Below are 115343 nucleotides of genomic sequence, written 5' to 3' on the forward strand. Positions count from 1 at the left end.
CCCCAAGCTGTGGCGTCTACATAAGCTCCGCCAGCACGCCATTGTATTTCATAGTCTCCTGCGCGCATTCCGTTTGAAAAGCTATCCGTGCTATACCAAGTAAATGGTTCACCAGCACCTACATACTTGGTAAGTAAATAATCCCCACTATTGACATGCCTTAAGGTAAAAGTAAGCGTCGCCTTGGTGTTGTTTTTTACACGCAGCTTAACATGACCATATCCAGGAGATATGGAGAACTCTGTTAATGGCGACTTGCCGTCAAGGACCACATTAAAAAGGTCTTTTGTTTTAAAAAGACCCACATCATGATTACCAGGTGTTTTCACTTCATCATGGTTCCCGTAAGTCGATGTATTTGCGGAAGTACTTACAGCATCGGAATCCGCAAAAATTGCATTGGGTACGGCAACAGCCCCGCCAATAATACCTAAAGCTAAGGCTGATGCAATTAAATGTTTCTTCTTCAAAGCTTATTCCTCCTATATTTGTATATTAAACTACCTCCTCATACTACTAAAAGATTCCATGTTTTTAATTTTTCTTACAATAAAATCATATTATTGTTTAATAAATCCATATTTATGAATCAGATAGCAAGATTATTATGTGCTTTTACAACTCATCCTTTTGAAGCTTAATATCCAATTCAATCAGACGATCCAAGTCCTGAACCGTCTGCATTTTTATATTTCCAGCCTGCAGGTCTTTAACCCACTGAGCAATGCCAGCCTTAACAATCTTTCGGTACTGCGCCTTGGATTCGAGGATTCCCTCGACGATCTCTATCTCACGTTGTAGTAATGCATCTTGTTGTTCGTTGTCTGTTCCCATTGTCGTATCCCTCGGATTTCCTATATACTGGAATGCGAGACAGCGGATGTTCGCAAAATGCCACGCGTGGCGGGCCGCTGTCTCAGCCGGGGGATACCCTGGGTGAATGGGAGGACGTTAGCGCGTCCTCCTTTTTCCTATTCTACGGGTTCAGCCCGATGCAACAGGACTGGCTCAATACCAGTACTCTCTAGGAAACGTTTCTTAATTACATCGCAGAAAATCGGGTCCAATTCCAAGTCCGGCATGTCCGATCCATCTGCTCACAGGTCATAAGTGTGGAGCCACTACCGCCGAAGAAATCGACAACCTCGTCACCACGCTGGCTGCTGTTTCTGATTGGGATGGCCAACAGATCAAGAGGCTTTTGGGTGGGATGAACGTACTTGTTCACATCGCCCCTTGAAACCTCCCATACTGTCTCAGGCAGCGGGTCCTCAACAGGTAAACCAGCCTTCCAGACAGTTGTCTGTGTCCGATCACCGTACCAGGCAGGAGCTTTGCCCTTCAGGTGGGCATAAAAGACCGGCTCATGTTTATAGCGGTACTGTGCCCAGCCGAATGTGGCCGCATTCTTAACCCAGACGCATTGTGTCCGGACGACGATGCTAGCTGCGTTCATCGCATCCTCGAACTCCCGATGATAGGATGAAGGATGGAATACATATATAGCTGCAGTCGGCTGCATTACCACTGCATAGTTGGAAAAAACGGCATACAAAAAGCCCGCGAAGTCCTCAGCGGGCATGTTGTCGTTCATTATGCTGCTACGGCCATCAGCGGCCAGACGCTCTGAAACACTCTCAACGGCCACATTATAAGGTGGATCAGTGACCACTAGCGCCGCGTTGGCTCCGTCCATCAAAAGTGTCACATCATCAGGATTGGTTGCATCTCCACACACTAATCGATGCCGACCAAGCTGCCATACATCCCCGTGCCTGGTCTCCGGCTCCTTGATTTCATCTAAAGCACGCTGGACGTCAAAGTCATCATCGGTAACCGGAAGGTCCAAGGCTTCATCCTGTGGCACGGTAAACTCTGCCGCCAGATCCTCGAACTCTTCCAAATCGAAACCGGACAGGACCAGATCCGCTCCACTCATCTGCAAATCATCAAGCAATCGATAAAGGGCTTGATCATCCCATAGGCCGGAAACTTTGTTAAGCGCCAGATTGAGAAGCTTTTCCTGCTGATCGTCCAGGTCAACAACACTTACAGTCAGCTCCGTATGACCCAGCTCGTTGACCATGATCTTATAGCGTTGATGGCCTCCAACCATGTTCCCGGTACGTTCGTTCCAGACAATGGGCTCCACATAACCAAAGGATTCAATGCTGGCTTTCAGCTTTTCATACTCTGGATCACCACGCTGAAGGTCAGCCCGCGGGTTATATGCTGCTGCGTTGATTTGTTCGATTGGTAGGACTCTGAATTCCACGATTTGAATCTCCTTTCATTTATCTCCACCTTTCTGTTAGTTCATCACGACCACTATAGTGAGAACAAGAGAAGGGAGAAAGCTACATGCTTACCACACTGAGTTTAACAATTCCATTCATCTGCTTGACGTTGGTTGTTTACTTCATCTATAAAATCATTGCTGTAGTCATCAAAAACTCAAGGTAAAACAAAGAGGGCAGACCATGACGGTTTGCCCTGTATTTGTGTTGAGTTGGTTTCCGTTATTCGGGTGAGTAGCTAATAGGCTGTCAGAGCGTGTGTATGCCCTCTATCTGCTCTCTTCTGCACTCATTCCGGCATTCGTCCGTGTAGAAGAAAGAACTCTCAAAACGGCTCATATTTGGTCGTATGATGGCAAAAGAAAAAGACCACGATGGGTGCTTAGTATTATTTCATACTATTCACTAACTTTATTGCTTTTGCTTGTAATTCCTCAATGGATTCACTGTACTCCGCGTAGTCTCGATAAACTCCTGAGCCTAGTCTTCTTCCATAACCCAAATACTCAACCCAAGCTTCAAGCAATGCTTGGTATGTTCCGTTTAAATGATTTAATTGACTCTTCTCACCAACATAACCATTCCCAGCATTAAATGTTTCATACCTTACAGCATATTTGCTGCCATCATTAGTGAATGGTATGAGTTTTGGGGTACCGTCAAAATCAATAATCAAAGAATTATGTCTATCATCATTTCCTTTTTGCAATACGTCTGCAACTTCTTCTTTTGTAAAATATGGCTTAATCATTATATCTCTCCTTTCGTCTTACACACTTCGACATTAGGAAAGTTTTTCCTCTTTAACACATGGTCTCAAACAAAACTGTTTAACACCATCCCATCTCCCCCAAACACAACCTTTGCATTTTTTCGGCTGTTTTGGTGGGCCTTTCATGTATAGCAAAATTCCTTTCTTCTGCTTCTTCTTCAAACCTTTCAAACCTTTCAAGGCATTGAAAAAAGCCACCCAAATGAGTGACTTGTATCTGCCTATGTATTTAGAGCACCAAATGAACAAAGGCGCTTATTTAAAACCCGAAAAAAGAAACAGCGATAGGTTCTATTCCCGCAAGCGGGATGCAAAACGCTACGCTGTTGCATAAAAGCATTTGTACTTAGTTACTAGAGAGGAAGAACAAGACCATTTTACAAATTGCTAAAAATGGCCGTCAAAGAACAAAAACCGGGCAATACCGGAAAATGGGCAATTAAACCATTATAAGCTGGCTTTTGCTCACTTTCTCGATATTACTCGTCCTAAACGATTCTCTCACCCAGTTTATCCTCATCACCGGAAGCCATTACATCCCAACTTGAATCACAAAAGAATGCGCCCATTGTTGTATGTTCGGGCTCGGGTTGGTCGACCTCTTCAATGCATACTTTATGATAAGATTATTGCAATTCTCCTTTAGCATTGGCTATGCGAACTGAAAGGCCGCCCTTCATAACACCGCCGGGTGAAGTAAGGTTTACATAGAAACTACCAACAGGCCAAGTACTTTCGTTGATTTCATCAAATACTTTACCTGGCTTTATTTTTCCTTTCATCTTAACTGGGCCACTAGCTGACCCCTGGGTTACTGTTATATTAAACGGGGCATCCCCATCATTGTATACATACACTCTAGCATATCCGTATCCCGGATCAATGTAGAAACGCTCTGACATGTCAGTATTCCCAAGAGACTTGTTAAGTACCTTATTCGTGTCTTTAGGAGCAATAACATGATCCCCCGGTTTTGGTGTATTCACCTCAGTAGATTCATTTGCAGCTTGAACTACTGGCGCTGAGTCTATAGTAGCTGAACTTATACTACTGATAACTGAAGAAGTACAACCAGTTAACGATAATACAGCAGCTAAAGGCAAGACAGCAAAGAAAGGAGTCATTCTACTTTTTTCCATATTATAAACCTACTTTTTTCAATTTCAAAGAAAATTTCATATAATAATATTATAAGGTTTATTTTGTAATTTTCCAAGAAGGATTTGTCAATCCCCTTAACTTAGATCCTCTTTTAGATGCCGTGCCCTCTCACCGGAATCATGTCCTCCTAATATGGTTTTATAGAGAAATCAAAAAGGCCGGCACATTGGCCGACCTGATCACCGAGGCTTGAAAGCTGCGGTTCGTTCCTTATTTGATTTTCCATGATATAACTTTACCATATCCAAAGTCCAGTGGCGGGCCATAAACAGGACATTTTCCGGTCAAATAACGGTCATAGTTTTCTTTTTTTTCCTCAGTTAAGCTCCCCTGTTTAAATATTCATCGACAATTAAATTAGCAGTATCGTTCATATTATTTTCTTGTTTGGATCTATTTCTCAAGTAAAACCAATCCCATATTAGCAATGCACTGCTTCTGTGTTTATAGATTTCATCTTGCAGTTTTCGAGACTGAATTTGTAAGTCATTCTGTTCGACACTCCCACTCAGTACATCCTCCCAAAGCCGGTCCGCTTTATCAGTTAATTTATCTAGACGAACTATTGTTTCTTTATTTTCTGAATATCGTTTAAAGATATAAAAAGTGATTGGAAATAGCGGAGCAATTATGGAGATTAGTGTTTCAGCAAATGTTTTGTTTAGTAGCATTGAGATAGCAATTATCAGAAATATACATACAAAAAGCAATTTTATTAGGAAACTCTGAAATGATGCTCTAATTTCGCCATCCCAAGAAGCATTTACTTTTTGACACATCACCCTACCAGCAGATATATCTACTGTAGAATACTCTTTTGGGTACCAATTCTTCAAATTGCTCAGTGATACATGTTTCTTCTTATATTTTTGTGCCGTATTGCTTAAATCTTTTGTAGCAAATTCTTTAGAACCGCTCAATCTGTTGTTCCAACTAAGTTTGAATACATTAGTATCAAATAATTCCTGAAATTTTGCAGCCTTTTCTTTTTTATTTTTAATGATTTTTTCGAAAAAATACTGATTTACAACAATAATTACTAATGGCAGAAGAGTTATAAAACCTAAGTATATCATGTTTGATAGAGCAACTGCTTTTAAGAAAGGAACTAGTATAGGTACAACTACGCAAATGGCAAACTGATAATTTGATGCACGTTTTGCTTCAGAGTACATCTGACGTTGTGCAGCGAGAAGGTCAATATTCCCATCCTCATTTTGTCTAAGAAAAATATCATTCGATTTGTTTTCCATTTATTACTGTGTGTATTCGGGAAAAGCACTTCCGAATATTCCTCTCCATTTAATTATCGCTGATTTATGGTCCCCATCCCCTTCAAATTGACTCGCTTCCAAGGCATTACGATGGTCAAAATGAGCCTTAGCAGAAATTTTTTGTTTTTCATCAAAAGAAAGATTATTCAGATTTCCTTGAATATTCTTAGGGTCATAAACATTGTTATAAATTGCAGAAGATATATGCGCAAATATGTTACGAGCTTCAATATCAACAAAATCACTCACCGTATCTTTATTATCGTAGTAAGATAGGAGCATGCATTCAAGAAGATATGAACCCATTGAAGGCATAGTTGGCCTGTTATTCCAATACTTTATTAGCCGAATAACATTCAATATCTTACCGTTATGTTTTTGATTTATCCTTGAGATGTTGCTTCGGTCAAGTCTTGGATCTGTTTTTTTCCAATGACCTTTACCATCAGGGATAATATAATATGTTCTTCCATCAGATTCTGGAACCGTGATGAAACTTGGTACTATATCAAAGTTCCATGGATGTGTAGTAAGCTCTAATGTGGCAGCCTCAAGATTTCTTTTTATTTCTGCTTTCTTGTATTGGGGTATTGTACTAAGTTCACTTATGAATTTATTAATAACTTTCCTAGAGTTAAGTTTGTTTGTGTAATCATGACAAAGTTTCATAAGATCCGTAGCTGTGTCTGGAACAGTCATTTCAATCCTGCCCCAGCTATCTTGTAAGTATGTACTCCCCTGGGACCTCAATCCTATTATTAAATCAATGTCATTAAGTTCACGAATTTTGGTCTTTCTTGCAAAAGAACCAAAATGAATATCAATATCATTATATAAAGTTGGAAAGCCTATTTTTGAGTCAAACTTATCTATTTGTCCAATTAACCAATCCCTACTCCTCCGCGCAGTTTTTGTTACTTCTGAATCCAAATTAACTGTGTCTCTCATAAATTCACTAAATGCTGTGTTAACGGTAGTTGCCATTTTACCCTCCTTATTTTTTATTTCTTTATAATTCAACTTAATTATACAAAATTTTCAATCCATATGGTACTAAAGATATCCTGAAAAAGTCCTATTTACCTGCTGATGTACATTTAGACAATAACATTATCCTATCTTTGTGAAGGTATAAGCTAAAAGAAGGTAGCAGCTTTAACTTATCTTCTATCATTGACTTCCTTCATTTAAATAGACAAATCAAATCCAAGAGAATATAGATAAAAAGAGCCGGCATTTTAACCGGCTGCAATATCAGTATCTTCCTCTGTCCCATTTATGAATTTAGTCAGGTTTAAAGCAGTAGCAAGTATAAATACCGCATCAGTTTTAATTCTGCGAAATGTCCGGTCACTCATAGGAGGATTCATTTCGTGACAAATGATTGCATCGTATATCCCATCATCATCCAGATAGCTCCGCTGAATAACCTCACGCTGCACACTACCCAATCTACTCATTGCTAGCTCCAGCAACTTATCCTTAGTAGCCAGCTCTGCCTCCTTGTCCACGTTGTAAACGGCAATATTCTCCGTCTGCTTGCTAATCGCATTGGTGGACTGATGCTCTCTATAGGTATACGCCTGCGTAATCGCCGCTTCGCGCCGGACAAAACCAATCTGCCGATACTGCCGAACTGTCTCCAAATATTCTTCCACCGCAAGGCGGGTGGCTTTTTCATCGACAGGCAGAATATTGAACGTTAATTGTAAGTTGTTTTTTCTTCTTTTCCCCAATGTAATTCCCTCACCCGTGGTATAATTTGATGAGGTTTAAGAGTGATGACCCCCGCGAGCCCGGCCAAGGAATGCGGGGTTGTTTGTATTCTTGTGGAAGAAGAACAGCATTACATCTCTTCCTTTGCAATTTTCATCGTTTCTTGCACCAATTGCTTTGCGTAGTCCCCATTTGGTCTCGGAGCATCCAACACATCGTATATATCCTGTAAATGAAGCAACACACGCTCGTTCGTCCCTGCCTGCTGACGGTCCGATGCTTCCGGGTCAAAACCGAGCAATCGTATCGTATCATCCAGTTCCAAACGCATATCCAGTAGCTGCTCTATCGCAGCATTAACATTTACCAAAGTTCACACCTCCAAAGGGGGAAAGCCCCTATAATCTGACTCATACAAGCTCACCTTGGTCTCAACTCCAAAAACTGCAAGTTAGACAGTTCTCCAATTCGATATTCAGCTTGTACCAATTCTAATAAGCCGAGTATTTGGAAGCTATGAGCTATCTTTTTTATCGCTTCCCTTCTGCGTTCAGCAAACGTACTCCCACTAATTGGATACATGTCGTTCCGGTAACCTTTCCCCATATATGACTGCGCTACAAGGTACCTCGCACCTTTGATATACAAAAGTTCCAAAATAGTTCGCTCGTACGGATTAACTAAGTTGTTAATGGAACTCTGTATAATTTGGGTGAGCGTTTTAAACAGGAAGTAGAGTTCCGGACGTTTATATTTGAGGATCACAGCCTTTGTTTGCCTAACATGACCTTTCGATCCCTCGTAACTTTTCAGAGAAATGCTGGACTTTACAGCAAACTCATAGTCTCTGACTATTCTTACTATTTGAGGATTTATTGAAAGCAGGTATTCTGTCTTTTTAAATTCTTCAGGTGACACATCAGCTCGCTTACCTGCTACGTCCTTGAGGGCTCTATCTAATTCTGCAATTCTTATTTGAGCCAAGATCAACCTCCCCCCTTTCTCAGTGTGCAATGTGTTTGTACCGAACGCGTAGCCCTTCAAGCGGTATGCTACGGTCATCGACTAAGTAGTAATCATGTCCGTTGTGTTCGATACGCGAGAGCTCCCAGCAAACACCGTCGTCATTTTGGTCCAGATACTCAAGTGTTTGTCCAGAAGTGAACTCCCGCCCATGCAAAGCATACCTACCGCCCATATTTTTTGTTAGGATGCCCTCGTCTACAACCTCAGCAAAGGCCTGGTCAAGCAATCGTTTAGCATCATCCAAGAGGTCTCCCACCCGGCAAAACATCCCACGGAGGTACTGATCCTCCGGGTTTTCCCTGTTGTAATGTGCTGGCCAATTTCCCTCAACAGTGACAATCATCTGACTAACGCGCTGCATTCGTGGAAGCAACGCCTCCAGTTCTACGGTAATCTTGTTTTTCATAGATTCATTCATAGATATCATCCTTTCAGGATAAAATAAGATCATACGTTCTGTTTTATAGATACAGGTGGCCGCCGTAGCCCGTGAGGGTAGGGGCCACGCTGCAAAGGATTTATATTAAACAGCAGTTGATTGAGTCATTTGCTCTTTAACGCGACCTTTGTACTTGGTCAGTTGAGTGTTGAGCTGACCTGTTGTCATGCCAACACCCACTGCAATGTCGCGCCAGGTAACTCCTTCTTTGCGCTTCTGTTCATATAGAGCAGGGAAATCAAGGGTCAGATCTTCGAACACTGGGCGTTTCTCCAAAATGTAATTCTCCAAAGTATCCTTATCGATCTCTATGGTTTCGGGAGCTTCATGCTCTTGATCAGATCCTTCAGCAGCTCCGCTGGACTCATCTTCACCAAAGTTCATTTCACGAGGGGCAGAATCATCGCCTCGCTGCCCATTTTCCTCACCAGTTTCACCCTCTTGATCATCTCCAACTTCGCGCATCCATTCCGGAATATCGTCGAAAGCTCCCTCGCCTTCCTGATCACCGGGCTGCTCGTCCTGACCAGCTTGGTCGGTTTGTTCCTGCTCTCCTTGCTCGGCTTGATCGTCGCCTGCAGGTGTATCGTCCTCTGCTTGCTCTGGGCCAAACATTTCCGCTTGGTTTTCATCGTGTTCTGGTTCCGGCTTTTGGGCAGAAATAACAACTCCAGATGCGTCCGCAGTTACACGGCGGCCTGTCCATTTACGGTACATATCATCGCCTTGGTCCTCAAAATCGAAACTGGCCTGCGGATCGCCCAGAAGCACCTGAATTTCTTTGTTTAAGCTGCTGGTCAGAAACTCAAGATTTTGCTGAGCAACCTTGTGTGGAATTGCCAGCTTGAGCTCCACGTCTTTGTCACCAAATACAATTTTATTAGCTGTTGTAGCCATGAATTTTGCGTAATCTTTCCCCATGTTAAATCACTTTCCCCTCTTGTTTTTTTTAGTAGCTGGTTTCTTAGCTGGTGGATACAAAAGATTGTGAATTACTTCCTGCTGCGGTTTAATCAACTGAACCGGCTCATGTATGGCCCGGACGATTTGAGCCAATACGAATGCGTCACGGACGTTATCACTGGGGTCTTCAAATCCCCATCGCTTGTAGATTGGAAGAATCAAATCTTCTTTGCCGCCCCTTCCTACTCCAGTTGCAAACTTTTTAAGCGAATTAGGCGCTACCTCAATATAGGACTGCTTGCGTACGTAAAGGCCGATTCGGATCGCCCAACCTATTGCATATTGCTGACCTACATAGGCCCCAGTCGAACCGTGGGAAAAATTCTCGATAGCTACACAGTCCGTTCGTTCTATCAGTCGGAGGGTCCGAACAACAACATCGTTAATGCGTCCAGGATCTTCCCCTACCCCTTCGATCTCGATTTTCTTAAGCACATTCCCTTGTGCGTCCAATATCACGGATGCCGGTCTTTGTGGAAGGGTCAACGCCTACATAACGGCTAATCATTTCAGCACCTTCCTAAGCTCAGAAGCTGCATATTGCAAAGCCTCAGCCGCCCCGGATTCGGACGTTTCCGCTTTTGTCTCCAAATCGTCAATGACGCGGTAAATCTCATCAGTGCAAACTGTTTTCATTCGATGTTTCCTTCCCCTCTTCTTGTGCTTGCGTGACATCTTTACTGGCAACATGGTCGAGTCAAGCACAAACACCTCGCCCAGCACTCTACCATCTCGATCTCGGACAGTCTGCTTTATCCGAGTTTGATAGAGTGGGTCCTTTATCTGACCTCGCATGGCTTATCACTTCCCGCGATGGGCCAGTCACCAAGAATCAAACGAAACTCAGCCATCCCCTCGATCAACTCGCTCTTATCAATGTCCGGCAGCTCCTCGAGTAATTCCCTCTCGTCAGGAACTTCTCCAGTGCAGACGAAACGGTGCTTCATGTATTCATAGACGCTCCACCGCGTCCAGCATGTTGGCTGCATCAGGCTCGTACCTTGTAAGGCTGCAATGCTCCATAGTGTTTATTTAGCAGCCACCGCTTTCCTGAGAATTTGTTTAGCAGCACGACCCCATCTGCTGTTTCCCGTTCTGAGACCCAGTTGTCCAGTGTCACTCCTGGTCTGGCCTTTAGCAATCCAATCTTTTGCTTCTTGGTGAGTCGTTTCCCCTGTTTCATGTCCGTTCCTCCCCTAAGCGATTTGTTGTGTGTCTTTCTCAAATTTGAGCTTCACCACTCCAGTAGGACCATTACGTTGTTTTGCGAGGTTGATTTCCAAGATACCCAGGTCCGGTGTATCAGGATTGTAATATTCGTCCCTGTACAGCAAGAGGATATCGTCAGCAACCGCGCTGATTGCGGCGCTGCCTGATAAGTCTGAAACGAATGGTCTTTTATTCTGCCGACTCTCCACATCCTGCTTGACCTGAGATAAGCCGATCAGTGCGCAGTCACAGTCTTTTGCCGCCTTCCGTAGCTTCTGACAAACCCTATGCAAACCAGAACCGCTGTTGTCGTTTCGTTCAGCAGGCTCAACCACTTCCCGCAGGTAGTCCACAATGACCAAATCAAGCCCTTCTTGTCGCTTCAATCGGCGCATTTCGGAACAAATGTATTCCGCAGTCACGCCCCGGCTGTCGTCGATATGAATTTTTCGCAAAAACTCCATCTGCATAGAAATTCGTTCGATCTGTTCCGGTTTCAGATGCCCTGAGCGTATGGCTTGCAGGGGAATACTGCACAGATTAGCGATCATCCGGTTATAAATCTGCGCCTTGGACATTTCCAAGCTAAAGTCCGCAACCTTATGTCCTCGCTGGGTGGCCCGCATCTTAATTTCATTGGCGACGGCTGACTTACCCATGCTAGTTCGGGCTCCGATGACGACCAGATTAGTACGCTGGAACCCTAGCGTCAGTCGGTCCAATGCTGACCAGCCTGTCATAATGCCAAGCGCTCGGGAAGGATCTTGCGTTTTAAGTACCAAGTCCTCATACCACTGGATAATGTCGTCAACCGCCGTATCCTTCTGCAATGCTTTAGGCCGAATATCCAGTGAGCGCTGTTCAAATTCATCCAGTAATTCCTCAAAACCGCTTGAAGACAAATCCAAAAATTTATCGCGGTATTCACCAACCAAATCCAGCGCTTTACGACGCGCATCGGTTTCGATGAGCTGCCTGATATTCTGCTCCAGCATTGAAACTGCGATGGCAGAGCTGGCCAATTTAGACAGGTAGGAAATTCCCCCCACCTTTTCAAGATGCTTTTCGAATACCGTCACCAACATAGTCATGGATAGTTCCTGTTCAGTCCGATGTAGTTCTAGTATCATTTTCAGCAAATTGCGATGCCAAGGTTGTGTAAATAAGCTTGGTTCTAGTGTTACGGCGACTTCCCCAACAAGGGAGGGGTCTCGAAAAAAGGAACCTAATATTTCAGCCTCAAGTAACTCCGTATTCAGCAAGTCGCTGCTCATCTGCCTTTCTCATCAAGATCGTAATGGGGTCGTCTTCTTGAATTTCTGCTTCCGCTGGTGAAGCCCGATCCATTCGGCGTTCCGTTTCCGGTCCACCACGTTTACGGTATCCTTCCAGCGTCCCCCGAACGTAAGCCAAGCTCTTTTTCTTCTGTCGAACGGCTTCCCTCATGGCTTTCAGAAGCCATTCTCCACCGTAATCGTCGAAAAGGACTCCCAAGTCTTCGGTTTCAAACGGGGTCACTTTCCCGTTATCTGCAAAATTGTTTTCGTAAGCGCGGTAGATATAGCCAAAGGAATGATCCGAAGAAAGTCCTCCTCCTCCACCCCTTTGCTCTGTATCTAATTCCTGTACAGTATCTAAAGATGTAGTAGTGTTTTTTTTAATAATTGCTTTAAAGATTGTTTTAGAGAGCCGAAATCCCTTGGTATGACAAGAAAAATCACGCTTCACAGTTACCTTTTTAGTAACTGACGAGTTACCTTTTTGGTAACTGAACAGTTGCCTTTTGTGTAACTGAATTACCTTTTTAGTAACTCGAATCGGTTGCTTTTTTGGTAACTCAGTTACTTTTTTAGTAACTGGTTTGCCGAGATTTGGGGTATGAGATTCAATGTTAATTTTGATTAAATCGTTCATCATTTTGGGGTCATATCGCTCCACCACATCGACAGTCCACATGTCATAGTGCTTATTGATCTGGAACACATTCATGTGCTCGTCCCAAAACAGCACATGATTTTCAACCAGCTTTTTTAGTTCCTTTTTGATATGTTCCTTACGAACGCCACATAGCTCAAAATGTTTAAGCATAGGAATTTTGGCCGATGGCTTCCCGCATCCCCAGCTCAGCGTGAGGACAAAATCAATAATATCCCGCTGCCGCTGAGTAAACTTCCGCCGGATCAGCTCTCGATGTATTTCATGTGATATGCGTATATGTGCGTCCGTAGGCTGAGGATTTACATTGGAGTCCACCGGCTTCACCACCTAATCTCTTGCGATTTTTATATAAATACCGTTCGCTTCTTCACACTGCCCAGAATCATTTACACACTCTGCCCCCTGTCATCACGTAAGAATATATAGGGATACTTCGCACGAACCACTGTCCAGTTTGGATAGCCCCGCGCGAAGTATTCTCGCACCTCGCGCTTAAAGGCAACAGGATCGGACTCTTTAATCCGCCAAATGTGTTCACCGATCATGCTGCGTAACAGCGGCTTGCCAGTAATCTCATCGATAGAACTCATTCAAATTCCAGTTCGTCCTGACCCGATCCATCAGCAGGCTGCTGCGGATCAGTGTTATTCGGCTGAGTTGCATCCTTTGTCTGAGGTGTTTCACCATCTTTAGGTTCAGTTGGCATATCAAAGACAAAAGGTTCATCGTTTGGAGTGATATCCTTACGTACCGTCTCATCCTGAGTAACCGCAGAAGCAATCTCCACACTGATGGGTAGCCACTTCCACCCGGAACGTACAACTGTCTTCTTGCACATTTCGGTATAGTCAGTCACCCAAGGCCCTTTGCTGGATGCCTTGGAACGCTTCTTATGTTCCTCAATCTCGCTGATCGGCATGTAATGGATAAAATGACCGCCGTCATTAAACTTGGCAACCATATAAGCCCCAATGATCTTCCCTGACTCGGCAGGTTGAGCGTCCTTACGCAAAAACCAAGGAACGTGCTGCAATTTTTCCTCCAGCCCATATGTCAGCTCAATGAAATCATTTTCATAGACTTCGTGGGCGGCAATAGACTTGATGTTTCCAGACCGTCGTGCTAGATCAATCATTCCCTTGTAGCCGATGATGAATGTGGCTTCTGTACCGTATGGGATGATGTAGCAATGACCGATCAGGCCTGGTTCCAGACCAAGTTGTGCCGCTTGCATAACCGCCCCCATGAGAGACGGCATAGAGCATTCCAGTAGCTTCGGATTCGTGCGGATCGTCGTCAGGGCAATACGGCTGAGCCGATCAATGCTCATATGCTTTGGCATAGCCTCCGCAATCTGATACTTCATTTTGTCCATATAAGCGGCAATGGTCTGAGAAGGTGTAGGCGCATCGTTTTTTGCCCCAGCCGCCTTATTTTGAAGCTTTTTTTCAAGTATTGCTCCGTTACTGCGTTGTCCTGCCATAATAGCCTCCTTACTTCACCAAGAACCGTCGAGAAGACGTGGTGTTTGCGTATTTTTCAAAGATGTGTGGCTGTTCTTGCTTTAAGCGCTTAGTGTCTAGGCGCGTTGTTTGACTGGACTTCCAAGTCACCAAAGGTTCTCCGTTATACGTAGCAACCTCATTTTCACCGATAGTTGCCTTCAGCTCATTTTCCAATCGCTTAACCTGTTCTTCAGCCACTTTCGCGTCTTCTTTGGCAGCAATAAGCTTGTCCACCAGCAAAGCCTGATCTTTCTCCAGCGTAATTTCTGTCGCTGGCCGAGAAGCAGGATACAAGCGATTCAGTAGCTCTGTCGAAGCAGCGCTACCGTCTACCATTGGTGGAACCCGCGGAATTACATGCTTGTTCCAAAACTCGTCTTCGATTTGAATAAGGGACTCAATGATACCTTCGTTTCGTTCGACCAGCTTGTATTGGAATTTCTGACCACCAATTAAAACAGCGAAGTAACCATAATCCACACCAAGCACAGCCATGTAGTGTTGGAGTTGAATGGCGTATTCGTCAGGAACCTGATCGTCGGCCCATTCGCTCAGCTTATAGGCGCTGGCCGTTTTACATTCCAGGATGCCAAGTCCTCGACCGCCCTTGTCTAAAATCAGGCGGTCAACGTTACCCAACATAAATTTATGTGTAGGATGTTGATACATCTTATTGCTGCGTTGCACACGTAATCCGGTTTGGTTCATAAACTCACGAGCGACTAAATTCTCTAGCTGGTTGCCCCAATAAGCTGCTTCGCCTGGTTCGTCTGGTACGATCTGATCCGTTTTCTCAAGAAACACACCAACAGGTGATTTATACCGATTCAACCCGGCCACCGCGGACGCATCCGAACCACCGATACCACGCTTACGCAGTTTTAACCATTCGTCACGTTCGATGCCTTTGGTAACGGCTGCTACATTCATAGCCATCCAAATCGCTCCTTCTTGTTTTATAAGCCCCTATCTGCTACGATAGGGGCAAGCAAATTTTAAGTTTTCAAAGAACCGAGATAGCCCGTTCCAGCGGGCTATTTGCGTATAATCAGAACTTGAATATTTCGCAGAGCTGAGAGATTATTGCCAATTTCAAGCCCATGATGAAGAGTCTTTTCAGCCTTTGAAATAACCTTCCTTTGCGACCACTTTTCAAATTTCAAAGAAGTATATAATCCTAAATTCAACGAACAAGCCTCCACAAATTTGTCCATATCCACGGACTCATCCACCGTCATTTCCGTGAAGAAATCCAATACCTTTTTTTGTGTTGGATTCATACCTATTCCCCTTCCACAGTTTCAACTTCATCGTGCTCTGCAATTTGTCGGTACTCCACAATGACAGGTGCATTTTCAATGCTGGCGATAAGGTCGCCATTTTCGTCATGAATCGTAAATTCGGAATGAATGCTGTTTTCAAATTCTGTACCAACTGGCCTAATCTCGATTACTTCACGATCATCCAGCTCCGTACCCACTTCAAATACTCGTGTTGGATTGCTGACCACCGTCAATTTATGAATGATTTGCATATCTCTCCTCCTTCCCTATGTACTTACAAAACAGACTGGATTCGAACCAGCAGTCAGGCGCGCTCCGTCGTTTTTCGCCTAATATTCTCATCATCGCGTGTACACGTACCATCGTGTCGCTGCTTTGAGATGCGTCAGCCGCATCTTCAACCCACGGTGGAAAAATCAATTTCCCGTCCGGTGGTCGAAGACAAGGCCGACAGGCCTGTCCATACAAACCGTGGATTACATATCTTGCAGTTGTTCCATTTCATATATTGCGAGTGCAGCATTTCCTTCAGGCATTCCCCGCAAACACACTGCGGCGTTATACCATTGGTCATACAGCTCATCGCGTTCTTGCCATAGCCGCTGGAGAGCTTCATCCTGAACTGAACGCTCCGCTAACATTGCTGTAAACATAGCTGTATTAGCTCGTAGAGCCTTGGTCGTAGAGACATATTTTTGAATAATGGCAAGCACGGTTTGTTGTGTCATCCCTATTTCACCCCTTGCGTTCAGGAAAAAAAGAGGATAAAATTATTATCACAAGAGACTTTAACCAGGCTCTTACACGAAGCGTCCGGCCTACCCGCCGGGCGTTTTGCTTTTTCTCTAACTTTGAAATTTCTCCACTTAGCCAGTCCAATGCAGCAGGTCGTACATCAGCATCCACACGATCAGGATTGGTTGTAATCCAATTGCAAAAATGATTCAATTCATAGATTCGTGTTTGAATCGTACTCATATCGTTCGTGTTCCTCCAATCATGGTTACAATGTTTTGTATCATCCGTAGGCCATCCATTCCGTAAAGAAAAGCCACAAGTACTTCTCTTGTTCCGGTCACTTCCACCCAGCGTAATAGTGTAGTCATGTCGGGTATTTTATGGTCATTTTCAATTTTGCTGATACAGCTCTGTGTTCGGTTTAGGAGCTCAGCCATCTCTTCCTGACTGAGCCCTGCCCGCACACGACATGCTTGCATAATGGCGCCAAATTTCATATTGGGATTCATCCCCTTCCCTAATCCGTAAATTATTCCAGATTGGAATAGGCAGGCCTGGTATCTCAGAGTAATATGTAATCAGAGCTTCACTCCCCCCTGTTGAATTCTTCAATCCGCCATACTGGTACCATATTGCGGATGCTTCATCCCTTTGAAGCACAGTTAAAGTTGACCAAGATGTAAGCATAATTCAGACAAAATAATGGCTTTATTAATGGCCTTTCAGCCATTCGTAAAAATCCGATTTAAGAACAGTAACAGCTTCACCTTTTCGTCTTCCACGATTCAGATGTGGAAACGTCGGGTGATTAGTTAACTCCGCTACTTTTGCTTTGCTGTAACCCATGAGTTTCATAATGTGAGCTGGGCGTAATACTTCCGGATATTCTTGGTTCAATCGTAATTCTGTAAGTTGCCGCTCCAACTCCTCATTTTTCTCTGCTAGATCAGCCGCCAAGCGGAGTGCTTCTGCTAATGTAGTTGGAGTCATCAAAGCTTTTGCCATACCGAGGAACCTCCTTAAATAATTAGTTGATTGCATAATTCCTTCTTTAGGAAGCTCAAAATGGACTATTATCCTGTTAAGAATCACCCCACCTCCTTAGTAATTTTATTGAGCAACATTTCGTTGCTTTTATCTGCAAAAAAAAGAGTCCATTCAAATTCCAAAAAAGAAGCAATTTTTTTCGCAAGATCAACACTTGGATTTCTAATTCCCGACTCAATCATTCCATAGTATTGACGACTAATTTTAACCTTTGTTGCAACTTCATCATGAGTCTTATTAGCATCATTCCGAAGTTTGACCAGCCATTCTCTCGTCATATTCACCACCCCTATGCAACATTTCGTTTCCTTACACTATTTATTATAAGCAACATTTTGTTTCTGTCAACAGGAAAAAGCAACTTTTTGTTTCCTTGGGTACTACGCAACAAAAAGTTGCTTTATACTCCTGTTATAGAGGTGATTGAATGCTCAGCTTGGATCGGTTAAAAAAAGAGCGAATTTTGAAAAAACTTACACATGAAGATATGGCCACAAAGCTTGGTATTACTCGTCAAGCTTATGGTAATTATGAATCAGGAAAAAGAGATGTTGATTCACAGACATTATCAAAACTGGCTGATATACTAGAGGTTTCTGGGGACTACCTTTTGGGGCGTTCGATATCTAAAGGTCCTTCAGAAGGCCATGCTTACATGAATGGCGGTAAAGATTGGACTGAGGAAGAAAAAGAAGTTGCTGATGCGGCAATCCAAGCTTGGCGGGAAATGAAACGTAAACAACGTGAAAAAGAACAAAAAGAATAATCGGTGCCACTCCCTGGTCATTATAAAACCGAATGATACGGAGGAATTTTTTATGAGTAAACAGATCCTAAATCAAATTCTTGATAAATTACAAATCATGGATGATCGTATTGGTACTTTAGAAAACGTTCAAAAGAGTCATGGTGAACATCTTCAGCAACTCATTCAAATTGTAGGGACAACTAACTCCAAAATAGAAGAATTAACTGAGGATGTATCTATCCTCAAAGGCAACCAACAAACCATGCTTCAAATTCAGCAAGAACAACAGAAAATACTTGAACGCCTATCTGTTCGATCTATTTCCCAGGAAGCAGATATTGCTGAACTAAGAAGAATAAAATAACTTTTAACTAAAGCCTGTAAAGGCTTTTCTTTTAAAATAAAAATCGAACATACATTCTCAATTTTATAGGTGATGATAAATGATTCCATATTACAGACCTACGGAAACTGAACTATGATATGTGATTTATACCAAACACTGGATATCAACTATCCACATGAATTAGATATTGATCAGATTGCAGCTTTGTGGGGAGCAGACATTGTGTATTACGAAGGTAAGCCTCATGCTTTCTGGAACGAAGAAGATAGCGTTATTTTCTTAAATAATAGTGACTCTATTCCAAAACAACGATCTGACTTTTTTCACGAACTCTCACATATCGTGCGGCACGAAGGAGATCAGGAAAATCTCCCTGGTCTTTTTGTGGACTTGCAAGAGACACAGGCTTGGCATTTCAGCCTAATTGCTTCCATGCCCCACTATCTCCTGCCTGTGCCCTTAGAAATGACCAAAGACGAATATGTAAGGCTTTTGGCAGATGAATTTCATGTATCGCGAGAGCTCGCTGTAGATCGAGTTGAGCAAATCGTTTCTCGGCTTCATGATGATTACTACTACCAACAAGAGAATGTAGAACTTCTGAAATCCAAAATTCAAATTGCTGTTGCATTTCAAAGACTCAACTCAAAACGAAAGGTAATCCCAATAAATAAATTTAAAGCGTAACTAAATTAAACATAATTCGGAGGTCACACAATGAAAGGGCATGTTTATCAAAGGGGAAAGACGTGGACTTATATAATTGATCTTCCATCTGATCCACTCACAGGAGGGCGACGACAGAAAACAAAAGGTGGATTTAAAAGCGAAAAAGAAGCTTGGAAAGCTTGTCACTTGAAAATAGCTGAGATTGAAAAAGGTACTTATACTGATGATTCAAAAATAACTATCACTGAATTTCTACTAGAATATCTTGAGACACATGCTAAGCCCAATTTTAAACCAACGTCTTTCGATACAGAAAAAACAATAATAGAAGCTAGAATTATACCAGTCTTGGGGAAAATCAGGTTGCAAAGCTTGACTCCTAGAATAATAAAAACATTCTACGCTGATCTACGTAAAAGTTACTCCAAAGAGTACGTTAAGAATATTCATGGTGTGCTAAAAAGGGCCTTGCGACTTGCATATACAGAGTCTGGATTGCTTTCCGAAGACATAATGAGCAAAGTATCAATGCGTAATAAAGTTAATGCAAACGAACAGAAGGAAATGCAGTTTTGGACTATTGAAGAATTCACACAATTTCTCGACTCCTCTCGTGATCATGTTCACTTTATTGTATTTTCTCTTGCAGTTTATACGGGAATGCGACGTGGAGAAATTTTAGGATTGCGATGGAGCGATATTGACTTTGAACAAAAGGAACTGCGGGTCATTCAAACCGCCAATTGGACACGTAATGGATTGGTTATACAGCGCCCCAAGACAAATGATTCCATTCGCCGCGTGAAATTGTTCCAATTGATTATTGATGATCTTAGACTTAGACAAGAGCAAATAAAAGAACACAAAAAACAATATGGAGAAACTTATGAGGATAACGACCTTGTTTGCTGCTATCCATGGGGAGGATATATAAAGCCGAAGCGTATCACCGAGGGTATGGACGTGTTGGTTCGCAAGGCTGGAGTCAAGAAAATTCGCTTTCATGACCTGCGACACACACACGCTTCCTTTCTTTTACGTATAGGCATAAACCCTAAAGTAGCAGCTGAAAGACTAGGGATGACTCCTGCCATGTTCAATGAGCGATACTCTCACCTACTTCCTACAATGCAAGATGAAGCTGTAGATCGCATTTAAGCCGAATTAAATCATTACGTGGAAAAAAACTCGAACTAAAATCTTAGATTAAAGCTCTCGTTACAAAAAAAATGTCGAATATCGTCATATTCCAAGGAATTAATATGATATTGTAGAATTAAAAAGAGAACAATATCTAATTAATAAATGGGGATCAGAAATGAGATACTTTTTTGTTTTTCAGAATAAAACTTATCGTGAAGAGCATGATGGCGGCTTTTTATGGGCACCAAAGAAAAATAAGGACGGTAAAACCTTTCATCACTGGACTTCGATGACTTCAGTTAAAAAAGGAGACATCATATTCAGTAGTTATAAGGGACGCATGCACTCAGTCATCATTGCGAAAAAAAATTATCGAGAATCTAAGAAACCGGACTCTTTGGTATCTGTTGATAATTGGGAACAGGATGGTTGGATTGTTGATGCCGAGTATAGAGATATTTCGACACCAATTAAATATAAGAATTATATGAATGATATCCTTACTTTACAAGGTAAAAAGTATGCCCCATATAATTTAACCGGGAGAGGTAACACTGGCTATTTATTTCAGATAACTGAGGAACTTGCTAATTTTCTTTTCACAAAAGTTGGGATTACAGTTGCCGATTTAGAATTAGTCGCTAAAAGTGAAGATGAAATTATCGGTGATGTAGAAAATGATGTTTCTCAAATACCTGAAGAAACAATCAGGGAACAATTAGTACAAACTCGTGTTGGACAAGACAAGTTTAAACAGGAACTAATCAAACTGGATAAGAAATGCAAACTATGTGGACTCGATAACATTAATTTTCTAAGAGCGAGTCATAGTAAACCATGGCGCGACTCTAACAATAAGGAGAGGCTCGACAAGTATAATGGTTTCCTCTTTTGTCCAGCTCATGATACTTTATACGACAGAGGCTATATCAGCTTTGATAATGATGGTTCACTACTTATTTCTCCTTATCTCGACGATCTAAGTAAGTTATTAATGAATGTGGAAGCTCAAATGAAAATCACTTTACTGGAAGGCCATAAGCATTATGTAAAATACCACCGTGAACATATCTTTAAAATTTGATAAAAAGTTTTGTATTATTATGTAGAGGTGTCGGCGATGAAATTAGTTACGGCGGCCATTATTCACAATGATGGCGAATTTTTAATCACCAGACGGGGCCCCGACAACAAACATGCTGGTAAGTGGGAGTTTCCTGGTGGAAAGCTTGAAATCGATGAAACACTTGAAGAATGTGTTAAACGCGAGATCAAAGAAGAACTTGGAATTGATATTGAGGTTGGTCAACAGTTTGGAGAGTCTGTTTATTCATATGGTCATGGTTCAATAAAATTAATTGTATTTTGGGCAACGTGGGTATCTGGTGAAATTCAATTAATAGATCATGATCAATTACGTTGGGTCAACAAAGAAACAATACTCCAATATGATTTTTTACCTGCAGATTTACCATTTGTGACGCAGCTTAGTAAGGACGATAAACCTCGAAAATAAATTCACGTTAGCAAATACGTTAGCAAATTTTAATCGCTCCCTTTTAAATGCTACTTCCCTCCATTTTCTCACCCTCTATAAACAACAAAAAAACCCTTGCGTAGCAAGGGTTTTTGAGGAAATGGGCCCTGAGGGACTCGAACCCCCGACCAATCGGTTATGAGCCGACCGCTCTAACCAACTGAGCTAAGGGCCCTCAAAAAAACATGTATATTCACGTTACATATTCGTAACAGCAACGTTAATTAATATACAACATTTTCTTGTGTTTCGTCAATAGTTTTTAGAAATTTTCTTTTTGAAAATTATTTTTGTAAACCTATGGAATAAATCGGACACCATAACGACCTTTGCGCGAGCGGTACACCTCCACTGCGCGGGGATCATTGTAGCCGTACATCCATCCGTCATGCTCCAGCCTTTTTGCCAAACATCCTGCCTGAAATTTAGTCGTGTACAGTCTGCCGTAGTAAACCCAATACATCCGAACTCCCTCTTTTCCCATGATAGTAGGAGTTAGTGTAACCGGATCGAATTCGATTTACACAGCTTGATTTCTAACAGTCTGGACTGGATCGCAATGAGTCTGTGACGCACTACTTATTAGCTCCATTATCTCTAATACTCAGCCTTATTTGCCGAAGGAAGCCGGGTCCTGACGCCAGGAACGTAGCAGTTCCATCTCTTCCTCCTGGATGGTTCCTTCACGCAAGGCAACCTCCATCAAGGCAGTGTAATTGGACAAGGTCTGCAGCTTCACTCCTGCTTCTTCAAAAGCTTGAGTGGCTTTGTCCAGCTGATAGCTGAAAATAGCCAGTACAGCTAACGGCTGAGCGCCTGCTTGCTCTACTGCCTGTGCTGCTTTAATGGAGCTTCCCCCGGTAGAGATGAGGTCTTCGATAACCATAACCTTTTGTCCAGCGCTGATGCGGCCTTCGATTTGATTCTCTTTCCCGTGTCCTTTGGCTTTATCTCTGACATAAGCCATCGGCAGATTTAGCTTTTGCGCCACCCAGGCGGCATGAGGAATCCCTGCTGTGGCTGTGCCGGCAATAACCTCGGTTTCAGGGTATTGTTCGCGGATGATAGCCGCAAAAGAGTCTGCGATTAGTTCACGCACCTCCGGGTAGGACATGGTCAAGCGATTGTCACAGTAGATAGGGGATTTAATGCCTGATGTCCATGTAAAAGGCTGCTGTGGACGCAGTGCTACTGCCTGAATGCGTAACAGATGGGATGCAATTTGCTCTGGTATATTGTGTAGTGTAGTCATACTTGTATCATCTCCTCAATAATATGTTTCGCTGCGGCGCGTGGGTCTGATGCTGCCGTGATCGGCCGTCCAACGACAATGTAGCTGCTGCCCTGGGCAATGGCTTGTTCAGGTGTTAGCACACGCGACTGATCACCTGTAGCGCTGCCAGCCGGGCGTATGCCAGGGGTTATGGTTTTAAAGTCAGATCCGCATACCGCACGAATCGCAGGCACTTCTAATGGAGATGCGACCACACCGTCCAATCCAGCCTCACGCGTCAATTGTGCATAACGAACAACAGCATCCTGTACTGTGCCAGGAATGCCTAACTCCGTATTCATGGTCGTCTGATCCGTGCTGGTCAGCTGTGTGACTGCAATAATTAGCGGCATGGTAAGTGAGCTGTCTGCGGAAATCGCTGCTTCGGCCCCGGCTCTGGCTGCCGACATCATACTGCGGCCTCCAGCAGCGTGTACGTTAAACATATCCACCCCTAGACGGGTAATGCTCTCTGCCCCTCCCCGTACCGTGTTAGGGATATCATGCATTTTCAAATCCAGAAATACGGAGTATCCTCTTGATTTTAATTGTTTTACAAAAGCTGGCCCTGCGCTATAAAACAGCTGCATACCCACTTTTATATAACAAGGAATTCCCTCCAGCTGCCGAATTAACTGCTCTGCCTGTTGTGCATCCGGGTAATCTAGCGCAACCATCAGCCGTCCTGCCATCTGCTGAAATGCTTCGTTCACCGTTCTACCGCCCCTTCTCACATCAATTCGGGTATATTTGCCCGTGATAAAGGACATCCGTCAGCAAAAGCTGATGAATGTCCTTCCCATTACCACTTATTTTTCTCATCTATTCATAACTTGTTAGTTGCTCAGAACTGGCATCGATTCGGATGTGAAGTTAATCGTCTCTAGCATTTTTAACAGAGCGCGCACTGTATCCAGCGAGGTCATGCAGACAATACCGTTCTCAACTGCTTCACGGCGGATGCGGAATCCGTCACGCTCTGGTGTTTTGCCTTTGGTCAGCGTGTTGAAGACGAAGTTGGCTTCACCTGTGCGGATCATATCCAAAATATTCGGATTGCCCTCACTTAGCTTGTTAACAGTGTTCACTGGAATGTTGGCCTGTTCCAAGGCTGCTGCCGTTCCACCTGTAGCAATAATTTTGTAGCCTAATCTGTAAAAGCCCTGCATCAGCTCGACAGCTTCTTCTTTATCCTTATCCGCCACTGTGATGATGATCGCCCCAGTAGATGGAATTTTCATACCTGCACCTACGAGTCCTTTGTATAATGCTTTGGCGTACTGGATATCGCGTCCCATAACTTCACCTGTAGATTTCATTTCAGGCCCCAGTGTCGGCTCTACACGACGCAGCTTGGCAAAGGAGAATACAGGAACCTTAACCGAGACATAATTACTTTCAGGCCATAGTCCATCTGTATAGCCTGCATCTTTGAGCTTACCGCCCAAAATGGCCTGTGTCGCCAGGTTCGCCATCGGAATATTCGTTACTTTACTCAAGAAAGGAACTGTCCGTGAGGAACGAGGGTTAACCTCGATGACATAGACTTCATCTTGATGAATGACGAACTGAATGTTTACCAGACCAATCGTTTTCAATTCCTTGGCGATGCTGATCGTAATGTCCACGACTTTTTTCTTCAGCTCGTCAGACAAGTGTTGTGGCGGATATACTGCGATCGAGTCACCTGAGTGAACCCCTGCCCGTTCCACATGTTCCATAATCCCTGGTACCAGGACCGTTTCACCGTCACAGATGGCGTCAACCTCAACTTCTTTGCCCAACATATAACGGTCGATGAGCACAGGATGTTCCGGATTGATTTTAACCGCTTCTTCCATGTACCGCAGCAATTCCGTATCTGAGTACACAATTTCCATAGCACGCCCGCCCAGGACGTAGGATGGACGTACCAGAACCGGATACCCCAATGCTTGGGCAGTTCCTACCGCTTCATCTACCGACGTGACCGTGTTGCCTTTAGGCTGGGCGATAGCAAGGCGAGACAGCAGCTGTTCGAACTTTTTCCGGTCTTCTGCTTCATCGATACTTTCCAGACTCGTACCCAGAATATTCACGCCTGCCGCGCTAAGTGGAGCTGCAAGGTTAATCGCCGTTTGACCGCCGAACTGGACGATAACACCAATCGGTTTTTCCTGCTCAATGACATTCATTACATCTTCGAAGAAAAGTGGCTCAAAGTAGAGACGGTCCGACGTGTTGAAGTCTGTAGAGACGGTCTCCGGATTGTTATTGATAATTACCGCTTCGTAACCTGCTTTTTGGATAGCCCATACCGCGTGCACGGTGGAGTAGTCAAATTCAATCCCTTGACCGATCCGAATAGGTCCTGAGCCGAGTACGATAACTTTCTCTTTGTTAGATGGAATGACTTCGTTTTCCACCTCATAAGAGGAGTAGTAGTACGGAGTTGTGGCTTCAAACTCGGCTGCGCACGTATCTACCATTTTGTAGACAGGACGCAGGTTTTGATTTAGACGGAATTCACGAACCTCAAGCTCGGTTGTCATACTCTTCTGTTGACCCATACTGCGAATCTCGGCAATGGAACGGTCGGTAAAACCTTTTCGTTTGGCCTGATAAAGTGTTTCCGAGGACAGCTCAGGCTCTCCAGCGATAATGGATTCGAACTTAACAATTCCCTCTACCTTATCAAGGAACCACCAATCAATTTTGGTTACATCCTGAATGTCCTGTTGTTTCCAGCCACGACGGAATGCCTCGGCTACTAGGAACAAGCGCTCATCATCTGCTTTAGCCAGACGCTCTTTGAGTACCTCATCAGATAGTTGATCGGCGCCCTTTAGATGCAGGCGATGTACACCAATTTCCAGAGAACGAACCGCTTTATGGATAGATTCTTCAAATGTACGTCCGATGGCCATGACTTCACCGGTTGCTTTCATTTGTGTGCCAAGCTTGCGGTTGGCAGAAATGAACTTGTCAAATGGCCAGCGTGGTATTTTACTCACGATGTAATCCAATGTCGGCTCAAAGCAAGCATACGTTTGTCCCGTTACTGGATTCACAATTTCATCCAGTGTGTAGCCTAGTGCAATTTTGGCCGCCATTTTGGCAATCGGATATCCTGTCGCCTTGGAAGCCAGTGCTGAGGAACGACTCACCCGTGGGTTGACCTCAATCACGTAGTATTGATAGCTGTGCGGATCCAGCGCAAACTGTACATTACAGCCGCCTTCGATATTGAGGGCGCGAATAATTTTCAGAGAAGCCGAGCGCAACATTTGGTACTCACGATCTGACAGTGTCTGGCTCGGTGCTACGACGATACTGTCGCCAGTGTGCACGCCGACCGGATCGAAGTTCTCCATATTACAGACAACGATGCAGTTGTCATTGCCGTCACGCATAACTTCATACTCGACTTCCTTCATACCTGCGATACTTTTTTCCACTAAGCATTGCCCGATTGGACTGTAGCGCAAGCCAGAGCTGACTGTTTCACGTAATTCTTCTTCTGTGGCGCAAATCCCACCGCCTGTACCTCCCAGCGTATAAGCCGGACGAACGATAATGGGGTAACCGATTTCGTTAGCAAATTCCAATGACTCTTCCAGTGTTGTTACAATTACGCTCTCCGGTACTGGCTGTTCCAACTCACGCATCAGGTCGCGGAACAAGTCCCGATCTTCGGCTTTTTCAATTGAATTCAGTTGAGTTCCCAGCAGCTTAACATTTTCGCGTTCCAACACCCCAGCGCGAGCCAGTTCCACTGCCATATTCAGACCTGTCTGTCCTCCCAGTGTAGGAAGCAGACCATCTGGACGTTCCTGGCGGATAATCTGTGTTACAAAATCAAGTGTAATCGGCTCGATGTATACTTTATCTGCCATATTGGTGTCTGTCATGATGGTTGCCGGGTTACTGTTGATCAGTACTACCTCGACGCCTTCTTCTTTGAGCGCTTGACAAGCTTGTGTACCAGCGTAATCGAATTCTGCTGCCTGACCAATGACGATAGGACCGGAACCGATCACGAGTATTTTTTTAAGTTCTGTATTTTTCGGCATATTAGCGCTCTCCTCTCACTGCGGCGGCGATAGCAGCCTGACGCGGTTGCTTTGGTTGATTTCTTTTGTGTTCACGGATCATTTCCAGGAAGCGGTCAAACAGGTAGCCATTATCGTAAGGACCAGGCGCCGCCTCTGGATGGTATTGCACCGAAAACGCGGGATACTTAGTATGTTTAAGACCCTCAATCGTTTTATCGTTGTTGTTAATATGCGTCACTTCAAGTTCTGTTCCTTGGATGGATTCCTCATTCACTGTGTAGCCATGATTTTGTGATGTGATGAAGCAGCGTCCGCTCTCCAGTTCTTTCACCGGATGGTTACCACCGCGATGTCCGAATTTCAGCTTTTCCGTATCTGCTCCCGAAGCCAAGGCGAACAACTGGTGTCCCAAGCAAATTCCGAAAATCGGGTATTCCCCTAGCAATTCAGCCACCGTACGTACAGCATGCGGTACGTCTTTTGGATCTCCAGGACCGTTGGACAGCTGAATACCGTCCGGATCCAAGCGGCGAATTTCCTCGGCCGTCGTATCATGTGGAACGACAACCACATCACAGTCTCGTTTATTCAGTTCGCGCAGGATGCCGCTTTTAGCACCATAGTCAATCAATACAATCCGTTCTCCGTTGCCAGGGCTGCTGTACGGATGAGGAGTAGAAGTCAAAGGAACCTGATTACGCAGTTCTTCTATGGTCATGTCGGACATCATTTCTTTTAGTTCTTCCAACGGCTGGGAACCAGTCGTCAAAATGCCCTTCATTGTGCCATGATGGCGAATAATCCGGGTGAGCATGCGGGTGTCGATGTCGCTAATACCAATGATGCCATATTCCTTCAGCAAATCGCCCACGCTGTATTGAGCACGCCAGTTACTTGGCGCCGGCTCGTAATGTCGAACAGCAAAGCCGTGTACATAAGGCCGTACTGATTCAAAATCATCACGAGTAATTCCGTAATTTCCAATTAGCGGGTAAGTCATGGTTACGATTTGTCCGCAATAAGAGGGATCCGTCAGCACCTCTTGATAGCCTGTAATCCCTGTGTTGAAAACGACTTCGCCTGTTTTTTCACCTTCCGCACCAAATGATGTGCCTGTAAACAGCGTGCCGTCCTGAAGTAACAATCTTGCCTGCATCCCGTCTCACTCCTCTATTTTGTTTCCTGCTATAAGGTTCTATTTTTTTAATTAGTTGTGTATTATTTTGCTTCGTCAGCAGACCATACCAGTTTGCCGTCTACCCAAGTTTTCACCGGCCAGCCTTTGAGCTTCCAGCCTGTAAAAGGAGTGTTGCGTCCTTTGCTGGCAAACGTTTGTGGATCAACTGCCTGCTCCTGCTCCAGATCAATCATGGTCAGGTCAGCGGGTGCTCCCTCTTCCATACGTCCCGTATCAAGGCGGAAGACACGCGCTGGGTCAGCCGTCATACGGCGCACCAGAAAGTCCAGCGTCCATTGCCCGGTAGCTACGAATTTGGTGTACAGCAGCGGAAAGGCTGTTTCAAATCCGACGATTCCAAATGGCGCCAGCTCCATCCCTTTTGCCTTCTCTTCCTCGCTGTGTGCTGCATGGTCCGTTACGATGATATCAATTGTGCCGTCCTGCAACCCTTCGATGCATGCCTGCACATCACGCGGGGAGCGAAGCGGTGGATTCATTTTCCAGTTGGCATCCAGTCCAGGAATATCTTCATCGGAAAGTACCAAGTGATGCGGGCATACCTCAGCAGTGACCTTGATGCCAAAGGATTTGGCATGGCGGATCAAGCGCACCGATTGCTCTGTGCTGACATGGCATACATGATAATGTGCCCCGGTTGCCTCGGATAGCAGGATGTCACGTCCAACATGGATAGCCTCAGATTCGTTGGGTATGCCTTTGAGCCCGTGACGCTTGGCAAATTCACCGTCTGTCACTGCTGCTCCTACAACCAGCGTGTTATCTTCACAGTGTGCAATGACCGGCATATCCAGCGCTTTGGCTCGTGACATGGCATCCTTCATCATTTGTGCACTTTGCACTCCGACTCCGTCATCAGTAAAGCCGATGGCACCTGCTTCTTTGAGCGCTTCAAAATCTGTCAGCTCACGTCCCAGTTCGTTTTTCGTGATGGCTGCGTAAGGAAGTACTTTGGCGAGCCCAGCTTCCTGCCCCTTTTTCAGTACCAACTGAACCGTGTCTACATTGTCTGTCACCGGACGTGTGTTTGGCATGCAGGCAATCGTCGTAAATCCACCTTTCACCGCAGCGCGGCTGCCTGTTTCAATTGTTTCTTTATATTCAAAGCCAGGTTCTCTCAGATGCACATGCATGTCGATTAGACCGGGGATGACCAGCTTTCCCTGGGCGTCGATTTTTTCGACTTCGAGCTCTTGTCCAGATGCCCCTTCTTCCATAATGAGGCTAACTCCGGCTTCCGCATTTGCGATAGCCAAAATTTTTCCGTCAGCGATTAGGATGGATTTTAATTCCGTCTCGCCCTGCTCGTTCAATACGCTTGCATTCATAATTAATTGTTTCATCTGAAATATTCCTCCGCTCAGGTTTTTTGCAACTTTTTCCTACGATCCTACTGACAGCTGCTACAGCTTCATTGCCCGTTCCATAACCGCCATGCGGATCGGAACCCCGTTGGCCATTTGCGGAAAAATTCGTGATTGCTCGCTTTCCACAACTGCACTGTCGATCTCCACATTCCGATTCACTGGAGCCGGGTGCATGATAATTGTTCCGGACTTAAGGCTCGCTGCTCTTTCTTCTGTCAGACCGTACTGCTCTCGGTACTCATCCGCTGAGCGCAACATTCCTTCAGCATGCCGTTCAAGCTGGACTCGCAGCATCATGACCACGTCTGCCTGCAAAGCTTCTTGCATCGGCACATAAGGCGCGTACGTTGCAAGCTCAGGTGCCTGCATATTGTCCGGTGCACAGAAGCTAACCTTGGCTCCGAATTTTTGCAAGGCCCACAGATTCGAGCGAGCTACACGGCTGTGCAAAATGTCTCCTATGATGGATACTCTCAAGCCTTTAAGCTCACCGAAAGTTTTGCGCATGGTGTAGAGGTCCAGTAAAGCCTGCGTTGGATGCTCATTGTTGCCGTCTCCCGCATTAACCAGCGGAACACTGACCTTCTCAGCAAGCTCTTGCAGCACTCCGGCTGGCTTTAACCGGATGACTCCAGCATCAATGCCCATGGATTCGAGCGTACGTACAGTATCGTAAATGGACTCCCCTTTTTCCACACTGGAAGCCGCAGCGGAAAAGTTCAAAACCTGAGCGCCGAGCCGCTTCTCCGCCATTTCAAAAGAAAAGCGTGTGCGTGTACTATTTTCAAAAAACATGTTGGCCGCGAAGCGTGACTGTAGGACTGGAATCAGCTTTTGCGGCTGTGTTTCCCAATAATGAGCACGATCCAGAATCGACTCAATTTCATTTCGGCTAAGTTCTTTTAATCCGAGCAGGCTACGTTCTCTAAGTTGACTGGCTGTTGTGATCATACCTATTCCCCCCGGTTCTGAATGATCGTCACTTCGTCCTTACCGTCCGTCTCCTGAAGTGCAACTACGATTTCCTCAGATTTGGAGGTCGGGATGTTCTTGCCGATGTAATCCGGACGAATCGGAAGCTCACGGTGTCCGCGATCTGCTAGCACAGCCAGCTGGATCATTTGCGGTCGTCCGCAGTCCATCAATGCATCCATCGCCGCGCGAATGGTGCGGCCTGTGTACAGCACATCGTCAAAGAGAATGACTTTCTTATCATGAACCGATACGTCAGCAGGATTCATCAAAAGCTCTTTTCCATTTCCTTTAGCCTCGGCAACGCTGCTCCGGTCATCCCGGTAGGCTGTAACATCCAGCTCTCCCCATGGAATCGGTGCGCCTTCAATCTCAGCAATTTTTTCAGCCAAGCGCTGCGCCAGATGAACTCCGCGTGTTCGAATACCTACTAGCACGCAATCGTCGATACCCTTGTTTTTCTCCAAAATTTCATGTGCAATCCGCGTTAATGCCCGACGAATCGCAATTTCATCCATCAGTACATGTGTTTCATTACTCATGCTTCCAGCCTCCTCAGGTGATGTTCCCTTCAGACCTGGTCCCGTGTCGGATACAAAAAAGACTCCTTGCCCAAGTTTGGCAAGGAGTCTCGTATGAACAGTCTCCCACTGTTCTCCGATCTGTCGGACACACTGAAGACATACCGCCGCAGCGGATGCACTGATCAGTGATCCATTCACGTTACCTTGCCAGCCTCACGGGACTGATTTAAAGGTGCTATTCAGGATTTCCTTTGTCCTGCTTCTTATAGTGCGAGATGGCTAACCATCTCTTGGACAAAGTTCATCGCAACTACAAGAAGTATGACAGATTGAAAATCTCGTGTCAACACCCGTTCAACCGGAACCACCGGAAGCACTTTAATAAATATACATCATATCTGTATAATTATCCATAGTTGTTTTTACCCATTCCTTGTCTCACAATAAAAAAACCGCCATTTAGGCGGTCTAAATTAATGATTTATTCAAGTTTTTGAATAGAAAAGCAGTTCATCGCTGTTTTAGCGACTACGCAAGGACGTTAATACGTCCTCCATATCAGGAGGGATCGGTCTGCTAAATTCCAAGTATTCTCCTGTGGTTGGATGCTTAAATCCCAATACCGCTGCATGCAGGGCTTGGCCCTCCATACGAACCCCTTTACTGCGTCCATACATAGGGTCGCCAACCAATGGATGCCCAATGAATTTCATGTGAACACGAATTTGATGTGTGCGCCCTGTCTCCAATTGAAGTTCAAGCAAGGTATAATCCCCCAACCGTTCAATAACGAGAAAATGGGTAACTGCATGCTTGCTGTTGCGTTCCGTCACCGTGAACATTTTACGATCACCTGAATCACGACCGATCGGAGCATCTACGGTTCCCTGATCGTGGCTCAAATGACCGTGGACCAATGCAATATATTTCCGAGTCACGCTATGATCCTTAAGCTGTGCTGCAAGTGATGCGTGGGCCTGATCATTTTTAGCCGCCATCAGCAGTCCTGATGTATCCTTATCAATACGGTGAACAATACCGGGACGTAATTCCCCGTTAATGCCGGAAAGGTCATGGCAGTGGTACATCAGTGCGTTGACCAGTGTTCCCGAGGAGTGTCCTGGTGCAGGATGCACCACTAGACCACGTTGCTTGTTAATGACAATAACGTCCGAATCCTCGTATACAACATCTAGCGGAATATTTTCCGGCATAATATCTACACTTTCTGGCTCAGGTACCGATAATACAATATGATCTCCTTCAGCCAGCTTGTAGTTCGCTTTGACCGCCGTACCGTTCACCAGTACGCGACCATTCCCGATCCACAGCTGAATTTGAGAACGAGATACTTCCTTCATTTCTTCGGCGATGTATTTGTCTATACGTGTTTTGACATTCCCTGAATCTGCCGTCCATTCCAGAGATTCACCCTCCAGTTCGTCCTCATAAGACAGACCTATGGCTTCGCCATTTTCATTCACTTCGTTCATGCTATGACTTCCCTTCAACGCTATCATTGCCATTCCCTTTTTCCCGACGCGATTCCAGCAATGTATCCAAAATAATCAGTGCAACACCGATGACAATTGCCGAATCTGCCACATTAAAAATCGGGAATGTGTAGCTTCCAAAATTGAACTGTGCAAAATCAACCACTTCTCCAGAAATAGCCCGATCCAAAAAATTACCAACCGCTCCCCCAAGCACCAAACTTAGCGCAACAGGAAGTAGTTTTTGCCCAGCTCTGACTGTTTTTCTTAGGTACCATACGATACCGATCACTACTACAATTGTGATCACGATAAAAAGCCAGCGTTGCCCTTCCAAAATCCCAAAAGCGGCTCCGCGATTACGATGGGAGGTAATTAAAAAGAAATTGCCGATGACTGGTATTTGCTCGTACAATTCCATCCGCGTAGCCACCAAATATTTGACTCCCTGATCAATCAAAAAAATAATTAGCGCAATACCAAAATAAATCACAGTCCTTCGTCACTCCGATCCGCTTATATCCGTTGTCGAACCCATTTATTGTAGCATAAGCCTTCTCAGATCGTCCACGAGTCCTGCAGGCTTTCGAGCACAGTCCTTGAATGGAATGAACTCGATCACATTTGATTAGAATTTCCTATGTAAAAGAGGTCTTCCCGGTGCACACTACAAGGAGCATACCTGACACAACGCATGCACGTAAATCTAGAACAAGGAGAGGATTGCATGTCCCCATTGACGGAGCAACAATTACAAGGCTTGCGTAACGAACTGCTGGAACGCAAAAAGGAAATTGAGCATCGGTTGCAAAGCAACGACCATTATGGACTCGGCGATTCTCAACGTGATCAAACCGGTGAGCTTTCTCCCATTGATAACCATCCAGGCGATCTGGCTACCGAAACCTATGAGCGAGCTAAAGATATTTCCTTGCTGGAGCATGACGAGTTTCAATTGGAACGTATCAAATCAGCCTTGATGGCTATGGACAAGGGGACCTATGGCATTTGCGCCGCCAGCGGTAAGCCCATTCCCTATGAACGCCTGCTGGCTGTTCCCTATACCATTTATTGCAAAGAATACAGTCCTGAAACAGAAGTATCCAACAACCGTCCGGTGGAGGAAGAATTTCTCGCTCCCGCGTTCGGTAGAACAAGCCTGGATGAGCGTGAAGAACAAAACGGCTTTGACGGTGAAGATGCTTGGCAGATCGTTGAAAATTGGGGGACCTCTAACACTCCGGCCATGGCGGAAAGTGGAGAAATCCATCGCTATGATGATATGGAAATCGAAGCCGGCGATGATAATATGGGCTTCGTAGAGCCATATGAAAGCTTTGTCGCTACTGACATTTATGGCAGAAATGTATCCATTGTCCGTAGTTCTATTTATCAGCGTTATATAGAAGATGGCGAGGGTGAAGGTCTGCTGGAGCCAGATTTGCACGAGGACGAATCGTAAGCTTTAAAGTGAAACGCCTAGTAGGTAGTAAGCTCTAATTGTCGCTGTACGATCCGTACAATATCAGCGATATAATCACCGATAATCGGCAAATTCAACGCTCCGAGCACTTGCAGCACATAAATAATGGTAGCAGCAAAAAAAGTAAACCCTAGCGCAATGCCGATTCCTCGGGAAACACCTGATATTAGGTTTAGCCAAAGCAACCGCCAAGGTTTATTCAGCAGCAAAGCGTAATCCGCAATACGTGTTCGTTCCATCTGCTCTGACACAGCTTGCACCAGCTTTTCCACACGACTTAGTTTCTCTGCCTGTTTACCTGCTATTCCCTTTTCTGAGGCTATGGCGGCCCCTTCTCCGTTCATCCCTCGGAGACTCCTTCCCTGTCTGCGCCTTGACCGTGCTGTCATATGCACAATCCCCCTTTTCCCATAGCTGCCCCGAAAGCAGCAAACGAGCCGAAGCACGTAACGGAGAAAACCCGTTTCCGATGCTTAGGCTCGTTTTTATATGCTGCCTGTTATTGTATTATGGGACAGGGGGCTTGTAATTATTCCCCAATATGAACGCCGATGGTTTTGCCATTCACTTCTACATGTTCTGCTGGTTCAGCTTGGCCAAAAGCCACCGTGGTTACCAATACGTTCTCACGCAACACAGAGTCGAAGCTTTCGATCGCCTGACGCAAGTCGCTGTCTACATCCAACGTCAATGCTACATACTTTTCAATCGGCAGATCCAGCTTTTTGCGGTAGTCTTGTACCGCGCGAACCACTTCACGTACCCAGCCCTCTTGCTCAAGCTCAGGTGTAATGTCAGTGTTCAACGCTACCGTTAAGCCATAGCCAGAAGCAGAAGCGAAGCCTTCTTTCGCTTTTTTCTCCACCAGCAATTCCTCAGCTGTAACTTGCAACTCTTCCCCTTCTGGAGAAGCTACGTTCAGCACTCCTTTTTCTACAACAGAACGAGTATCCTCAGCAGACATTCCTTTGAAAAGGTTTTGTAGGAATCCGACATTTTTGCCGTATTTCTTGCCTGCTACTTTCAAATTCAGCTTCAATGTAAAATCAACAAATCCGCTATCATCCGTCTCAACATGAATATGCTTCACATTGATCTCATCTTTAATGATTTCTTCATAGCCGCTCAGGTCAAAATCCTGATCCATAGACAGAATCAATTCAGACAACGGTTGACGTGTTTTCAAACCCGTTTCGTTACGGACATTACGTGCTAATTCAACGACGCGACGTGCTGTTTCCATATCTCGTTCCAGTTCCAGATCAATTAAGGATTCATTGGCAGACGGATAGTCATCCAAATGAACACTTTCCCCATTGCTCAGGTTGAGGTAAATATCCTCAGCAAGCAGCGGTGTGAACGGTGCCAGCAGCTTCGCCGTCGTTAACAACACCTCAGTCAATGTTCGATACGCATCCAGCTTATCTTCTGTAAGCCCGTTACCCCAGAAACGATCACGTGAACGACGGATATACCAGTTACTCAGCTCATCCACAAACGACTCAATCGCTTTGGAGGAGTTCAGGAAGTCATTTACAGACAATGCTTTATCCACAACCAAGATTAGGCTGTTTAGACGGGATAAAATCCAGCGATCCAACTTGTGTGCCGATGGCTTGAATGGATACCGTGCCGGATCAAATCCGTCAATATCCGCATACAGAGTCAGAAATGCGTGTGTATTGACAAGCGTATCTACCAGTTTCGATTTAGCCTCGCCTACAATGCCTTTGGAAAACCGTTTGCTATTCCATGGTGCACTATCGGACAGTAATGCCCAGCGGAAAGCATCTGTTCCGTACTCATCAATCACTTCCCACGGATCAATAACATTACCCTTCGATTTGGACATTTTCTGCCCCTGCTCATCCAGTACATGGCCTGTTGCCATGACAGCTTTGTAAGGAGCTTTGCCAGTCAACATCGTCGAAACCGCAAGCAAGCTATAGAACCAGCCACGAGTCTGGTCAATCCCTTCACAGATCATATCTGCCGGAAATTGCTGCTCAAACGTTTCATTATTCTCAAAAGGATAGTGATGCTGTGCAAACGGCATAGAGCCGCTATCGAACCATACATCGATGACTTCCGGTGTGCGAGTCATTTCGTATTTACCGCATTGGCTACGAACCTTGATATCATCTACATAAGGTTTGTGTATCTCGATATCCGCTGGTACATCCCCAATTGCACGTTCTCTCAATTCAGCAATACTATGAGGTGCGAACTGTTCTCCAGTTTCCTCACAAACCCAGATATTGAGCGGTGTACCCCAATAGCGATCGCGACTGATGTTCCAATCCACCAGTTCCTCCAAAAACTTACCGAAGCGTCCTTCGCGTACATGGCCCGGGTACCATTCAACTTCGCTGTTGTTGGCAATCAGTTGATCCTTGATCGCAGTTGTTTTGATAAACCAGCTGTCCATCGCATAGTACAATAATGGAGTATCGCAGCGCCAGCAGAACGGATAGCTATGCTCGTATTTTTCCTTGCTGTACAGCAACCCTTTTTCGGACAGCATTTTCACAATATCTACATCGCAATCTTTCACAAAACGGCCTGCAAAATCAGTGATTTCAGCTACATAGTTACCTTGGAGATCCACTACGTTGATAAACCCAACGCCATTTTCACGACATACGCGATAGTCATCCTCACCATGTGCCGGGGCCATGTGAACGATACCTGTACCGCTGGAATCTGTTACGAACTTGGCACCCAGAATTTGGTTACCTTTCTCCACCTGAAAATAAGTAAATGGCGGGGTATAGGTTTGGCCTACCAGTTCTGAACCCGATAGCGTGCCAATCACTTCATGATCACCTTTAATTACGGTCTCAACAAGATTTTTAGCAACGATGTATACCCCATCTTCCTGCTTCACACGTGCGTATTCCAGCTCAGGGTTGACGGCGAGCGCCACGTGACTCGGCAAGGTCCAAGGTGTTGTCGTCCAGGCCAATACATATTCACCACTGCTATGCAGCTTGAATTTGGCCGTGGCACTCAGATCCTTTACATCTTTGTAGCCCTGTGCTACTTCATGGGAACTTAGTGTGGTCTGACAATCCGGGCAGTACGGACTCACACGATGACCACGATACAGCAGATCTTTCTCATGAATCGTCGCCAAAATGTTCCATACACTCTCGATATAGTTATTGTCCAAGGTAATGTATGGGTGATCGAGGTCTGTCCAGTATCCGATCGCTTCGGTTAAATCGCGCCACTGCTGCTCGTATTCAAACACGCTCGCTTTACATTTTTTAATAAATTTCTCAACACCGTATTCTTCAATTTCAGGCTTGTGAGAGATCCCCAGTTGCTTTTGCACACCCAGCTCTACCGGCAGGCCATGCGTATCCCAACCCGCCTTACGTACAACACGATATCCCTTCATGGTCTGATAGCGGCCGACGAAATCCTTAATTACGCGACCCAGCACATGACCGATGTGTGGTTTGCCGTTAGCTGTTGGTGGGCCCTCATAAAACACAAAATTAGGCTTTCCTTCACGATTGGTAATGGATTTACGGAACGTGTCCTCCTGTTTCCATTTGCTCAGGATGCGTAGGTCACGTGACCGTGCTTTTTCTTTAACATCCACTCTGTTCATAACGTCATACTTCCTCTCTGCTCATCATTAATTGTTCTAGCGCACTTAAAAAAAGCAACAAAAAAAGCCCCATCCCTGTAAAAGGGACGAGACTGTGCTCGCGTTACCACCCTGATTCCGTAATTAGACCAGTCTAAAGAAGACGATCTTGTCACGACTCTCTGAGCCCTACTCAACTTCAGCAGGGCGCCATTATAACGCATGGCAAACGGTGATTGCTTACACACGCCATAAATTTAAGCGCTTCAGCTCACTTCTCTGGGAGGATCTTCAGTCATGTTCTGAACGTTGGCTTGCACCGGAAGGCCAACTCTCTGAGGGACAAATCATGACGTACTCGTTCCCATCAACGAATTAAACATGTTAAATTCATCGAATATTAAACCAGCAACATCGTTGCCTTTGAATAACAACCATCAATCAATAGACGGATAATCGTTGAATTCAGTATAGTATTTACAGTTATAGCCTGTTTAAAGAAAAAAGTCAACCCTAACAAGACCTAATGAAAAGCTTGTCAGAAATCAAAATCAGTAAATTTCTTTCATTTCACGCTCGCGCTCCAGCACTTCGCGTTCCCGGTTTTCAAGTGCTTCCCAGCCATCTTGGCTTAACAAGTCAAGCTGTGCTTCCACCAATGTACGAAACCGTGCTCGGTAAATTGAAGCCTGTTTCTTCAGTTCTTCAACCTCCAACGCGATTTTGCGGGATTTGGACAATGCTTCGTTCACAATACGATCCGCATTTTTTTCCGCTTCCTTCACGATCAGTTGAGATTCTTTCTTGGCGTTGTTGCGAACTTCATCAGCTGCTTCCTGCGCGACAATAATTGTCTTACTCAGTGTATCCTCAATCGTCGCAAAATGATCGAGCTTCTCCTGTACGTTCAGCAACTGGGTGCTCAGTTCTTTATTTTCACGAATAACGCCCTCGTAATCCTTGATCACCTGATCCAAAAATTCATTAACCTGATCCTCATCATAACCGCGAAGCCGGCGGGCAAATTCCTTATTATGTATATCCAATGGCGTTAATGGCATGCCGTCCACCTCCTATAAGATTGACAAAAAATTCATTTTCCGCGTCACGACGCTCATTATCATCTATCGGTCATCATACCCCGTTTTGTGAATACTGTACAGAGCAAAATCGTTCCAGTTCTTCGCTATAGGTTAATTCTTTCGACAGAAAGCTCATGAATCCTGCCTACAGCTATACAAACTTACCAATTTTGACACGGAATCTACCCTTTTTTGTCATCCCGTCTGTTTCAAGCACTTTGAAACGCCCAAATCCCTGCATAGAAATAACGTCCCCAACCTTAAGTGAAGTAGATGGATTCTCCTCCACCTTCCAGTTTACCCGACATCGTCCCGCTCGAATCGGTGTTAATATTTTGCTGCGACTCAATTTGTAGACGTCACTGGCAATCCCGTCCAGACGCAAAGAAGCGACCGTCAGATCCATCGCCTCTAATGCAACTTCCTTCGTTCGGAGACTTGCTACTGGCAACAGTTCTGTCCAAACATGAACACGATGTACCTGCTGCAAATGCATGGTTATAAAATCTCCGATCTCTGATGCCACCAATACATGACACCCATCATCCAGCACGTGAATGTCCCCGATTTTTCCACGCTTGATTCCAAGCCCCAAAATGGCACCTAGATAATCGCCGTGCTCAAGGGTATTGATTTTATGATCATCAGAAGAGATGGAAAGGACTTGAATTCCCATTTCCTCATCGTCCAAATACGAATAATCGGGCGCAATCAGCGCCCGCTTTCGTTCCGAAGCCGTATATCCGCCATCTACCCTAATCGTGACCTTGTCTTCCTTCGAAGCAAGTGTCTCCAATATGTACTGTTGTCGCGGATCCAAAAAATCAGTCAGCTTCTGCTCATGATAAGCTCCCGCATGACTGATCCATTCGGAAGCACGATCCACATAATCCCGTTCATCCGGGTGAAAATGCTCATAAATCTCAGTTCGCATAAATCCTCCTAGACGAAATTACCAATTAAAGAAATCAAACCGTACGATGCAAAACGCAAAGCAATCAGCGCTACGATAGGTGAAATATCAATCATCCCGAAGATTGGCGGTATAAACCTGCGAAAAGGAGACAAATACGGCTCCACAAACCTGGCAAGTAAATCACCGATCACACTCTCTCTGGCATTAGGAAGCCATGACAGCAGGACATATGCAATGATCATGTACGAATAAATCTGAAATAACCAGTAAATTACCTCGATCAAGAAAAGCTCACCTCATTCTGTTAAGTTCTTGTTCAGTGTCAGCCAGTATCTCCGTAATGGAGCCTTGAATTTCAACCGTATCCGGTGTGCACAGAAAAATATTGTTACCGACCTTCGAAATGCCGCCACTCAGTGCATACACAGTACCACTCAAAAAATCAATGATACGTAGCGCCTGATCCTTGCGAATTCGTTGCAAGTTAACCACGACGGTGCGATGTGAACGGATATGGTCGGCGATTTCCTGTGCTTCATCGTAAGAACGCGGCTCATACAGAACAACTTTCACATTTTTCTGTGAATGGATGCTGACAACATTCGTGCCCTTCTGGTTCTTACGTTTATCAAAGCTTGGGGTTTCAATTTCTTGATCTTCCGGCGTATTCATAACCTCTCGCTCTATAACTTCCTCTTCTTCCTGAAGCCCCAGAAAGTTCATGAACTTATTCATTACGCCCACTGAAAATCCTCCTCTCGTCCGACCAGTACGGAACCAAGCCGCAACCAGGTCGCTCCTTCTTCAACCGCCACTTCAAAATCATTGGACATCCCCATAGACAAGTGAACGATAGGTTCTCTAGTCAAGGCTTGTCCATTTAACCGATCACGCAGTTCACGCAATCCTCGAAACACAGGTCGAGTATGTTCTGGGTCTTCCTCATGAGGAGCCATGGTCATCAAGCCGATTACGTCCACATGTTCCAACTCGCGAATTTGTTCCAAGAAAGGGGCGACCGTCTCGGGGGATAAGCCGTATTTTGAAATTTCCCCAGAAATATTGACTTGCACAAAAGCTTTGACTCGCAGTCCCAAAGCGGCTGCCTTCTTATCCAATTCCTGAGCGAGCGATAAGCGATCAAGCGAATGTATAAATTTAAATTTTCCAATTACATCTTTAACCTTATTCGTTTGGAGATGACCAATAAAATGCCACGTTCCCCGGTCACCCAACTTGCTCCATTTATCTGCAGCATCCTGCCAGCGATTTTCGCCCACATGCTCCAAGTCGTTATCCAATACGGATGCCATTGCCGCCGCCGAAACATATTTCGTGACAGCGATCACATTTACTTCATCACGCGAACGTCCGCTACGGGCACATGCCGCTTCGATACGGGCGTTAACTTCTTTAATTCGTTCCTCCAAAGACACGGGAGGACTCACCTCTCTTCCAGACCAATCCAACTCGCCATTCTTCCTGTAACGCCGCCTTCCTTACGATATGAAAAAAACAAATCGCTACGGCTACTCGTGCACAAGGTAGTACATTCGATATGGCTCGGCAATATTCCTGCTTTCATCATAATGTGTCGATTGCATTGTTTCAAGTCAAGTAGTGTTTTTCCGCCCGTTAAGGGGAAATAAACAGAACCTTCCCATTTATCATTACCCGGGCAATCATGCTCTAAAACCCGAATTTGGCTCATCACATGCTCATCTACCTCATAGGATTCAGGACCAATGGAAGGACCAATAGCTGCTAATATATCGGACGGCTGAGATCCATATTCAGTTTGCATGGTCTGTACCATTTTCAACGCAATCTCCGCCACTGTTCCCTTCCAGCCTGCATGCGCCAACCCAATCACACGATGCACGGGATCACAAAAATATAGGGGTACACAGTCCGCATAAAAGGACGTCAGCAAAATGCCTGGTATATTCGTCAAAAGTCCATCTGTGTCCTGAAAAGCTGATGCACGATCCATAAAGCCTCGCCCACGATCAGCAGCCTGGACAACAGCAACATGATTACCGTGGACCTGCTCGCCGCACGTCCACGCTTCAGCAGCAAAACCAAGCTGCTCAGCAATTAATCGGCGGTTGCGAATGACTTTCTCGGGGTCATCCCCTACATGAAACGCACAGTTCAGACTATCGTATGGCGCTTCACTGACACCGCCATGACGCCCTGTAAACCCCGCTGTTAATCCCTGAACCTGCCGCTCCCAAGATTGAATATATAACAACTCCGGCACGGGACGTCTGCCATCTTGCATGGGCGTAGTCCCTGTAGCCTCGGTATTCACTATAAACGGTTCCATTTTGTTCTCACCTCTACTGCCCAGTGTACCAAAAAGCCGCCGCTGTGTCTTCACAACATACTAAATTACGTGTCCCTCCTGTTCAAAAGACCCGTCGGTCATTCCGCTCCTGACGTTCGATATACAGCTTTTCCTCCCTTTCATCCGGTGGCTCATGCAATCCCTCCAGTCGAACAAGCACAACATCCGAACCAATTTTCACAATGTTGCGCCACGGAATAACCAATTCGCTTCCCCCTCCAAACCAGCCCATGAATCGACTGCTGCCCGGAACCACAATAGCTTCAATTTTCCCTTGTCGTACGTCAATCTCCAGATCACTGATTTGTCCCAGACGTCGTCCATCTACAATGTTAATGACATCCTTGGTTTGAAACTCGGAAATTTTCATGGCTCTTACTGACGTTTCCGGTGCATTCACACGCATCACATCCTTTATTTCACTATATGAGTGGAAGAGCCCAAAAAATGTCCTACAAACGCAAAAACGATCCGCACGGGATCGTTTTTGTCACTGAATCATTCAAACATTTTGTTCATTTCATTAGGACTTTACATGTTTTTGCATTTGCTGTATAGCCGACTTCTCTAATCTCGAAACCTGGGCTTGAGAGATACCGATTTCGTCGGCAACCTCCATTTGCGTCTTTCCTTCATAAAAACGCATAGACAATATCATCTTTTCACGCTGGCCCAGGCGATGCATCGCTTCCCGGAGAGCGATTTCCTCAATCCATGAGACGTCTTTATTTCTGTCATCACTGATCTGATCCATCACATAGATTGGGTCGCCCCCGTCGTGATATATCGGCTCGAACAGCGAAACTGGATCCTGAATCGCATCCAATGCGAACACAACATCTTCTTTAGGCACATTTAGCACTTCTGATATTTCAAAAATCGTTGGTTCCCGCGAGTTCAGATTTGTCAGACTGTCCCGCACCTGAAGCGCCTTATATGCAATATCCCGCAACGAACGGGACACACGGATCGGGTTGTTATCCCGCAAATAACGGCGGATCTCTCCGATGATCATCGGCACCGCATAAGTGGAGAACTTTACGTTTTGCGAAAGGTCAAAATTATCAATCGCCTTCATCAGGCCGATGCATCCTACCTGGAACAAATCGTCCACAAACTCCCCCCGATTGTTAAAACGCTGAATCACACTCAGGACGAGCCGGAGATTGCCGTTGACCAATTTTTCTCTGGCTGATCGTTCATTATTTTGCTGAAGTGATGTGAACAGCTCGCGCATTTCTGCATTGGTTAATACCGGCAGTTTAGCGGTATCCACACCGCAAATTTCCACTTTGTTTCGGGTCATCGTGTCTTACCTCCCAAGGAGCAACATTAATGTACATTATCTCCTGAGGTCATTTTTTTATTCGCCGTTTCCATCGCTTCCGGATATCTCCAAGCATTATACCATTTTATTAAATTCCTTTCGTAAGCGCTTTATAATTCGTTTTTCCAGACGCGAAATATACGATTGCGATATACCCAACAGGTCAGCAACATCCTTCTGTGTCTTCTCTTCTCCGTCTTGTAAACCGAAGCGAAGTTCCATAATCAAACGCTCTCGATCTGTCAGCTTATCCAGTGCCTTATGCAATAATTTACGGTCTACTTGCTCCTCAATATTACGATAAATGGTATCATTTTCCGTTCCCATCACATCGGAAAGCAACAACTCATTACCATCCCAATCGATATTCAGAGGCTCATCAAAAGAAACCTCCGTTCTCGTTTTGCTATTGCGACGCAAATACATTAAAATCTCATTCTCAATGCATCGGGATGCATAGGTGGCAAGTTTGATTTTCTTCTCCGGATCAAAAGTGTTCACCGCTTTGATCAGCCCAATAGCACCGATGGATACGAGATCCTCAATGTTGATGCCCGTATTCTCAAATTTACGGGCAATATACACAACTAACCGCAAATTTCTCTCGATTAGCATCGACCGTACTGCTGCATCTCCAGAAGAAAGCTTTCCAAGCAAATACTCTTCCTCGTCTCTTGTCAATGGAGGGGGGAGCGCCTCGCTACCGCCAATATAATAAATTTCTTCACTTTTCAGCCCGAATAAAAATAAAATACGATAATATTGCAGTTGCCATGCTAGCCTAAATTTCATTTTTAAATTCATTTGCTCCCTCATATCATTCTCCCCCTTTTGAAAATAGTACAAGTTAAGTCTTACTGAGCTCCGTCCATTCCAGCATTGAATGTTTCTCCTCGTCTTTAAACCTTGTCCTACGCTCTTCTTCATTATCCTGATTCTGTAAAATGGTCTCTAGCATATGCTTTTCGTTTTAGGTTTGTATCAGCCTCCCCCTCTTCGTGTGCCGTCACATCTGGGTGGATGATGGCACGATATTTGCCCTCTGCCGACAACTTCCCCCCGTCTAAGCCAATCAGCACTCGATGATGTACAAAATGAACCCCATTCATCACCACCTCTACTCGATCTGGTTTGAGTGCGAGCATAAAGGAATGACTTCGGTTAATTCCACGATAAGGGACGAGACGAACACGATCCTGCCAGCTGAACGATTCCTCCCCCAGATCCATCACTAGTTGATCAGCATTACCCTCAGAACATTTTTGGAGCCAGGAAGCGGGTAAATACGATTCCCACAAAGCCGCCTCCATCACCATTACTGGGGTTCGGGTCAATGGATCATGCAGTTGGTTACCTGTATCCAACAAGCCTGTACACTCAATATGATCCTGCCCAATCCACACCTGTACTTGCCCCAAAAAGCCACTCATCCTTTCTGTACGCTGCTTTGAGGACTGCACAATACGAAAGAAGAGCATCACTCCGCCAAATGCGCATAAAATAAACCAGAATGCGATTTTTAATTCAAAAGACATTCCACCTGATGCGGTATACCAGATGCCATTAAACAAATCCCCCGTATTCTGGAGAAAATAATGCATCCCCAAAATGCCACCTGCTGCTACAAAATTGATCATGTAAAAAGCACCCATTGTACGAAGATACTTTTGCATGCTGCCAAAACCAAAGGCCACTAGCAGCATAATGACCGATAAGACCAGCTTGATTAGAAACGTAAACAAAAATGACAGCTCCGGCACAAACATCATGACCACGTACATTGCGCCAATTCCAGCTGAAGTCATCAATCGCCACCACACGGGTCGGATCTTTCTCATCCAGGCGGTGACCATTAGCAACACAGCATCAATAAACAAATTGGCCAAGAAAATCAAATCGATATAAACAACCAAGGATTCACCCGCCCAGCATTTTGCAGGATAGGCTTAAGTATAGTAGTCATACGCTTCAAAGTCTGTCTAACGGTGGGGACGGTGTCCGACTAATTTTGTCGGAAAGAGGAGAAGCACTGGCCGTGCGGGATGTGGAGAAAACAGAAAGAAGCCCGCATCTCCAAGGAGGATACGGGCTTTCTAAATTCAAACTAGTTATCGTTATTATTATTGCGTGAACGGTTACGTAAGAATGTCGGAATATCTAATTGGTCACTGCTTTGAGTGTTACCGAATGGACGCAAGTTAGGGGAGGACTTTTCCGTTGCTTCGGAAGCCGCTGGGTTAGCTGCTGGTCTACGTCCCGGTGCTGGCTGGCTCGGCTTACCTTCAAAACCAGTGGCGATCACGGTAACCTTAATCTCTTCTTTCAAGTCTTCATCAATGATGGCACCGAAAATCATATTCACTTCCGGATCGGAAGCTGATGTTACAATTTCAGCTGCCTCATTGACCTCGTATAGAGACAAATTGGTGCCGCCAGTGATGTTCATAATGACACCACGCGCACCTTCTATGGATGTCTCCAGCAACGGACTCATGATAGCCTTACGCGCTGCTTCAGCCGCACGATTTTCACCCGTTGCTTCGCCAATCCCCATCAACGCGGAGCCACGCTCCGTCATGATCGTTTTTACGTCAGCAAAGTCAAGGTTGATCAGACCCGGTACAGCGATCAAATCCGAAATACCTTGTACGGCCTGACGTAGAACATTATCCGCTTCACGGAATGCTTCCAGCATTGGAGTTTTCTTGTCCACAATTTCAAGCAAGCGATCATTCGGGATTACAATCAAGGTGTCTACTTTTTCTTTCAATCCCTCAATGCCAAGTTCAGCTTGATTGGAGCGTTTACGCCCTTCAAATGTGAATGGTCGGGTTACCACGCCTACAGTCAGCGCACCGCATTCCTTAGCAATTTCAGCAATGACAGGGGCCGCTCCGGTTCCTGTACCGCCACCCATTCCGGCAGTTACGAATACCATATCCGCGCCTTTGAGCGTATTCATAATAAGCTCACGCGACTCTTCAGCCGCTTTTTTACCCACATCAGGGTTAGCCCCGGCACCCAGACCGCGAGTGAGCTTATCGCCAATTTGAAGCTTGTGCTCAGACTTCGCCAAGTGAAGCGCCTGGGCATCTGTATTGACTGTAATGAACTCTACACCCTGAACTCCATTTTCGATCATTCGGTTAACTGCATTGCTGCCGCCGCCTCCGACGCCGATCACTTTAATTTGAGCCAAGCTCTCCATTTCAAAATCAAATTCCAACATACTATTCCATCTCCCCCTCAATGTGCATGGATGGCCCGTCCATGATTGGCATAATTAGCAATGAACGTTATATAAATTCACTGAACATATTTTTTAAGCGTTCAATCAACCCCTGCTTTTGCTCGCCTTCCGCAACGGGACTGCTGCTCTTGGTTCGGCTAGTCGGCTTCTTGGTACTACCGCCACTGTTGCTAACACTAGTCGATCTCCCGCGATAGTAACGGATAGCATTATGCAAAATACCAACTCCGCTCGTATATCCCGGATCCCTTACACCGATAAAATCAGGTACAGCGATCCTTACGGAAGCGGCCAGTTCGCTTTGTGCCACCTGAAGTACACCAGGCATGGAGACGGTGCCTCCGGTAAGTATATAACCCCCCGGAAGCTCTGTGTAACCCAAGCGCTTAACTTCCGCCTGAATGAGTTGAAAAATTTCCTGTACTCTCGGCTCAATAATAGCAGCCAAATCCTGTTGGGTGAACTCCTTATCTACATTACTGCCGATACGGGTCACTTTAAAGACGACATCGGCTGCTGCATCATCATACCAAGCGCAGCCGTATTTGAGTTTTACTTTTTCAGCTTGATCGGTAAGGGTTCTCAGTCCGTAGGCAATATCATTGGTTACAAATTCTCCGCCGATGGGGAGTGTTGATGTAGCAACAATCGTTCCTTCCTGGAAAATGGCCACATTCGTAGAACCTGCACCAATATCCACCAGCACGGAACCCATCACCTTTTCATCCTTCGAAAGAGACAACTGTCCAGCTCCAAGAGGCAACAAGACGAGATCTTTAATCCTCAGGCCGGCTTTCTCAACGCAGCGCAACAGATTATGTATTGGGGTCTTGCCTCCAGTAACAATCGTAGCCTCTACTTCGAGACGAACACCGATCATACCACGAGGGTCCTGAATTCCTTCAAGGCCATCTACGACATACTGCTTGGCTACCACGTCAATAATTTCTCTCTCCGGTGGTACGGCAATTACTTCTGCTGCCTTCAGTACACGTTCAATGTCCTCCTCGCCGATTTCACGGTCCTCGTTGGACACGGCTACTACGCCATGACTATTTTGCAGACCAATATGGTTGCCTGAAATCCCCACATACACTTCTGTTATTTGAATACCAACCATGCGTTCTGCGTGATCCACGGCGTTACGGATTGATTGCACGGTTTGATCAATGTCTACAATTGCACCTTTGCGAATCCCTTCCGAGTCGGCAGATCCAACTCCAATAATATTAAAGGTTCCATTATTCATTTCCCCAATAATAGCCCGAACTTTGGATGTACCGATGTCCAAACTAACAATGATGTCATTGTTGCTCAAGTCTGTGGCACCTCCTGACTCCAAAATGAATTTCGTTCTTCAAACACACTCTGTACATATTCAACATACTCCATGCTTTCCCTCTTTTTTCTACAAATTTTTTAGAAGCCAATTTATGGTTGCAGTCACATAAAAATTTGAAGAAAAAAGAAGGAGGCAAGTCTATTACCCATAAAATCAATTCTAGCATTTTTTCACATCACTGAGTAGTATCTTTTTCTTGGCCCTCTTCGCTCGTATCGGGTTTGAATGGAACGTAGGAATCCGCCTCCAGCATTGTGATCACACCAGGATCTTCTGTTTCTAGCACCTGGTTCAAATAGCTGATTTTAGAGTTCAACAATGAAACGGTTGTAATAACCTCAAATTGGGAACGCGTGTACATTTTTATACGGTCTGGAAAAGAAGGAATCGGTGCGGGAATGATTTCCGAAATATCAGCTGTCCATTCTCCCGGAATGCGTGATAAAGCATCACACAGCTTCGCTTTGTAGGGATCATCTGATTTCCATTTAGTCAAAATAGGCTTTTCAACCGCTATCCCACTACTTCCTACGCCCACGCTTGTCCCATTTGCTAGAATAGCACGCAGGCTACCGTCGCTTTGCAACTCGTAAGCTACCGTAGCAAACTCTTTAATGTGAATCGTAATGATACCCGGAAACTGCTTGTCCACTGTGACTTGCTGAATTGACTGAATTTCCCGCAGCTTCTCAGAGACGTCGGATGAACTGACTCCGAAATATTGATCTCCGACAGCGAGACCACTTCGATTAAGAAGTTGCTCCCGGGTCGAAAATACATTACCATCAAAACGAATTTCAGAAACCTGACTCAACGAAGAACGGAAAAAGAGAACAGCGAGTAGTACAATAAACAACAAAATGAGAAGAATAGCAATCTTCCGGCTTGTTCTTTTTTTCGTTCTGTTCTTTTTAAGAACAGGTATTTGAGCATTTGGCATAGCTTCTCTCCACAAAAGCCTTTTGTCCCCCCGTTAACGGAGGGACATTACAGGCATTAATTTACGAAATCCAGTTGCTCGGGCACCGGAGACTGACGGCTCATTCGGGCACCCAATCCCTGGAAAAGACGTTCGATCCGGTCATACCCTCTGTCAATGTGGTGAACCTGCTCGACAATGGTACGTCCTTGAGCGGCTAGACCGGCTATAACCAGTGCAGCCCCTGCCCGCAGATCGGTAGCCTCTACTGTAGCCCCGTACAAACGAGAAACCCCTCTTATAAAAGCAGCATTCGCATCGACCGTAATATCAGCACCCATTACATTCAGTTCATCTACATGCTTAAATCGGCTTTCAAAGACAGTCTCTTTCATGACACTGAAGCCGTCCGCCAAAGAAAGCAAAACCATGACCTGAGATTGCAAGTCCGTTGGAAATGACGGATAAGGTGAGGTAACGATCCTCTCCACTGCTTTAGGACGGCTCATACAACTTACGGTCATTATATCATTCAAGATGCCGATTTGAACACCAGCCCGCCTGAGGACGTGAATCAGCGCAGACAAGTGGGAAGGATTGCAGTGTGTCAATGACACACTACCTCGTGTAGCTGCCGCCGCAATCATAACTGTTCCAGCTACTATGCGGTCAGGAATGACCTCATACGTACATGGATTGAGTTGACTGACCCCCGTAATTGTAATTGTGTCTGTTCCTGCACCAATAATATGAGCTCCCATGGCATTCAGAAAGTTTTGAAGATCCTGAATCTCTGGTTCCCTCGCTGCATTGGTAATCGTTGTTCGTCCTTCGGCCAGCGCGGCAGCCATCATAATATTTTCTGTTGCCCCTACGCTCGGAAAATCCATGTGGATGTCCGAGCCGATCAGCTTGCGGGCTCGAAACGTAATTTGCTCGTCTTTCTCCTCGATCTCTGCGCCAAGGGCTTTTAAGCCCTCCAGGTGAAGATCAATTTTGCGCTCGCCTATGGCGCAGCCTCCGGGCTGGTAAATGGAAACTTCTCCGTATCTGGCGAGCAGCGGTCCCATTAGAAAGATAGATGACCGCATTTGCTTCATCAAATCCTCAGGAATTTGGAACGTTCGGACGGACGATGTATCCACATATACCGTTTCCTCTTCATGTCGGCATGTGCAACCAAGTCTTTCTAGGATATGCAGCATGACCTTAATGTCTAAAAGATGGGGGACATTCCGAATTTCCACCTTACCTTGTGCAAGCAAGCTTGCTGCAAGAATAGGTAGTGCCGCATTTTTCGCCCCATGGATACGTATGGTGCCTGACAGGGGACGGCCTCCCTCAATCACCAATTTGTCCAATGTATCACCTCCGAGTTTACCGCTCACCCACTACGAAAACCTCCGGAACTAGCTTGATGCCGGTTTGAGATGATATTGTACTTTGAATATGCTTCATTAGGGTAAGCACGTCCTCTGCTGTCGCTTGACCGGTATTTACAATGAAATTAGCATGTTGTACAGATACCTCAGCGCCTCCCGCTTTCAAACCTTTAAGACCTGCGCTTTCAATAAGCCGGGCAGCATAGTCTCCTGGTGGATTACGGAACACGCTTCCTGCACAAGCTAACTGTAGCGGCTGGGTCAGCCTACGGCGGTCTTTAAAAGCCGCAAGCGCTGCTGAGATTTCCTCTCGGTCCCCCCGCTTCATCTGGAACACTGCCTCTGTCACCATTCCACGTTGCTCATGCAGCACGGAGTGACGATAGCTAAAATGCATATCCTCGGCATTGTACACAGCCAATTCCCCTGTATCCAGCACAATCTCAGCGGACTGGAATATTTGTGACACATCAGACCCGTGGGCACCGGCGTTCATGTAGACAGCCCCACCGACCGATCCTGGAATACCACCAGCAAACTCAAGGCCTGACAGACCCTGCTTGCTAGCCATAACACATAGTTTGACCAGTGAAACGCCTCCACCAGCAACGATCTGTTCATCCTCAAAACGAACATAATCAAATCCTGGTCCCAGCTTGATCACCAGTCCCCGAATCCCTTTGTCAGAGACGAGCATGTTGGAGCCCCGCCCCAACTGCATCCAGGGAATTCCGTGCTCGCTAGCCAGCTTCAAAATCTTTGCCAATTGCTCTTTGGTATCCGGGATCACAAGAGCATCCGCAGGGCCTCCGATCTTCCAGGTTGTATATTTGGACAGCGGTTCATGCTCCAGCACTTTTCCGATATCATGCTCCGCTAATAATGGCATCCATTGCTGCATTGTACTGAAACCTCCTTGTTGCTTGCCCCGCATCGTTATAAGGCTCTCACCTAACAACCGGCAGCCTGGGTGATGGTCACAATCTATAGGGTATCCTATGTAAATACCGTCCAGTGTGTGACAACCGCCCAAATCTGCGCTGCGGACTACCTATTATGGGCAAGACGCTCCATTTCTTTTACTAAAATATCTGCTGAGTCAGGCTTGCCAAGCGCAGATGCCAGCTCCGCCATTTGGCTCCGCCTTGCCTCATCCTTCATAATTTCCGCTATAGATTGAAACAGAGCCGGGCCACTTAATTCCTTTTCTGTGATCATGACAGAAGCCCCTGCCTTTTCAAGTGTACGAGCATTAGCCTCCTGGTGGTTATTCGTCACATTGGGTGATGGAATCAGAATGGACGGAATGCCGAGCGATGTAATCTCTGCCAAGAAGGACGCACCTGCGCGATTAACAATTAAAGAGGTACAAGCCAGTACCTCAGGCATATTGTGAATATAGGGAAGCACGTGTAGATGATTGGGCAATGAGCCGATCTGATTTCGTATGCTGTCCAGCGTTTGCTCATAGTAAGATTCGCCGGTCACATATACAAAATGGACGTCTTTCAGTTGCGAAAGTTGCGGAACCATTGCAATCATGGCATCATTAATGGCCTTCGCCCCTCTGCTGCCGCCAACCACCAGGACAACCGAGCTGTTCATCGGAACCCCTAATGTAGCAAATCCCCGATCCCGGTTAGCCAAACGAACTGTTGTAGCACGCGGGTTCCCAGTGTAAAGTACATTTTTAGCTTTAGGAAAAGCTCCTTCCGAGCCTTCAAAGCTAACAGCCACTGTATCCACATAGCGACTCAGAAATGCATTGGTCAATCCAGGAATCGCATTTTGTTCATGAATAATGCTGGGTATTCCCAACTTGGAAGCTGCATAAACGACAGGGCCGCATACATACCCCCCGGTACCAATAACGATATCTGGCTTAAATTTCTTTAATAATGCTTTGGACCTGCGAACTCCTTTGAAAAAGCGCATGATTGTTTTTATATTTTCCACAGACAAGCTGCGACGAAATCCTGTGATATCAATAGCCTCAAATGGGATTTTTTCCTGAGGAACCAATTTACTTTCAAGTCCTCGTTGACCGCCAATGTATAAAAATTCAGCGTCTGGATCTATTTCTTCGCACTGTCTGGCTACGGCAAGTGCTGGATAAATATGCCCTCCAGTACCGCCGCCGCTCAACACGACGCGCATAAACGTTCACCTCGCATAACGTGATAAATTTAATAAAATGCCCAGAGCAGTTAGCATTAAGGTCAGTGAAGAACCTCCATAGCTGATTAAGGGCAGTGTTATTCCTGTCACCGGCATTAGACCGATAACAACACCAATATTAATAACGACCTGTACCGCCACCATTCCGACAATACCTACCGCAAGCAAACTGCCATAGGTGTCCGGGATGGTAATAGCGACACGCATCCCTCTCCAAACAAGGACCAAAAAAAGCCCCAGCACCGTCATTCCACCGATAAAACCAAGCTCCTCCGCCAGTATGGAAAAGATAAAGTCCGTCTGTGGCTCAGGAACGTAGCTATATTTTTGCCGACTCATGCCGAGCCCCAAGCCCGCCAATCCGCCAGGACCAATAGCATATAGCGATTGAATAATTTGATAACCCGCGCCAAGCGGATCAGACCAAGGGTCCAGAAACGCGGTAATACGCTGGAGTCGATAAGGGGCAGCTGCAATCAGTGCAGCAAACCCCGCTGCCCCCGACAAGGCCAGTAGACCAAGATGCTTCATACGCGCGCCTGCCGTAAATACGATCAGCATGGATGCTCCCATCATTACCGTGCCTGTGCCCAAATCAGGCTGGAGCATGATGAGCCCAAAGGCCAGTCCCATGAGCCCAAGCGGAGGCAAAAGCCCGCGCGTAAAAGAGCTAATATCATAGTCAGGACGACTGAGCCATTGAGAGAGAAAAAGAATCATACCCAGCTTCATAAACTCGGAAGGCTGAATGCCAAAAGAGCTAATACCGAGCCAGCTTCGTGCGCCGCCTCTTACTACACCAATGCCAGGAATTAAAACGGCAACCAGTAGAGCCAGACAGATCAACAATACGACCTTGGCATATTTCTGCCAAATCCGATAGTCCGTTCGGGCAGTAAAGTACATGGCTACAAGGCCGAGCCCCGCAAACAGCAATTGTCGTTTAACAAAATAGTAGGAGTCCCCGTACTCGTGAAAAGCGAGGACGGCGCCCGCGCTGTATACCATAACCATGCCGATGGCTAACAAGCTTACAATACAGACGAAAAGCCATATATCTGGCGCCGGACGAGATTGCTTCATCAGGAGGCCACCCCTTGCATAAAAGTAGGGGCTTATCCAACCCCCCTACTTACAATTTATGCGCCGCCTCTTTAAAAATACGTCCACGCTCTTCATAGGATTGGAACATATCCCAACTTGCACAAGCGGGTGAGAGTAATACCACATCTCCCGTCTCAGCAAATTGAGCTGCCTTGTTTACAGCCTCCACGAGCGTAGCGGCGGCATCCTCCCCATTATCGACGACCTTGACATGCTCTATTCCAGCCTGACGAGCCCGATCTGCCAGCTTATGCCGTGTCTCACCCAAGAGTACAACAGCTTTCACACCTTCCTGCAAGGATGGTACAAGCTCCGCATAATCAGAGCCACGATCCAATCCTCCGGCAATGAGTACGATAGGTTGCTTAAAGGAAGATAAGGCCATCATTGTCGCTTTCGAATTGGTTGCTTTGGAATTGTTGTAATAAGCTACTCCACCGTGTTCTAAAACATATTCAAGCCGATGTTCTACACCGCGAAAAGAGCCTAATGGTTCCGCTAATTTTGCTGGTTCTGCGCCTGCGGCAATGGCGATTGCACAAGCAGCTAGAGCATTTTCTACGTTAAAACGACCCGGAAGCCCAATATCGGTCACGCCTATAATGGGATGCAGTACCCCATTTCCATCACGGTATACGATGTTTCTTTCAATATCATCCGTCACATCCGGTATGTATGGCGGGTCAGCGAACAGCCCTTCCTGCAAACGTTCCGTCATTGAGAAAGGAAGCAGCTTCGCTTGAATATAGGGCACAAGCTCCCGGCAGACGGAATCATCCCAGTTCACGACTGCGGTATCCGACGCTGTTTGATTGGCAAATAGACGTGCCTTCGATGCAACATAGTCCTCCATACCTCCGTGGTAGTCCAAATGGGTCTCAGCTACATTGAGCAAGCAGGCTACTGCGGGCTTGAAATCCTTTGTTCCTTTTAACTGAAAGCTGCTCAGCTCCACAACCATCCACTCGTCCGACTTGGCGTCCACAGCCGCCTCGCATAATGGCGTACCGATATTACCAGCCACGATCGGATTCATGCCGGATGCCTCCAACAACTTGCCCACCCAAGTGGTCGTGGTCGTCTTTCCGTTGGAGCCAGTAATTCCGATAATCGGAGCTTTGCATAGATGGTAGGCGACCTCAACCTCGGTCACGACCTCAATGCCGAGCTCGACAGCTTTCTGTACGGGAGGGGCCGTGTAAGGAATTCCTGGATTTTTGACAACCAGTTTCACTCCAGGATGAATCAGCCCTTCCGGGTGACCCCCGCATAAAACGGAAATTCCCAAAGCCTCTAATTCAGAAGCTTCGGGACATTGTTCCCTATCTTTTTTATCATTGACTGTGAGCTTGGCCCCGGCCTGATGTAGCACCTTGGCAACTTGTACGCCGCTTTTGGCCAGACCGATAATGACAACTTCCTGATCTCGGTATGCGTCTGGATGATTCATTTGTCTACAACCCCTTGTTGAGATAAAGTCCAAGTCCTGCCAACAGCAGTCCTACAGCCCAGAATGTAATAACTACGCGCCATTCGGACCAGCCGGACAGCTCGAAATGATGATGAATCGGGCTCATTTTGAAAATACGCTTGCCACGGGTTTTAAAGGAAGCTACCTGCAAGACCACGGACAGCATTTCAATCACGAATACACCACCGATGATGAGGAACAAAATTTCGCTTTTCGTAACAATGGCAATGGCACCAATGGCTCCGCCGATTCCCAGCGAGCCTGTGTCACCCATAAATACCTTGGCAGGATGAGCATTATATACGAGAAAACCAAGTACAGCGCCAATCATGGCCGCTGCGCAAACTGCAGCCGGAAGCGAGGTTGCTTGAATCGCCACAATGGCATAAGCAGCAAATGCAATCGCACTTGTACCAGACAGCAGCCCGTCCAGCCCATCTGTAAAATTGACAGCGTTGCTGATCGCCAGCATCATGATAATAATGAACGGATAGTAGAACCAACCTCCCCAATCAAAAGACCATGAGGTGCCCGGGATGCCGATTGCCGTGCTGTGATCATTGCTAATCAGAAGCCAGCACATAATCGCGCCAAACAATAACTGCCCGAACAGCTTTTGACGTGCCGTCAGACCGAGCGAGCGTTTGAATACAATTTTAATATAGTCGTCCAAAAAGCCGATCAGCCCAAAACCGAGCGTAGCAACCAGCAGAACGTAAAAGTCCGTATTTTTAATAGCTGAAAACTTTAGAAAGGTCAGCGTAAAAGCCAGCAAGATTACGATACCGCCCATTGTAGGCGTACCTATCTTTTTAAGATGGCTTTGTGGCCCGTCATCCCGGACCTGCTGGCCGAATTTCATTCGCCGCAGCAGCGGAATGAGCAGTGGAGCGGCAATGACCGCCAGTATAAACGATACGACGATCGTCAGCAGTAATAATTGAATATCCATGGGAGTCTCCCTCTCGTCAACATCAGTTCTGTAGCGGACCGTTTTTCAGCGCATCCACAATTTCTTCTAATCGCATCCCTCTGGATGCCTTAACCAGCACAATATCATCGGCATGGAGATAAGACCGCAAATGCTGGATCAGCTTTTGCTTATCTGTATAAGCATGTACGTTAGCAGTTGGCATTGTCCCTTGCGCACCCTGCGCAATCGAAGCGCCTAATGCACCATAGGTAAACAGTGCCTCTATGTTATGCTTTGCAGCAAAACGCCCAATTTCTTCATGAAATTGCTTTTCCTCAGCGCCCAGCTCCAGCATATCACCAAGCACGGCTATTTTACGTCCACCCGTTTTATATGCAGACAACGTCTGAATTGCAGCCTTCATTGAAGCAGGACTGGCATTGTAAGCGTCATTTAGCACGGTAAGTCCATCCGAACACTTCACGACCTCAATGCGCATGCCCGTCAGCTTTAAAGACGACAACCCTTTACGTATATGGTCTGCATCCACATTGAAATGACGTGCTACCGCCAGCGCTGCCAATCCGTTTACAACATTGTGCTGTCCGAGCAAGGGAAGCCGGAAAGCCTCTTGGCCTGATTGGGCTGTTATGAATAAGCTACCTTCTCCATCCGAAGTGATTTCAGTTGGATAATCATCATTGTCCGCAGCTAACCCGAACGTGAATAATTCTAATCCTTCAGGCTTGACCGTTTCAGGCTCCGCCAACACTTGTGGAAGTAGTGGTTCATCCCCATTATAGATAAGCAATCCACCGGGTTTAATCCCACTTGCGATTTCCAGCTTTGCACGAGCAATTTCAGTGCGAGAACCAAGCTGAAGTAAATGCGATTCGCCAATGTTAGTTATGACAGCTACATCTGGTTGGGCAATATTAGCCAGCAGACGGATTTCCCCGCGTCCACTCATGCCCATCTCCAGAACCAGGATATCTGTATCCTGCGGCATGGACAGTACTGTTAAAGGCAACCCGATATGATTGTTATAATTCCCTTCGGTTTTGTGTACTTTAAAAGTCGTGCCTAATAGAGCATTTACAATATCTTTTGTCGTCGTCTTGCCGTTGCTTCCCGTGATTCCAACGACAGAAACGCCAGTTTCGCGCAAGTATGCAGCTGCTAGATGCTGAAGAGCTTCTAACGTATCCTCGACCTCAATAGCATTGACAGTCGGAGGTGCTCCATGATCCTTTTGCCATAAATATGCTGTTGCCCCTCTCTCGCTTACGATCTGCTGAACATAATGATGTCCATCAAATCGTTCACCCACGAGTGGAACGAACAGTCCCAGACTCTGCGGCCTGCGTGAGTCTGTAAAAACGCCCTCAACCATCCGTTCGGCGTCCGCCTCTGCGTGAAGTGTTCCTCCACACATGGATGCAATCTGACCGATTGTTCTTTTCATCACTTGGATAAACCCCTTATCGCTTCTTTGGCTACGATGCGATCATCGAATTCATGCACCGTTTTTCCGATCAACTGGTAAGTCTCATGACCTTTTCCCGCAATCAATACTACATCGTCAGGGCTTGCCATTTCAACAGCTTTATGAATTGCAGTTCTGCGATCCACGATCAGTTCATAACGTTCGGCAGGTACACCTTCATCAATCAACCCTTGTTCGATATCTTTCAAAATCACTATCGGGTCTTCTGTTCGCGGATTGTCGGAAGTAATAAACGAATGATCGCTGTATCGTGCAGCAATTTTCCCCATCAACGGACGTTTTGTACGATCTCGATCTCCGCCGCAACCAAACACACACCATACTTTACCAGTCGCAAATTCCTTTACGGTGCGAAGGACATTTTCCAATCCGTCTGGCGTATGGGCATAATCAACAATTACAGCAAAGGGTTGACCCGCATCAACAGGCTCTACGCGCCCATCCACGCCTGCGATAGATTCCAGGCTCCGCTTGATATCTACCAGTGAGATACCTTCCAGCAAAGCAGCTGAAATGGCTGCTAGTGCGTTGTACACATTAAACTTGCCTACCATTCGAAGCTCAATGTCAGTTTCTCCTTTAAAAGTGGATACATGGAAGGAGGTTCCCTTGGCACTTATAGTGATACGAGACGCTTGCACATCCGAATCCTTTTCTACGCCGTAGGTAATCACTTGGGCCGCAGTTTGAGCCTGCAAATAGGAAGAGGCCGGATCATCTGCATTCAGAACAGCATATTTACTATTGGATGCATCACGCGAGAAGGCATTTCCCAGTCTGGAGAACAAAAGTCCCTTGGCAGCGCGGTACTCCTCCATCGTGTTGTGATAGTCTAGATGGTCCTGCGTCAGGTTTGTAAATATAGCGGTACGAAAATCTGTTCCTTTGACACGGCCCTGCTCCAAAGCATGTGAGGATACCTCCATGACACAGCATTGAACCCCTTGCTCTGCCATATTCCCGAGATAACGTTGCAGTTCTACTGCTTCAGGCGTAGTGCCGGACATAGGATAAGACTGGCCGTTGTAACGCATTTGAATGGTACCAATCAGCCCGGTGTTCACCCCGGCGTCCTGCATAATTTTTTCAATCAGGTACGTTATCGTTGTTTTCCCGTTCGTTCCGGTTATGCCGATCATGCGCATACGGCGGCTTGGTGAATCAAACATATAATCCGCCAAAACCGCCATGGCATGTCGCGCATCCTTAACAACAAGCTGCGGAACAGGCACATCCAGTTCTCTCTCTACGACCAAAGCCGCCGCTCCGGACGCAACGGCCTGCCCAGCATAGTCATGTCCATCTACTGTAAAACCGGGTAAGCACAGAAATAAGTCTCCCGGTTGGACACGACGTGAATCCGCCCCGATTCCTCGGCAATCCACTGTACCGTCACCCATCACTCGGGAGACGGCCAGCAGTGAAGCCAATTGTTGAAGCTGCATCTTACATTCCTCCATTGCTCTCTCGTTATTCATAGTATGGTATAAAAAGAACCTATCAATCCCCCATATATATACGGATCGTTGATCCTCGTTCCAATCGAGAGCCTGGCTTCGGTGCCTGACTTATGACCGTCTTGCCTGACCCAGATTTCACGAGCATAAAGTTCATATTCATATCTTCGTATAAATCAGCTGCAGTGGCACCTACCAGATCAGGTACCGTTTCGATCGGTTTTTCCCCATACTTGTACTCTTTGGCAATTTGATTGGTACGAGGTGGTATTTTCAAGGCAATCAGTGCATCCTTTAAAATATTTTGCACGATTGGCGCAGCAACCACACCGCCGAATTGAATCCCTTTCGGGTTATCGACAGCAGTATAGACGACGATTTGCGGATCATCCGCCGGAGCAAAACCAATAAAGGATACAATATGCTCCGAGGAAGAATAACGTCCGTTAATCACCTTTTGTGCTGTACCCGTTTTACCTCCAACCCGGTAACCCTCAATAAAGGCAGGACGACCTGTACCTTTAGCTACAACACTTTCCAGCGCTTCCCTTACCTGTCGAGAGGTATCCTCTGAAACAACTCTACGCACCAGTTCCGGCTCCACTTTTTCTAGAACCTTTCCGGTTTCGGGCTGAATCCAGCCTTTTGTGATGTGAGGCTTATAAAGATTGCCACCATTGATTGCTGCCGACACAGCCGTAACCTGCTGAATCGGAGTGACAGATACCCCTTGACCAAAGGCCGTAGTAGCCAGCTCTACAGGTCCGACCTGAGCTAGCTTGAACAAAATGCCATTGCCCTCACCGATCATGTCAATTCCTGTTTTGCTGCCGAAGCCGAAATTGCGAATGTACTTGAACAGTGTTTCTTTGCCCAGACGTTGTCCCAACGTTACAAAACCGGGATTGCATGAATTTTCTACCACTTGAAGAAAGGTCTGGCTGCCATGCCCACCTTTTTTCCAACAACGCAGGCGTGCTCCACCGACTTCAATATATCCCGGATCAAAGAAACGGTCATTTTTAAGATTAACCTTCTTTTCTTCCAAGGCAGCGGCCAGTGTAATAATTTTAAAAGTAGAACCAGGTTCATATGTCATCCAAATTGGCAGATTTCGATTATAAATTTCAGGCGCATATTGCTTGTAAAGCGCTGGCTCATAGCTTGGTCGTCCAGCCATGCCTAATATTTCACCCGTCTTGGGGTTCATCGCAATAGACAGCGCGGACTTCGCCTGAAATTTGACCATGGCTTGGTCAAGCTCCCGTTCCATAATGGATTGCACCGATTTATCAATGGTTAATTGTAAATTCAGTCCATCCTTCGGTTCAATATACTTTTCAGAAGAACCAGGCATCAGGCGGCCACCTGCGTCTGATAAATACGCGATGCTTCCATCGATTCCTCGAAGCTTGCTGTTTTGCTGCTTCTCTACACCTGTCAGCCCTTGATTATCAATTCCGGTAAATCCAAGAATATGAGCCGCTAGATCACCATAAGGATAATAACGTTTGTTGTCTTCAGCAACAACGATACCCGGCAGCTTCAAATCACGAATTTTCTGGGCTTTCTCCATCGTAATTTTTCGTCCGCCGGGCTGAAGTTTTTGGCTTGCTGTTCGTTTGGTAATCAGCTTGAGTACTTTATCCTCACTCATATCTAGCAAGGGCGCCAGCCTGCGTGCCGTTTCTTCCGGCTCCTTAATCTGTACTGGTATCGCCATGACAGTCGGTGAACTGACATTATAGGTCAGCGCAGTACCCTGCCGATCCAAAATTTCGCCACGCTTGGCGGCAAAAGGAATATTGCGGCGCCACGAATCCTCAGCCTTGGCTGAGAGCTCGCCTCCTTTACCCAATTGAACATAGGCGAGCCGGATCGACAAGGCCGCAAACAGTACGAACAATCCCAGTAGCCCCCATACCAGCCTACGCCGCATGATCACGTTAGACTTTTTCAAACGCGCCCCCTCCGTTCCTCAAATACTCATGACATGTCTTACCTCATGAATATTCAAAAGAACGAGCATTAGAACAAGCTATCAGTTATCTTCGCCTTTAATTGCGGCAGCGCTTTTCTCATCTGCTATTGCAGATATTCCTCCTTTAGGAGCCACCGTGTTTGTTCCAGCATCCGCCGTAGCACCGGTTTTGGTTTTAGAATCGGTCGCTGTTCCCGTTGAGCTGCCTGGCTGGTTAGTTGCAACTCCAGTGGGCGAGTCCTGTGCTTCCTCTAGCTTCACGCCGGTCACTGTTTCTTTGGCTGGCATAAGCGTCACACTGACGATCCGCTTGCCATTTACCATTTGTGTCTTTTGAGAAGCAACATACCCTTCACCGGTTACCTGAACGCCAACCTTCATCAGCGTTAAGACTTGAAGCGTGTCACGCAAAGACACACCCGTAAAGTCAGGAATGGTCATAGTGGCACCATCCTCAGTCAGTAAGTAAATACGTTGCCCGGGCTTCATTTTGACGCCTGCCTCAGGATATTGGCGAACAATTTTAGAGCCTTTTCCAACCGTCACATAGGCAATCCCCTGTTTGAGCAGCGCGTTTTGCGCATCCTTTTTTACCAGACCGGTTAATTGTGGCACTGTAGGCAAATTCACCGTCTTCACCGCAGCCCCATCTGACTTACTGGATTTGGTCCCCGTTTTGGGAACTCCCATATATTGCAGCGATTGGGACACGATTTTTTTAAACACAGGTGCTGCTGCTGTACCGCCGCCTACCGATTTGTTAGGTTCGTCCATGACGACCAAGACGGCTATTTTTGGATCATTGACTGGTGCAAAGCCAATAAAGGACACGACATCCTTGGAATGGTCATATACTTTGCCGACAACTTTCGTCGCTGTCCCTGTTTTACCAGCAACACGATATCCGTCGATATAGGCAAGACGTCCCGTACCAATCTCCTGGTCAGACACGACCTGCTCCAGATAGTTGCTTGTCTGGTCTGCCGATTCCTTCGAAATCACCTGGCGGACCTCCTTCGGTTGTATCGTCTGCACTTCATTCGTATCCGGATTCACAATTTCCTTGACCAAATGAGGCTTCATCAGTTTGCCTCCATTTGCTATAGCTGAAATTGCAGCTACCTGCTGGATCGGCGTTACCTGTACACGTCCATGTCCAAAGGAAGCCGTGGCGACTTCGGATTTATATTGGGTATGGAAGGTAATAGCTCCGGTAGACTCACTTGGGAGATCGATACCTGTTTTTACACCAAAGCCAAAATTATCGATATATCGCTTCAGCTTTTCACCGCCCAGCTTATCCAGTCCGAGATGGACGAACCCAACGTTACTTGAGCGCTTGACACCTTCAAGATAGGTTAACGTTCCCCAGTTACGGCTCACATCACGAATATCCCAGCCCCCGACTCTAATGATACCAGACTGGTATCTATCATTCGGATTAAATACCTTTTCTTGAACCGCTGCGGCCAGGGTTACAATTTTAAACGTAGAACCTGGCTCATAGATCGACTGTGTAGCATTATTACGGAAATTTTCCAAAGATGCACTCCCATATGTATTGGGATTAAAATTCGGGTAGCTTGCCATACCGAGAACATCCATTGTTTTGGGATCAGCTGCTACAACCGTCATCGTTTTCGGATTATATGTTGCAATCGCCTGCTGCATGGCATCCTCTATATAATACTGAATCGTATCATCAATCGTCAGCTTTAAATTTTTCCCATTTTGTGCCGGCTCATAGATACTTTCCGATCCCTGAAGAGGAACTCCCTTTCGGTCTCGCTGATACAGCAGCTTGCCAGCCGTACCTGAAAGCTCTTTATCATAATAAGCCTCCAGCCCCATACCTGCTTTGCCATCCTTACTCAGATAGCCAAGCACATGCGAAGCCAGCTTATTTTCCGGATAATAGCGTTTGGATTCCTGAACAGTGTCTACAGCTCCAATTACCCCATACTTGTCCTTCAAATACTCTTTGAACGTATCCACCTGTGCCTTCACCTCAGGGTCTACCTTCCAGCCTCCATTACGAATCTCACGATTTTTTAAGTAATTCCCCTCTTTATCCTTTGCAGATAAATGTCTTCTCAGCTCATCCTCAGGCGTTTTGAGTAGCTGATGCAGCTTGGCTACAGCCTCATTCTCCAAGTCATACTCCTGAATGATGCTAGGATTGACAACCACCGTATAAGCCGGTGCATCCGCAGCTAGTACATTCCCTTTACGATCCATGATGGTTCCACGCTTGGGTTGAATCACTTGGTCTTTTTCTACCTGTGTAACTACTAGATTATGCCAATATTCCCCACTTACGACTTGAATCCAAAATACTTTAAGTAGCAGAACAAGAAAAAAGAGGGTAATACATCCCCCTATCAGCAGTGTGCGAAGCTTTATTCTTTTGACCATAGCTCAAACCTCTCTGCAAAAAATGTATGTCAGAGCATAGCTTGATGCTATGCTCTTAACTATTTGGCAGCCTGCTTTTCCACACGAATGGGCTCTCTTGTTGGTTCGATATATCCCTGTTCCTTTGCCGTCGGAACAATCTGATTCTCCAAACGCTCCTTTTGAATCTTCAATTGGGCGATATTGGTCTGTAATTTGGAAATGTCCTTGCTGGCTGTATTAATCGCATAATTAATTTGATAAATGTGAGCATATCTGCCAATCAACGTCCCCGCAATGACAATGCATGCTACAAGTGTCAATAGATACAGCAGCTTTTCTCGAATCGGCAGCTCTCTGCGGCGTGTAACGACTTTGGTGGTCTCACGATACCGTTGTTGCTGAACCTGTTCCTGACGGGCTCTTTCTTTTACAGCCAAATTACCGCGTGTATAAGCCATGTCGCCTCTCCTTCTCCATTAAATTTACAATTTTTCGGCAACTCTCAGCTTGGCTGACCGGGATCGTGGATTAAGCTCCAATTCCTGTTCTGATGCCACAATCGGCTTACGATTCACCAGCTTTAGATCGCCTACCATTTTGTCATCCAGAATCGGCAAATCAGATGGATAGATGCTTTTCGCCAAATACTCCTTGAAAATATGCTTGCATATCCGATCCTCCAAGGAATGAAACGTAATAACCGAAATTCTGCCCCCTGGAGCCAGACATCTTACTGCCTGATGCAAAGTATCTTCCAGTGCACCCAGCTCATCATTCACAGCAATCCGCAAAGCCTGAAAACTGCGTTTAGCCGGATGTCCCCCGGTTCTGCGTGCCGCAGCCGGAATTCCTTCTTTGATAATATCGACAAGTTCCCCCGTTGTGTGAATAGGCTTGTTCATTCTACGTTCAACCATGATCTTTGCGATCCGCCTGGAGAACTTCTCTTCTCCATATTGAAACAGGATCCGCGCAATCTCCGCTTCCGGCCATTCATTAACAATTTCGTATGCCGTAAGCGAACTGCTCTGATCCATCCGCATATCAAGCGGCGCATCATGATTGTAACTGAATCCCCGCTCCCCCTCATCGAACTGGGGCGAGGATACACCCAGGTCGAACAAAATACCCTGGACCTGCGGGACGCCGTCTTTTTCGGGCAATCCCAGTTCGGCCAGCTTGTCCTGCAAGTGGCGGAAGTTGGATTTCACTAATGAAATCTTTCCTTCATAGGCTGACAGCTTCTCTCGTGCATTGTTCAATGCCCAGTCGTCCTGATCAAAGGCAATAAGCCTCCCCTCAGGGCCAAGCTGTGATGCAATGACGGAACTGTGTCCTGCCCCTCCCAACGTGCAGTCCACATAAATCCCGTCCTGCCTGATGTTTAGTGCCTGTGTTGCTTCTTCCTTGAGTACGGTAATGTGGTGAAACAAACGGCTGACCTCCTAAATTACAATTCAAAGTTGAAATCAACCAATTTCTCAGCAATGTCGTTAAATGCTTCTTCTGATTGGTTGAAATATTGCTCCCAAGTGTGCTTGCTCCAAATCTCTACCCGGGTGGACACTCCCAATACGACGCACTCTTTTGTAAGCTTGGCGTATTCGCACAAATTCCCCGGTAAATTTACCCTGCCCTGTTTGTCCAATTCGCATTCAGTCGCCCCCGAGAAAAAAAAACGAGTAAACGCCCGCGCATCAGCCTTCATCAAAGGCAGTGCTTTAAGTTTTTTCTCCATAACAGCCCACTCATCCATGGGATACACGAAGAGGCATTGATCCAGCCCGCGGGTAACCACGAACGAGGCACCAAGAAGTTCACGAAACTTGGCCGGGACAGTAAGCCGTCCCTTCTCATCAATGCTATGTTGGAACTCCCCCATAAACATTGGTTTCGTCACCCCTTACCCCATTCTCCCACTTTGGCCCACTTTCCACCACCTAAGCATAATAGATTCGCTTTAAAAAATCAAAGACCTCTTTTTCATGACGAAAAAGTGATAATTCTAGATTCATGGCATGCTGTCTGTTATTGTAGCCCTGCGTCATAAGATGCCAAAAAGCCCCTTATCCCATGAAGCCGAATCCCCGACAATATGCATCAGGTTTCGAAACATCATGGAATAAAGGGCTTATACTCGTTCCATATGTCAACCTATACAAGCAATTACATTAAAAAATGCAATACTCCTGCAGCGGACATCGTTACTGAAAATGATTACGCGTTCCAGCTGTCCAGATAGACTTTTTGGTCTTCTGTTAATGTATCAATCTTGATTCCCAGACTATCAAGCTTGAATCGAGCCACTTGCTCATCAATTTCATAAGGAACATTAATCACGGCTTTGCCCAGCTCGTTGTAACGATCATTCACATATTTCAAGCCGAGTGCCTGAAGCGCAAATGTGGTATCCATAATCTCTGCAGGATGACCGTCAGCGGCAGCCAGATTCACGAGACGCCCTTCTGCGAGCAAATACATTTTACGTCCATCTTTAAAGCGGTATTCCTCGATATTGCGACGTACCGTGCGAATGGATTCGGAGCGTTTGGCAAGCTCAGGCTTACTAACCTCCACATCAAAATGCCCTGCGTTACACAGCACAGCTCCATCCTTCATAACATCAAAGTGCTCCCCTGTAATTACAGCTTTATTTCCAGTTACTGTAATGAAGAAGTCACCCAGTTTGGCAGCTTCCACCATTGGCAATACATGAAAACCATCCATATGGGCTTCTACAGCCTTGATTGGATCAACTTCAGTTACAACAACGTTGGCTCCCAGCCCTTTTGCACGCATTGCAACTCCTTTGCCACACCATCCATAACCCACCACAACCACTGTACTTCCTGCCACAACCAGATTAGTCGTACGAATAATACCGTCGAAAGCTGACTGACCCGTACCATAGCGGTTGTCGAACAAATATTTACAGTAAGCATCATTTACAGCCACCATCGGAAAGTGAAGCTGCCCTTCTTTTTCCAAAGCCTTCAAACGAATAATCCCTGTAGTGGTCTCCTCTGCTCCTCCACGGATCGTAGAAATCAGATCAGGCCGTTCAGATTGCAACAGAGTAACCAGGTCGCCACCGTCATCTATAATGAGATCTGGCTTAGTTTCCAGTGCCTTGATTTGCAAATTCTTGAATTCCTCTGGATCTGGGTTGTATTTAGCCAATACCGTAACGCCATCTTCAACTAATGCGGCGCAAACATCATCTTGTGTTGACAAAGGGTTACTACCCGTAATGGTGACCTGTGCTCCACCTGCTTGTACCACTTTAGCCAGATAAGCCGTTTTGGCCTCCAGATGTAAACAAATCGTTACCTTCAGACCGTCAAAAGGCTGCTCTTGCTCGAATTGTTGACGTATGCGGTTCAATACCGGCATATGGGCTTCTACCCAATCAATTTTCAAATGCCCTTCAGGGGCCAATTTAAGATCGTGAATAATGCTATTTTGCAGAGAATGGGAAGTCATACGTTATTTCCTCCTATATATTAGTTAAATTCATTTATAATCATTATACATAAATCACACGATGCGTCCCCGACAAATCCAAAGGTACGTTCATAATCATATCCATCAGGTCGAGACCGTAACGGTTCAGAAAATGATAGATGGTATACGCACGCTCCTGCGGCTGTCCAAATGGGAAAAGCGACCATTCGATATGATCCCAATGGCGAAGTGCTGTTCCATTTTGCCGAAGCAGCGCTTCCTGCACCTTTGCCTCCAGATAGTCAATCTGCCCCAGAATTTTCTCGCAGTTGGTTTCTCCGAGCTGTAGCAAACCTTTCTCTATCATTCCTGTCTGCTGTATAAGCGGTTTATACATACGGATAAAAGCATCCTTAGCCTCGGAAAACTGATCCTGCATTCCAAGCTGATCTTGAGTGGCAATCCATTGCTTTTTTCGTTCCTCAAGCCCGTCTCTAACTTGACCAAAAGTTAGTTCGTACTTAAGCATATGCTTCTCCACGCCTGGCTCCATCAATGTAAAAGACATACGGGGCAGCAGTATTGGCATCTGCATCCCGAGCACTCCAAAAGCGTCCCGTGTAATTGCCCAGTAGGCAATTTCTCCTAGACCCAGCACAGATGCCAGTACCGGAAACAGTGAATCCTGCATGAGAGGACGGGTTAGTACATTGTTACTAAAACGTTCGGGGTGTCTATCTATCTCTTCAAGCAGTTCATCCGCTGTAAACGCCACTATACCGCGCCGATCTGTGAATAATCTAGCTTTTTTGAAAAGCAGCAGGCGTTCCTCTTCATGAATGTAAAAAAGGTTCGCACCACCTTCATGCACATCCGCTTGTAAATGATAACCATAGTCTACGATCCGCGTAGCGGTTGTCTTATACGCTGTCTCCAACTCATCATTGTGTTGAACCAACCGTCTAAAAACGGATGCCTCCAGCTTGCGCAGTAAAGGATCTGCAGAATCCATGAGCACCAATCCATAGGCACCAAACAAACGGCCCATCAGCCTGGCAAAGGCCTCACTTAGTCCATATGACTCTGTCAAACCTTGCTCAATCATGCGCATAATATCGGTCTTATGTTCTGAATCTGGCAAGCTTTGCTCTATATCCGCCATCGCTTGCTTCCACTCAACCGTATCAACTTTAATGGCACTAACTGAAGAACGGTGTTCAGGCTGCTTATTCAGCTTGATTTTAACTGCTTGCGGGTCTTTTGCCATTACGTATGTATGATTGACCTCGTCCCAGTCATGATCTTCACCAGCAATCCAGAAAATCGGAATAACCGGACGTCCAAGCCGTTCCTCAGCTTCTCTAGCTGCTTTAATAATCGTAGCAGCTTTGTAAATGACCAGCATCGGACCTGTGAATAGTCCACTTTGCTGTCCGCCAACGACTACTAAAGCATCTGGACTTTCCAAACGGTCCAATGAAGCATGAACCGCCTCATGCGAGTTGTGTTGCTCATTGTATATACGAAGACATGCTACGACATCCTTACGGTTTAATCGCAGATGCTCCGTCTTATCCAGCCACTTGGCCCGTTGGGCATAAGCATCGGCGTGCAGAATATCATATTCATACAAATCGCTTGCGCGTCCTGTACCCTGTATGTAGTCTTCTGCCAAAGCCGACCCTCCGCGAAGCGTTTCCGGAACTATTTTCATGGGTCTGCCTCCTGTCTCCACCAAAACCTTACTGCTTGATTGTACCGAAAGCCCATGTCCACGTCAAAGCTTCCTATAAAAAAAACCGCCGAATAACTCGGCGGTTGGTATATAGAACAAGATCAAGCGTAAGGTTCAGCTACAAAATGTCCTTTAGACACTTCGATAAGCGTGGCATTTTCCAGGTTATAAGCCCCTGCCTTATTATCGGACGCGTTATGAATCGGTCCGCCTTGATCGTCAGGCATAATAATTCGTTTTTTGTTGGCTTCGACTTCCGGGTCAGGAAGTGGAATCGCCGACAAAAGCATTTTCGTATATGGATGAATCGGATTGGCATATAATTCAGAGCTTTCAGCAAGCTCCACCATTCTGCCTCTATACATTACAGCTACCCGATCACTAATGTGCTTGACCATCGACAGATCATGCGCAATGAACAGGTACGTCAGGCCCAGACGTTCTTGAAGCTCTTTTAACAGGTTGACAACTTGAGCCTGAATGGATACGTCAAGCGCTGAAATCGGCTCATCACAAATGATGAACTTAGGATTAACAGCCAATGCACGGGCAATACCGATCCGTTGACGTTGGCCACCAGAAAACTCATGCGGATAGCGTGTTGCATGGTCAGGGTTCAAACCAACCAGATCAAGTAACTCCTCAATCCGTTTTTTACGTTCTGCACGGCTACCTGCCATATTGTGAATATCCAGTGCCTCACCAATAATATCAGACACAGTAAAACGCGGGTTCAATGATGCATACGGATCTTGAAAGATCATCTGCATATCACGACGCATTGCTTTCATTTTACCCGGTGATAATTTGTAAATATCTGTGCCGTTAAAACGTACGCTACCTGCTGTAGGTTCATACAAGCGCAAAATAGTACGACCCGCTGTAGATTTACCACAACCGGATTCGCCAACCATACCCAGCGTTTCACCCTCACGAATATAGAAATTCAGGTTATCCACCGCTTTGAGCACACGGTTTTTGCCAACATTAAAATACTTTTTAAGACCTTCAACCTCAATTAAATTGTTGCTACTCACGATGATCTCACCTCCTATTTCTTCAACTTCGGATCAAGCGCATCACGCAAGCCGTCGCCAAAAAGGTTGAACGCAAGCATAATCAAACTGATCAAACCTGCTGGGAAAAGCATCCGCCACGGATAATACATCCACCCTGTCAGAGCTGATTCAATCATTGAACCCAGCGATGCCTCTGGATTCGGTACCCCTAAACCGAGGAAGCTCAGGAAAGCTTCGGAAAAAATAGCGGTCGGAACGCTCAACGTCAATGTAACGATGATCGGACCTACTGCATTAGGCAAGAGGTGACGGAAAAGCAAACGACCTGCTCCAGCACCCATTGAACGGGAAGCAAGTACGAATTCTCGGTTTTTAAGTTGCAGCATTTCACCACGTACAATCCACGACATGTTAATCCACCCCGTTACACAGAGCGCAATAATAATTGTAGTGATACTTGGCTCCAGTACAACCAGCAACAGGATCGTAACAAGCAAGTAAGGAATGGAGTACAAGATTTCAGAAAATTTATTCATGATTTCATCAACGCGGCCACCAAAGTAACCCATAATTCCACCATAAATAACACCAATCAGTAAATCAATCAAAGCTGCGGCCAGGCCTATCGTCAAGGAAATCCGTGCTCCCATCCATGTACGGACAAACATATCACGTCCAAGATCATCCGTACCGAACCAATGCTCCGCAGAAGGTGGCAGATTCGTGCTCAGTAAATCATTAGAGTAATAATTATAGGGTGACAATATCGGACCTATTAAAGAAAAAAGCACAATCAGAACTAAAACAATCAAGCTAGTCATTGCAACCTTGTTTTTACGAAGTCGTTCCCAGGCATCGCGCCAAGCAGATAAGCTTTCTCGCTGAATAACTTCAGACTGCTTTTCATCGACCCCTATTTTTTGGAAATCTTCCGGTTTCACCTGAAGTTTATCCAAATTCACAGCATTGTCTTTCACAGACATAAAGTTACCCCTCCTTCCCGCCGGACAGCTTAATCCGAGGATCAATAAACCCATACGCGACATCTGTAATAAAACGCGCTAACATAAGCAAAACACCGTAAAAAATCGTTATGCCCATAATCATGGTGTAATCACGGCTTGTGATACTTTCCACAAACACTTTACCAATACCGCCAATCCCGAAAATCCGTTCAATAACCACAGATCCGGTAATAATATTCGCTGTCATTGGACCTACGTAGGTAACAACTGGCAAAATAGCATTCCGCACAACGTGTTTGAACATGATCGTAATGGATTTCAAGCCTTTAGCTTTGGCCGTCTTGATATAATCTGCATGCAGTACTTCTATCATACTGGAACGCGTCAATCGTGCAATAAATGCAATTGGTTGAGCCGACAAAGCCGCAACAGGCAGAACGTAGTCCATTGGGCCCTCGAAGCCCATAACATTAAACAATTCCAACTTTTGGGCAAAAAAGAACTGAATTAATGATGCCAGAACGAAGCTGGGAACCGCAATACCCAGAATTGCCAATATCATCGCCACGGTATCAATGAGTCTACGATGGTACAAAGCCGCCAGCATACCTAGTAAAATACCGACAATAATGGAAACAATAATTGCGACTAGACCTAACTTTAGTGATACCATGAAGGTCTGTCCAATAATGTCGCTCACATTTTGATTCAATTTTTTCATAGAAATACCAAAATCACCCGTAACAATATCACCTAAGTATTTAAAATATTGTACATATACAGGCTTATCCAACCCATACTGTTCCATTAATCGGGCTTGAATCTCAGGAGACGTCGCTCTTTCGCTCATGAAAGGGTTACCTGGAATTGCCTTCATCAGAAAGAACGTCGCAGAGATCAGAATGAGCAAAGAAATAAGCATAAATATAAATTTACTGATCAAATAACGCGCCATCGCCCGTTTACACCTCCCATATTTTTCGACACCATTCGATTCTATAGAAATAGAGTTGGGTTATCCAATCTACTTGTATGCATGGTTAGTTTAATCATATTAAGAAGAACCCTCACACACAAAAAAAACGGGATATATATGGCAGTACCCACATATATATCCCGAAGTAACTCCTCAACTTCAGAATCAAGTATTAGCTACTTACTGTGTTATATAAGCTCTTGTAAAATCAATTGCACCACTAAAATCCAAGGCAACGCCTTTTACATTTGGTTTCGTCAAAGAAGTATTAGAGTAGTAATAAATCGGCAGTAAAACCATATCATCCTGAACAAGAAGCTTCTCTGCTTTCGCAAATATTTCCATGCGTTTTCCTGGATCAGTTTCTGTTTTAGCCGCTTTAATCAAACCATCATATTCAGGATTAGAATATCCAGAATTATTGTTGCCATTACCAGTTGTCCAGATATCCAGGAAAGTCATCGGATCATTAAAGTCAGCAGACCATCCACCACGTGCAATTTGGAAATTCAACTTGTTACGTGTTTGGATAAATACGCCCCACTCCTGGTTTTGCGTTTTCACGTCGATTCCCAGGCTTTTCTTCCACATATCTGCAACTGCCAAAGCAATTTTTTGGTGTCCTTCAGTAGAATTGTAGAGTAGAGTGATTGGAGGGAGTGAAGTTACTCCTTCTTCCTTCATACCTTCTTGAAGCAATTTCTTCGCTTCAGCTACATCTTCTTTGAAATAATCATCTTTATGTTCATTACGGTATTCCTGAGATAAGCCTTTAATTCCCGGAGGTACAAAGCCGTAAGCAGGAATCTCTCCACCCATCGTTACTCTATCAACAATCGGCTGACGTTGAATCGACATTGCAAATGCTTTACGAATTTTAAGATTATTGAACGGTTTTTCGGTGACGTTAAACAAATAGTAATAGGTGCTTGCTATACCTTTAGCCTGGAATTCGTTAGGCATTTCATTTTTCACAGCCATCATTTGGTCTGCAGGAATTTCGCCATTAGGTTTACCTGCATAATCAAGTTGTCCACTTCTGTAAGAAGCGAGTTCTGTTGCACCGCTGTTTACGAGGGACATTGTAATTTTCTTCAGTTTAATTTCGTCCTTACCCCAATAATTCTCGCTTTTGGAAACCTCGATCTTTTGACCTGTCTCCCAAGTCGACAATGTGAAAGGCCCGTTAGTGATCATGCTTTCTTTTTTAGTCGCCCATTTATCATTTCCTTCAACAGACGGATGCACCGGATAATAGGTGTAGAAAGAAGTCAATCCCAGGAAGTAAGGTGTTGCATGTTCCAGTTCTACCTGCAATGTATGATCGTCAACTGCTTTGACACCTACATCTTTGAAGTCCGTAACTTTAGTACCTTTAAAAGATTTGGAGGTGCTTAGGTTGTAACCCTCAGCATTTTTGATATAGTACAATTGGTAAGCATATGGAGGTGCAGGAGCCGTGGAAGGATCCAATACCCGTTGCCAAGCAAATACGAAGTCACTTGCTTTGACTGGGTCGCCATTACTCCATTTTGCAGTATCGCGAAGCTTGAACGTATAGGTTTTGCCGTCATCGGAAATTTTCCAAGATTCAGCTACGCCAGGAATTTCTTTACCATCAGGGCCCATGCGAACAAGACCTTCATACATTGTTTTCAAAACAGTGTTTGCTTGAGTATCTTGAGCCTGTGCCGGATCGAACGTTGGCGGCTCGGATGCAAGGTTAATGCGCAAAATTTGCTTGTCGGCCGGGGCCGGCGTAGTCGAGGTGTTTTCTTGTGCGCCCTTACCATTGGTATCATTCTTGCCGCCGCAACCTGCGAGCAGTGCGCCAACTGCAAGAACGAGTGTCAAAAGGACTAAAAAGCTTTTCCTTTTCATCTAGCGTTTTCCCCCTAGTTCTAAAGTGGTATATGTTTATAGATTATACAACCAGCGGTCAAAAAAATCTACATTACATTTCTTCAAATTGAGCTTTTTTTTCAAAAAAACATGATTAATTCATATTTTTTCATCATTTCATGTCACATTTCATCACATAGAGTTGAATATATTTTTAAATATACCAACAACAGTCAACAAAGTATACGCCAATGTCATCGCCATAAAAGTTAATCTCCAGACCGCTCTACATAATCTTTTACCATCAACCTTTCCCTTTATTCGGTTTTGAGCTCCTCCAATTAAACCCAATGCCAGTAACAAGAGCAGTAGAATCAAATAAAAACCGAATCGGGATGTAAACAGGACATTAAAGAGTGCTGCGACGGAAAATATCAGAAAAAAAGTGGTAATATCCATAGAAGTAAGCAATGATTTCTTCTTTTCCATTTTAAGAATGTAGCGACAAACCGCAAACACGATCAAAAACGGAAAAAAGGGAAGAATACTGAAAGTGATAATAGTACCTTGTATAAGACTCAACTGATCACCCCTCTTTTAGCCGCATTCCTTCAATTAATTGCCACAATACCTCATGAGTTGGTGCACTAATCCCAGCTCGCTTTGCCATCTGCACCAGTTGCCCGTTAATGGAAGCAACTTCGGTCATGGACTGTGCAAGTACATCAGCTAGCATAGATGAGTGATTCTCTGCCGTTGCCCGGCAAACATCCATAATTTGATCCCACCATGAACTTTCCCAGCGGATACCATGAGCTTCATACACTTGAATGCCTTCATCATATAGTTTACGCATCATATGTATTCGAACAGGCTCCGATAGCAGCTCGCCATTTCGAACTCGCCATACGGCTGTCAGTGGATTGATCACAGCGTTAATCAACAACTTGCGATAAATCCCTTTCTCGATTTCTTTCGACAAGCAAACGTCAAATCCTGCTGCAAGCAGCCGATTTAGCACACATTGTTTGAATTGATTGTTGTGCTCCCCCTCTCCTTCCTCCGAAAATCCAATTTCAGTCACGCCCGATCCTGCATGCACAATGGATGCTGCCCCCTGTTTCTTGGCTCCTTCGGTTGTCACAGCAGAGTATACTACAGCTTTAGGCCACGCCTGCCTGATGCGTTCTATATGACCTATTCCATTCTGCAAACAAATAATCCCTGGATCTGTTTCCGTTTGAGCCACAGGCTGGATCTGTTCCAGTACTTCTCCTATCGCCCCCTGTTTGGTCAAAAACATAATCCATCGTGCCGGAGCCTGTGAATTTAACCGTTGCCAATCTGCCATTGGCGCTACCTTTAATTGGTCCCCCGTCACATGAACAACCACCTGCCCCTCATTATCAAGGACAGTAATCCCTTCACGAGCAATGATGTGTGCCTGTTCAAGTGTTCGTGTCCACAGCCTTACTGTAGCACCCGTGGCCGATAATCTCCCGGCAAACAGCAATCCCAGCGAACCCGCTCCAATAATATCAATCACTTTGTATCGTCTCGCTTCCATCTTTTTTTCTACTATATCATATGCACTCCAATGAAATAACAAAAAACGCCAACTACGGCCAAGCGATAGTTGACGTTTTATTTAGATAGCTATTGTAATCTTGCTACTCAATGCGCTCCAGATTCCCATTAGCATCCATTTTGAACCTGGATTTAAGCTCTTCCTCATCTTCAGTGATTAAAGCCAATCGCCGGGCACGGTCCATAATCTGAATCAGAGCTTTATAATCATCATTTACAACACGATAGTCGGTCTGCACATCATTCACTTCTTTGGACAGCCGGTCATTAATGGAGCGAAGCTGATTTAATTCTTCTTCCTTTTCCCGCAAATCTTTCTCCAGCATCTTAATCTGCCGATTCGTCTCCTGCATAGATCCCTTCCATTGACGCAAGAAGCGAATTACTGCATCAATAGATAACGTATCTTCACTCGTTCCATCTGTTCTGTATCCCCCTTCGACTGGATCGAGCGTGGCAAAGGCCGCCACCTGCGATACACCTACCGGGCTCTGCTTACGAATATAACTGCGCTTCTGGCGCTGTGCTTTGGCAATGCCAATCGCTTCATCATAACGTTTGCGCACGCAGCTATTCCAACGAAAGCCGCATGCTGCAGAGGTTCTACCTATTTTTTGTCCAACCTCCTCAAACGCAGCGAGCTGTGTTCCACCTTCCCGGATATGCCGCAATGTCACCTCCGCCAATATCAAGTCATCTTCCGCACTCCATGCATCTTGTCTTATTGCAGTCATGCCTCTAGCCCTCCTAACAACATCCTGAAATAACCGTCTTCATGAACCGATCTTGCCGGTATTTGAATAGGGTATAAAAGCTGTTTATTCATTCCTATGCCTCTCGTAGAGTTCATAGAATCTATTTGATACTAAATTGTATTTCCATTTCTGCCAGAACTCATACGTGAAGTAAACAGTTTCGGGTTTCAAGCATGCTCTGACTGCTGTACAATAAAATGAATGGTTAAAGAATAAAAAAGGATCATATACATTACCATTAGTCTTTTTCTGGAATACATAAAAGGGGAAACTAAATGAATAAACGAATAAAAATCGCGATCTGTACCCTGCTGGCCCTCATTATGATGCTGACTACCATATATGTATGTCCTACTTTGGCCGCTCCCACTCCTGAAGAAAATCAGATTTTACAAGATAGTCTGTCTATCGTGGAGATCGACCATGAAATCGAGCGAATTAGTCAGGAGCAGCAGGCTCTTTTACAGCGTCAGCAGGAACTGCGTAGTAGTCTAGCTGATCAACAGAAGCAAATGGACCTACAACGTGAGCGTGCAGGTTCTGTACTGCGATCTTACTATATGGGAGAAAGGGACAAGCTGCTGAGTGTAGTGCTAGGGGCTAAAAGTATAAAGCAACTTCTCTCTTTGTACGATTATTACTTATTGTTGATTAGTCACGATCAGGATGTGCTTCAGGAATACGAATCCAATTATCAATTTATGCGAAAAACAGAGCAGCAAGTTGCCCAAGCCACGACGGAACTGGAGACGGTTAAAACAAACCTACTGGCACAACGTAAACGGATTCTCCAACTCCAGTCGCGTGTAGATGACGGCGTTAACGCCAGTGATAGCCCTGAAACCCTACGCAAGCTAATTGGTGAAATGACAGCTTATTGGGAGAATGTAGGGGTATACGAGGTAAACAAACACTTTAAAGCATTAGCTCAAGCGATGCAGGATCTGCCCCAATTCATTCAACAACAGCAAGGAGCCATGGTTACAAATGGAAAAATCATTACGATAAGCATTCGTGAAGAGGAATTTAACCGTTTTTTAAAGTCTGAGAATGAATTGTTTAATCACTTCAACTTCTCCTTTGTGCAGGATCGGATTGTGGTAGAAGGTCAACAAGGAACGATGAAATTAAGGGTAGAAGGTCACTATACGGTAGAGAATGAACCGAAAAATGCAATTCTATTTCATGTAGATCGACTGATATTTAACGGGCTGGAACTGCCGGACACGACTCGCAACAAGCTGGAAGAAGATTTTGATCTCGGCTTCTACCCACAGCAGCTTATTTCATATGTCAAAGCCACAGAAGTACATGCTTTAAAAGGCATTCTTGAAGTTAAGCTCGAATTAAGCTTTAAGTAAAAACAAAAGACCTCGGGATGTTCCCGAGGTCTTAATTATTTGTAATAACGATCAAAAGTTATAACAGATCAGCTGCCAACTGCGCGAGTTTGGAGCGTTCTCCTTTTTCCAGCATAATATGCCCGCTAATCCCTTCTTGCTTAAAACGCTCCACCACATAGGTCAAGCCATTACTGGCTGCATCCAGGTAAGGGTGATCAATCTGCTCCGGATCTCCCATCAGAATGATTTTACTCCCCTCACCTACCCGAGACACAATTGTTTTGATCTCATGTCGGGATAAGTTTTGCGCCTCATCGACAATAATAAATTGCCCAGGTATCGAACGTCCGCGAATATAAGTGAGCGCCTCCACCTGAATACTGCCCAAGCCCATCAAAATTTTGTCGATATCGCCTGATTTTTTGGCATCAAACAGATACTCTAGATTGTCGTAGATTGGTTGCATCCAGGGGCGAAGCTTTTCATCTTTTTCTCCCGGTAAATAACCGATATCCTTGCCCATAGGAACAACAGGTCGAGCAATTAACAGTTTCTTAAATCGATGCTCATCCTCTACTTTAAGCAACCCCGCCGCTAGCGCCAGCAGCGTTTTGCCTGTACCTGCTTTTCCAGTAATGGTCACAAGTGGGATATCGTCATTAAGCAAAAGCTCCAATGCCATTCGCTGCTGAGCATTACGCGCGCTGATTCCCCACACCGATTCGTTACTTAAGTACAAAGGTTCTAATCGCTCTGCCTCCTGATTTACTTTCAACAGTGCTGATTTTCCAGTGCCCATTTCATCTTTCAAAATAACAAATTCATGTGGATACAGCGTATAAGGTAGCTTCAGTGGTTTGATTGGCAAAAAACGGTTAGAGTAAAATTCATCTATGATGGACGGATGCACCTGTATCGCCGAGTATCCAGGGTACAACTCACTTGGATCGCCTGTTCTATCGGATAGGTAGTCTTCAGTCAGCAGCCCCAATACATCTGCCTTGATTCTGACCAATACGTCTTTACTAACCAACACCACTGAACGCGGTTCAGACTGCTCCTGTTCTTCCAAGTGATAATTTAAGGCGACTGCCAAAATCCGGTTATCGTTCGAAACCTCCCCGAACATCTCCTGAACTTTCAAAAAACTCCGGTGGTTTAACTCAACCTTAAGCCTTCCCCCTTGGGGAAGTGGAACGCCACTGTGAAGATGCCCCACTTCTCTCAACCCGTCCAACAATCGCGATACATTACGGGCATTCCGTCCAATCTCATCCGCGTTGCGTTTTTTGGAGTCGATTTCTTCCAGAACAACAGCTGGAATAACAACTTCATGTTCTTTGAAGGTAAAAATGGCTTTCGGATCATGCAGCAGCACATTCGTATCCAGCACAAAAATTTTCTTCATTAAATCCCCTCCAAAGCGGCGTGGACAATCTCATGTTTCATACCTATACCTATTCACCGGCTACCCAATACTTGCTGATTCCCTGAAAAAAGAACCCCAAAGCAGCATAATGCAACGAAAAGTGTAGCTGAAGATAGCCTCAGAGCCTGTACATTTTTAAAATTAGACACAAAAGGCCCAGTGATTGCTCACTGGACCTAGACTGGGTTCACTTTACATTTAGACATACCTCAACCCCCTTATGCTATATAAGAGCTTTACTCGCTGCGAGTATAACATAAGCGGGGAAAAAGATACATACTCAGGAATTGGAAGAAGCTTCAGTGCTGTCGCTTGCTTTTTTGGCTAATTCCTCTTGTAGCGCTTGTTTGGCCAAATCGAGCTGTTGCTCATCAATGTACACATAAGGACTACGCCATGTTCCTGCTACAGGATTGTATTTTACATTTTGCTTGGAAATATTCCAATAGGTTTGTACGATATTTTTCATTTGTTGTGACTCAATATCAGTCATCATATTTTTATCAACCGATTTAATAATTGCACTAAACTTGGTCAAAGCGTTAAAGGTTTGCATTTGGTCAATTAGGGAATGAAGCACCTGATTTTGTCGACGATTGCGATCAAAGTCGTCAGATTCAGCTGTTCTCGGACGACAATTCGACTTGCGGTAGCGAACAAAATCAAGAGCTTGGTCACCATTCAAATGCTTGGCCCCAGCTGTCAGGTTAATATCGGTGCCATCAGCACGGTCTCGGTAACACATATTTTTATCAACCGTAACATCTACACCACCTAGATTATCTACAACATCTCTAAAGCCCTGGAAGTTAATAACCGTTACATAATCAATATTAATATTTAGATATTTGCCGATCATCTTCTTCATTTGCTCTTCAGCAACTTCGCCAGATTCTTTCTCTCTAGCCTTAAACACCGGATAATACTCATTCAGCTTGCGTGGCTTATACCCATCCATTTCTAGACGCGTATCACGAGGCAAGGACACAATGGTAGACGATTTTGTATTAGGGTTCAATGTAGCTACCATAATAACGTCTGACAAATAAGTCGGATGGTCAGGGCGATAGTCGGTTCCAAGCAATAAAATAGTCAAAGGCTTAGCCTCAGCCAATTGCGTTTTGGGCACTTCCTTGTTGATTCCAGTATCCAAAACTTCCTCTACCTGATTGTAAATATAGTAGGTATAACCACCTGCTGCCAAGATACCTATAATGAGTAGAAATAAGACAAACTTCATAAACGATCTGAAAAAGCTTTTTTTCTTTTTCGTTTTTTTCGGTTTGGCGGATTTTTTCCCGCTTTGTGTCCGGGGAGGCAATCCATTCGAAAGATTACTCATGCTTCAACACCTTTTCCTGCGTTTTGAGAAATATAGCTTTCTCCAAGTTTACAATCCTAAAACACATACAGCGGCGCATCCCGTTTCCGGGCGTCGCCGCTGTGGCCGAAGACCAATCCTATGAATTACATATTTGCTTGTGCTGTTTTACGTTGTTTCTCCGCACGCTCGCGCTCACCTTTGTTCAAGATCTTTTTACGCAAACGAATGGATTTAGGAGTGATTTCACAATACTCATCATCATTCAGGTATTCAAGCGCCTGCTCCAGAGAGAAGATAACAGGTGTTTTCAATTTAACCGTATCATCTTTTGTTGCGGAGCGAACGTTCGTCAATTGTTTTTCCTTACAGATGTTAACGACAATGTCGTTATCACGTGTGTGCTCACCAACGATCATACCCTCATAAATTTCAGTCCCTGGCTCCAAGAACAAAATACCGCGATCTTCTACGCCCAGCATACCATAAAATGTAGAGGTGCCGTTTTCCGTGGACACGAGTACACCTTGATGACGTCCACCCACTTGACCGCCAACAAATGGTCCATAGCTGTCAAATGCATGGTTCATTACACCGTAGCCACGAGTCAAAGTCAGGAAGTTTGTAGTGTAACCGATCAAACCACGTGCAGGGATCAGGAATTCCAAGCGAACCTGTCCAGTACCGTTATTAATCATGTTGACCATTTCGGCTTTACGGGAGCCCAGACTTTCCATCACTGCGCCCATGCTTTCTTCCGGAATATCGATGAGAAGACGTTCGATTGGCTCCATTTTTTTACCGTCAATTTCCTTAACGATAACTTCCGGTTTGGACACTTGCAGTTCGTAACCTTCACGACGCATGTTTTCAATCAGGATTCCCAAATGCAATTCACCACGTCCAGATACAATAAAGGCATCCGGGCTATCCGTTTCATCAACACGCAAGCTGACATCTGTTTCGAGTTCTTTCAGAAGACGCTCACGCAATTTACGGGATGTTACCCACTTACCATCGCGACCTGCGAATGGACTGTTGTTAACCAAGAAGGTCATTTGCAGTGTAGGCTCATCAATTTTCAGTACAGGCAATGCTTCAGGATGATTTGGATCGGCAATGGTTTCACCAATGTTGATGTCCTTAATCCCCGCAATCGCCACAATGTCACCCGCGCCTGCTTGATCGGTTTCAATCCGTTTCAGTCCTTGGAAGCCGAACAACTTCTCAATACGCGCTGATTTACTGCTGCCATCACGTTGGATAACTGTGACCGCTTGTCCCTGCTTGATGATACCGCGGTTCACCCGACCTACTGCAATTCGGCCCAGGTATTCGTTATAGTCCATCAGTGTTACGAGGAATTGAAGAGGCTCATCTACTTTCTCAGTTGGAGCTGGAATATGCTCTACCACTGTTTCATACAATGCTTGCATGTTGTCATCTTGCTTTTCAGCATCCATGCTGGAAGTTCCGTTCAGTGCTGAAGCGTACACAACAGGGAATTCTAATTGCTCATCATTTGCACCCAGCTCGATGAACAGATCCAGTACTTCGTCAATGACTTCTGCCGGACGAGCTGCCGGACGGTCAATTTTATTTACTACAACGATAGGCGTCAAATTTTGTTCCAGCGCTTTACGCAGTACGAATTTCGTTTGCGGCATGCAGCCTTCGTAAGCATCAACGACCAGCAAAACGCCGTCAACCATTTTCATAATCCGTTCCACTTCACCACCAAAGTCGGCGTGTCCCGGTGTATCTACAATGTTAATCAGGTAATCTTTGTAAGTGATAGCTGTATTTTTAGCCAAAATCGTAATACCGCGTTCACGTTCCAGATCGTTGGAGTCCATGGCGCGCTCCTGAACAGCCTCGTGTTCTCTAAATGTTCCGGACTGTTGAAGCAACTTATCGACAAGTGTCGTTTTTCCGTGGTCGACGTGGGCAATAATCGCAATATTGCGAATGTTCTCTCTTGCATGCATGGTTTGTATCCATATCCTTTCCGTATATCAAAATAGTGTCTCTATCCTGAAGCAATGCTCATTCAAGGCTAACAATCGTTCTTTAGGCCCACTCCCTGCCAGCCTTCTATATGTTTCAGGCTTTATACAGACAGCTTCTCTCTCCGATTCGCGTGAAAACCTTAAAATAAGCGTCAGAAATCATTCCGACGCTCTTTTCATATCCATTATATTATAGTAGAAATATGTCATAAAGCAAGACATTATTGCCCGTTCCGTAATTTACCGCCATGAAATCTGCACAGCTTGTCGGTTTACCAGTTGCGTTTGCTACGGTTGTTTATGACCAACCAGATTCCAGCTCCGATCAGTAAAACGGCAATAATATACATGATGCCTGTACTTAGCAAGGTAATAATCAATAATAGCACCGATATCAAGCCTAATAGTACGCTCCCTGTATATACATTACGAGAAAGCGAAATATCATTAATGGCATACTCCCATAATCCAATCGCCACACCTAGAAGAAACAAAGGCCATAAGTAGCCCATTAAATGCCATCCCCAAGTATTGCAGAGAAAAAAGAGGAAGCCATATACCGACAAAATCCCTGCCGGCAGCAACATAAAGGGTGATACTTTACGCATCATATACATTGCATGTAGCACGATTCCAGGTATTAAAATCAGCAAGGGCCAAAGGTTGCGTCCCAAGAAGGAGAACATCCCCAATTTCCCCAACAAAATAATCAGTCCTACGGCAACAATGCCTACTCCGATCATACGCTCTTTTCCGGAATTCATCGTGGTCTCCTTTGTTTGCTGGATTTGTTTTTGAGTCATTAAATGTAGTTGTTTTCAAGTACACTTTTATGAATATAGAATTTTTACAAAAACCGAGTTGAATCCTCGGCATCTGCAAAACCCTATGTCTAGTTTAGCCGATGTTTTCCAAAAAAACCACGTTCAAATATGACGGGGCCGTAGCTGCCGATATATTCCTGCAATGACAACTGCTGCTGCCAACAAGACCGGTAACCATGCATGTATAACCTCACCCAAGTCTGCTAACCATATGCCCAATTTGGGATCACGCAGTAGCATTTCTCCCGCCGTAAAGGCCAGGATGGCAGATCCCAGCAGAACAAGGATCGGGAACCGATGAAGCCAGATTGCTATCACGTTGCTGCCCCAGACGACAATCGGAATACTAATTGCAATACCAATGACTATAATAGCAATGTCCCCATTGGCTAGAGCTGCAATAGCTAATACGTTATCTAGACTCATCACAAAGTCTGCTAATAGTATCACTTGTATTGCTTTCCATATGGTTGTTTCCGCTCTTACTCCCACATGATCATCATTCTCATACAGCAGCTTAAATGCAATCCATAACAGAAGTAAACCGCCCGCCGCCTGAATAAAGGGTATGCCCAGCAAAATGACAGCTACAAAAGTCAACACACAGCGCAGCAGGACCGCGCCGACAGCCCCCCACCATATCGCTTGACTTCTTTGCCTTGCAGGCAAGTTTTTGCTCGCCATGGCTATAACAACTGCATTATCACCGCTTAGCACCAAATTAATCATTAATATTTTCAATAGCAAAATGACATGCTCCATATGTACAAACACCCCCATCCTACATGTATGCGAAATTGGACGAGGCTATGCTTGCAAGCTTTTCGAATAAGTCATAATTTAGTAATAACTAATGGCAATTGGATTGAGTATAAACCTTGAATTCAATAACAAACAGCAATATAATGAATCGTATTTCCGAAAAACGGGTATTAACATAAACAACATGCAATGTTTTGAGGATGTTTAATCAGGGAGATGAGAACGATTGACATGTCCGTACTTCAGTTCTTTTGGCTACTGCTTAATGTGATATTTATTGACCTTCTGCTCGCAGGAGATAATGCGATTGTAATTGGGCTTGCCGCCAGAAAGCTGCCTCCTGCAACGCAAAAAAAAGCGATACTATACGGCACCGGGGGTGCCCTGCTCATCCGCATAGCAGCCACTATTGTAGTCCTCTGGTTACTTCAAGTACCGTGGTTGTTACTCATCGGGGGTGTGATGCTAGTCTGGATCGCGTATAAGTTGCTCGTGGACCAAGAGGATCATGCCGAAGTTAAAGCAGGAACAACTCTATGGGGGGCTATCCGCACCATTATTGTCGCCGATGCAGCAATGGGTCTGGACAACGTTATTGCTGTTGCTGGCGCGGCCCAGCAGCATTTGCTACTTGTAGTGCTGGGCCTGTTAATCAGTGTGCCGATCGTTGTATGGGGAAGCACTCTTTTTATCAAGCTGATCAATAAATTCCCCTGGATTATCTATTTAGGATCGGCGGTGCTTGGTTATACGGCCTCTAATATGATCACTGAAGAACGTAAGCTGGCACCATACTTTACGGAGCATCCGGCGCTGCGTATCTTGTTTATTGCCACCGTTATGGCTGGCATTTTGCTCACAGGATATCTTCAAAATCGCAGAGCAGTATCCCGTCGAGAAAAAGCTGTCTAAAAGAGGTTTCAAAAGGACCCCACCCAAATAAAAAGGCAGACCCCAACATTGTTGCGGGTCTGCCTTTTTTATTAAAACCAATCTTCCTGTATAACTTCCTCTTTACGCCCCTCTACAGCTCCACCTGCCTCAAGGACAACCGTCTCCGTTGTAGCTACAGCCTGATCGATCAAAGCATTTAAATCCCGAATAGAAGCTTCAATCTTCTGAACTACCCACAAATTCGGATTGGTCGTGGGAGATTTGGGAACAAATAATGTACAACAATCCTCATACGGGAGAATGGATAAATCGTAGGTGCCAATTTGCTTAGCGATTTCTGTAATCTCCTGCTTATCCATCATAACGAGAGGTCGCAGCAAGGGGAGTTCCGTTGAGCGACCAATCACATTCATGCTGGATAGCGTTTGACTAGCAACTTGACCCAGACTGTCGCCCGTCACGAGTGCCAGCGCTCCTTCACGCTCTGCCAGCATCGTTGCAATTCGCAGCATGGACCGTCTCATTAGCGTGATAATTAAATTATCCTGCCCAGTGCGTGTAAAAGCCGTCTGCACCTCTGTAAACGGTACGAGGTGGATTTTGATTCGGCCTGCATAGCCTGCTAATACTTTTGCCAAATCAATAACCTTTTCTTTCGCACGCTCACTTGTAAACGGATAGCTATAAAAATGTACACATTCGATTTCCAAGCCTCTACGCATGGATGACCATCCTGCTACCGGACTGTCAATTCCACCGGACAGCAGCAGCATAGCTTTGCCGTTGGTTCCTAACGGAAAGCCCCCTACAGCCATAATAACATCACTAAAAATATATGCCGCCTGCTCTCTTACCTCTACACGTAGCTCAATATCAGGTTGACGCACGTCGACCTTCAATGCCTGAAACGTCCGCAAAATAGGAGAACCAATTAAATGATTCAACTCTTGTGAAGAATGGGGGAATTCCTTCCACACCCTGCGGGCATTTACCTTGAATGTCGTTCCCTCGTCTACGTTCAGCTCATGCATTAAAGCTACAGCCGTCTCAATGATAGCATCCAGCTCAACAGGAGCCATTTTGACAGGACTAATCGTCGTGATGCCAAACACCTTTTGCAACACTTGAATGATCTGTTCATAAGGCTCTCCTCCGAGAACTACATAAATCCGTCCAAATTCCTTGCGCAACGAAGCACCTGGAAAAGGCTTAAGCAGCAGCTTTACGTGTTTTAGTACAGCCTTCTCAAAACGAGCGCGATTCTTCCCTTTTAATGTAAATTCGCCGAAGCGAAGTAAAAGCATATCATAGTGCATTTTAACGTTTCCACCTTTCAAGGGATTCCAGCTTGGCTACAGCCTGTCGAAGCGCAAGTATGAGCTCGTCGATATCCTGTTCCGTATGTTCATCACCAAAGCTGATACGTATGCCGCCGGCTGCTTCCGCCTCATTGCGGCCCATCGCCAACAGCACCCGGCTCGGCTCGGCTAATTTTGAAGAGCAAGCCGATTTGGTGGACACTGCCACACCCAATTGCTCCAGCGTATGCAGCAGTACCTCGGCCTTCATGCCCGGATACGAAAAGTGGACAATATGCGGCGCTTCTTTCCCACTGTTCAGCCGCAGTTGTGGGATTGTTTTCACTTCTGCGGCCACCCGTTCTCTCCACTCGATCATGCGCCGTGCAGTCTCTGCTTGTCGTTCGCCCGCTAGCCGTACTGCCTTGGACATACCGACAAGCAGTGGTACATTTTCGGTACCCGCACGAACCCCTTGCTCCTGAGAGCCACCACTAAGCAATGGGAAAAGCTCTACGCCTTCCCGAACGAATAGCAATCCAGCACCTTTGGGTCCACGCAGCTTATGCGCCGAAAGGCTGTACAGATCAGCCTGCCAGCCCCGGAGATCAACCGGCAACTTGCCAAATCCCTGTACACCGTCAATATGAAATAGAACACGGGGGAAGCGCTTTTTCAGCGCAACTCCGATATCTCGCAACGGTTGCACCCTTCCTGTCTCATTATTGACATGCATGATACTGACTAAAATCGTATCTTTACGAACAGCTGCGCAAACCTGTTCGGCACTAACATGACCTCCCTCATCCACAGGTAAAAAAGTAACCTCAAAACCCAAATTTGTCAGCTGTTTGCAAGCTTCATACACAGACGGGTGCTCTGTCGATACAGTCACGATATGCTTGCCTCTGGTCTGATACTGCAAAGCCGCCCCCTTAACGGCAAGATTGTTGCTTTCCGTTGCCCCGGATGTGAAGACAATCTCCGCAGGAGATACTCCCAAAGCTGCAGCGCATACTTCGCGCGAGCGCTTGATCAACTTATCCGCATTCTCTCCATACCGATGCATGGAAGACGGATTGCCATAATGTCGTCTCATTACCTCGGCAACGGTTGTAATCACCTCTTCAAAAGGCGGAGTTGTCGCGGCATAATCAAAATATTTCATTAAACTCCCCTTTCTGCCCCACAACTGTTACAACAAAAAAAGACCAAAACAGGGAAAGGCCGCTTCATTACAGCGACACCCTTTCCCCATATTGATCCTGTCTGCGGACCTAATCGAATTGAAATTACGCACTTTTATGCTATAAGCTATAGGGCTTAAATGGTATATTTTTCACGTGCATTCTGAATTTTGGAAATATATCTTTGCGTTTCTACCGGAAGCTTGTCCAGTACAGACATCAACTGCTCATCACTACTTACGCCAAGCCGCTGTACCCGTCCGGGACCTGCATTGTACGCAGCCAGCGCCATATTTTCCTGTCCGTTAAAACGTTTAATCTGGTAAGACAAATAGCGTACGCCAGCATCAATATTTTGTGCAGGATCATAGGGGTCACTAACTCCCAAACCTTGAGCTGTAGCGTCCATCAACTGCATAAGTCCTTTGGCTCCAGCCGAAGAAGTAACCGATGGATTAAATGAAGATTCCGTATCAATAACTGCTTTAATCAAAGCTACCGGGACGCCGTATTTCTGACTTGCCTCATTAATCAAACTATCATACGCTGTAGCTTTTGTAGGTCCATCCGTTGCCGTATTGGAAGAAGCAGGATAGACTGCCAATGACGAAGCCGTTCCCCTCGATGGTCCCAGTTGAAGCCAGAGCAAACCGTTTTCATCTCTGGTAACATCGCCTGAATTTTCTCGAGTGACAGCATTATCTGTTTCCAGCTGACCTACTTGTTCCAGCAATCCAGAAAAAGCATCCGCTGTACCCGTCTGGGTCGTAGCACTCATATTATTTAACAGCTGCATGTCTAACATGGATTTGGACACGCGCGGATCAATTTGCATGTGGTGTTCCCAACTTTCTATAGTTGTTATATCCCAAATAGCTTGTCGTTATTGCTATGATACAACTTTTTACTATGTACTTCCATACTTTTTAATGAAAAAAAGCTCCGTTTCTGTCGAAAAGACAGCGGAGCTAAGATACCGGAACCTTTAACCAACAGGGTTAGCGCACAAATGGGATAAAAGCAAAATAACTCAATGTTGCTAGTGCACCAAGACCAATCGACCAAATACCGGTTGTTTTACTGCCATTTACATAAGCAAAAAATCCTAAAACTGCTGCAATGGGTCCCAGCACAATAGACCACATAAACAATGATGCGATACCTGCAGCCAGCCCAATATAGCCGGAAATACGACCACTATTGTTAATAACCTGCTCTTTACCGTTGTTCTCATGTCTGGTCACAACTGGCGAGCCAGGAGCAACCTCTGCTGCATATTCCTCACGATGATGGCGGCGCTTGGCAGAGCGTTCCTGAACATGACGAGGATAATCTACACGTTCACGGCTAACATGCTCTTCATTCTTATGCTTATCGTTTTCATGATCTTCCATAATAACTGCACCTCCAAATGGAAATGAATCGCGTTATACATTTACAGAGACTTCGGCTTAAAGGTGTGGCAACAGGTTGCAGCAGACGTTGCAGCCTTATCACGTTCATCTGAACTAAAGCTTTCCCCCGCATACTCTTCTTTGAATTTTTTTCCGGCATGACCGTCTACTTCAATCATGATCAAATCTGCCTTGCAAAAGTTGTTTTCTCCCCAATAATGGCAATTGGCTACGCTGCACTTTACGATTGGCTTGGCCTCTTGGCTCATGATCATCACCTCGGATTCATTGTCCCCCCGCTCCCCTGCACCTATGCGTTCATGGCATATGGCAGTTGGTGACATACGAAAAAAGCCGCTTCCCCTCGCCTCCTCCAAACTGGCAGGAACAAGTGAAAACGGCTTGCTTGTCTTGTTTTAGTTTTTGATTAGAAATGAATTTCTTGGATTGATTGCTTTAGGCATGAGTACGACGAGTCTGCATCCGGCGCTGTGTCAAATAATCACTTTCATAATAAGTCAGATCATCACGCAATTCTTCAAAGTTTTTCGTAATGTCCATGATCACTTCGCGGGCGGCTGGCACTGGCGTTTTACGGAAGCGGATAGCATCTTGTCCCGTATAAGCATAGCGTCCGTCCTCTGCGTAAGTTTCATTTTTGGGATAAAAAAAGCTGTTCACGCAGTCATGGTATACGTTATACAATGCCTTTTCCGCAAAATCGACGTCAAAGTTGGCACGGCGCAAAGCCACACCTAGCTTTTCATAGGATACTTCGGAAAAAACAAGGACATGGCGGAGATCCGACAAAAAACCTTTGTAAAAAAGTACGGACTCCTCATTAGCATCCACAGCCAGTTGCGGCAGAGCATGCTCATTGAGGAATGTTTCCACACGTTTCACGGCAGTTTTCAGTCTTTCCTGCGCCGACTCACATAATTTTTGTACGTTGACTGCTGACATCAAGGCAGCTCCCCCTTATTTGTTGCTTGTTCATCAATTTGGTTACCCGAAAATAGTCCCTTCTAACCGAAAGAGCTGTAATTTTCAGTATTTATCCTACCACAAATAAGCATTGAAAGGTATAAAAACATGCCAATCTCCTCACGCTAAACCATAAATTTATGAATACTCAAGGAGGACGGTTTCATGTCTCGGCCAAAATGGTTAAAACCCCTGTTCGGAGCAGCTGCCGGGGTGCTTCTGATCACACTGATGCTACCTTCACGCGATCACCGCCAAACACCACAGCCCCAATATACGACCAAGATGGTACCACAGCAGGAGAAGCAGCTTAAAAAAGGAATGTTGGCTTTGGACCTGTCCGCTACGGATACCCTCACACGGATGGACGCAAGACAAGATATTCAATACGTAATGCGGGAGCTGAATGGTAAAACTGCCAATCAGAAAAGACAGTTCACCCACACATTGCAGCAATCACACAGTCATCTTCATACGCTCCAGTGGATTCACATTAGGGACGGAAAGACTGACACCTACACAGGCAACAAAGCACAGACAAGTCTGCTGAACCACCCTCAAATTCAAAGCAGCTTGGCTGCGGCTCGTCGTTCCGTCATGCAAAATAAATCCTATGAATCGGCTGCTTTTCAAGTTGAGGGCGGTAAATATTTCGTCATGGCTGAACCATCGGCTGATGGAACATGCGGCGTTGCCGCCCTGGTCAGTCAGCAAGTATTGCGTGACGTGGAGAAGCATCAGCGCAAAAATTTGCGTTTAATTCCCTATCCAAAAGAAGGTAGCTACAAAATCGAATCCGTACATCCCGACACATTGCACGATATCACGGTCAAAACGGGTCACGACAACGAAAATGCAAGCCATTATTTTGAAAACGAAATTGTCGTTCGCTTCCGTCAGAATCCTGATTCACGACAATTGAAGGAAATTGCAGCAGATTTGCACTGTGAACCAGGCCGTAAGCTTGGTTATACTTATGTATTTCATTCGGATAAGATGAACTTTAAAGAGCTAAAGCAATACTTTTCACAAAAGTGGAACCCGCTTTATGCTGAGCCTCACTATATGTATCTAACCAATGAGAAAGCACCTATCAATGCCGACAGCTCTATTCCTAATGATCTGCTCTTTTCTCGCTATCAATGGAACCTGCCTGCTACCGAAACCAACAGAGGCTGGAAACTAAGCAAAGGCAGCAAAGATGTAATTGTCGCGGTTGTAGATACAGGAGTGGATTTGGATCACCCTGATCTAAAAGGCCAAATTCTTTCTGGGCATAACGTGGTAAACCCGTCTGAAAAGCCTTATGATGACGTCGGTCACGGAACGCATGTCGCCGGCATCATTTCTGCGCTCGTTAATAATGGTGAGGGAGTCGCCGGTATGACGTGGTACAACAAGGTCATGCCGATCAAGGTACTTGACCAATCTGGCTCCGGTACAACTTACTCGGTTGCAGAAGGTATTATATGGGCAGCTGATCACGGGGCCAAGGTCATCAATTTGAGTCTGGGCAACTATGCACAAGCTTCATTTTTACATGATGCGATCAAATATGCCTATGACAAAGATGTTGTATTAGTTGCAGCCACAGGCAATGATAATACAGAGCGACCCGGTTATCCAGCAGCGTACCCTGAAGTATTTGCCGTTTCCGCTACAGACTCTTCTATGCACCGCGCATCCTTTTCTAACTACGGCGATTATGTGGACGTCATGGCTCCAGGTGCAAGTATTGCCAGTACGTATCCTGGGAATCAATATGCTGCACTATCGGGTACTTCAATGGCCAGTCCACATGTATCAGCGTTAGCTGCCCTGATTCGATCCGTTAACCCTGATCTAACCAATAAAGAGGTAATGGATTTAATGAGAGACAGCGTAATTGATTTGGGCACACCAGGGCATGACAAATATTTTGGGTATGGTCAAATCGACGTGTATAAAGCATTGAAAGCAGCACAGCGTCCCTATGTTCCCCTGCAATTCTATCCACAGCACTTCAGTGACAAGTTGAAATCCATATTAAAGAAACTGGAAGCCTAGGATACCCTTTTGGAAAAAGCAGCCATGTTGCTCCATGGCTGCTTTTTTAGGCTTTCTTAACGCTTGGAACTGGTACGGACAGGTCGCTTTCCATGACTGCGTGTATGACAGCATGGGTCACCAGGATCCTTGACAACCACCGGAAATACGTGGTGAGGCACAGGTATAACATGCGCCTGATTGATGATCTCAATCGGATGAACAACAGGTACCACCTGTGGGTAAAATTGATGATTTACAAATTGGATCGGCGGGCACACGACCGGGTCGTAATGACAATGACTCATAATGTGCAACTCCTTTCGGTGAATTAGTACAGCATATTAAGGAGGCATATGCTGTGCTTGGATGTTTAACCTCTAATACAATTATCCCTTATAAAATAGGCTTTCGTTCCACAATGACCGAATGATCAAGAATATCGCCCAACAAATTACATAGCTTGCGCAGACCTGATTTAAGTGTTTCCTTGTCCGTATACGAAAAAGAAATACGGATATGATTACTATCCATACCACCTGCATAGCACACCGCACCAGGCAAAAAGGAAATGCCTTCACGGTCAGCTACCCGCTCCAATTCTGGAATATCCACCATAGAGGGAAGTTTAATCCATACATTGAGACCACCTTCAGGAGCATACCAGGTAACTTCTGGCGGAGCATAGCGCTGGAGTGTATTCAATGCGACTGTTAGACGATCTCGAATTTGTTCTCGCAATGAAACAAAATGCTGGTCAAGTCGATTCCTGAGAAAAGGTAGCAGTGTTTTTTGCGTTAATAGAGGACTTCCTAAATCCGTAGTTGACTTGGCAGCCACCAAACGATCCATTACACTCCCAGTTGCCGCTACACAAGCTATGCGGCAACCAGGAGCAACGGTTTTGCTGAAACTTTTGATATAGACAACATGCCCGGACTGATCATGCGCCTTAATAGAGAGTGGGGGTTTAGTTTTGTAATACAGATCGGAAAATGGATCATCCTCAACAATGAGACAGTGATAACTTTGAGCCAGATCCAGTAATTGCGTGCGTCTGGCCATCGTCAAGGTTACGCCGGTAGGATTATGAAAGGTAGGTATGGTATAGATCAATTTTGGGGGATGGGTATCACAGAGACGTGTCAAAATATCAATCCGCATACCCTCCTCGTCCATCGGAATCATAATTACTTTGGCACCACGACTAGTGAACACATCAATGGCCCCAGTATAGGTAGGAGCTTCCATGTAGACCACATCTCCCGGGCCAACAAACGTACGCGCCACCAGGTCAATCCCCTGTTGAGCTCCGCTGGTCACAAGCAGTTGCTCTGCCACTATAGGTATACCGCGTTCACTCAAGTGGTCTGCGAACACTTCTCTTAGTTCTAAATCACCTTCAAAAGTTCCATATGCAGCCATTACATCGGAATTTTCAGAGGATAAACGGTGAGTATCTGCGATGATTTCGCGCGTGGGAAGAAGCTCCGGCTGTATTGCCGCTATATGAAAAGAATAGGTAGCCTCTCGGCTATGGTTAAAGTTTCTCCATAACTGTGCACGCGGCAAATAATCGATCAACGACATCTGCCAAGACAAATCCTGCGTCCCCTCATGATAAATCGGTACTGAAGCTTCCGCCACATAGCAACCTTTTCCCTGTGTACACGTAACCAGATTCATGGACTCCAGTTCGGCATACGCCTTGCTTACAGTTACAGGACTCACCGCAAGCAGACTGGACAGATGACGGATAGAGGGAAGCTTGGTACCCTGAGGTAGTAGCCCTGACTGAATGCGATCCGCTAATGTTTTGGTAATCTGTAAATATAACTTGACACTGCTGTTGCGGCTGAGATCAATATGCATCGGAACCCTTCCCTCCAAAAATCAACTGTTACATTTAGACGTTTACTGTTATACTTCATTATCGATATAATACAACAAATTTCTTAGCACAGTATAGAACACAGGAGATGATTGGATTGGAATACAAATTTTCGGGTATGGCTCGTACTCAGGGCTCGTCCATGGTAAGGGACATTTTGAAGCTGACACAGGGAACAGATGTTTTATCTCTCGCAGGTGGCCTTCCGGCCGATGCCTTCTTTCCCGTCGAAGCGGTTGCTAAAGCCTATGAGCGGGTATTCCGCCTCGGCGGTACTACCGCACTTCAATACGGCCTAACCGAGGGATACATTCCTCTACGGGAACGTCTGGCAGCAATCATGTCATCCCAAGGCATCTCCGTCACCAGAGATAACATCCTCATGACAACAGGCTCGCAGCAGACCATTGATCTAGTTTCACGTGTGTTGCTTGATCCGCAGGATACAGTATTGGTGGAGTCCCCTACTTATTTGGCAGCTCTTCAGGTATTCAATTCCTATGGCGCTAACATTGTAAGTGTAAATACAGACGCTAACGGTATGCAATTAGATGATCTTGAGGCCAAGATCAAACAGCATCAGCCAAAATTCGTGTATGTCATCCCTACCTTCTCCAACCCAGCAGGAAGTGTATGGAGTATGGAACGCAGAACAGGCGTTGTTGAGCTATGCCGTAAATACGGAACTTTGATTTTTGAAGACGATCCTTACGGACGGCTCAAATTTGATGAAAACCTTAACTTCCCATCCCTATTTTCTATTGATCAACAGCTAGGTGGCGATGGTCATGTAATGTACACTTCTACATTCTCTAAAACTGTCGCTCCAGGTGTTCGCTCTGGATGGTTGGTAGCCGATCAAGCCATCGTCGTTAAGACCGCAAATGCCAAACAATCTGCCGATCTGCACTCCAGCAGTATTGACCAGCGTGCTTTGAATGAGCTGTTGGACTTCTTTGATTTGGAGGGACATATACGTACCGTGTCCGCTGAGTATCACACTCGGATGTTGCGTCTTACATCGTTAATGAGAGAACGTCAATGGGAAGGAATCACTTGGAATGATGCACTTGGTGGCATGTTTATGTGGGTTACCTTACCTGAAGGCTTCCGTTCTGATCAGTTGCTGCAACTCGCGATTCAGGAAGGGGTCGCATTTGTCCCTGGACAAGTCTTCTATGCTGACTTAAGCGGCAGCAACCATATGCGAATCAACTTCACGCATACCGATCCTGCCTTGCTTCCAAAAGCAGTTGACCGATTGGATCGGGCACTGAAGCTGTATATGGAGAAAAATGTGGTAAAAAGCGTACGTTAATCTCCAGCTTCAAATGCACGCTACGCTGACTACATGCCTCGTCCTCGCACGTTTTTGCGTTAGGAGAGTGTAAATACAATGAAGCCCCCATTGACTATGTTGGGGGCTTCATTCCATAGATATAGCGGACTGCGTAATCCGGCTGCACATTAAAAAGGGTGCTTCATGATTCCCACAGGAATATGAAGCACCCTTTTTAATGTGATAAATACATTTGGATTAAAAGTTTCTCATGCAAACAGGTCATTAACAAAACAATAATTCATACATTTTAAGGTGTTGCAGTGGGGAAAGTTTTCCGTAAGCCGGGTTCTGTGCTATTCGTGGTACAGACGGGAACTACCCTCCCACTAAAAGCGACAATCATCTATCTAGGCCGAACATTGCTATCCAGCTCCAGCGACCAACCTAGACACGCCTCGGGCTAAGGCTGCTTCGCGAAGAAGCTGTGTCCCTTTAGGTCTTGCTCCAGATGGGGTTTACCAGGAACGAAGTCACCAGCGTTCCTCGGGGTCTCTTACACCTCGGTTCCATCCTTGCCTGTGCCGCAAGCGGCCATCGGCGGTCCATTTCTGTGGCACTATCCTTCAACTCGCGCTGACTGGACGTTATCCAGCATCCTGCCCTATGGAGCCCGGACTTTCCTCTCGTGGCTTATGCCACCAGCGATTGTCTGTCAAACTTTCCGAACAACATTACATAGTATACAGGGAACGCGTGCATGATACAACCCTGAAAATATTGTAAATTATAGAGATCTCTCTTTACTTGTTCAAATAAAACGGATGTACCTTTCTCTGTAATGAATCATCTGCCACGTAATAAGCGGACCTTCCCACGTATAACGGAATTGAAAGCTTACTAAAATTAGGAACGTCCTCATCGAGGAATAGTTCATCATCCCGGTAGGTCTGCTGTATTTCACCGACGATCCAATCATGATCTCCATAGGTATGAATATCTACTACTTTACACTCATAAGCGAGATAAGCTTCCAGCAATATAGGCACATCCACTGAAATTCCGTCCTCATATGCAATCCCAAACTGCTGAAATTTATCTATATCTCTACCACTAAAGGTACCTACAGCCTGAATCCATTCCGATCTGTGCGCAGGCAAAAACTGAACACCAAAGCCTCCACTTTTCTTAATCAGTCCGTAAGAATACGTTTCCTTCCTCAATGAAATGCCATACATGCCCGGTGATGATCCGATATATGTATGCCAGCCTGAGGCCATGACATTATTTACTCCCTCATAGCGGGAAGTAACAACTGCAACCATCCCTGGATAGGCATGAATCACAGAATCGGCTATCAACTTTCGCATACAACCTCTCCCTACGAAAAAATGTAATAGTTCTCCTTTATTTTCTCATAGATGTGAAGGTTTTACAAAAATTGAAAAGGCTCAGTGTTCACTTCAGATACATATACTTCCGTTGAGTATCGATCTTCGGCCAAGCGTCTACGCATCCAATCTGCGGTTTTAGGCTTCATAATCTTTTCTGCGTTATGTCCAGGGTCAATAATAGCAATGCCTGCCATCAGGGCATCGTGAGCCGTGTGATAGTCGATATCCCCCGTCACTAATACGTCAGCGCCTTTAAAAAGTGACTTATTCACATAACGGCTGCCAGAGCCCCCAAGCACGGCTGCTTTTTTGATCATACGATCCAAGTCACCCACCACACGTACATGCTCAACGTTGAGACCTTTTTTCACAACATCTACAAACTCTCGTAACGTGCGGGCTTCCTTGAGCTTGCCTACTCGTCCCAAACCAAAGGTACGGCCTTTCAAATCCATAGGGTACAGGTCATAAGCCACCTCTTCATAAGGATGAGCCTTCAGCATCGCTTGGACAACTTTATTGCGTACACCCTGCGGTACAATGGTCTCAATACGAACCTCTTCACTACGTTCCATTTTACCTGGCTCACCCAAAAACGGCTGTGTGCCTTCACCCGGTACAAAAGTTCCATAACCATCAATGTTAAAGCTGCAATGGCTGTAGTTGCCGATATGTCCAGCTCCCGCATTCAGTATGGCATCCAGTACACGTTGATGATGTGTTTTGGGTACGAAAACGACAAGCTTGAATAATTGCTCGGTGTGAACATCCTCCAACGTACCTTCACTTTGAATCCCCAGTGCTTCTGCCATCCAATCATTCATGCCGTCCTCAGCCGTATCCAGATTCGTATGACTAATGTAGACAGCAATATCATTCTTGATCAGCTTTTCATACAATCTGCCTGCAGGCTGGTCCGTGTTCAAAGCTTTTAGTGGGCGGAATATAATCGCATGATGCGCAATAATGAGATCAGCTTTTATGCGGATCGCTTCTTCAACAACCTCATCATTGACATCCAGGGCTACTAAAATGCTTCTTATTTCCTTTTGCAGACTACCCAGTTGAAGCCCAATTCTATCGTCTGGAACTGCCAAGTATTTCGGAGCCAATTGCTCCATGTAGCTAATTACTGTCTGTCCTTTGGCAAACATGCAAGTACCTCCTCCAGCTGTTCAATTTGCTTGCGCAATTGCTCCTGCTTATGCTGCGCAGATTCCTGATCTGACCGAGCCACTTGTGCCCGCACATCCTGAAGCTTGCGAATCTCCAATTGCCATTTCGAAAAAAAGATTTCATTTGGTGCTTTGACCAATAACGGTCCAAGTTGTATCAGCAAATCCTCTGTCAGTACCAGCGAACTACCAGAAAGTTCCCATGGCCGATACAGGTCATCCTGTTTCAGTGAACTTTCCGAAGCAGGTACTGCCGTCAGAACTTCATATATTTTACCATCTTCTTCCATGATATGTTCATTTGTTAATACCCATTGATGCTTGATTAGCCAGCGCCGTAAAATATCCTCGCCCACGTTGGGCTGTAAAACAAGCTGTTTCACTGAAACAAGCTTGTCTTTTCCTTGCTCCAAAATAGAAGCGATCAAGGCTCCGCCCATACCCGCTATCGTAATAACATCTACCTCATTGGCCTTGATTACAGCCAAGCCGTCCCCTTTTCTAACCGCAATGCGATCTGTAAGACCTGCTTCAGCCACCTGCTTTTGAGCCGCACGCAATGGTCCATCGTTGACCTCACCCGCTACAGCTTGCGATACTCTGCCGGAGCGCACTGCAGCCACAGGGAGTAGTCCGTGATCAGAGCCAATATCAGCCAGTCTGCTACCGGCAGGAATTTGTTCCAAAATATATTGTAATCGCTGAGAAAGTTTCATGACGTCACCCACGTAATCCATTTTTTTCGAGTCCAAAATAAAATTCCTACAACAAAAGCCAACTTCAATATGCTTAAAAAAATCACTTCCCCTGCTGCTTGATGGCGCAGGACGATCGTGTCTGCTTCCGCCATAAACACTAGGGTCAAGCCTATAGCAAAATAAACCAACGCGAAACGTGGAAAGCGGCGATGTACCCACCAGCTTAACCCAATCAACAATACTGCGTGTAAAATCCAAAATACCTCAAGCATCGCTAAAGTAGCTGTAGGCCAATAGCGGCCTATAAGGACCGCATACACTAAAAGCAGCCCAGCAAGACCACAGTAATGAAGCAAGCTGATGCGCAAAGTTAATCCCACAAGACACCATATCAAACCGCATAGACCCACCAGCACTAAAAACCAACCCTTAGCTTCACCTTGATGAAGCTGAATGATCCATACCCCTGAACCCAGCATAATTGCACTGCCTAAAGTACTCAACATTGCACTCATACTCTTTTCTGAAGACCGCCAAACCGCGGCCATCCCATAGCAAATCGCAGTAACCGCACTTGCCGAACATATTTGCATTGCCAACGGAAAAGCGGTAAAATAAAAACCGATCAAACAAATGCAGGAAATAATGACAAAACCAAGAAGCCAGGCGATCCCATGCCCGTGTCTAAGATATGTAAGCAGCCCGGTGTTGTTACGGTTCTGGCAATGTGCCAGATTTTCATCTTCCCGATACAGGTTGGACAGAAAATCGCAATATTGCTCAGGGAGCAGCCGACTTTGCCGCCAATGCTCAATTTCATGTAACAGTATTGCCCGTTTTTTCTCCTGGTCCAAGCTTCTTCCCCTCCACCAAGGCTGCCATGAGATAAAAAAAGACCTTCTGCGCGCTTCAAGCCGCAGAAGGTCCGCAATGTTACGCTTCTATTCGAGGAAATCCTTCAGTCGCTTACTGCGGCTTGGATGGCGCAACTTACGCAGCGCTTTGGCCTCAATCTGACGAATACGTTCACGTGTAACACCGAACACTTTACCCACTTCTTCAAGAGTTCTGGTTCTTCCGTCGTCCAAACCAAAACGGAGACGCAAAACATTCTCTTCCCGTTCGGTCAACGTATCCAGTACATCCTCGAGTTGTTCCTTCAGAAGCTCATAGGCTGCTGCATCTGCAGGCGCCAACGCTTCCTGATCCTCAATGAAATCCCCTAGATGTGAGTCATCCTCTTCACCAATTGGTGTTTCCAATGAAACCGGTTCTTGGGCAATTTTCATAATTTCCCGTACTTTTTCCACGCTTAGCTCCATCTCGGCAGCCACTTCTTCCGGCGTAGGTTCACGCCCTAGCTCTTGCAACAGTTGACGCGATACGCGAATCAGCTTGTTGATCGTTTCCACCATATGCACTGGAATACGGATCGTTCTCGCCTGATCGGCAATTGCGCGCGTAATCGCCTGACGAATCCACCAGGTTGCGTACGTACTGAATTTAAAGCCTTTTTCGTAATCAAATTTTTCTACTGCCTTAATCAAACCCATATTACCTTCTTGAATTAGATCCAGGAAAAGCATGCCGCGACCAACATAACGTTTGGCAATACTTACAACCAGACGCAAGTTTGCTTCAGCCAACCGACGCTTAGCTTCTTCATCGCCGTTATTGATCCGTTTGGCAAGCTCCACCTCATCATCAGCAGAAAGCAGCGGTACACGACCAATTTCCTTCAAGTACATCCGGACCGGGTCATTAATTTTAATACCGGGAGGCAGGCTCAGATCGTCATCGAAATTAAAATCATCCCCGTCATTGTTTTCCGGGTCGTCATTTTGACGCAATCTGGTAACTTCTTCGTCGTTATCATTCACAACCTCAATCCCCAAGTCACCCAGCTGCTCATAAAACTCATCCATTTGCTCGGGGTCCTGATCAAACGGCGACAGTTTTTCCATGATATCTTTGTAGTTCAGAGAGGAACTTTTTTTACCCAACTCAATCAGTTGATCTTTAACCTGATCCAGTGTTAATTCCGTCTCCAGTTCAGTATGCTGATCATTCGCCATCTTTCGACTCCCTCCTCCTAGAAACATCCGACCTCTGTGTGTTCATTGTCTCTCTAGGGCTATAATCTCGCTTGCAATTTGTGCTGCACGCAAAAAATCACCTGAGCGCTCAGCGGTTCTCATTTCTTCCCTCTTCAAATCCAGTTGCTCCTGCAATGGAAATTTTCGCACTTGACGAATATAATCATCCAAAATGTGCGGTGCCCATACGCCTGGAGCATCCATCATCATGATCGAACTTACGTTCTTCTCCAGTCGGTCGTCTTGCAAAGATGAAATAAAACGGCTTGTATCCGGTAACTTCCCTTGCGCGTAATAGGCATATAGATAAGCAGCAATTGCTGCATGATCCTCAATATTAAAGGCGTCCCCCAGATGCTTTTCTACATACTCTGCAGCTTCTAAATCCTGCATCATCCAGTGAAGCAGCCTGCGTTCAGCCACATGGTAAGCCGGCAACAGATTGGGCGTAGAGACCTGCCCTTTTTTATGCCTACCATTATTCCACCCATTTTCGTTATTATCCCCAAAGTTCTGTTTTTTTTGCAGGGATTGACGGAGTAAATTGCATTCCTGCTTTAAGGTTTCAAAATCCACCTTGACTTCGGCAGATACTTCGCGCAGATACACTTCCCGCTCAGTCGGGGATGACAGAGGTGCAATGACATTTAATGCTTCGCGGGAATACGCAATTCTTCCTTCTTCCTCTTGCAGTATATGGTTTTTTTTCAGATATATAAGCTTAAATTTCACCGTTGAAACAGCACTTTCGATAATTTGGCGCTGGAAACGTTCAGCGCCGTATTGCCGGATAAAATCATCCGGGTCCATACCATCGCTGACCAACGCTACTTTTACGTGAAGTCCCGCATTTTCCAACAGCGGAAAATTTTTAAGCGCTGCCGCTTGTCCTGCCCGGTCACCATCATAACAAATAATAACCTCGTCGCACAGTCCCTTTAACATCGTAGCATGATGCTCCGTTAGAGCAGTCCCCATGGCAGCCACTCCATTTTGTACGCCAGCTTCCCATGCCGAGATGACATCGCCATAGCCTTCAAAAAGAACACTTTGACGAAGCTTGCGAATTGAGGTCTTAGCATGATGGAGATTGTACAGCGTTCGGCTTTTGTTAAATAGCTTGGTCTCCGGCGAGTTCAAATACTTCGGCTGCCCCTCGCCAAGTATACGGCCTGCAAAGGCAATCACTTTTCCGTTTCGATTCCAAATGGGAAACATGATACGATCTCTGAATCGATCTACATATCCATCACCCTCATGTCGGGGAGAAATGAGTCCTCCCTTTTCCATCTCGACAGGATCAAAAGAACGCTTCTCTAGAAACTGAACGATCGTATCCCATCGGTTGGGTGCATAGCCAATTTGGAATTGGTCAATGATCTTGTCACTGAATCCCCGTGAACGCAAATATTCCATGGCTGGTTTGCCGTGCTCCGTATTTTTAAGCAAAAAATGGTACATCTTAGAAGTTAGTTCATACGCTTGCAACAGCCTGTCCAACTCAGGATGCTGATGCGATGAATCACGTCCCTGCCATTCGCCGAGCGGAATATGACTTTCTTCTGCCATTGTCCTGACAGCTTCGGGAAAGGATAGTCCTTCGATTTCCATCATAAACTTGATGGCATTGCCTCCCGCGCCGCAGCCGTAGCAGTAAAAAATCTGACGATCCGGTGTCACGGTGAATGAAGGGGTTTTTTCGGAATGAAAAGGACAGAGGCCTTTCATATATTTCCCCTGCTTGGTCAAATGCACGTACTTGCTTACCGTATCTACAATATCATGATGTTGTAAAACTGACTCGATGATATCGTCCGGTATGTTACCTTGTCCGGCACTCATATTAACCACCTTCATCTCTTTAGCACGTAAATATAATTCGATACCGTTACTCATTCTCCTGCAAGCGAAGTAAAAGTTTTGTCAGTTTATGTTGAAAAACTTCACGATCCTCTAATGTAAACGGTTTAGGACCTTTTCCATAACGTCCTTTTTTCCGTTCTTTGGCAGAAGTGTGGCGTCGGTCCAGCATGAAGTCTATCGAATCGTTTCGATACATCGTTCCGCGAAAAGACATCACTTCACAACCTTTTGCCAAGGCGAGTGCAGCAAGACCATAATCGTTGGTTGTTACAATATCTCCGCGGCGGATATGATTGGCAATATAGAGATCGGCACTCTGGTCGCTTCGGTCTACTTTAACAACGCTTACGCCTTTGCTGCCCTGAATGAGATGATCATACGAAGATACCATAATAACGTCAATATGAAAACGGGAAGCTGTCTCTGCAATTTCACTTTTAACAGGACAAGCGTCCCCGTCAACAACGATCCGTACATCCGGGAAATTTCCGGACCCTCCCATGAGCATCCCCCATCTCGTATCCGCATTCGAGTAAAATACGGAACGGCTGCAAGATCACTCTTACACCGTTCCGTATATTTATACCCATTTTTTCAAGTTGTTCATACTACCACAACCGACGTTTAAACTACAAGCTTGGAAAAATCAGCAAAACGCTTCAATTCTGAGTCAATAGCAGCCAGCAATGCCAAACGATTATTACGTACAGCATCATCCTCAGCCATAACCATAACGGAATCAAAGAACGCCGTCACCGCAGGAGTAATGGATGAAGCAAGCGCCAATGCTTGTGTCGCATCACCTTCCTGTAAGGCTGTACAATAAGACTCATAGGCGCCATACCATGCTTCGTATAGGTTTTTCTCGCCCTGTTCCGTAAATTCACCCGTATTCACTGACTTGTGAACTGCTTTAGCAGCCAAATTACCTACGCGATTAAAAGACTCCACTGTTGCCTTGAAGACATCACCCGTTAGTACAGCAGTCATTAATGCAGCTCCGCGGTTAACCACAGAAGCAACATCGTCATATCCAGCTGAAAGCACAGCATCTACAACGTCATAACGAAGTGTCTCGGACAATAGTTTCTTCACGCGTAATCCGAAAAACTCATGTAATTCTTTACGTATTTCATCTGCGGAGCGTTTCATATTTCCAAAGTTGCTGTGCACATCAAGCGCGATATTGAACACATCAGACAACGTAGCCGAAAGCTTACGATCCAACAGGATTTGCACGATACCTGCTGCCTGGCGACGAAGCGCGTAAGGGTCCTGTGAACCTGTCGGAATAATACCGATGGAGAAGCAGCCTGTAATGGTATCTATCTTGTCAGCGATACTTACAATCGCTCCAGCGTTCGTTGAAGGAACCGTTTCTCCTGCGAATCGCGGCTGGTAATGCTCAAACACCGCTCTCGCCACTTCTTCCTTCTCTCCAGCCTTACGGGCATAATCCTCGCCCATAACCCCTTGCAATTCCGGAAACTCATAGACCATTTGTGTTACAAGGTCAAATTTACAAATATCTGCTGCTCGGCTAACCGATTCCTGTGTATCTGGGGAAACACGTAGCTTCTCTGCCAGAGCATCGGCAATGCGGCGAATTCGACGCACTTTGTCTCCAACTGTTCCCAGCTCTTCGTGGAAAACGATACTTTCCAGCTTGGAGAGTGCATCCTTAATTTCCAGCTTCTGATCTTCTTCATAGAAGAATTTGGCATCAGACAACCGCGCCCGCAATACTTTTTCGTTTCCTTTTGCAATGACTTCCAGCGATTGACTGCCACCATTACGTACCGTAACAAAGTATGGCAGCAGCTTTCCTGTGCGATCCAGCACTGGGAAATAGCGTTGGTGTTCACGCATGGAAGTAATCAGTACATCCTTCGGAATGTTCAAGAACGCAGGGTCAAAGCCACCGAATAGTACTGTTGGAGTTTCCACCAAATACAGTACTTCTTCCAGCAAATCATCCTTGACCGCAATCGTCCAATCTTTTTCGGCTGCAAGTGCTTCAATCTGCTTCACAATAAGCGACTGACGTTCCTCAATGTCCACAATGACATGCTGCTTGCGAAGTACTTCGACATAGTCCGCTGGACTTTCTACAACAGCCTCCTGTCCAAGGAAGCGATGTCCTCTTGTCACATTCCCTGACTGTACGCCAGCAATCTCCAAATTAACAATATCGCTACCAAACAAGGCTACCAACCAGCGGATTGGACGAACAAATTTAAAGTCATAACTTGCCCAGCGCATAAATTTAGGGAATGTCATGGCATGTAAAATGTGTAGTAAACCTTCGGACAGCACATCTGCCGTTGGTACACCTATGCTGCTCTTGGTCGCGTAAATATATTCCACGCCTCCAAGTTCTTTGAACGTGAACTGTTCAGGATCAACACCTTGGCTACGGGCAAAGCCTAGAGCAGCCTTACTCCAGTTACCGGCTTCATCAAGTGCGATTTTGCGGGAAGGTCCTTTAACTTCTTCGTTAATATCTTCCTGCTTCTCCGCTACTTCCTTAACAAGTACCGCCAAACGACGAGGTGTAGCATAAGCCTCTACAGCACTGTAAGCAATACGCGAGCTGTCCAGCCACGCCGTCATACGTTCCTTCAACTGCTGAATCGCATTTGGGATAAAACGTGCAGGCACTTCTTCCAGCCCGATCTCAAACAATAGATCCTTAGACATTTGCCGCACCTCCTTTCTTCAACAGCGGGAAGCCCAGCTTCTCGCGCTCCTCCAGATAGGTCGCAGCGACCTGGCGCGCCAAATTACGCACTCGTATAATAAAACCTGTCCGTTCCGTTACACTGATGGCTCCGCGAGCGTCCAGCAAGTTGAACGTGTGAGAGCATTTCAGCACATAATCATAGGCTGGAAATACAAGATGCTGCGCCATCGCTTTATTCGCCTCTTCTTCATACATGTTAAAAAGAGTAAATAGCATTTTGACATCAGATACTTCGAACGTATATTTGGAATGCTCAAATTCTGGTTGGTGGAAAACATCACCGTACGAGATTCCATTAACCCATTCCAAATCAAACACATTTTCTTTGTCCTGGATGTAGGAAGCAAGACGCTCCATACCGTACGTAATTTCAACCGCAACCGGACTGGCATCAATACCGCCCACTTGCTGGAAGTACGTGAATTGGGTAATTTCCATACCGTCCAGCCATACTTCCCAACCTAATCCCCAGGCTCCCAGCGTCGGAGCTTCCCAGTTGTCTTCAACAAAACGAATATCATGCTCCAGTGGGTTAATGCCCAAACGGCTCAAACTCTCCAGATACAACTCCTGAATGTTATCAGGTGAAGGCTTCAAAACCACTTGAAACTGATGATGCTGATACAGGCGATTCGGGTTCTCACCATAACGTCCGTCAGACGGACGGCGAGAAGGCTCAACGTAAGCTACGTTCCACGGCTCAGGTCCAATTGAACGTAAATACGTCATCGGGTTCATCGTGCCTGCCCCTTTTTCCGTATCATAAGGCTGTACAATAATACAGTTGTGTTCAGACCAAAATTGTTGCAGCGTTAAAATCATCTGCTGAAAATTCATGGGCACACGCTTCCTTTCCAATTCCCTAAAATGTTGGTGATTTCTAATCCTTAAACTCATATGTACAGGGCTAATTTATTCCATAAGCCTTGCTAGAGACAGCAAAAAGCCCCCGCCTCTACGCCTGTACAGACGTAGGGACGAGAGCTAACTCCCGCGGTTCCACCCTACTTGATTGCGACCATACATCACCAGTCAGATCGTAATCCTCTTTTCCGTGTCCATTCAGACGCTCCCGAGTGCCATGTTCACGAACAATTCCCGCCGGGCTTACACCATCCCCAACTCGCTAACTACAGAGAATACGTCTCGTTACTTTCTCGTTCAATGCATCTGCTCCCAAAGGAGATATATAGTAGGATATTACACGTTTTCAGTGATACAGTCAAGAGAACACCACATTTCACATGTCGTACTTGTCAAGCTGATCCAGGAAATTACGGGATTTCAGCTTGACCTCCAACTGCATATCCATGAACTGACGCATGACATGTTTGATCTCCAGCTTGGTGGAGTCCTTCACGTCGATATTGCCGAGTCGATTCAAATCTATTTGGGCGAACAAGCGCAGCAACTTCAATGTACGCGGAGCAACACTTAACGCAGCCGGATCAAAATGCTTGTAACCCCGACACAAAACCCCACCTAACCTCGGACTGATAAACATATCCTCATCAGCACATTGTTGACCGCTTGAAATACAAGCATCAAGCTGAGGTGCATATCCGGCCGCCTGTAATATTTTAAATTCATAAATACTCATGACGATCAGCGGATCTTTGCCACTCTCCAGTGCCTCCAAGCAGGCTTTAAGCTGCTTAAACCAAAATGCACCTGTTTCCTCATCCTGTAACACCCGATCGAGCAATTCACAAGCATAGGAAGCGTAAGCAGCCTTTGTAATATCCTCGCGCAGTGTATGGTGGGATTGGATAATTTCACCGGCATTCAACGTGCCTAAGCCAGTGTTGCGAAAAAAAACAAATTCACCGTACGTAAACGGCTGCGTTAAAGCGGCATGACGGCTTTTGGATTTTTTCGCGCCTCTGACTAGCACACCTACTTTGCCTCCGCTTTCGGTGCAAAGCGTAATAATTTTGTTCCCCTCACCGTAATCCATGCTGCGGATGACGATTCCTTCCATCCTGTAAAGCATGCTTCTTCCCCCAAACATTCGCGAAGAAGCCAGTGGTTCGTATTATTCACGGGCTTCTTCATGCTCGTCCGACTCTCCTTCATCCGTGTCTTGCTCCCTTGTCACGGCGCTCTCCCTGTATAACAGATACGCACCGACATCTCCAGTCATCGCAAAATACTTCCACGAAAAATCTCGCAATCGTATTCATCCTTTCTTAGGAAATGGCGTCTGCATCTCAAAAATAGGATGATGCGAATAGAGGGGAAGTATGTGATGAAATAAATGGATTACGTTGAAAAAGGCTACTGTGTACGGTCTGGACACCGCTTTGCAAATGATTTGATCTTACGATCGCTGTTACCCCTGAATTTATTTTATCCTATGAGAAAAGGAGTAAATTCAGGGGTAAAGGCGAACGCTGACGCTTCTTCAGATTCAAATCCTTCGCTCCGCTACAACGTGTACGCAGTTATAATAACTCTTTTAAAAGCACTCCTTATTTCATCACTGGAAGAAAAGGGTAGGTATAGCGAGAAGTTAAGCGCCGCACAAGAGCGGCGCTTGGAATGACCGAAAGATTTAATTTATACGTCAGTGGTAGAGTCGGACGGCTTTTTTATGATGCCTACAACAACTATGCATATTGATTAATATCAATTTTAGTCTGTATAATCCTTTGACAACCAAAGTGATCGTAGATATGATATCTACTTTTAGGCGTCGCGATGGAAGCCCAAGTCACGAAGGACACGTTCCTGGTTACGCCAGTCTTTTTTGACCTTAACCCAAAGTTCCAGGAAAATTTTGGAGCCTAGCAAGTTTTGGATATCTTGACGGGCTTGTTTACCTACCTCTTTGAGCATGGCTCCCTGTTTGCCGATAATGATTCCCTTCTGGGAATCACGCTCTACAAAAATAACCGCCATAATATGCACTACACCATTCTCCTGCACTTTCATGTCTTCAATCATAACCGCAATAGAATGGGGTACTTCCTCACGTGTCATGTGCAAAATCTTTTCCCGTACCAGCTCAGCAATGACAAACTGCTCTGGATGGTCGGTAATTTGGTCATCAGGGTAATATTGCGGACCTTCTGGCAAGTATTTTTGAACCTGATCCAATAGGGTGTTTACATTATTGCCCATTTTGGCCGAGATCGGTACAATTTCCGCAAAGTCATACAGCTTGCGATACTGCTCAATCAGGGGCAACAACGCTTCCGGCTCGATACGGTCAATTTTATTCAATACCAATATAACTGGTGTTTTTACTTGTTTAAGCTGTTCCGCAATAAAACGGTCGCCTCCGCCTAAACCTTCAGCAGCATCAATAAGAAAAAGTACCGCCTCTACTTCACCCAACGAATTAAAAGCGGTCTGATTCATATAATCGCCCAGTTTTGACTGGCGCTTGTGAATCCCCGGTGTATCCAAAAATACAATTTGTGTGTCCTCTGTGGTATATACGCCGTGAATTTTATTCCGTGTCGTTTGGGGCTTGTCTGACATGATGGCAATCTTCTGCCCAATGACATGGTTCATCAATGTTGATTTTCCGACATTGGGTCTGCCAACAATTGCGACAAAGCCAGATTTAAAGTGTTTCTTAGCCATTTTATTTCCTCCAGCGCGATTAAGCACCTAATTTTTATTTTTTCATTAAAGCAGCTGACTCATTAACGTCAACAAGGGTCTATAAAATACAAATATGCCAATAATTACAGCAAAAACCGCTGCCAGGAGCACGGCTCCGGCGGCGGTGTCTTTAGCCGCTTTGGCCAGCGGATGAATATCAGGTGAGATTAGATCCACCGCTGCTTCAACAGCGGTGTTGATCAGTTCGGCTACAATGACTATGGCAATGGCCAAGCACACGAATAACCAGTCGAGCCGGGAGATGCGCAGAGTTAGACCCGCTACAATGACAAGAAGCGCCACAACCACATGTATCCGCATATTTACTTGCGTACGCAGGGCGTATATCACGCCTTCTGCGGCATAGCGAAAGGTCATTCTCCAAGGCTGACGTCTCATTACCGTGTCAACCCCACTTGAGCCAGCACAGCTTCCTGCTTACCCATCATTTCAGCCTCACTTGCATCGTCCTGATGATCATAACCTAACAGATGCAGAAAACCGTGAACAAACAAAAACCCGATTTCACGCTCAATTGAATGTCCATATTCTTCGCTTTGAGCTTGCGCTGTCTGTACAGAGATAATAATATCCCCCAGAACATCCGGTACATCATTTAATGGATTATCTTCCGTCGGTTCGTAGATAATTTCAAGCTCTTCATCCAGTGTTTCCTTCATAGCAAAAGACAACACATCAGTGGGACGATCAATACCGCGATAATCCCTGTTCAACTCATGAATTTGATCATCATTCACGAAAGTAAGGGCAACCTCACCGTCTGTAACCCCTTCCGCTTTGCCAGCCTGCTCTAATAAGGTGTTCAGCAGCGTGATCAACGATTCGTTAATTACCATATCGTTTTGTTCATTATTCCAAGCTAATTGAAGGCCCATGCCAACCGCTCCTTTTAATTCTAATGCTTTAGCTGTGCTTCATGCACAAGTAATACTAAGCTTTTCCACTTTCGGGCTTAGGTCTTTCCTCTGGATATTCAATACGGGAATGAAAAATCCCCATTACTGTTTCCTTGAGAGTTTGGGCCACGATATCAAGCTCCCTCATGGTCAGCTCACAGTCGTTAAACTGGTGATCATCAAGACGGCTCTTAATAATTTTTTCAATCATAGATTCTACCTGCTCCACCGTAGGTTTTCGCAAGGAACGAACTGCTGCTTCCACGCTATCAGCAATTCCTACTACAGCAGCCTCTTTCGACTGAGCCTTCGGTCCCGGATAACGGAAATCATCCTCCGTGAAGTCAGGCTCCACTCCCCGCTCTTCCGCCTCACGCAATGCCTTGTGGTAAAAATAGTGCAGGAATGTCGTTCCGTGGTGTTGTTCGGCTATATCACGAATCGGCTTGGGTAGCTTGTAATCCAATTGCATTTCCACACCGTCACGAGCATGGGCTATAATGATGGATTTACTCAGCTTGGGCTCTATTGTATCATGCGGATTTTCCATCCCATTTTGATTTTCAATGAAGTACGAAGGCCTTTTGGTTTTACCAATATCATGATAATACGAACCAACCCGGCACAACAACCCATTTGCTCCTATAGCCTCCGCTGCAGCCTCCGACAGATTACCTACCATTACGCTATGATGATATGTGCCAGGAGTCTCGGTAAGCAGCTTGCGGAGCAATGGGTGATTGGGATTAGACAATTCAACAAGCTTCAGTGCAGACAAGATGCCAAAGGTGGATTCAAAAAACGGCATTAGCCCTATAACAAGGATCGCTGTAACCAGACCGCCTGCAAAGGCAAAGGCTACCCCATAGAGTGTCGTTGTTTGAGTCCAGTTCCCTTGGTCAATCAGAGCCAGAGAAAAAACAGCCAGAGCCCCGAACAGGCATACCATGATAGCTCCCTTGAACAGCGTTGAACGCTGGCTGGCCCGGTGGGTGGAAAAAATCGACGCCAGACAGACCACAAGGGCAAAAAATCCAAAATTAAAATCAAAAATCTGTCCCTGACGGACATTCAAAATAACACTTGCCAATATACTGAATATAACGGCACATACGAATGCCAGCGACATGTCAAGCAACAGCGTTACAAGCATAGCTCCAAGCGCGATAGGCGCCAGATAGCCGAGATAGGATCGTTCACTAGTCTGCAGTATAGAAATTAACAGCATCGCCCCCACTGTAATCACAAAGATTAACACCAGCATGAGCAACTGTGCATTATTATACTTGAAGTTTCGTGTTCGTGATTGAAATTGACGAATATACATAAACAGACCCAATGCCAGCATCATGGACAACATCAGCAGGCCGAATTGTGGCCAATAGTTGATTTTATCCTTGAGCAGCTCGTTCTCATCAAGCAGTGTATAGATTTCCTGGGTAATAATCTCACCCTTTTTAACGAGCACTTCACCCTGTTTAATGTAAACTGTCGGTGTATCTTCACGAGCCTGTACTTTAGCGTCCTTCGTAGCTGTATCATCATAAAACTTGTTGGCTGTAATCACAAGCCGTGCAAGTTCCTGAACAACCTCCCGGGAGGTACGTTTGGTAAGCGAGCTTGTACTCACGCGCTCAGCTACCTTGGCTCGGGCAGTCTGGGCATCCGTAATTTGATCATTCATCAACCCTGTCACAATCTCACGGGCTACGGGCCGCATTTCGGCAATATCCTCAGATGTAAGTCGCGGAATTTTGATGTATGTCTCCTCTGGGATTCGGTACGTTTGCTCTTTCGTTTTTTCCAGTACCTCATCCAGCAACTTATCTGGATAGGCATCCGCATTACGGCTGTTGTTCACAAAATTTTGCACAAATTCCCGTGCACGTTGAGGAATCTCATCCTTATAAATCGAAATCTTGTCCGCTCTGGAGACCTGATCATCCTGATTTAGCCGTTCAATTCGATCCAAAATACCGGTAATCAGGTTATCGTTGCGGATCGGTACAATGGTATACATAGGATGCACGCGCTCAGCAGATTCCTCTTGGGCCTTCAAAGTCGCCTTACTGTTAGGAAGCTGCATTGGAGCGACAATTTCCTTTTCACTCGGTTGATTCACCCGGATGTCATAGCGTTCGGGAAGCAGCTTGGATGCAAAACCCACATAAAAAAGAACCACCAAAAATAAAAACAGAAGATAGCGTGTCGCCACGCTATACTTCCATCCATTCATTCTATGCTGGAACGTTTTTCCTTTAGATAATTCCTTCGAGGTCATCTAAAACAATCCCTCTCCATCATCTTTTTCAAGGCAGCTATGCTGCTCATTGTATTCGTTTTCTGATCATACACACTATACTCGTGCTTAAGGGCTTATGCTTGATTTTCAGCAACACGGTCATAAGCGACGATGATTTTTTGAACCAGGGAATGACGAACAACATCCTCTTCCGCAAACTGGACAAAGCCTATTTCGTCAATCCCTTTTAAAATCGCATTCGCTTCAATCAGACCGGATTTTTTGCCACGAGGTAAATCAATTTGCGTAACATCGCCGGTAATAACCATTTTGGAACCAAAGCCAAGTCGAGTCAAAAACATTTTCATTTGCTCCGGTGTAGTGTTTTGGGCTTCATCCAAAATAATAAATGAGTCATCCAGCGTACGACCCCGCATATAAGCCAGTGGCGCAATTTCTATCAACCCGCGCTCCAGCGCTTTCGCCGTCTGTTCTGGCCCCATCACATCGTATAGGGCATCATACAGCGGGCGTAAATATGGATCAACCTTTTCCTGTAAATCCCCAGGCAAAAAGCCCAAGTTCTCACCAGCTTCCACCGCAGGACGAGTCAGTACAATACGCTTGACTGAACCTTCCTTCAGGGCAGCTACGGCCAGCACTACAGCCAGATAGGTTTTACCAGTACCCGCCGGGCCAATCCCAAATACAATATCGCGTTTCTTAATCGTGGTTACATAGTGCTTCTGTCCAATCGTTTTGACACGAATCGGTTTGCCCCGAAACGTCGTCGTAATTTCTCCCTTGAACAAATCAAGTAACTGATCAGCGCGCAGATCTTTTGCCAGCTCAATCGCATAATGGACATCCCTTTCGGTCAGTATATACCCATTACGAATTAACTGGAGCAAAACATCGAACAATTGTTCGAGCACTTCTACTTCGTGAGCATCACCAAAAACATTAATTTCTGCCTCACGAGATGCTATTTTTGCTGGAATAGCTGCTTCGATCAATTTTAAAAAGGAATCCTGCGGGCCGAATAACGCCTGACCTTCTCCCGCACTGTTCAATGCAATTTGTATGCTGCGTTGTTGTTCTGCCAAATAGCCTCATTCTCCTTGGTTATGAACTAATGGAAGTTCTTCCGCAATATCCTGTTCCACTTCAAAAAGTACTTTCATATAAACTTTACCATTCTCTCTCTTCTCATGCAAAATTTTTTGGCTCATTATTTTCGTTCCTTTGCCGTATTTAGCTAAAATATCTGCGCGTGCGCCTTCTATTCCTGACATTTTGGCTTCTGTTTCCGTTAACTTCTGCTCTTGTATCTTTGTCTCCCTCACACTTTCATTCATCCAACCCATCGGAAGTTTGTAAGAACGCCATGTTAGCGGATCATGCTCAACGGTTGTTTTATGTGTAGAATAAGGTATTTTTCCATAGCCCCACAATTGTATCGCACGGTTGCCTAGCACCAGATACAAGCGATCGTGACTATTACCTGTATATGTGCTGCTGCGTCGTACCATGGGACTACTAATTTCATATTCATGCCACACAAGCCCCTTAATCTCTCCTTTGGCTACGACCTGTTGCTGATTCTCCTCATCTCCAAGCGTTCCTGAAATGAGAATAGCTCCTTTTTTGACCCGCGTATTTTTATGCACAACAGGACGGCCCTGCTCGGCAAAAATTTCAGTGACCACCGCGTCCGCCTTGCTGATAAGATGACGTGGACTGTAGAGCGACGGGGGAGTAGGCTGTGAAGCTTCAACAACCTGAATTGTCACTAAGGTCCCCTGCCTTTCCACACCGATCCAGGATGCCTCTGGAAGCTTCTGCATGAGTGCGCGTGAAAGCTTGTCCTGGCTGGAAAGACGAAAGCTCCATTGAAACGGATAAAGCCCCTCCTGTCGGGCTGCTTTCAGAATAGATTCCGTTGGGAGCTTATCATTCCCCTTCACTTCAATGTCCCAGATGAGCGATGACATCAGCAGGAGGCCTATCCAGAACAAGGCCAGTCCTGCGAGAAAAAATTTACGTTTGGCGAGTCGTACTGCAGTGAAGGGAAGTCCTTGACGCTTGAGAACATGCATTTTGCAGCCTGTCCTTCTCAAAAGCGGACGCAGCAGGAAGACGTGCGGCAGCAGAAGGTTCATTTCTGCATGTCTAGTACCTATTGGCCGCACGTTCCAAACAGGTATATGATGATCAGTGAGTAAATTAATGAAAGCTTCCACACTTTCGCCCTCGACAGCTAGGGTAACCGTGCCACGCAGCTTTGCTAAAGCGGGATGTTTCACGAGCCTTCCTCCGTTCCTTCCATTTGAATATCCGTAATATGTCCCTCTACACTTACCTGGTCTGGCAGGATAGACGTAATGATTAGATCATGGCCTGACACTCTTAGTCTGCCTTGCGCAAGTGCAAGTACGAGCTGGTCTGGCGTGAAATCCACCACACCCCGGTGATTCTCTACATAAAGCTGGCGGCTGCCGATGAGGGTTAACCGCGGCAGGTCAAATAGAATGTCCTGCGGAAGCTCCAACGTCTCGCTGGCCCACTTTCGCAGTTTGCGGCTCATCCGGCTCATACGGCGAAATCTCCTTTCCTGTCATCAAAATAACTGTTATCCAACGGCAAATAATTATTTTGATGGCAGCTATGCTGCTTTTTTAATCGCTTGTTATTACCATTCGGTTTCATCCTATATCTCGATCATCACTGGATGCTGTTGTACCAGCGTCACAGATATCTGTACTGTACATTTTATGATCCAGTCATCGCATTTATGAGGCTAAACTTACAATTCGTAGCAACTGCAATATTAAAGAGGAAAAAGACCGTACTTTCTAAAATTCACATAAAAAAAGACAACCTCGTTTTCATATCAAAACAAGGTTGTCTTTTTAATTTCACAGTATGAAATGGTTAGTTTTCGGAATCCTGATTCAAAAGCGAGTTTTTTCTGGAGTATAAAAAGTAAACGGCAATACCAATAACAAGCCAAATGATAAAACGAATAAACGTTTGACCATTCAGATTAAGAATAAGCACCCCACATGAAATGATAGCCAGAATTGGAATAAATGGAACCCCAGGACATCGGAAAGCTCTTGGCAAATCGGGTTGTGTTTTTCTCATCACTATGACAGCGACCGAAATCAGAATAAATGCCGATAAGGTTCCAATGTTCACCAAGCTTGCTAACTCATCCAGCGGGATCAACCCACCCATTAATGCAGATAAAGTACCAAAAAACAAGGTGTTAATATAGGGCGTTTTATATTTGGAATGAACCTTCGACAATACTTTAGGAACTAAGCCGTCACGTGACATCGCAAACATAATACGGGTTTGACCATATAGCATTACCAGCATGACCGTTGTCATCCCCAAGATGGCTCCGATATCCACAATACCCGCCACCCAGTTCTGACCGGCAACCTGCAAAACCAATGACACAGGATGGGAGATACCTTCAAATTGCATATACGGCACAATACCTGTCATAATCGCGCTAACAATCACGTACAAAAGCGTACAAATAGCAAGTGAGAAAATAATGCCACGCGGTAAATCACGAGCTGGATTTTTGGTTTCTTCAGCGGCTGATGAAACGGCATCAAAGCCAATGAAAGCAAAAAACACAAGGGCTGCGGCTCCAAACACCCCACTGAACCCAAATGGCATAAACGGTGTCCAGTTGTCTGGCTTTACATATTTAATAGCCACAATGATAAACAATAAAACGACAACAATTTTAACAATAACCATGATATTGTTAATTCGTTTGGATTCTTTTATCCCAAAATAAAGCAAGAACGTGATAGCCATCAAAATTAAAAAAGCTGGAAGATTAAAATAAGTAGTTTGGTCTTTTAAAGCTCCTGGCGCAGCAGTGAATTCAATCGGGATATGAAGACCAATTCCTTTCAAAAAGGATACAAAATAACCCGACCAACCTGCAGAAACAGCGCTGGCGGCCAACATATATTCCAAAATTAAATCCCATCCGATTATAAAAGCCAATAGCTCTCCCATCGTAGCATATGTAAAAGTGTAAACAGAACCGGATACTGGAACAGTGGAAGCAAACTCGGCATAAGCCAGTGCGGCGAATAAACAAGCGAGCCCCGCGATCACAAAAGACAATACCAAGCCCGGTCCAGCCGTAACTGCTCCCGTACCTGTCAAAACAAAAATCCCCGTTCCAATAATGGCTCCAATCCCAAGCATTGTTAAATCGAACGCACCCAATTCCCTTTTAAGTGCCTTTTCTCCCCGTGTAGCGGCGATCAGCTGATC

At 45.5% G+C, this 115343-nt stretch carries 117 protein-coding genes, 1 tRNA gene, 1 other RNA gene and 1 other annotated feature (2 of these 120 running past the window's edge); of the genes, 12 read left to right on the forward strand and 107 right to left on the reverse strand.

Annotation, left to right across the window (positions count from 1 at the left end; genetic code table 11):
- The 4 genes from PPM_RS17145 to PPM_RS17160 form a co-directional block, all read right to left on the reverse strand.
- A protein-coding gene (locus tag PPM_RS17145) for a hypothetical protein (RefSeq protein WP_013372023.1) crosses the window boundary here: on the reverse strand, positions 1-470 show its 5' portion. 31 nt of this gene lie to the left of the window's left edge; the window shows 470 of its 501 coding nt (coding positions 1-470); its start codon is at positions 468-470; the stop codon falls past the left edge of the window.
- 145 nt (positions 471-615) lie between these two features.
- Positions 616-834 (reverse strand): hypothetical protein, encoded by a 219-nt coding sequence (locus PPM_RS17150; RefSeq protein WP_013372024.1) that lies wholly within the window; start codon positions 832-834, stop codon positions 616-618.
- A 208-nt stretch (positions 835-1042) separates the two neighbouring features.
- A complete protein-coding gene (locus tag PPM_RS17155; protein ID WP_013372025.1) occupies positions 1043-2275 on the reverse strand; it encodes a site-specific DNA-methyltransferase in 1233 nt (410 codons plus the stop codon).
- Between the two features lie 410 nt (positions 2276-2685).
- A complete protein-coding gene (locus PPM_RS17160; protein ID WP_013372026.1) occupies positions 2686-3048 on the reverse strand; it encodes a hypothetical protein in 363 nt (120 codons plus the stop codon).
- 145 nt (positions 3049-3193) lie between these two features.
- Here PPM_RS17160 and PPM_RS17165 point away from each other — a divergent pair, with 145 nt between their 5' ends.
- Positions 3194-3403, forward strand: a complete 210-nt coding sequence (locus PPM_RS17165; RefSeq protein ID WP_013372028.1) for a hypothetical protein — start codon at positions 3194-3196, stop codon at positions 3401-3403.
- 292 nt (positions 3404-3695) lie between these two features.
- Here the strand turns inward: PPM_RS17165 and PPM_RS17170 are convergent, their stop codons facing one another.
- The 22 genes from PPM_RS17170 to PPM_RS17280 form a co-directional block, all read right to left on the reverse strand.
- On the reverse strand, positions 3696-4208 hold the full coding sequence (locus PPM_RS17170; RefSeq protein ID WP_016324539.1) for a hypothetical protein: 513 nt from the start codon (positions 4206-4208) through the stop codon (positions 3696-3698).
- A 342-nt stretch (positions 4209-4550) separates the two neighbouring features.
- Positions 4551-5483, reverse strand: a complete 933-nt coding sequence (locus PPM_RS17175) for an S-4TM family putative pore-forming effector (protein WP_013372030.1) — start codon at positions 5481-5483, stop codon at positions 4551-4553.
- A gap of 3 nt (positions 5484-5486) precedes the next feature.
- Positions 5487-6488 carry a hypothetical protein gene (locus tag PPM_RS17180; protein WP_013372031.1) on the reverse strand — a complete coding sequence of 334 codons (1002 nt, stop codon included), beginning with the start codon at positions 6486-6488 and terminating at the stop codon, positions 5487-5489.
- A gap of 254 nt (positions 6489-6742) precedes the next feature.
- Positions 6743-7240 (reverse strand): ArpU family phage packaging/lysis transcriptional regulator, encoded by a 498-nt coding sequence (locus PPM_RS17185; RefSeq protein WP_013372032.1) that lies wholly within the window; start codon positions 7238-7240, stop codon positions 6743-6745.
- Positions 7241-7350: 110 nt separating this feature from the next.
- Positions 7351-7590, reverse strand: coding sequence for a hypothetical protein (locus PPM_RS17190; protein WP_013372033.1), 240 nt, complete (start codon positions 7588-7590; stop codon positions 7351-7353).
- A gap of 50 nt (positions 7591-7640) precedes the next feature.
- A complete protein-coding gene (locus tag PPM_RS17195; protein WP_013372034.1) occupies positions 7641-8204 on the reverse strand; it encodes a hypothetical protein in 564 nt (187 codons plus the stop codon).
- 19 nt (positions 8205-8223) lie between these two features.
- Entirely contained in the window at positions 8224-8664 is a 441-nt protein-coding gene (locus PPM_RS17200) for a DUF5348 domain-containing protein (protein ID WP_013372035.1), read from the reverse strand.
- A 105-nt stretch (positions 8665-8769) separates the two neighbouring features.
- Positions 8770-9606, reverse strand: a complete 837-nt coding sequence (locus PPM_RS17205) for a hypothetical protein (RefSeq protein ID WP_013372036.1) — start codon at positions 9604-9606, stop codon at positions 8770-8772.
- Between the two features lie 6 nt (positions 9607-9612).
- The gene (locus PPM_RS17210; protein WP_228392866.1) at positions 9613-10083 is read right to left on the reverse strand and encodes a hypothetical protein; all 471 of its coding nucleotides are present in this window, start codon (positions 10081-10083) and stop codon (positions 9613-9615) included.
- A gap of 69 nt (positions 10084-10152) precedes the next feature.
- Entirely contained in the window at positions 10153-10443 is a 291-nt protein-coding gene (locus PPM_RS17215; RefSeq protein WP_016324542.1) for a hypothetical protein, read from the reverse strand.
- Positions 10444-10636: 193 nt separating this feature from the next.
- Positions 10637-10831: a DUF6906 family protein gene (locus PPM_RS17220; protein WP_013372040.1), complete on the reverse strand. Its 195-nt coding sequence runs from the start codon at positions 10829-10831 to the stop codon at positions 10637-10639.
- Positions 10832-10844: 13 nt separating this feature from the next.
- Positions 10845-12131 (reverse strand): replicative DNA helicase, encoded by a 1287-nt coding sequence (locus PPM_RS17225; RefSeq protein ID WP_016324544.1) that lies wholly within the window; start codon positions 12129-12131, stop codon positions 10845-10847.
- Positions 12097-13110, reverse strand: coding sequence for a replication protein (locus PPM_RS17230; protein WP_016324545.1), 1014 nt, complete (start codon positions 13108-13110; stop codon positions 12097-12099). The genes PPM_RS17225 and PPM_RS17230 overlap by 35 nt, the downstream gene beginning before the upstream one ends.
- Before the next feature lie 271 nt (positions 13111-13381).
- On the reverse strand, positions 13382-14278 hold the full coding sequence (recT, locus tag PPM_RS17240) for a recombination protein RecT (RefSeq protein ID WP_013372045.1): 897 nt from the start codon (positions 14276-14278) through the stop codon (positions 13382-13384).
- Between the two features lie 10 nt (positions 14279-14288).
- Positions 14289-15236, reverse strand: coding sequence for a YqaJ viral recombinase family protein (locus PPM_RS17245; protein ID WP_013372046.1), 948 nt, complete (start codon positions 15234-15236; stop codon positions 14289-14291).
- 98 nt (positions 15237-15334) lie between these two features.
- A complete protein-coding gene (locus PPM_RS17250; protein ID WP_013372047.1) occupies positions 15335-15580 on the reverse strand; it encodes a hypothetical protein in 246 nt (81 codons plus the stop codon).
- 2 nt (positions 15581-15582) lie between these two features.
- The gene (locus tag PPM_RS17255; RefSeq protein WP_013372048.1) at positions 15583-15834 is read right to left on the reverse strand and encodes a hypothetical protein; all 252 of its coding nucleotides are present in this window, start codon (positions 15832-15834) and stop codon (positions 15583-15585) included.
- 225 nt (positions 15835-16059) lie between these two features.
- Entirely contained in the window at positions 16060-16311 is a 252-nt protein-coding gene (locus PPM_RS17260) for a hypothetical protein (protein WP_013372049.1), read from the reverse strand.
- A 7-nt stretch (positions 16312-16318) separates the two neighbouring features.
- On the reverse strand, positions 16319-16561 hold the full coding sequence (locus tag PPM_RS17265; RefSeq protein WP_013372050.1) for a hypothetical protein: 243 nt from the start codon (positions 16559-16561) through the stop codon (positions 16319-16321).
- The gene (locus PPM_RS17270) at positions 16558-16818 is read right to left on the reverse strand and encodes a helix-turn-helix domain-containing protein (RefSeq protein ID WP_043886007.1); all 261 of its coding nucleotides are present in this window, start codon (positions 16816-16818) and stop codon (positions 16558-16560) included. The genes PPM_RS17265 and PPM_RS17270 overlap by 4 nt, the downstream gene beginning before the upstream one ends.
- A 214-nt stretch (positions 16819-17032) precedes the next feature.
- Positions 17033-17326 (reverse strand): hypothetical protein, encoded by a 294-nt coding sequence (locus PPM_RS17275; protein ID WP_013372052.1) that lies wholly within the window; start codon positions 17324-17326, stop codon positions 17033-17035.
- A gap of 83 nt (positions 17327-17409) precedes the next feature.
- A complete protein-coding gene (locus tag PPM_RS17280; protein ID WP_013372053.1) occupies positions 17410-17646 on the reverse strand; it encodes a helix-turn-helix transcriptional regulator in 237 nt (78 codons plus the stop codon).
- Positions 17647-17795: 149 nt separating this feature from the next.
- Between PPM_RS17280 and PPM_RS17285 the strand changes: the two genes are divergently transcribed.
- The 6 genes from PPM_RS17285 to PPM_RS17310 all read left to right on the forward strand — a co-directional run bounded on the left by PPM_RS17285 (position 17796) and on the right by PPM_RS17310 (position 21790).
- Positions 17796-18134: a helix-turn-helix domain-containing protein gene (locus PPM_RS17285; RefSeq protein WP_013372054.1), complete on the forward strand. Its 339-nt coding sequence runs from the start codon at positions 17796-17798 to the stop codon at positions 18132-18134.
- A 52-nt stretch (positions 18135-18186) separates the two neighbouring features.
- Positions 18187-18480 carry a hypothetical protein gene (locus tag PPM_RS17290; RefSeq protein ID WP_013372055.1) on the forward strand — a complete coding sequence of 98 codons (294 nt, stop codon included), beginning with the start codon at positions 18187-18189 and terminating at the stop codon, positions 18478-18480.
- Positions 18481-18594: 114 nt separating this feature from the next.
- A complete protein-coding gene (locus PPM_RS17295) occupies positions 18595-19149 on the forward strand; it encodes an ImmA/IrrE family metallo-endopeptidase (protein WP_013372056.1) in 555 nt (184 codons plus the stop codon).
- Between the two features lie 30 nt (positions 19150-19179).
- Positions 19180-20289: a site-specific integrase gene (locus PPM_RS17300; protein WP_013372057.1), complete on the forward strand. Its 1110-nt coding sequence runs from the start codon at positions 19180-19182 to the stop codon at positions 20287-20289.
- Positions 20290-20449: 160 nt separating this feature from the next.
- On the forward strand, positions 20450-21358 hold the full coding sequence (locus PPM_RS17305) for an HNH endonuclease (protein ID WP_013372058.1): 909 nt from the start codon (positions 20450-20452) through the stop codon (positions 21356-21358).
- Between the two features lie 36 nt (positions 21359-21394).
- Complete coding sequence (locus tag PPM_RS17310) at positions 21395-21790, forward strand: (deoxy)nucleoside triphosphate pyrophosphohydrolase (protein WP_013372059.1); 396 nt, start codon at positions 21395-21397, stop codon at positions 21788-21790.
- 122 nt (positions 21791-21912) lie between these two features.
- Here PPM_RS17310 and PPM_RS17315 read toward each other — a convergent pair.
- From PPM_RS17315 to lspA, 11 genes are all read right to left on the reverse strand, one after another.
- A tRNA-Ile gene (locus PPM_RS17315) sits at positions 21913-21986 on the reverse strand.
- Between the two features lie 123 nt (positions 21987-22109).
- Positions 22110-22274 (reverse strand): hypothetical protein, encoded by a 165-nt coding sequence (locus tag PPM_RS29680; RefSeq protein ID WP_010345444.1) that lies wholly within the window; start codon positions 22272-22274, stop codon positions 22110-22112.
- Between the two features lie 147 nt (positions 22275-22421).
- On the reverse strand, positions 22422-23063 hold the full coding sequence (pyrE, locus tag PPM_RS17320; RefSeq protein ID WP_013372061.1) for an orotate phosphoribosyltransferase: 642 nt from the start codon (positions 23061-23063) through the stop codon (positions 22422-22424).
- Complete coding sequence (gene pyrF, locus PPM_RS17325) at positions 23060-23854, reverse strand: orotidine-5'-phosphate decarboxylase (RefSeq protein WP_013372062.1); 795 nt, start codon at positions 23852-23854, stop codon at positions 23060-23062. The genes pyrE and pyrF overlap by 4 nt, the downstream gene beginning before the upstream one ends.
- A 66-nt stretch (positions 23855-23920) precedes the next feature.
- On the reverse strand, positions 23921-27136 hold the full coding sequence (gene carB / locus PPM_RS17330; RefSeq protein WP_013372063.1) for a carbamoyl-phosphate synthase large subunit: 3216 nt from the start codon (positions 27134-27136) through the stop codon (positions 23921-23923).
- A 1-nt stretch (position 27137) separates the two neighbouring features.
- Positions 27138-28274, reverse strand: coding sequence for a glutamine-hydrolyzing carbamoyl-phosphate synthase small subunit (gene carA, locus PPM_RS17335; RefSeq protein ID WP_013372064.1), 1137 nt, complete (start codon positions 28272-28274; stop codon positions 27138-27140).
- Between the two features lie 62 nt (positions 28275-28336).
- Entirely contained in the window at positions 28337-29659 is a 1323-nt protein-coding gene (locus PPM_RS17340) for a dihydroorotase (protein WP_013372065.1), read from the reverse strand.
- Between the two features lie 60 nt (positions 29660-29719).
- Positions 29720-30634, reverse strand: coding sequence for an aspartate carbamoyltransferase catalytic subunit (locus tag PPM_RS17345; RefSeq protein WP_013372066.1), 915 nt, complete (start codon positions 30632-30634; stop codon positions 29720-29722).
- Between the two features lie 2 nt (positions 30635-30636).
- The gene (pyrR, locus tag PPM_RS17350) at positions 30637-31197 is read right to left on the reverse strand and encodes a bifunctional pyr operon transcriptional regulator/uracil phosphoribosyltransferase PyrR (RefSeq protein ID WP_013372067.1); all 561 of its coding nucleotides are present in this window, start codon (positions 31195-31197) and stop codon (positions 30637-30639) included.
- Positions 31198-31700: 503 nt separating this feature from the next.
- On the reverse strand, positions 31701-32672 hold the full coding sequence (locus PPM_RS17355) for an RluA family pseudouridine synthase (protein WP_013372069.1): 972 nt from the start codon (positions 32670-32672) through the stop codon (positions 31701-31703).
- Between the two features lies 1 nt (position 32673).
- Positions 32674-33165 (reverse strand): signal peptidase II, encoded by a 492-nt coding sequence (lspA, locus tag PPM_RS17360; protein ID WP_013372070.1) that lies wholly within the window; start codon positions 33163-33165, stop codon positions 32674-32676.
- A gap of 234 nt (positions 33166-33399) precedes the next feature.
- Between lspA and PPM_RS17365 the strand changes: the two genes are divergently transcribed.
- Positions 33400-34134: a TraR/DksA C4-type zinc finger protein gene (locus PPM_RS17365; protein WP_013372071.1), complete on the forward strand. Its 735-nt coding sequence runs from the start codon at positions 33400-33402 to the stop codon at positions 34132-34134.
- Positions 34135-34151: 17 nt separating this feature from the next.
- On the opposite strand, the gene PPM_RS17370 is transcribed toward PPM_RS17365, so the two are convergent.
- From PPM_RS17370 to PPM_RS17550, 37 genes are all read right to left on the reverse strand, one after another.
- A complete protein-coding gene (locus tag PPM_RS17370) occupies positions 34152-34499 on the reverse strand; it encodes a DUF5665 domain-containing protein (RefSeq protein ID WP_013372072.1) in 348 nt (115 codons plus the stop codon).
- A gap of 185 nt (positions 34500-34684) precedes the next feature.
- Complete coding sequence (gene ileS, locus PPM_RS17375) at positions 34685-37774, reverse strand: isoleucine--tRNA ligase (protein ID WP_013372073.1); 3090 nt, start codon at positions 37772-37774, stop codon at positions 34685-34687.
- Between the two features lie 79 nt (positions 37775-37853).
- Positions 37854-38133, reverse strand: a binding site (T-box leader).
- Positions 38134-38304: 171 nt separating this feature from the next.
- Positions 38305-38814: a DivIVA domain-containing protein gene (locus PPM_RS17380; RefSeq protein WP_013311075.1), complete on the reverse strand. Its 510-nt coding sequence runs from the start codon at positions 38812-38814 to the stop codon at positions 38305-38307.
- Positions 38815-38986: 172 nt separating this feature from the next.
- Positions 38987-39769: an RNA-binding protein gene (locus PPM_RS17385; protein ID WP_013372074.1), complete on the reverse strand. Its 783-nt coding sequence runs from the start codon at positions 39767-39769 to the stop codon at positions 38987-38989.
- A gap of 8 nt (positions 39770-39777) precedes the next feature.
- Positions 39778-40035 (reverse strand): YggT family protein, encoded by a 258-nt coding sequence (locus PPM_RS17390; protein ID WP_013372075.1) that lies wholly within the window; start codon positions 40033-40035, stop codon positions 39778-39780.
- A gap of 7 nt (positions 40036-40042) precedes the next feature.
- Positions 40043-40495 (reverse strand): cell division protein SepF, encoded by a 453-nt coding sequence (locus PPM_RS17395; RefSeq protein ID WP_013372076.1) that lies wholly within the window; start codon positions 40493-40495, stop codon positions 40043-40045.
- Positions 40486-41187, reverse strand: coding sequence for a YggS family pyridoxal phosphate-dependent enzyme (locus PPM_RS17400; protein ID WP_013372077.1), 702 nt, complete (start codon positions 41185-41187; stop codon positions 40486-40488). The genes PPM_RS17395 and PPM_RS17400 overlap by 10 nt, the downstream gene beginning before the upstream one ends.
- Before the next feature lie 8 nt (positions 41188-41195).
- Positions 41196-42080 (reverse strand): peptidoglycan editing factor PgeF, encoded by an 885-nt coding sequence (pgeF, locus tag PPM_RS17405; RefSeq protein WP_013372078.1) that lies wholly within the window; start codon positions 42078-42080, stop codon positions 41196-41198.
- An 82-nt stretch (positions 42081-42162) separates the two neighbouring features.
- Complete coding sequence (locus PPM_RS17410; protein WP_016324551.1) at positions 42163-42507, reverse strand: YlmC/YmxH family sporulation protein; 345 nt, start codon at positions 42505-42507, stop codon at positions 42163-42165.
- 117 nt (positions 42508-42624) lie between these two features.
- Positions 42625-43407, reverse strand: a complete 783-nt coding sequence (gene sigG / locus PPM_RS17415) for an RNA polymerase sporulation sigma factor SigG (RefSeq protein WP_013372080.1) — start codon at positions 43405-43407, stop codon at positions 42625-42627.
- Positions 43408-43503: 96 nt separating this feature from the next.
- A complete protein-coding gene (gene sigE / locus PPM_RS17420; RefSeq protein WP_013372081.1) occupies positions 43504-44244 on the reverse strand; it encodes an RNA polymerase sporulation sigma factor SigE in 741 nt (246 codons plus the stop codon).
- A gap of 110 nt (positions 44245-44354) precedes the next feature.
- Positions 44355-45341, reverse strand: coding sequence for a sigma-E processing peptidase SpoIIGA (gene spoIIGA / locus PPM_RS17425; protein WP_013372082.1), 987 nt, complete (start codon positions 45339-45341; stop codon positions 44355-44357).
- Between the two features lie 191 nt (positions 45342-45532).
- Positions 45533-46657 (reverse strand): cell division protein FtsZ, encoded by a 1125-nt coding sequence (ftsZ, locus tag PPM_RS17430; RefSeq protein ID WP_013372084.1) that lies wholly within the window; start codon positions 46655-46657, stop codon positions 45533-45535.
- Positions 46658-46724: 67 nt separating this feature from the next.
- Positions 46725-47996 (reverse strand): cell division protein FtsA, encoded by a 1272-nt coding sequence (gene ftsA / locus PPM_RS17435; RefSeq protein WP_013372085.1) that lies wholly within the window; start codon positions 47994-47996, stop codon positions 46725-46727.
- Positions 47997-48195: 199 nt separating this feature from the next.
- Positions 48196-48960 carry a cell division protein FtsQ/DivIB gene (locus PPM_RS17440; RefSeq protein ID WP_013372086.1) on the reverse strand — a complete coding sequence of 255 codons (765 nt, stop codon included), beginning with the start codon at positions 48958-48960 and terminating at the stop codon, positions 48196-48198.
- A gap of 56 nt (positions 48961-49016) precedes the next feature.
- Positions 49017-50327 (reverse strand): UDP-N-acetylglucosamine 1-carboxyvinyltransferase, encoded by a 1311-nt coding sequence (murA, locus tag PPM_RS17445; RefSeq protein WP_013372087.1) that lies wholly within the window; start codon positions 50325-50327, stop codon positions 49017-49019.
- Positions 50317-51222: a UDP-N-acetylmuramate dehydrogenase gene (gene murB, locus PPM_RS17450; protein ID WP_013372088.1), complete on the reverse strand. Its 906-nt coding sequence runs from the start codon at positions 51220-51222 to the stop codon at positions 50317-50319. The genes murA and murB overlap by 11 nt, the downstream gene beginning before the upstream one ends.
- 146 nt (positions 51223-51368) lie before the next feature.
- Positions 51369-52478 (reverse strand): undecaprenyldiphospho-muramoylpentapeptide beta-N-acetylglucosaminyltransferase, encoded by a 1110-nt coding sequence (gene murG / locus PPM_RS17455; protein WP_013372089.1) that lies wholly within the window; start codon positions 52476-52478, stop codon positions 51369-51371.
- 6 nt (positions 52479-52484) lie between these two features.
- Entirely contained in the window at positions 52485-53582 is a 1098-nt protein-coding gene (gene spoVE / locus PPM_RS17460) for a stage V sporulation protein E (RefSeq protein ID WP_013372090.1), read from the reverse strand.
- A gap of 49 nt (positions 53583-53631) precedes the next feature.
- Positions 53632-55053: a UDP-N-acetylmuramoyl-L-alanine--D-glutamate ligase gene (gene murD, locus PPM_RS17465; RefSeq protein ID WP_013372091.1), complete on the reverse strand. Its 1422-nt coding sequence runs from the start codon at positions 55051-55053 to the stop codon at positions 53632-53634.
- 4 nt (positions 55054-55057) lie between these two features.
- Positions 55058-56026, reverse strand: a complete 969-nt coding sequence (gene mraY, locus PPM_RS17470) for a phospho-N-acetylmuramoyl-pentapeptide-transferase (RefSeq protein ID WP_013372092.1) — start codon at positions 56024-56026, stop codon at positions 55058-55060.
- A 22-nt stretch (positions 56027-56048) separates the two neighbouring features.
- Positions 56049-57452 (reverse strand): UDP-N-acetylmuramoyl-tripeptide--D-alanyl-D-alanine ligase, encoded by a 1404-nt coding sequence (locus PPM_RS17475; RefSeq protein WP_013372093.1) that lies wholly within the window; start codon positions 57450-57452, stop codon positions 56049-56051.
- Entirely contained in the window at positions 57452-58939 is a 1488-nt protein-coding gene (locus tag PPM_RS17480; protein ID WP_013372094.1) for a UDP-N-acetylmuramoyl-L-alanyl-D-glutamate--2,6-diaminopimelate ligase, read from the reverse strand. Before PPM_RS17480 ends, PPM_RS17475 begins: the two co-directional genes overlap by 1 nt.
- Positions 58940-58994: 55 nt before the next feature.
- A complete protein-coding gene (locus PPM_RS17485) occupies positions 58995-60911 on the reverse strand; it encodes a stage V sporulation protein D (RefSeq protein WP_013372095.1) in 1917 nt (638 codons plus the stop codon).
- Positions 60912-60992: 81 nt separating this feature from the next.
- Positions 60993-63347, reverse strand: coding sequence for a penicillin-binding transpeptidase domain-containing protein (locus PPM_RS17490; protein ID WP_013372096.1), 2355 nt, complete (start codon positions 63345-63347; stop codon positions 60993-60995).
- A 59-nt stretch (positions 63348-63406) separates the two neighbouring features.
- Positions 63407-63787, reverse strand: coding sequence for a hypothetical protein (locus PPM_RS17495; RefSeq protein WP_013372097.1), 381 nt, complete (start codon positions 63785-63787; stop codon positions 63407-63409).
- A gap of 24 nt (positions 63788-63811) precedes the next feature.
- A complete protein-coding gene (gene rsmH / locus PPM_RS17500; protein ID WP_013372098.1) occupies positions 63812-64762 on the reverse strand; it encodes a 16S rRNA (cytosine(1402)-N(4))-methyltransferase RsmH in 951 nt (316 codons plus the stop codon).
- A gap of 17 nt (positions 64763-64779) precedes the next feature.
- Positions 64780-65217, reverse strand: coding sequence for a division/cell wall cluster transcriptional repressor MraZ (gene mraZ, locus PPM_RS17505; RefSeq protein WP_013311099.1), 438 nt, complete (start codon positions 65215-65217; stop codon positions 64780-64782).
- 329 nt (positions 65218-65546) lie between these two features.
- Positions 65547-66812 carry an adenosylhomocysteinase gene (locus tag PPM_RS17510; protein WP_013372099.1) on the reverse strand — a complete coding sequence of 422 codons (1266 nt, stop codon included), beginning with the start codon at positions 66810-66812 and terminating at the stop codon, positions 65547-65549.
- Positions 66813-66855: 43 nt separating this feature from the next.
- Positions 66856-68487, reverse strand: a complete 1632-nt coding sequence (gene bshC, locus PPM_RS17515; protein ID WP_013372100.1) for a bacillithiol biosynthesis cysteine-adding enzyme BshC — start codon at positions 68485-68487, stop codon at positions 66856-66858.
- Positions 68488-68609: 122 nt separating this feature from the next.
- The gene (locus tag PPM_RS17520) at positions 68610-69548 is read right to left on the reverse strand and encodes an ABC transporter ATP-binding protein (protein WP_016821552.1); all 939 of its coding nucleotides are present in this window, start codon (positions 69546-69548) and stop codon (positions 68610-68612) included.
- Between the two features lie 11 nt (positions 69549-69559).
- A complete protein-coding gene (locus PPM_RS17525) occupies positions 69560-70510 on the reverse strand; it encodes an ABC transporter permease (RefSeq protein ID WP_013372102.1) in 951 nt (316 codons plus the stop codon).
- 4 nt (positions 70511-70514) lie between these two features.
- Positions 70515-71447 carry an ABC transporter permease gene (locus PPM_RS17530; RefSeq protein WP_013372103.1) on the reverse strand — a complete coding sequence of 311 codons (933 nt, stop codon included), beginning with the start codon at positions 71445-71447 and terminating at the stop codon, positions 70515-70517.
- 201 nt (positions 71448-71648) lie between these two features.
- Positions 71649-73349, reverse strand: a complete 1701-nt coding sequence (locus PPM_RS17535) for a peptide ABC transporter substrate-binding protein (protein ID WP_013372104.1) — start codon at positions 73347-73349, stop codon at positions 71649-71651.
- Positions 73350-73502: 153 nt separating this feature from the next.
- Complete coding sequence (locus tag PPM_RS17540) at positions 73503-73892, reverse strand: DUF3397 domain-containing protein (protein WP_013372105.1); 390 nt, start codon at positions 73890-73892, stop codon at positions 73503-73505.
- A 4-nt stretch (positions 73893-73896) separates the two neighbouring features.
- Positions 73897-74877 carry a ketopantoate reductase family protein gene (locus PPM_RS17545; RefSeq protein WP_013372106.1) on the reverse strand — a complete coding sequence of 327 codons (981 nt, stop codon included), beginning with the start codon at positions 74875-74877 and terminating at the stop codon, positions 73897-73899.
- Positions 74878-74980: 103 nt separating this feature from the next.
- Entirely contained in the window at positions 74981-75631 is a 651-nt protein-coding gene (locus tag PPM_RS17550) for an RsfA family transcriptional regulator (RefSeq protein ID WP_013372107.1), read from the reverse strand.
- 296 nt (positions 75632-75927) lie between these two features.
- Between PPM_RS17550 and PPM_RS17555 the strand changes: the two genes are divergently transcribed.
- A complete protein-coding gene (locus PPM_RS17555) occupies positions 75928-77013 on the forward strand; it encodes a coiled-coil domain-containing protein (RefSeq protein ID WP_013372108.1) in 1086 nt (361 codons plus the stop codon).
- Positions 77014-77071: 58 nt separating this feature from the next.
- Here PPM_RS17555 and PPM_RS17560 read toward each other — a convergent pair whose 3' ends face one another.
- The 5 genes from PPM_RS17560 to PPM_RS17580 all read right to left on the reverse strand — a co-directional run bounded on the left by PPM_RS17560 (position 77072) and on the right by PPM_RS17580 (position 83340).
- Complete coding sequence (locus PPM_RS17560; protein WP_013372109.1) at positions 77072-78403, reverse strand: PhoH family protein; 1332 nt, start codon at positions 78401-78403, stop codon at positions 77072-77074.
- Positions 78404-78704: 301 nt separating this feature from the next.
- Positions 78705-79766 (reverse strand): LCP family protein, encoded by a 1062-nt coding sequence (locus tag PPM_RS17565; RefSeq protein WP_013372110.1) that lies wholly within the window; start codon positions 79764-79766, stop codon positions 78705-78707.
- A 125-nt stretch (positions 79767-79891) separates the two neighbouring features.
- Positions 79892-81733, reverse strand: a complete 1842-nt coding sequence (typA, locus tag PPM_RS17570; protein ID WP_013372111.1) for a translational GTPase TypA — start codon at positions 81731-81733, stop codon at positions 79892-79894.
- Positions 81734-82026: 293 nt separating this feature from the next.
- Positions 82027-82518 carry a hypothetical protein gene (locus PPM_RS17575; RefSeq protein ID WP_013372112.1) on the reverse strand — a complete coding sequence of 164 codons (492 nt, stop codon included), beginning with the start codon at positions 82516-82518 and terminating at the stop codon, positions 82027-82029.
- A 162-nt stretch (positions 82519-82680) separates the two neighbouring features.
- Complete coding sequence (locus tag PPM_RS17580; protein ID WP_016324552.1) at positions 82681-83340, reverse strand: TerC family protein; 660 nt, start codon at positions 83338-83340, stop codon at positions 82681-82683.
- Between the two features lie 216 nt (positions 83341-83556).
- On the opposite strand from PPM_RS17580, the gene PPM_RS17585 reads away from it, so the two are divergent.
- Positions 83557-84252, forward strand: a complete 696-nt coding sequence (locus tag PPM_RS17585; RefSeq protein ID WP_013372115.1) for a TerC family protein — start codon at positions 83557-83559, stop codon at positions 84250-84252.
- A gap of 71 nt (positions 84253-84323) precedes the next feature.
- Here PPM_RS17585 and thiI read toward each other — a convergent pair whose 3' ends face one another.
- From thiI to PPM_RS17615, 6 genes are all read right to left on the reverse strand, one after another.
- On the reverse strand, positions 84324-85550 hold the full coding sequence (gene thiI / locus PPM_RS17590) for a tRNA uracil 4-sulfurtransferase ThiI (protein WP_013372116.1): 1227 nt from the start codon (positions 85548-85550) through the stop codon (positions 84324-84326).
- Position 85551: 1 nt separating this feature from the next.
- A complete protein-coding gene (locus PPM_RS17595; protein ID WP_013372117.1) occupies positions 85552-86700 on the reverse strand; it encodes a cysteine desulfurase family protein in 1149 nt (382 codons plus the stop codon).
- Between the two features lie 155 nt (positions 86701-86855).
- On the reverse strand, positions 86856-87554 hold the full coding sequence (locus PPM_RS17600; RefSeq protein WP_013372118.1) for a lytic transglycosylase domain-containing protein: 699 nt from the start codon (positions 87552-87554) through the stop codon (positions 86856-86858).
- A 163-nt stretch (positions 87555-87717) separates the two neighbouring features.
- Entirely contained in the window at positions 87718-88113 is a 396-nt protein-coding gene (locus tag PPM_RS17605; protein ID WP_013372119.1) for a hypothetical protein, read from the reverse strand.
- A gap of 41 nt (positions 88114-88154) precedes the next feature.
- Positions 88155-88382 (reverse strand): DUF1540 domain-containing protein, encoded by a 228-nt coding sequence (locus PPM_RS17610; RefSeq protein ID WP_013372120.1) that lies wholly within the window; start codon positions 88380-88382, stop codon positions 88155-88157.
- 187 nt (positions 88383-88569) lie between these two features.
- Positions 88570-89076: a YpuI family protein gene (locus tag PPM_RS17615; protein ID WP_013372122.1), complete on the reverse strand. Its 507-nt coding sequence runs from the start codon at positions 89074-89076 to the stop codon at positions 88570-88572.
- A gap of 186 nt (positions 89077-89262) precedes the next feature.
- Between PPM_RS17615 and PPM_RS17620 the strand changes: the two genes are divergently transcribed.
- Positions 89263-91143: a S8 family peptidase gene (locus PPM_RS17620; RefSeq protein ID WP_016324553.1), complete on the forward strand. Its 1881-nt coding sequence runs from the start codon at positions 89263-89265 to the stop codon at positions 91141-91143.
- A gap of 56 nt (positions 91144-91199) precedes the next feature.
- Here the strand turns inward: PPM_RS17620 and PPM_RS17625 are convergent, their stop codons facing one another.
- Positions 91200-91430: a hypothetical protein gene (locus PPM_RS17625; protein ID WP_013372124.1), complete on the reverse strand. Its 231-nt coding sequence runs from the start codon at positions 91428-91430 to the stop codon at positions 91200-91202.
- 88 nt (positions 91431-91518) lie between these two features.
- On the reverse strand, positions 91519-92994 hold the full coding sequence (locus tag PPM_RS17630; RefSeq protein WP_013372126.1) for a PLP-dependent aminotransferase family protein: 1476 nt from the start codon (positions 92992-92994) through the stop codon (positions 91519-91521).
- 116 nt (positions 92995-93110) lie between these two features.
- Here PPM_RS17630 and PPM_RS17635 point away from each other — a divergent pair, with 116 nt between their 5' ends.
- A complete protein-coding gene (locus PPM_RS17635; RefSeq protein ID WP_013372127.1) occupies positions 93111-94331 on the forward strand; it encodes a PLP-dependent aminotransferase family protein in 1221 nt (406 codons plus the stop codon).
- Positions 94332-94617: 286 nt separating this feature from the next.
- Here PPM_RS17635 and rnpB read toward each other — a convergent pair.
- The 20 genes from rnpB to PPM_RS17725 form a co-directional block, all read right to left on the reverse strand.
- Positions 94618-95016, reverse strand: an RNA gene (gene rnpB, locus PPM_RS28050) — RNase P RNA component class A.
- Between the two features lie 79 nt (positions 95017-95095).
- Positions 95096-95662 carry a flavin reductase family protein gene (locus tag PPM_RS17640; RefSeq protein ID WP_013372128.1) on the reverse strand — a complete coding sequence of 189 codons (567 nt, stop codon included), beginning with the start codon at positions 95660-95662 and terminating at the stop codon, positions 95096-95098.
- Positions 95663-95724: 62 nt separating this feature from the next.
- Entirely contained in the window at positions 95725-96840 is a 1116-nt protein-coding gene (locus PPM_RS17645; protein WP_013372129.1) for a Nif3-like dinuclear metal center hexameric protein, read from the reverse strand.
- Positions 96816-97577: a tRNA (adenine(22)-N(1))-methyltransferase gene (locus PPM_RS17650; protein WP_013372130.1), complete on the reverse strand. Its 762-nt coding sequence runs from the start codon at positions 97575-97577 to the stop codon at positions 96816-96818. The genes PPM_RS17645 and PPM_RS17650 overlap by 25 nt, the downstream gene beginning before the upstream one ends.
- Complete coding sequence (locus PPM_RS17655) at positions 97574-98413, reverse strand: hypothetical protein (RefSeq protein WP_013372131.1); 840 nt, start codon at positions 98411-98413, stop codon at positions 97574-97576. Before PPM_RS17655 ends, PPM_RS17650 begins: the two co-directional genes overlap by 4 nt.
- Positions 98414-98500: 87 nt before the next feature.
- Entirely contained in the window at positions 98501-99634 is a 1134-nt protein-coding gene (gene rpoD / locus PPM_RS17660; RefSeq protein WP_007431230.1) for an RNA polymerase sigma factor RpoD, read from the reverse strand.
- A 42-nt stretch (positions 99635-99676) separates the two neighbouring features.
- A complete protein-coding gene (dnaG, locus tag PPM_RS17665; protein ID WP_016324556.1) occupies positions 99677-101551 on the reverse strand; it encodes a DNA primase in 1875 nt (624 codons plus the stop codon).
- Positions 101544-102020 (reverse strand): YaiI/YqxD family protein, encoded by a 477-nt coding sequence (locus PPM_RS17670; RefSeq protein ID WP_013372133.1) that lies wholly within the window; start codon positions 102018-102020, stop codon positions 101544-101546. Before PPM_RS17670 ends, dnaG begins: the two co-directional genes overlap by 8 nt.
- A 122-nt stretch (positions 102021-102142) precedes the next feature.
- Complete coding sequence (gene glyS / locus PPM_RS17675; protein ID WP_013372134.1) at positions 102143-104218, reverse strand: glycine--tRNA ligase subunit beta; 2076 nt, start codon at positions 104216-104218, stop codon at positions 102143-102145.
- Positions 104211-105098, reverse strand: a complete 888-nt coding sequence (gene glyQ / locus PPM_RS17680) for a glycine--tRNA ligase subunit alpha (RefSeq protein WP_013372135.1) — start codon at positions 105096-105098, stop codon at positions 104211-104213. Before glyQ ends, glyS begins: the two co-directional genes overlap by 8 nt.
- A gap of 403 nt (positions 105099-105501) precedes the next feature.
- Positions 105502-106254 carry a DNA repair protein RecO gene (gene recO, locus PPM_RS17685; RefSeq protein ID WP_016324557.1) on the reverse strand — a complete coding sequence of 251 codons (753 nt, stop codon included), beginning with the start codon at positions 106252-106254 and terminating at the stop codon, positions 105502-105504.
- Positions 106255-106296: 42 nt separating this feature from the next.
- Positions 106297-106434 carry a YqzL family protein gene (locus tag PPM_RS28710; protein WP_013372137.1) on the reverse strand — a complete coding sequence of 46 codons (138 nt, stop codon included), beginning with the start codon at positions 106432-106434 and terminating at the stop codon, positions 106297-106299.
- Positions 106435-106949: 515 nt separating this feature from the next.
- Positions 106950-107852, reverse strand: a complete 903-nt coding sequence (era, locus tag PPM_RS17690) for a GTPase Era (RefSeq protein ID WP_013372139.1) — start codon at positions 107850-107852, stop codon at positions 106950-106952.
- A 45-nt stretch (positions 107853-107897) separates the two neighbouring features.
- Positions 107898-108272, reverse strand: a complete 375-nt coding sequence (locus PPM_RS17695; protein WP_016324558.1) for a diacylglycerol kinase family protein — start codon at positions 108270-108272, stop codon at positions 107898-107900.
- Entirely contained in the window at positions 108272-108769 is a 498-nt protein-coding gene (ybeY, locus tag PPM_RS17700) for an rRNA maturation RNase YbeY (RefSeq protein ID WP_013372141.1), read from the reverse strand. The genes PPM_RS17695 and ybeY overlap by 1 nt, the downstream gene beginning before the upstream one ends.
- 55 nt (positions 108770-108824) lie before the next feature.
- On the reverse strand, positions 108825-111071 hold the full coding sequence (locus PPM_RS17705) for an HD family phosphohydrolase (RefSeq protein WP_013372142.1): 2247 nt from the start codon (positions 111069-111071) through the stop codon (positions 108825-108827).
- A 95-nt stretch (positions 111072-111166) separates the two neighbouring features.
- A complete protein-coding gene (locus tag PPM_RS17710) occupies positions 111167-112138 on the reverse strand; it encodes a PhoH family protein (protein WP_013372143.1) in 972 nt (323 codons plus the stop codon).
- A gap of 6 nt (positions 112139-112144) precedes the next feature.
- Entirely contained in the window at positions 112145-113338 is a 1194-nt protein-coding gene (gene yqfD, locus PPM_RS17715; protein ID WP_013372144.1) for a sporulation protein YqfD, read from the reverse strand.
- Positions 113335-113628 (reverse strand): sporulation protein YqfC, encoded by a 294-nt coding sequence (yqfC, locus tag PPM_RS17720; RefSeq protein WP_013372145.1) that lies wholly within the window; start codon positions 113626-113628, stop codon positions 113335-113337. Before yqfC ends, yqfD begins: the two co-directional genes overlap by 4 nt.
- Positions 113629-113966: 338 nt before the next feature.
- A protein-coding gene (locus tag PPM_RS17725; RefSeq protein WP_013372147.1) for an amino acid permease crosses the window boundary here: on the reverse strand, positions 113967-115343 show its 3' portion. 33 nt of this gene lie beyond the right edge of the window; 1377 of the gene's 1410 nt are visible here — the last part of the coding sequence; its start codon lies off the right edge, out of view; it ends in the stop codon at positions 113967-113969.

It is taken from the genome of Paenibacillus polymyxa M1 (assembly GCF_000237325.1).
Classification (GTDB): Bacteria; Bacillota; Bacilli; order Paenibacillales; family Paenibacillaceae; genus Paenibacillus; species Paenibacillus polymyxa_C.

Bases quoted from the DNA above. Each gene is read 5' to 3' on its own strand.
- PPM_RS17150 (WP_013372024.1), bottom strand. From the start codon at position 834: ATGGGAACAGACAACGAACAACAAGATGCATTACTACAACGTGAGATA.
- PPM_RS17160 (WP_013372026.1), bottom strand. From the start codon at position 3,048: ATGATTAAGCCATATTTTACAAAAGAAGAAGTTGCAGACGTATTGCAA.
- PPM_RS17165 (WP_013372028.1), top strand. From the start codon at position 3,194: ATGTATAGCAAAATTCCTTTCTTCTGCTTCTTCTTCAAACCTTTCAAA.
- PPM_RS17170 (WP_016324539.1), bottom strand. From the start codon at position 4,208: ATGGAAAAAAGTAGAATGACTCCTTTCTTTGCTGTCTTGCCTTTAGCT.
- PPM_RS17175 (WP_013372030.1), bottom strand. From the start codon at position 5,483: ATGGAAAACAAATCGAATGATATTTTTCTTAGACAAAATGAGGATGGG.
- PPM_RS17180 (WP_013372031.1), bottom strand. From the start codon at position 6,488: ATGGCAACTACCGTTAACACAGCATTTAGTGAATTTATGAGAGACACA.
- PPM_RS17200 (WP_013372035.1), bottom strand. From the start codon at position 8,664: ATGAATGAATCTATGAAAAACAAGATTACCGTAGAACTGGAGGCGTTG.
- PPM_RS17205 (WP_013372036.1), bottom strand. From the start codon at position 9,606: ATGGGGAAAGATTACGCAAAATTCATGGCTACAACAGCTAATAAAATT.
- PPM_RS17215 (WP_016324542.1), bottom strand. From the start codon at position 10,443: ATGCGAGGTCAGATAAAGGACCCACTCTATCAAACTCGGATAAAGCAG.
- PPM_RS17220 (WP_013372040.1), bottom strand. From the start codon at position 10,831: ATGAAACAGGGGAAACGACTCACCAAGAAGCAAAAGATTGGATTGCTA.
- PPM_RS17225 (WP_016324544.1), bottom strand. From the start codon at position 12,131: ATGAGCAGCGACTTGCTGAATACGGAGTTACTTGAGGCTGAAATATTA.
- recT (WP_013372045.1), bottom strand. From the start codon at position 14,278: ATGGCAGGACAACGCAGTAACGGAGCAATACTTGAAAAAAAGCTTCAA.
- PPM_RS17245 (WP_013372046.1), bottom strand. From the start codon at position 15,236: ATGGCTATGAATGTAGCAGCCGTTACCAAAGGCATCGAACGTGACGAA.
- PPM_RS17250 (WP_013372047.1), bottom strand. From the start codon at position 15,580: ATGAATCCAACACAAAAAAAGGTATTGGATTTCTTCACGGAAATGACG.
- PPM_RS17255 (WP_013372048.1), bottom strand. From the start codon at position 15,834: ATGCAAATCATTCATAAATTGACGGTGGTCAGCAATCCAACACGAGTA.
- PPM_RS17260 (WP_013372049.1), bottom strand. From the start codon at position 16,311: ATGACACAACAAACCGTGCTTGCCATTATTCAAAAATATGTCTCTACG.
- PPM_RS17265 (WP_013372050.1), bottom strand. From the start codon at position 16,561: ATGAGTACGATTCAAACACGAATCTATGAATTGAATCATTTTTGCAAT.
- PPM_RS17270 (WP_043886007.1), bottom strand. From the start codon at position 16,818: ATGAAATTTGGCGCCATTATGCAAGCATGTCGTGTGCGGGCAGGGCTC.
- PPM_RS17275 (WP_013372052.1), bottom strand. From the start codon at position 17,326: ATGGCAAAAGCTTTGATGACTCCAACTACATTAGCAGAAGCACTCCGC.
- PPM_RS17280 (WP_013372053.1), bottom strand. From the start codon at position 17,646: ATGACGAGAGAATGGCTGGTCAAACTTCGGAATGATGCTAATAAGACT.
- PPM_RS17285 (WP_013372054.1), top strand. From the start codon at position 17,796: ATGCTCAGCTTGGATCGGTTAAAAAAAGAGCGAATTTTGAAAAAACTT.
- PPM_RS17290 (WP_013372055.1), top strand. From the start codon at position 18,187: ATGAGTAAACAGATCCTAAATCAAATTCTTGATAAATTACAAATCATG.
- PPM_RS17295 (WP_013372056.1), top strand. From the start codon at position 18,595: ATGATATGTGATTTATACCAAACACTGGATATCAACTATCCACATGAA.
- PPM_RS17300 (WP_013372057.1), top strand. From the start codon at position 19,180: ATGAAAGGGCATGTTTATCAAAGGGGAAAGACGTGGACTTATATAATT.
- PPM_RS17305 (WP_013372058.1), top strand. From the start codon at position 20,450: ATGAGATACTTTTTTGTTTTTCAGAATAAAACTTATCGTGAAGAGCAT.
- PPM_RS17310 (WP_013372059.1), top strand. From the start codon at position 21,395: ATGAAATTAGTTACGGCGGCCATTATTCACAATGATGGCGAATTTTTA.
- PPM_RS29680 (WP_010345444.1), bottom strand. From the start codon at position 22,274: ATGTATTGGGTTTACTACGGCAGACTGTACACGACTAAATTTCAGGCA.
- pyrE (WP_013372061.1), bottom strand. From the start codon at position 23,063: ATGACTACACTACACAATATACCAGAGCAAATTGCATCCCATCTGTTA.
- pyrF (WP_013372062.1), bottom strand. From the start codon at position 23,854: ATGTCCTTTATCACGGGCAAATATACCCGAATTGATGTGAGAAGGGGC.
- carB (WP_013372063.1), bottom strand. From the start codon at position 27,136: ATGCCGAAAAATACAGAACTTAAAAAAATACTCGTGATCGGTTCCGGT.
- carA (WP_013372064.1), bottom strand. From the start codon at position 28,274: ATGCAGGCAAGATTGTTACTTCAGGACGGCACGCTGTTTACAGGCACA.
- PPM_RS17340 (WP_013372065.1), bottom strand. From the start codon at position 29,659: ATGAAACAATTAATTATGAATGCAAGCGTATTGAACGAGCAGGGCGAG.
- PPM_RS17345 (WP_013372066.1), bottom strand. From the start codon at position 30,634: ATGATCACAACAGCCAGTCAACTTAGAGAACGTAGCCTGCTCGGATTA.
- pyrR (WP_013372067.1), bottom strand. From the start codon at position 31,197: ATGAGTAATGAAACACATGTACTGATGGATGAAATTGCGATTCGTCGG.
- PPM_RS17355 (WP_013372069.1), bottom strand. From the start codon at position 32,672: ATGAACGAAGTGAATGAAAATGGCGAAGCCATAGGTCTGTCTTATGAG.
- PPM_RS17365 (WP_013372071.1), top strand. From the start codon at position 33,400: ATGTCCCCATTGACGGAGCAACAATTACAAGGCTTGCGTAACGAACTG.
- PPM_RS17370 (WP_013372072.1), bottom strand. From the start codon at position 34,499: ATGAACGGAGAAGGGGCCGCCATAGCCTCAGAAAAGGGAATAGCAGGT.
- ileS (WP_013372073.1), bottom strand. From the start codon at position 37,774: ATGAACAGAGTGGATGTTAAAGAAAAAGCACGGTCACGTGACCTACGC.
- PPM_RS17380 (WP_013311075.1), bottom strand. From the start codon at position 38,814: ATGCCATTAACGCCATTGGATATACATAATAAGGAATTTGCCCGCCGG.
- PPM_RS17385 (WP_013372074.1), bottom strand. From the start codon at position 39,769: ATGCGAACTGAGATTTATGAGCATTTTCACCCGGATGAACGGGATTAT.
- pgeF (WP_013372078.1), bottom strand. From the start codon at position 42,080: ATGGAACCGTTTATAGTGAATACCGAGGCTACAGGGACTACGCCCATG.
- PPM_RS17410 (WP_016324551.1), bottom strand. From the start codon at position 42,507: ATGCGTGTGAATGCACCGGAAACGTCAGTAAGAGCCATGAAAATTTCC.
- sigG (WP_013372080.1), bottom strand. From the start codon at position 43,407: ATGACCCGAAACAAAGTGGAAATTTGCGGTGTGGATACCGCTAAACTG.
- sigE (WP_013372081.1), bottom strand. From the start codon at position 44,244: ATGAGGGAGCAAATGAATTTAAAAATGAAATTTAGGCTAGCATGGCAA.
- ftsZ (WP_013372084.1), bottom strand. From the start codon at position 46,657: ATGTTGGAATTTGATTTTGAAATGGAGAGCTTGGCTCAAATTAAAGTG.
- PPM_RS17440 (WP_013372086.1), bottom strand. From the start codon at position 48,960: ATGCCAAATGCTCAAATACCTGTTCTTAAAAAGAACAGAACGAAAAAA.
- murB (WP_013372088.1), bottom strand. From the start codon at position 51,222: ATGCAGCAATGGATGCCATTATTAGCGGAGCATGATATCGGAAAAGTG.
- murG (WP_013372089.1), bottom strand. From the start codon at position 52,478: ATGCGCGTCGTGTTGAGCGGCGGCGGTACTGGAGGGCATATTTATCCA.
- spoVE (WP_013372090.1), bottom strand. From the start codon at position 53,582: ATGAAGCAATCTCGTCCGGCGCCAGATATATGGCTTTTCGTCTGTATT.
- murD (WP_013372091.1), bottom strand. From the start codon at position 55,053: ATGAATCATCCAGACGCATACCGAGATCAGGAAGTTGTCATTATCGGT.
- mraY (WP_013372092.1), bottom strand. From the start codon at position 56,026: ATGGATATTCAATTATTACTGCTGACGATCGTCGTATCGTTTATACTG.
- PPM_RS17475 (WP_013372093.1), bottom strand. From the start codon at position 57,452: ATGAAAAGAACAATCGGTCAGATTGCATCCATGTGTGGAGGAACACTT.
- PPM_RS17480 (WP_013372094.1), bottom strand. From the start codon at position 58,939: ATGCAGCTTCAACAATTGGCTTCACTGCTGGCCGTCTCCCGAGTGATG.
- PPM_RS17490 (WP_013372096.1), bottom strand. From the start codon at position 63,347: ATGGTCAAAAGAATAAAGCTTCGCACACTGCTGATAGGGGGATGTATT.
- PPM_RS17495 (WP_013372097.1), bottom strand. From the start codon at position 63,787: ATGGCTTATACACGCGGTAATTTGGCTGTAAAAGAAAGAGCCCGTCAG.
- mraZ (WP_013311099.1), bottom strand. From the start codon at position 65,217: ATGTTTATGGGGGAGTTCCAACATAGCATTGATGAGAAGGGACGGCTT.
- PPM_RS17510 (WP_013372099.1), bottom strand. From the start codon at position 66,812: ATGACTTCCCATTCTCTGCAAAATAGCATTATTCACGATCTTAAATTG.
- bshC (WP_013372100.1), bottom strand. From the start codon at position 68,487: ATGAAAATAGTTCCGGAAACGCTTCGCGGAGGGTCGGCTTTGGCAGAA.
- PPM_RS17525 (WP_013372102.1), bottom strand. From the start codon at position 70,510: ATGTCTGTGAAAGACAATGCTGTGAATTTGGATAAACTTCAGGTGAAA.
- PPM_RS17530 (WP_013372103.1), bottom strand. From the start codon at position 71,447: ATGGCGCGTTATTTGATCAGTAAATTTATATTTATGCTTATTTCTTTG.
- PPM_RS17535 (WP_013372104.1), bottom strand. From the start codon at position 73,349: ATGAAAAGGAAAAGCTTTTTAGTCCTTTTGACACTCGTTCTTGCAGTT.
- PPM_RS17545 (WP_013372106.1), bottom strand. From the start codon at position 74,877: ATGGAAGCGAGACGATACAAAGTGATTGATATTATTGGAGCGGGTTCG.
- PPM_RS17550 (WP_013372107.1), bottom strand. From the start codon at position 75,631: ATGACTGCAATAAGACAAGATGCATGGAGTGCGGAAGATGACTTGATA.
- PPM_RS17555 (WP_013372108.1), top strand. From the start codon at position 75,928: ATGAATAAACGAATAAAAATCGCGATCTGTACCCTGCTGGCCCTCATT.
- PPM_RS17560 (WP_013372109.1), bottom strand. From the start codon at position 78,403: ATGAAGAAAATTTTTGTGCTGGATACGAATGTGCTGCTGCATGATCCG.
- PPM_RS17565 (WP_013372110.1), bottom strand. From the start codon at position 79,766: ATGAGTAATCTTTCGAATGGATTGCCTCCCCGGACACAAAGCGGGAAA.
- typA (WP_013372111.1), bottom strand. From the start codon at position 81,733: ATGCATGCAAGAGAGAACATTCGCAATATTGCGATTATTGCCCACGTC.
- PPM_RS17575 (WP_013372112.1), bottom strand. From the start codon at position 82,518: ATGAATTCCGGAAAAGAGCGTATGATCGGAGTAGGCATTGTTGCCGTA.
- PPM_RS17580 (WP_016324552.1), bottom strand. From the start codon at position 83,340: ATGGAGCATGTCATTTTGCTATTGAAAATATTAATGATTAATTTGGTG.
- PPM_RS17585 (WP_013372115.1), top strand. From the start codon at position 83,557: ATGAGAACGATTGACATGTCCGTACTTCAGTTCTTTTGGCTACTGCTT.
- thiI (WP_013372116.1), bottom strand. From the start codon at position 85,550: ATGCACTATGATATGCTTTTACTTCGCTTCGGCGAATTTACATTAAAA.
- PPM_RS17595 (WP_013372117.1), bottom strand. From the start codon at position 86,700: ATGAAATATTTTGATTATGCCGCGACAACTCCGCCTTTTGAAGAGGTG.
- PPM_RS17600 (WP_013372118.1), bottom strand. From the start codon at position 87,554: ATGCAAATTGATCCGCGCGTGTCCAAATCCATGTTAGACATGCAGCTG.
- PPM_RS17605 (WP_013372119.1), bottom strand. From the start codon at position 88,113: ATGGAAGATCATGAAAACGATAAGCATAAGAATGAAGAGCATGTTAGC.
- PPM_RS17610 (WP_013372120.1), bottom strand. From the start codon at position 88,382: ATGAGCCAAGAGGCCAAGCCAATCGTAAAGTGCAGCGTAGCCAATTGC.
- PPM_RS17615 (WP_013372122.1), bottom strand. From the start codon at position 89,076: ATGTCAGCAGTCAACGTACAAAAATTATGTGAGTCGGCGCAGGAAAGA.
- PPM_RS17620 (WP_016324553.1), top strand. From the start codon at position 89,263: ATGTCTCGGCCAAAATGGTTAAAACCCCTGTTCGGAGCAGCTGCCGGG.
- PPM_RS17625 (WP_013372124.1), bottom strand. From the start codon at position 91,430: ATGAGTCATTGTCATTACGACCCGGTCGTGTGCCCGCCGATCCAATTT.
- PPM_RS17630 (WP_013372126.1), bottom strand. From the start codon at position 92,994: ATGCATATTGATCTCAGCCGCAACAGCAGTGTCAAGTTATATTTACAG.
- PPM_RS17640 (WP_013372128.1), bottom strand. From the start codon at position 95,662: ATGCGAAAGTTGATAGCCGATTCTGTGATTCATGCCTATCCAGGGATG.
- PPM_RS17645 (WP_013372129.1), bottom strand. From the start codon at position 96,840: ATGTTTGCCAAAGGACAGACAGTAATTAGCTACATGGAGCAATTGGCT.
- PPM_RS17650 (WP_013372130.1), bottom strand. From the start codon at position 97,577: ATGAAACTTTCTCAGCGATTACAATATATTTTGGAACAAATTCCTGCC.
- rpoD (WP_007431230.1), bottom strand. From the start codon at position 99,634: ATGGCGAATGATCAGCATACTGAACTGGAGACGGAATTAACACTGGAT.
- dnaG (WP_016324556.1), bottom strand. From the start codon at position 101,551: ATGAGTAACGGTATCGAATTATATTTACGTGCTAAAGAGATGAAGGTG.
- PPM_RS17670 (WP_013372133.1), bottom strand. From the start codon at position 102,020: ATGGGAGGGTCCGGAAATTTCCCGGATGTACGGATCGTTGTTGACGGG.
- glyS (WP_013372134.1), bottom strand. From the start codon at position 104,218: ATGTCTAAGGATCTATTGTTTGAGATCGGGCTGGAAGAAGTGCCTGCA.
- glyQ (WP_013372135.1), bottom strand. From the start codon at position 105,098: ATGAATTTTCAGCAGATGATTTTAACGCTGCAACAATTTTGGTCTGAA.
- recO (WP_016324557.1), bottom strand. From the start codon at position 106,254: ATGCTTTACAGGATGGAAGGAATCGTCATCCGCAGCATGGATTACGGT.
- era (WP_013372139.1), bottom strand. From the start codon at position 107,852: ATGGCTAAGAAACACTTTAAATCTGGCTTTGTCGCAATTGTTGGCAGA.
- PPM_RS17695 (WP_016324558.1), bottom strand. From the start codon at position 108,272: ATGAGACGTCAGCCTTGGAGAATGACCTTTCGCTATGCCGCAGAAGGC.
- ybeY (WP_013372141.1), bottom strand. From the start codon at position 108,769: ATGGGCCTTCAATTAGCTTGGAATAATGAACAAAACGATATGGTAATT.
- PPM_RS17705 (WP_013372142.1), bottom strand. From the start codon at position 111,071: ATGACCTCGAAGGAATTATCTAAAGGAAAAACGTTCCAGCATAGAATG.
- yqfC (WP_013372145.1), bottom strand. From the start codon at position 113,628: ATGAGCCGGATGAGCCGCAAACTGCGAAAGTGGGCCAGCGAGACGTTG.